Annotated in this window: 89 protein-coding genes, 1 other RNA gene and 5 pseudogenes; 52 read left to right on the forward strand and 43 right to left on the reverse strand. The window is 42.0% G+C overall.

Annotation, left to right across the window (positions count from 1 at the left end; translation table 11 throughout):
* Window positions 1-393 precede the first annotated feature (393 nt).
* Window positions 394-1,524: a non-hydrolyzing UDP-N-acetylglucosamine 2-epimerase gene (gene wecB, locus V7K49_RS21715; protein ID WP_335207400.1), complete on the reverse strand. Its 1,131-nt coding sequence runs from the start codon at window positions 1,522-1,524 to the stop codon at window positions 394-396.
* Window positions 1,525-1,802: 278 nt separating this feature from the next.
* Window positions 1,803-2,177 (reverse strand): hypothetical protein, encoded by a 375-nt coding sequence (locus tag V7K49_RS21720; RefSeq protein WP_273769148.1) that lies wholly within the window; start codon window positions 2,175-2,177, stop codon window positions 1,803-1,805.
* 734 nt (window positions 2,178-2,911) lie between these two features.
* Here V7K49_RS21720 and V7K49_RS21725 point away from each other — a divergent pair.
* Both V7K49_RS21725 and V7K49_RS21730 read left to right on the forward strand, forming a co-directional pair.
* Complete coding sequence (locus V7K49_RS21725) at window positions 2,912-4,186, forward strand: type IV pilus twitching motility protein PilT (protein ID WP_334870556.1); 1,275 nt, start codon at window positions 2,912-2,914, stop codon at window positions 4,184-4,186.
* Window positions 4,187-4,429: 243 nt separating this feature from the next.
* Window positions 4,430-5,197 (forward strand): circadian clock KaiB family protein, encoded by a 768-nt coding sequence (locus tag V7K49_RS21730; RefSeq protein ID WP_334724484.1) that lies wholly within the window; start codon window positions 4,430-4,432, stop codon window positions 5,195-5,197.
* Window positions 5,198-5,562: 365 nt separating this feature from the next.
* Here V7K49_RS21730 and V7K49_RS21735 read toward each other — a convergent pair whose 3' ends face one another.
* The 4 genes from V7K49_RS21735 to V7K49_RS21750 form a co-directional block, all read right to left on the reverse strand.
* Entirely contained in the window at window positions 5,563-6,477 is a 915-nt protein-coding gene (locus V7K49_RS21735; protein WP_335207401.1) for a M23 family metallopeptidase, read from the reverse strand.
* 233 nt (window positions 6,478-6,710) lie between these two features.
* The gene (locus V7K49_RS21740; protein ID WP_334960748.1) at window positions 6,711-7,148 is read right to left on the reverse strand and encodes a DUF6918 family protein; all 438 of its coding nucleotides are present in this window, start codon (window positions 7,146-7,148) and stop codon (window positions 6,711-6,713) included.
* A gap of 448 nt (window positions 7,149-7,596) precedes the next feature.
* Complete coding sequence (locus tag V7K49_RS21745; protein ID WP_335207403.1) at window positions 7,597-10,950, reverse strand: efflux RND transporter permease subunit; 3,354 nt, start codon at window positions 10,948-10,950, stop codon at window positions 7,597-7,599.
* 431 nt (window positions 10,951-11,381) lie between these two features.
* Window positions 11,382-13,040 (reverse strand): mechanosensitive ion channel family protein, encoded by a 1,659-nt coding sequence (locus tag V7K49_RS21750; protein ID WP_335207404.1) that lies wholly within the window; start codon window positions 13,038-13,040, stop codon window positions 11,382-11,384.
* A 592-nt stretch (window positions 13,041-13,632) separates the two neighbouring features.
* Between V7K49_RS21750 and ahcY the strand changes: the two genes are divergently transcribed.
* Together ahcY and V7K49_RS21760 are read left to right on the forward strand one after the other, a co-directional pair.
* On the forward strand, window positions 13,633-14,910 hold the full coding sequence (ahcY, locus tag V7K49_RS21755; protein WP_335207405.1) for an adenosylhomocysteinase: 1,278 nt from the start codon (window positions 13,633-13,635) through the stop codon (window positions 14,908-14,910).
* A 766-nt stretch (window positions 14,911-15,676) separates the two neighbouring features.
* Window positions 15,677-16,111, forward strand: a complete 435-nt coding sequence (locus tag V7K49_RS21760) for a GxxExxY protein (RefSeq protein ID WP_335207406.1) — start codon at window positions 15,677-15,679, stop codon at window positions 16,109-16,111.
* A 221-nt stretch (window positions 16,112-16,332) separates the two neighbouring features.
* Here V7K49_RS21760 and V7K49_RS21765 read toward each other — a convergent pair whose 3' ends face one another.
* The 5 genes from V7K49_RS21765 to V7K49_RS21785 all read right to left on the reverse strand — a co-directional run bounded on the left by V7K49_RS21765 (window position 16,333) and on the right by V7K49_RS21785 (window position 20,217).
* Window positions 16,333-16,755, reverse strand: coding sequence for an HNH endonuclease (locus tag V7K49_RS21765; RefSeq protein WP_335207407.1), 423 nt, complete (start codon window positions 16,753-16,755; stop codon window positions 16,333-16,335).
* Window positions 16,756-16,760: 5 nt separating this feature from the next.
* The gene (locus tag V7K49_RS21770) at window positions 16,761-17,078 is read right to left on the reverse strand and encodes a hypothetical protein (protein ID WP_335207409.1); all 318 of its coding nucleotides are present in this window, start codon (window positions 17,076-17,078) and stop codon (window positions 16,761-16,763) included.
* 96 nt (window positions 17,079-17,174) lie between these two features.
* A complete protein-coding gene (locus V7K49_RS21775; protein ID WP_335207411.1) occupies window positions 17,175-18,434 on the reverse strand; it encodes a bifunctional sterol desaturase/short chain dehydrogenase in 1,260 nt (419 codons plus the stop codon).
* A gap of 127 nt (window positions 18,435-18,561) precedes the next feature.
* Window positions 18,562-19,506: a fatty acid desaturase family protein gene (locus V7K49_RS21780; protein WP_335207412.1), complete on the reverse strand. Its 945-nt coding sequence runs from the start codon at window positions 19,504-19,506 to the stop codon at window positions 18,562-18,564.
* A gap of 87 nt (window positions 19,507-19,593) precedes the next feature.
* On the reverse strand, window positions 19,594-20,217 hold the full coding sequence (locus V7K49_RS21785; RefSeq protein WP_335207414.1) for a Uma2 family endonuclease: 624 nt from the start codon (window positions 20,215-20,217) through the stop codon (window positions 19,594-19,596).
* A gap of 344 nt (window positions 20,218-20,561) precedes the next feature.
* Between V7K49_RS21785 and V7K49_RS21790 the strand changes: the two genes are divergently transcribed.
* Complete coding sequence (locus tag V7K49_RS21790) at window positions 20,562-20,723, forward strand: hypothetical protein (RefSeq protein ID WP_335207415.1); 162 nt, start codon at window positions 20,562-20,564, stop codon at window positions 20,721-20,723.
* A 69-nt stretch (window positions 20,724-20,792) separates the two neighbouring features.
* Here the strand turns inward: V7K49_RS21790 and V7K49_RS21795 are convergent, their stop codons facing one another.
* The 3 genes from V7K49_RS21795 to V7K49_RS21805 form a co-directional block, all read right to left on the reverse strand.
* A complete protein-coding gene (locus V7K49_RS21795) occupies window positions 20,793-21,050 on the reverse strand; it encodes a hypothetical protein (protein ID WP_335207416.1) in 258 nt (85 codons plus the stop codon).
* Between the two features lie 203 nt (window positions 21,051-21,253).
* A complete protein-coding gene (locus V7K49_RS21800) occupies window positions 21,254-22,189 on the reverse strand; it encodes an NADP-dependent oxidoreductase (RefSeq protein WP_335207417.1) in 936 nt (311 codons plus the stop codon).
* A gap of 8 nt (window positions 22,190-22,197) precedes the next feature.
* Window positions 22,198-22,758: a DUF1269 domain-containing protein gene (locus V7K49_RS21805; protein WP_335207419.1), complete on the reverse strand. Its 561-nt coding sequence runs from the start codon at window positions 22,756-22,758 to the stop codon at window positions 22,198-22,200.
* A 171-nt stretch (window positions 22,759-22,929) separates the two neighbouring features.
* On the opposite strand from V7K49_RS21805, the pseudogene V7K49_RS34760 reads away from it, so the two are divergent.
* Window positions 22,930-23,058 (forward strand): annotated as a pseudogene (locus V7K49_RS34760) (IS982 family transposase); the annotation flags it as partial.
* Between the two features lie 531 nt (window positions 23,059-23,589).
* Here V7K49_RS34760 and V7K49_RS21810 read toward each other — a convergent pair.
* From V7K49_RS21810 to aroF, 3 genes are all read right to left on the reverse strand, one after another.
* Window positions 23,590-26,919 (reverse strand): efflux RND transporter permease subunit, encoded by a 3,330-nt coding sequence (locus tag V7K49_RS21810; protein WP_335207420.1) that lies wholly within the window; start codon window positions 26,917-26,919, stop codon window positions 23,590-23,592.
* Window positions 26,916-28,346, reverse strand: a complete 1,431-nt coding sequence (locus V7K49_RS21815; protein ID WP_335207421.1) for an efflux RND transporter periplasmic adaptor subunit — start codon at window positions 28,344-28,346, stop codon at window positions 26,916-26,918. The genes V7K49_RS21810 and V7K49_RS21815 overlap by 4 nt, the downstream gene beginning before the upstream one ends.
* Window positions 28,347-28,665: 319 nt before the next feature.
* Window positions 28,666-29,538, reverse strand: coding sequence for a 3-deoxy-7-phosphoheptulonate synthase (aroF, locus tag V7K49_RS21820; protein ID WP_335207423.1), 873 nt, complete (start codon window positions 29,536-29,538; stop codon window positions 28,666-28,668).
* A gap of 828 nt (window positions 29,539-30,366) precedes the next feature.
* Between aroF and V7K49_RS21825 the strand changes: the two genes are divergently transcribed.
* The 5 genes from V7K49_RS21825 (at window position 30,367) to V7K49_RS21845 (ending at window position 36,371) form a co-directional block, all read left to right on the forward strand.
* Complete coding sequence (locus V7K49_RS21825; protein WP_334724467.1) at window positions 30,367-30,861, forward strand: hypothetical protein; 495 nt, start codon at window positions 30,367-30,369, stop codon at window positions 30,859-30,861.
* Between the two features lie 251 nt (window positions 30,862-31,112).
* Window positions 31,113-31,760 carry a pentapeptide repeat-containing protein gene (locus V7K49_RS21830; RefSeq protein WP_334870594.1) on the forward strand — a complete coding sequence of 216 codons (648 nt, stop codon included), beginning with the start codon at window positions 31,113-31,115 and terminating at the stop codon, window positions 31,758-31,760.
* A gap of 253 nt (window positions 31,761-32,013) precedes the next feature.
* Window positions 32,014-33,177: a DNA polymerase III subunit beta gene (gene dnaN, locus V7K49_RS21835; protein WP_335207424.1), complete on the forward strand. Its 1,164-nt coding sequence runs from the start codon at window positions 32,014-32,016 to the stop codon at window positions 33,175-33,177.
* A gap of 593 nt (window positions 33,178-33,770) precedes the next feature.
* The gene (locus V7K49_RS21840; protein ID WP_335207425.1) at window positions 33,771-36,038 is read left to right on the forward strand and encodes a cytochrome-c peroxidase; all 2,268 of its coding nucleotides are present in this window, start codon (window positions 33,771-33,773) and stop codon (window positions 36,036-36,038) included.
* Between the two features lie 135 nt (window positions 36,039-36,173).
* Entirely contained in the window at window positions 36,174-36,371 is a 198-nt protein-coding gene (locus V7K49_RS21845) for a hypothetical protein (protein WP_334812892.1), read from the forward strand.
* Between the two features lie 118 nt (window positions 36,372-36,489).
* On the opposite strand, the gene V7K49_RS21850 is transcribed toward V7K49_RS21845, so the two are convergent.
* The 5 genes from V7K49_RS21850 to V7K49_RS21870 form a co-directional block, all read right to left on the reverse strand.
* On the reverse strand, window positions 36,490-40,362 hold the full coding sequence (locus tag V7K49_RS21850; RefSeq protein ID WP_335207427.1) for a GAF domain-containing protein: 3,873 nt from the start codon (window positions 40,360-40,362) through the stop codon (window positions 36,490-36,492).
* Window positions 40,363-40,618: 256 nt separating this feature from the next.
* A complete protein-coding gene (locus tag V7K49_RS21855; protein WP_335207429.1) occupies window positions 40,619-41,806 on the reverse strand; it encodes a TRC40/GET3/ArsA family transport-energizing ATPase in 1,188 nt (395 codons plus the stop codon).
* A gap of 793 nt (window positions 41,807-42,599) precedes the next feature.
* The gene (locus tag V7K49_RS21860) at window positions 42,600-43,430 is read right to left on the reverse strand and encodes a peptidoglycan-binding domain-containing protein (protein ID WP_334870607.1); all 831 of its coding nucleotides are present in this window, start codon (window positions 43,428-43,430) and stop codon (window positions 42,600-42,602) included.
* 161 nt (window positions 43,431-43,591) lie between these two features.
* On the reverse strand, window positions 43,592-43,768 hold the full coding sequence (locus V7K49_RS21865; protein ID WP_335207430.1) for a hypothetical protein: 177 nt from the start codon (window positions 43,766-43,768) through the stop codon (window positions 43,592-43,594).
* A 629-nt stretch (window positions 43,769-44,397) separates the two neighbouring features.
* Window positions 44,398-44,796, reverse strand: a complete 399-nt coding sequence (locus V7K49_RS21870) for a hypothetical protein (RefSeq protein WP_335207431.1) — start codon at window positions 44,794-44,796, stop codon at window positions 44,398-44,400.
* A 221-nt stretch (window positions 44,797-45,017) separates the two neighbouring features.
* Here V7K49_RS21870 and V7K49_RS21875 point away from each other — a divergent pair, with 221 nt between their 5' ends.
* The gene (locus V7K49_RS21875; protein ID WP_335207432.1) at window positions 45,018-45,275 is read left to right on the forward strand and encodes a hypothetical protein; all 258 of its coding nucleotides are present in this window, start codon (window positions 45,018-45,020) and stop codon (window positions 45,273-45,275) included.
* Here the strand turns inward: V7K49_RS21875 and V7K49_RS21880 are convergent.
* Window positions 45,272-46,501 (reverse strand): ABC transporter substrate-binding protein, encoded by a 1,230-nt coding sequence (locus tag V7K49_RS21880; RefSeq protein ID WP_335207433.1) that lies wholly within the window; start codon window positions 46,499-46,501, stop codon window positions 45,272-45,274. The two genes, V7K49_RS21875 and V7K49_RS21880, sit on opposite strands and share 4 nt — an antisense overlap.
* Before the next feature lie 312 nt (window positions 46,502-46,813).
* On the opposite strand from V7K49_RS21880, the gene V7K49_RS21885 reads away from it, so the two are divergent.
* Window positions 46,814-46,972 (forward strand): hypothetical protein, encoded by a 159-nt coding sequence (locus V7K49_RS21885; RefSeq protein WP_335207435.1) that lies wholly within the window; start codon window positions 46,814-46,816, stop codon window positions 46,970-46,972.
* 541 nt (window positions 46,973-47,513) lie between these two features.
* Window positions 47,514-47,744 (forward strand): hypothetical protein, encoded by a 231-nt coding sequence (locus tag V7K49_RS21890; RefSeq protein ID WP_335207437.1) that lies wholly within the window; start codon window positions 47,514-47,516, stop codon window positions 47,742-47,744.
* Window positions 47,745-48,166: 422 nt separating this feature from the next.
* On the opposite strand, the gene V7K49_RS21895 is transcribed toward V7K49_RS21890, so the two are convergent.
* Complete coding sequence (locus V7K49_RS21895) at window positions 48,167-50,515, reverse strand: AAA-like domain-containing protein (protein ID WP_335207438.1); 2,349 nt, start codon at window positions 50,513-50,515, stop codon at window positions 48,167-48,169.
* Window positions 50,516-50,673: 158 nt separating this feature from the next.
* Window positions 50,674-53,580, reverse strand: a complete 2,907-nt coding sequence (locus V7K49_RS21900; RefSeq protein ID WP_335207439.1) for an AAA-like domain-containing protein — start codon at window positions 53,578-53,580, stop codon at window positions 50,674-50,676.
* 164 nt (window positions 53,581-53,744) lie between these two features.
* Here V7K49_RS21900 and V7K49_RS21905 point away from each other — a divergent pair, with 164 nt between their 5' ends.
* The gene (locus V7K49_RS21905; RefSeq protein ID WP_335207440.1) at window positions 53,745-53,903 is read left to right on the forward strand and encodes a hypothetical protein; all 159 of its coding nucleotides are present in this window, start codon (window positions 53,745-53,747) and stop codon (window positions 53,901-53,903) included.
* Window positions 53,904-54,049: 146 nt separating this feature from the next.
* Here the strand turns inward: V7K49_RS21905 and V7K49_RS21910 are convergent, their stop codons facing one another.
* Entirely contained in the window at window positions 54,050-54,598 is a 549-nt protein-coding gene (locus V7K49_RS21910; protein ID WP_335207441.1) for a 2'-5' RNA ligase family protein, read from the reverse strand.
* A gap of 104 nt (window positions 54,599-54,702) precedes the next feature.
* Here V7K49_RS21910 and V7K49_RS21915 point away from each other — a divergent pair, with 104 nt between their 5' ends.
* The 6 genes from V7K49_RS21915 (at window position 54,703) to queF (ending at window position 57,089) form a co-directional block, all read left to right on the forward strand.
* A complete protein-coding gene (locus V7K49_RS21915; RefSeq protein WP_335207442.1) occupies window positions 54,703-54,933 on the forward strand; it encodes a hypothetical protein in 231 nt (76 codons plus the stop codon).
* A 306-nt stretch (window positions 54,934-55,239) separates the two neighbouring features.
* Entirely contained in the window at window positions 55,240-55,506 is a 267-nt protein-coding gene (locus V7K49_RS21920; RefSeq protein WP_292767049.1) for a YciI family protein, read from the forward strand.
* A gap of 37 nt (window positions 55,507-55,543) precedes the next feature.
* An RNA gene (gene ffs / locus V7K49_RS21925) (signal recognition particle sRNA small type) lies at window positions 55,544-55,640 on the forward strand.
* Between the two features lie 25 nt (window positions 55,641-55,665).
* Window positions 55,666-56,049 carry a phasin family protein gene (locus V7K49_RS21930; protein WP_335207443.1) on the forward strand — a complete coding sequence of 128 codons (384 nt, stop codon included), beginning with the start codon at window positions 55,666-55,668 and terminating at the stop codon, window positions 56,047-56,049.
* Between the two features lie 147 nt (window positions 56,050-56,196).
* Window positions 56,197-56,595 carry a hypothetical protein gene (locus V7K49_RS21935; RefSeq protein WP_273769104.1) on the forward strand — a complete coding sequence of 133 codons (399 nt, stop codon included), beginning with the start codon at window positions 56,197-56,199 and terminating at the stop codon, window positions 56,593-56,595.
* Window positions 56,596-56,678: 83 nt separating this feature from the next.
* On the forward strand, window positions 56,679-57,089 hold the full coding sequence (queF, locus tag V7K49_RS21940) for a preQ(1) synthase (RefSeq protein WP_334870633.1): 411 nt from the start codon (window positions 56,679-56,681) through the stop codon (window positions 57,087-57,089).
* Between the two features lie 18 nt (window positions 57,090-57,107).
* On the opposite strand, the gene pstS is transcribed toward queF, so the two are convergent.
* The 3 genes from pstS to V7K49_RS21955 form a co-directional block, all read right to left on the reverse strand.
* Window positions 57,108-58,187 carry a phosphate ABC transporter substrate-binding protein PstS gene (gene pstS / locus V7K49_RS21945; RefSeq protein ID WP_335207444.1) on the reverse strand — a complete coding sequence of 360 codons (1,080 nt, stop codon included), beginning with the start codon at window positions 58,185-58,187 and terminating at the stop codon, window positions 57,108-57,110.
* A gap of 153 nt (window positions 58,188-58,340) precedes the next feature.
* Window positions 58,341-59,741 (reverse strand): cytochrome c biogenesis protein, encoded by a 1,401-nt coding sequence (locus V7K49_RS21950; protein ID WP_335207446.1) that lies wholly within the window; start codon window positions 59,739-59,741, stop codon window positions 58,341-58,343.
* A gap of 66 nt (window positions 59,742-59,807) precedes the next feature.
* Window positions 59,808-60,548 (reverse strand): cytochrome c biogenesis protein CcdA, encoded by a 741-nt coding sequence (locus V7K49_RS21955; RefSeq protein ID WP_334793790.1) that lies wholly within the window; start codon window positions 60,546-60,548, stop codon window positions 59,808-59,810.
* Window positions 60,549-60,728: 180 nt separating this feature from the next.
* Between V7K49_RS21955 and V7K49_RS21960 the strand changes: the two genes are divergently transcribed.
* Window positions 60,729-67,844, forward strand: coding sequence for an AAA family ATPase (locus V7K49_RS21960; RefSeq protein ID WP_335207447.1), 7,116 nt, complete (start codon window positions 60,729-60,731; stop codon window positions 67,842-67,844).
* Window positions 67,845-68,350: 506 nt separating this feature from the next.
* Complete coding sequence (locus V7K49_RS21965) at window positions 68,351-70,936, forward strand: GAF domain-containing protein (protein WP_335207449.1); 2,586 nt, start codon at window positions 68,351-68,353, stop codon at window positions 70,934-70,936.
* A 124-nt stretch (window positions 70,937-71,060) separates the two neighbouring features.
* Here V7K49_RS21965 and V7K49_RS21970 read toward each other — a convergent pair whose 3' ends face one another.
* A complete protein-coding gene (locus tag V7K49_RS21970; RefSeq protein ID WP_335207451.1) occupies window positions 71,061-71,273 on the reverse strand; it encodes a TetR/AcrR family transcriptional regulator in 213 nt (70 codons plus the stop codon).
* Between V7K49_RS21970 and V7K49_RS21975 the strand changes: the two genes are divergently transcribed.
* Together V7K49_RS21975 and V7K49_RS21980 are read left to right on the forward strand one after the other, a co-directional pair.
* Window positions 71,213-71,599 carry a lycopene cyclase family protein gene (locus V7K49_RS21975; protein WP_335207453.1) on the forward strand — a complete coding sequence of 129 codons (387 nt, stop codon included), beginning with the start codon at window positions 71,213-71,215 and terminating at the stop codon, window positions 71,597-71,599. The two genes, V7K49_RS21970 and V7K49_RS21975, sit on opposite strands and share 61 nt — an antisense overlap.
* Window positions 71,550-71,798: a GMC oxidoreductase gene (locus V7K49_RS21980; protein WP_335207454.1), complete on the forward strand. Its 249-nt coding sequence runs from the start codon at window positions 71,550-71,552 to the stop codon at window positions 71,796-71,798. Before V7K49_RS21975 ends, V7K49_RS21980 begins: the two co-directional genes overlap by 50 nt.
* 299 nt (window positions 71,799-72,097) lie before the next feature.
* On the opposite strand, the gene V7K49_RS21985 is transcribed toward V7K49_RS21980, so the two are convergent.
* Together V7K49_RS21985 and V7K49_RS21990 are read right to left on the reverse strand one after the other, a co-directional pair.
* Entirely contained in the window at window positions 72,098-73,015 is a 918-nt protein-coding gene (locus V7K49_RS21985) for a class I SAM-dependent methyltransferase (RefSeq protein WP_335207456.1), read from the reverse strand.
* Window positions 73,012-73,143: a hypothetical protein gene (locus tag V7K49_RS21990; RefSeq protein ID WP_335207458.1), complete on the reverse strand. Its 132-nt coding sequence runs from the start codon at window positions 73,141-73,143 to the stop codon at window positions 73,012-73,014. The genes V7K49_RS21985 and V7K49_RS21990 overlap by 4 nt, the downstream gene beginning before the upstream one ends.
* A gap of 57 nt (window positions 73,144-73,200) precedes the next feature.
* Here V7K49_RS21990 and V7K49_RS21995 point away from each other — a divergent pair, with 57 nt between their 5' ends.
* From V7K49_RS21995 to V7K49_RS22020, 6 genes and pseudogenes are all read left to right on the forward strand, one after another.
* A complete protein-coding gene (locus V7K49_RS21995) occupies window positions 73,201-73,326 on the forward strand; it encodes a hypothetical protein (RefSeq protein WP_335207459.1) in 126 nt (41 codons plus the stop codon).
* Window positions 73,299-73,421: pseudogene (locus V7K49_RS22000) on the forward strand (ABC transporter ATP-binding protein); the annotation flags it as partial. The gene V7K49_RS21995 and the pseudogene V7K49_RS22000, both read left to right, overlap by 28 nt.
* Window positions 73,422-73,496: 75 nt before the next feature.
* Window positions 73,497-74,765, forward strand: coding sequence for an HlyD family secretion protein (locus V7K49_RS22005; protein ID WP_335207461.1), 1,269 nt, complete (start codon window positions 73,497-73,499; stop codon window positions 74,763-74,765).
* A 36-nt stretch (window positions 74,766-74,801) separates the two neighbouring features.
* The gene (locus tag V7K49_RS22010; RefSeq protein WP_335207463.1) at window positions 74,802-76,772 is read left to right on the forward strand and encodes an ATP-binding cassette domain-containing protein; all 1,971 of its coding nucleotides are present in this window, start codon (window positions 74,802-74,804) and stop codon (window positions 76,770-76,772) included.
* A gap of 72 nt (window positions 76,773-76,844) precedes the next feature.
* Window positions 76,845-77,984: an ABC transporter permease gene (locus V7K49_RS22015; protein ID WP_335207464.1), complete on the forward strand. Its 1,140-nt coding sequence runs from the start codon at window positions 76,845-76,847 to the stop codon at window positions 77,982-77,984.
* Between the two features lie 177 nt (window positions 77,985-78,161).
* Window positions 78,162-79,286 (forward strand): ABC transporter permease, encoded by a 1,125-nt coding sequence (locus tag V7K49_RS22020; protein WP_335207465.1) that lies wholly within the window; start codon window positions 78,162-78,164, stop codon window positions 79,284-79,286.
* Between the two features lie 34 nt (window positions 79,287-79,320).
* Here the strand turns inward: V7K49_RS22020 and V7K49_RS22025 are convergent, their stop codons facing one another.
* On the reverse strand, window positions 79,321-80,346 hold the full coding sequence (locus V7K49_RS22025) for an acyltransferase family protein (protein WP_335207466.1): 1,026 nt from the start codon (window positions 80,344-80,346) through the stop codon (window positions 79,321-79,323).
* Between the two features lie 653 nt (window positions 80,347-80,999).
* Between V7K49_RS22025 and V7K49_RS22030 the strand changes: the two are divergent.
* From V7K49_RS22030 to V7K49_RS22040, 3 genes and pseudogenes are all read left to right on the forward strand, one after another.
* Window positions 81,000-81,491: pseudogene (locus V7K49_RS22030) on the forward strand (hypothetical protein).
* Window positions 81,492-83,192: 1,701 nt separating this feature from the next.
* Window positions 83,193-84,314: a response regulator gene (locus tag V7K49_RS22035; protein WP_334870659.1), complete on the forward strand. Its 1,122-nt coding sequence runs from the start codon at window positions 83,193-83,195 to the stop codon at window positions 84,312-84,314.
* A gap of 58 nt (window positions 84,315-84,372) precedes the next feature.
* Window positions 84,373-84,726: pseudogene (locus V7K49_RS22040) on the forward strand (response regulator); the annotation flags it as partial.
* A 409-nt stretch (window positions 84,727-85,135) separates the two neighbouring features.
* Here V7K49_RS22040 and V7K49_RS22045 read toward each other — a convergent pair.
* Complete coding sequence (locus V7K49_RS22045) at window positions 85,136-86,107, reverse strand: SGNH/GDSL hydrolase family protein (protein ID WP_335207467.1); 972 nt, start codon at window positions 86,105-86,107, stop codon at window positions 85,136-85,138.
* A 382-nt stretch (window positions 86,108-86,489) separates the two neighbouring features.
* On the opposite strand from V7K49_RS22045, the gene V7K49_RS22050 reads away from it, so the two are divergent.
* The 3 genes from V7K49_RS22050 to V7K49_RS22060 all read left to right on the forward strand — a co-directional run bounded on the left by V7K49_RS22050 (window position 86,490) and on the right by V7K49_RS22060 (window position 89,511).
* Window positions 86,490-87,842, forward strand: a complete 1,353-nt coding sequence (locus V7K49_RS22050) for a helix-hairpin-helix domain-containing protein (protein ID WP_335207468.1) — start codon at window positions 86,490-86,492, stop codon at window positions 87,840-87,842.
* Window positions 87,843-88,044: 202 nt separating this feature from the next.
* The gene (locus tag V7K49_RS22055; RefSeq protein ID WP_334870952.1) at window positions 88,045-88,626 is read left to right on the forward strand and encodes a hypothetical protein; all 582 of its coding nucleotides are present in this window, start codon (window positions 88,045-88,047) and stop codon (window positions 88,624-88,626) included.
* A gap of 642 nt (window positions 88,627-89,268) precedes the next feature.
* Window positions 89,269-89,511, forward strand: coding sequence for a hypothetical protein (locus V7K49_RS22060; RefSeq protein WP_334870664.1), 243 nt, complete (start codon window positions 89,269-89,271; stop codon window positions 89,509-89,511).
* On the opposite strand, the gene V7K49_RS22065 is transcribed toward V7K49_RS22060, so the two are convergent.
* Window positions 89,497-90,612 (reverse strand): 2OG-Fe(II) oxygenase, encoded by a 1,116-nt coding sequence (locus V7K49_RS22065; RefSeq protein WP_335207470.1) that lies wholly within the window; start codon window positions 90,610-90,612, stop codon window positions 89,497-89,499. The genes V7K49_RS22060 and V7K49_RS22065 overlap by 15 nt on opposite strands.
* Before the next feature lie 174 nt (window positions 90,613-90,786).
* Between V7K49_RS22065 and V7K49_RS22070 the strand changes: the two genes are divergently transcribed.
* Window positions 90,787-91,317 (forward strand): hypothetical protein, encoded by a 531-nt coding sequence (locus tag V7K49_RS22070; RefSeq protein WP_335207471.1) that lies wholly within the window; start codon window positions 90,787-90,789, stop codon window positions 91,315-91,317.
* A gap of 198 nt (window positions 91,318-91,515) precedes the next feature.
* Here V7K49_RS22070 and V7K49_RS22075 read toward each other — a convergent pair whose 3' ends face one another.
* Both V7K49_RS22075 and V7K49_RS22080 read right to left on the reverse strand, forming a co-directional pair.
* Entirely contained in the window at window positions 91,516-93,255 is a 1,740-nt protein-coding gene (locus V7K49_RS22075) for an ABC transporter permease (RefSeq protein ID WP_335207472.1), read from the reverse strand.
* A 38-nt stretch (window positions 93,256-93,293) separates the two neighbouring features.
* Entirely contained in the window at window positions 93,294-94,619 is a 1,326-nt protein-coding gene (locus tag V7K49_RS22080; RefSeq protein ID WP_334870672.1) for an ABC transporter ATP-binding protein, read from the reverse strand.
* Between the two features lie 510 nt (window positions 94,620-95,129).
* Here V7K49_RS22080 and V7K49_RS22085 point away from each other — a divergent pair.
* Both V7K49_RS22085 and V7K49_RS22090 read left to right on the forward strand, forming a co-directional pair.
* Window positions 95,130-95,444: a hypothetical protein gene (locus V7K49_RS22085; RefSeq protein ID WP_334870674.1), complete on the forward strand. Its 315-nt coding sequence runs from the start codon at window positions 95,130-95,132 to the stop codon at window positions 95,442-95,444.
* Window positions 95,434-95,802, forward strand: a complete 369-nt coding sequence (locus V7K49_RS22090; RefSeq protein ID WP_334870676.1) for a pentapeptide repeat-containing protein — start codon at window positions 95,434-95,436, stop codon at window positions 95,800-95,802. The genes V7K49_RS22085 and V7K49_RS22090 overlap by 11 nt, the downstream gene beginning before the upstream one ends.
* 182 nt (window positions 95,803-95,984) lie before the next feature.
* Here the strand turns inward: V7K49_RS22090 and V7K49_RS22095 are convergent, their stop codons facing one another.
* Window positions 95,985-96,977 carry a LysR substrate-binding domain-containing protein gene (locus tag V7K49_RS22095; RefSeq protein WP_335207473.1) on the reverse strand — a complete coding sequence of 331 codons (993 nt, stop codon included), beginning with the start codon at window positions 96,975-96,977 and terminating at the stop codon, window positions 95,985-95,987.
* Between the two features lie 352 nt (window positions 96,978-97,329).
* Here V7K49_RS22095 and V7K49_RS22100 point away from each other — a divergent pair, with 352 nt between their 5' ends.
* From V7K49_RS22100 to V7K49_RS22110, 3 genes are all read left to right on the forward strand, one after another.
* Window positions 97,330-98,025: a cadmium resistance transporter gene (locus V7K49_RS22100; protein ID WP_335207474.1), complete on the forward strand. Its 696-nt coding sequence runs from the start codon at window positions 97,330-97,332 to the stop codon at window positions 98,023-98,025.
* Between the two features lie 271 nt (window positions 98,026-98,296).
* Window positions 98,297-98,959, forward strand: coding sequence for a hypothetical protein (locus tag V7K49_RS22105; RefSeq protein WP_335207475.1), 663 nt, complete (start codon window positions 98,297-98,299; stop codon window positions 98,957-98,959).
* 320 nt (window positions 98,960-99,279) lie between these two features.
* Window positions 99,280-99,708: a YidH family protein gene (locus tag V7K49_RS22110; protein WP_334870684.1), complete on the forward strand. Its 429-nt coding sequence runs from the start codon at window positions 99,280-99,282 to the stop codon at window positions 99,706-99,708.
* Between the two features lie 8 nt (window positions 99,709-99,716).
* On the opposite strand, the gene V7K49_RS22115 is transcribed toward V7K49_RS22110, so the two are convergent.
* The gene (locus V7K49_RS22115) at window positions 99,717-100,439 is read right to left on the reverse strand and encodes a class I SAM-dependent methyltransferase (protein ID WP_334870686.1); all 723 of its coding nucleotides are present in this window, start codon (window positions 100,437-100,439) and stop codon (window positions 99,717-99,719) included.
* A gap of 1,020 nt (window positions 100,440-101,459) precedes the next feature.
* On the opposite strand from V7K49_RS22115, the gene V7K49_RS22120 reads away from it, so the two are divergent.
* Window positions 101,460-102,356 carry an NmrA family NAD(P)-binding protein gene (locus V7K49_RS22120; protein ID WP_335207476.1) on the forward strand — a complete coding sequence of 299 codons (897 nt, stop codon included), beginning with the start codon at window positions 101,460-101,462 and terminating at the stop codon, window positions 102,354-102,356.
* A gap of 12 nt (window positions 102,357-102,368) precedes the next feature.
* A complete protein-coding gene (locus tag V7K49_RS22125) occupies window positions 102,369-103,289 on the forward strand; it encodes a helix-turn-helix domain-containing protein (RefSeq protein ID WP_335207477.1) in 921 nt (306 codons plus the stop codon).
* Between the two features lie 175 nt (window positions 103,290-103,464).
* Here V7K49_RS22125 and V7K49_RS22130 read toward each other — a convergent pair whose 3' ends face one another.
* The 4 genes from V7K49_RS22130 to V7K49_RS22145 all read right to left on the reverse strand — a co-directional run bounded on the left by V7K49_RS22130 (window position 103,465) and on the right by V7K49_RS22145 (window position 106,746).
* Window positions 103,465-104,181 (reverse strand): pirin family protein, encoded by a 717-nt coding sequence (locus tag V7K49_RS22130; RefSeq protein WP_334870694.1) that lies wholly within the window; start codon window positions 104,179-104,181, stop codon window positions 103,465-103,467.
* Window positions 104,182-104,573: 392 nt separating this feature from the next.
* Window positions 104,574-105,146 (reverse strand): DNA starvation/stationary phase protection protein Dps, encoded by a 573-nt coding sequence (gene dps, locus V7K49_RS22135; protein WP_335207478.1) that lies wholly within the window; start codon window positions 105,144-105,146, stop codon window positions 104,574-104,576.
* A gap of 93 nt (window positions 105,147-105,239) precedes the next feature.
* Window positions 105,240-106,310: an aldo/keto reductase gene (locus tag V7K49_RS22140; protein ID WP_335207480.1), complete on the reverse strand. Its 1,071-nt coding sequence runs from the start codon at window positions 106,308-106,310 to the stop codon at window positions 105,240-105,242.
* A gap of 100 nt (window positions 106,311-106,410) precedes the next feature.
* Window positions 106,411-106,746 (reverse strand): hypothetical protein, encoded by a 336-nt coding sequence (locus tag V7K49_RS22145; protein ID WP_335207482.1) that lies wholly within the window; start codon window positions 106,744-106,746, stop codon window positions 106,411-106,413.
* 10 nt (window positions 106,747-106,756) lie between these two features.
* Between V7K49_RS22145 and V7K49_RS22150 the strand changes: the two are divergent.
* From V7K49_RS22150 to treY, 7 genes and pseudogenes are all read left to right on the forward strand, one after another.
* Window positions 106,757-107,350: pseudogene (locus V7K49_RS22150) on the forward strand (Uma2 family endonuclease).
* Between the two features lie 150 nt (window positions 107,351-107,500).
* Entirely contained in the window at window positions 107,501-107,914 is a 414-nt protein-coding gene (locus tag V7K49_RS22155; RefSeq protein WP_335207484.1) for a thiol-disulfide oxidoreductase DCC family protein, read from the forward strand.
* Between the two features lie 146 nt (window positions 107,915-108,060).
* On the forward strand, window positions 108,061-108,402 hold the full coding sequence (locus tag V7K49_RS22160; protein ID WP_335207486.1) for a type II toxin-antitoxin system RelE/ParE family toxin: 342 nt from the start codon (window positions 108,061-108,063) through the stop codon (window positions 108,400-108,402).
* Complete coding sequence (locus V7K49_RS22165; RefSeq protein ID WP_335207488.1) at window positions 108,392-109,501, forward strand: HigA family addiction module antitoxin; 1,110 nt, start codon at window positions 108,392-108,394, stop codon at window positions 109,499-109,501. Before V7K49_RS22160 ends, V7K49_RS22165 begins: the two co-directional genes overlap by 11 nt.
* A 170-nt stretch (window positions 109,502-109,671) precedes the next feature.
* Window positions 109,672-111,519 (forward strand): malto-oligosyltrehalose trehalohydrolase, encoded by a 1,848-nt coding sequence (treZ, locus tag V7K49_RS22170; protein ID WP_335207517.1) that lies wholly within the window; start codon window positions 109,672-109,674, stop codon window positions 111,517-111,519.
* A gap of 306 nt (window positions 111,520-111,825) precedes the next feature.
* Window positions 111,826-112,266, forward strand: a complete 441-nt coding sequence (locus tag V7K49_RS22175) for a hypothetical protein (protein ID WP_335207490.1) — start codon at window positions 111,826-111,828, stop codon at window positions 112,264-112,266.
* On the forward strand, window positions 112,173-114,995 hold the full coding sequence (gene treY, locus V7K49_RS22180) for a malto-oligosyltrehalose synthase (RefSeq protein WP_335207492.1): 2,823 nt from the start codon (window positions 112,173-112,175) through the stop codon (window positions 114,993-114,995). The genes V7K49_RS22175 and treY overlap by 94 nt, the downstream gene beginning before the upstream one ends.
* The last annotated feature ends 348 nt before the right edge of the window (window positions 114,996-115,343 follow it).

Genomic DNA, 115,343 nt, shown 5'->3' on the forward strand with positions numbered 1-115,343 from the left:
ATTATTGTATTATTTCCTGACAGGCATACTACGCGAGAATTGTTAAAGGTCAGGGATGTTTTTAGACTGACAAGATAGTATTTTTAACCTCTAATTCCTTTTGATTTGCGTTCTCTCATATCGCTTTTAGTCTAAACTCCAGAAATAAATCTAACTAAAAAAATAAAAACCGGGAGAAAAGCCGGTTTTTTGTCAATACGGTTCAGTTAAGGTTAGCAGTCTTTGTAAAAGTCATTTTTTTAACGTAGACGCAAAGCGGCTTCCCGTAGGGTACCACAGAGGTGCAGAGAACACAGAGAGAAGAAAGAGAAGGAAAAATTTTCTTAACTGAACTGTATTGGGTTTTATGTACCCTAAAAAACAGAAATTTTGCACTTTGTTTAATGTAACTTTCTAAGTTAATGTTTCTAATGAAAGACCCAAGTAATTTTGTACAATCTGCAAGATGCGCTCTGCTGCATGACCATCTCCAAAGGGATTAATTGCATTTGCCATTGCTTCATAAGCATCTGGATCACTGAGTAACTCAGCAGCGGCTGCAAAAATGTTCTGACTTGTAGTGCCTACAAGTTTGGCTGTACCGGCTACAACAGCCTCTGGTCTTTCGGTGGTGTCTCTCAAAACCAGTACTGGTTTTCCCAAACTGGGGGCTTCTTCTTGCAACCCACCAGAGTCAGTGAGCAAAAGATGCGATCGCCCAATTGCTCCCACCAGTTGGCCATAATCTAAAGGATCTGTTAAAAAAATTCGGGGATGATTCCCTAAAAGCTCTTGTAATGGGACTCGCACTGTCGGATTACGGTGCAATGGTAGCAGCAAAGCTGTATCAGGAAACTTATCTAAAATTTGTAAAAACCCCTGAGCGATCGCTAACAGAGGTTCTCCCCAATTTTCCCGACGATGAACTGTTGCTAACAGAACGCGATATGAATCCCAGTCTAAGCCTGGTACATTGCAAACTGCTTGGGTTGCAGCTACATTCAAAAGTGCATCAATTACCGTGTTACCGGTCATATGAATTTCACCCAAAACACCAGAACGATGCAAGTTTTCCACAGCCCAAGGAGTCGGCGCAAAGTGCAACTGAGTAATTTGAGAAATCAACCGCCGATTAGCTTCTTCAGGGTAAGGATTGAAGATATCATCCGTTCTTAACCCTGCTTCTACATGACCAACAGGGATTTTTTGATAAAAAGCTGCCAAAGCTGCCGCAAAAGCCGTGGTAGTGTCTCCCTGCACCACCACAAAATCTGGCTTTTTCTTCCTGAATAACCCTTCTAACCCTTGTAAACTGCGGCAGGTAATATCATTTAGAGATTGCTGAACCTGCATAATTTCTAAGTCATAATCTGCCTTGATGTTGAACAGCTGCATAACTTGCTCAACCATCTCCCGATGCTGTCCAGTTAGAATTACTTGCGACTCAAAAGCTAAAGACTTCTGGAAAACCTGAATCACCGGAGCTAGTTTAATCGCTTCCGGCCGAGTACCCAAGATAATGTAAACCCGTTTTTGATTAGTCATTAGTCATAATCATCTGTCATTTGCCAATGGCTATAGTCAATGGTCTATGATTAATAGTCAATAGTTGGCGGTAAATCATCACACAAATCATAAATATAAAAGGATAAATCACATAAAAAGTATGAAAAAACCCGGCTTAACCGGGCAAATGTACTATTTCTTGAATAAAACTCTAATTACTAAATCTTGATCTCCGATGTTTAAATCACAAAAAGCATGAAAAAACCCGGCTTAACCGGGCAGACGCACTGTTTGTTTGTCGAATTCACCTGTAATGACTATATTTTAATCTCACAAGTTAAAGGGCAAGCAGCGTAAACAGTAGTCTGCATTTGGTCTGCCTCTCCATGCAGCCAGCTTAACCATTTAATTTCATTAGGATGAACTCCTTTAAGAGTTAGTACACCCGCAGCCAATACAACTGCCATGACATTAAACATGATTAAAGCGCCTGCTACAAGCAAAACAGCACTAACAGGCATCACCGATTGCAAGACAATTGACAACAGACATCCGACTGTAGCCATCAAGACAACTAGTGGAAAACCGACAACCAACAAGCATACTGCCAATGTAAAAGTCCATATTAAAAAGCTTTTAATCATCAACAAGGAGTAGGTCTTTCCTTGATTAGAGCTTTGAGCAGAAACCATGACTTTTCCTCCTAAAAATACACAGCAAATTTTAATTTTCAGTCATATTTCGCTTTTGGCGAGTAAACTGAATTTGTTTCTCAGTGAAATTCAGTATATAAAAACTAATCGGAAAAATGAGCATTTATTTACTAAACTTTACAGTTATTTTTTTGTAATTGTGGAATATAAAATCAAGTTTGTATCTATTAAAAAAACTTGTTTTCTGCATCTCTCTTCAGGTATATAACCTAAAAGGTATGAGCTTTTAACCTTGATCCCCTGGATATTGCTCCTATTCTAATTAACATTTCTTATAAAAATTAATAGTGGTTCTCATAATTCATCGATGGGCTGAATAAATGATCTGCTAGTCTTTGTGCTGTTAATTGCTGTCCATTTGTGTCCATGCCTGGGATAAATTTCTCATCTAAAGGCTTAGAATATTTATGTTTTATTTTTTGTATTTAAAAATACTTAATTATCTCAATAGTTTTACTGAAGCGTTTTGAGTCATTGCGTGTGTTAAACCAGGTTAGATAGGATAAATAACTTCTCTAAATCTTCTGAGTAGTGGAATCTCAGGAAAAAAAGATACTAATTGAGGTGGATGAAATGGATTGACCGTGGTTCTAGAGTCTCAATCGCCTCCCATCACCGCTAGGGCTTGTAGGCAAGCATTCTCCAAAAGTCATCGAAGCAAGTGACTAGACTTTTCGCTAATTCAACTTTTTAACTGCCAAATGTGAAGATATATGACAGAATCACAGTCTCCATTAAATTCTAACTCTGCAACCGAACGTAACCTGCCACCAATGCCGCCACCACCGCCAACCTTTAGTACGCAGCGGCAGATGACACAAACATTGCATATGCCAATGGATAGAAGCACCAACCCTCCTGTTGCAGGTCATCGTCCGGGTAGTCCACCGCCCATACCTAGTTCAGTTCGCCCTAAAAACAGCAGTCCGGGACTGACTTTGGCGCAGTTAATTAGGGAAGCTTACGATCAGGGATATTCTGACCTTCACCTGGGTGTAGGTGAAGTACCCCGCTTCCGCAACCGAGGAGAAATTCAATCAACCGATCATCCAGAAATAGATAAAGAAACTTTGATGAATTGGTTGCGGGAGGTGATGACTGAGGGGGAAATTCAGCGCTTTGAAGAACATTTAGAATTTGACGGAGCAACTCAGTATGACTTTGCTCGCGTGCGGATTAATGTTTTTGGCTCCCTCAAAGGGCCTGCAATGGTCTTGCGGTTGATTCCGCTGAAAATCTTAACTATGGAACAGTTGAATTTACCTCCAGTTTTTCGGGATATTTGTCATCACCACAAAGGTTTAATTTTGGTGACTGGACCCACTGGTTCTGGTAAGTCCACCACAATGGCAGCGATGGTTGACTACATCAATAAGGAGATGGCCAAGCACATCATTACCATTGAAGACCCGATAGAATTTGTTCATCAAAGCCGCAAGTCTTTAGTCAAACAGCGGGAAGTGGGAATGCACACCCGGAAATTTGATAACGCTTTGAAAGCAGCTTTGCGGGAAGACCCAGATTTAATTCTGGTGGGAGAAATGCGGGATAAGGAAACAGTTAACACCGCCCTAAAAGCTGCTCAGACTGGTCACTTAGTCATGGGAACCCTGCACACCAATAGTGCTGTCAAAACCATTGAGCGGATTCTCAATCTCTACTCTGGTGAAGAACAGGATGCAATGCGGGTGGCAATTTCTGAGTCTTTAGTGGCAGTAATTGCCCAAGGGTTATGCCGCACAACTGACGGGAAACGGGCTGCTTTCCACGATGTCTTGATTAACACTGAGGCAATTAAAGAATGGATCAAAGATGGTAAATATGATGAAATTGGCGAGTTGATGAAACAAGCTGGTTTTGACGGCATGATTACGATGAATCAGTCGTTGCTCAATCTCTATCAAGACGGTCGGATTACTGAAGAAACTGCTTTGGAAATGTCACCAACTCCTAACGAAATGGCGCAGTTTCTCCGAGGTCGAGTTTAAGTCAGTTCCTCTTCGCAATGAAGATGATTGTCTTGTTCCCAGTCGGAGACTGGGAATGCCTATTTGGAGGTTCCGCCTCCGGTTCTAGCGGCACCGCAATCAAAAGCATTTCCAGTCAGGGAGTGGAAACGAGATTTACGGGATTTTTAATGGGTTCCCAATTTTTTAGGTGATCCTGGTTGAGGTTATAGCTAAGGTAAAAGGTAAAAGAGAGAATTTTTTACTTTTAGTTCCCTAGCCTCTGTGAATAACTTGACGACAAACAAACTATCTACACCCCAGTTGTTTAAAGGCATTGCGCTATTTACACCTGGAGGAGATTTAATTTACTGCATCGACCCTAGCAAGCAAGGTCGATGGCATTTGCATTTGTGCTCGGCTTTGCAAGAAATCCTAGATTTACCAGAGCCACCGCACTTTTTAGTGCCTTGTTATACTGCGACTATTGACCACTGGTTAGATCCGCGCACTCAACAAGTGCGAACTTTTGCTGAAGCTTATCCGGCTGTAATTAGACATCAAGCTTTGCTTAATGCCATTTTTGGCACAGGGGAGTTAGTATGGCAAGCAGCTCCCTGGCAAGAGGGGTTGTGCGATCGCATGGTGTTAACAACTTATCGTTCCTCATTTGGGCAGCTTTGGGAAGATCACGATTTAATTGTCCGTCTAGACCTTTCTGAACCTGTGCCAAAATACAACCAACCAGTGATAGTACAAAAAAAGGAAGTTATCACACAAGGGTATGTTCTGCGCTTGTTTGTTGCAGGACATAGCAGTACCACCGAACGCATTCTCCAAAATTTACACGAATTGTTAGAGCGATCGCTCGGACACCCTTATACTTTGAAGGTGATTGATGTTTTAACTCATCCAGAACAAGCAGAACTCAATCAGGTTTCTGCAACTCCTACCCTTGTCAAGGTTTGGCCTCATCCAATTCGGCGAATCGTTGGAGAGTTGGATCATGTAGAAAAGATTTTACAGATGTTAGCTGCTAAGGAAAAATTTTAAGTTTTATAACGATATCATCTACTGGGAGTGCATAAGCATAGCCCAATTCAGACATCCCTGTGAACTTAGTTAGATACAGCTTGGCGTAAAACTGTGACAATTGAGGGTTAAAAGTGAAACGCAGAGGTAACGCAGAGGTTTGATTTGTGGCAATTGTTTTCGCTAGGAATGAAAGAAAGTCTGTACTAAGCTTATGTTTTTTCAAGAGCTACAGGCATAAACGGAACTCCTGCGATCGCATCGCAATTGATAATCGCTACAGCAATATACAGATAATTATGGACTCACTTAGCAAATTGATCAACTCAAGCGATCGCTTGCAATACAGTAACAGTATAGTTGTGAACAAATATTGGATGGTAACTTTAGGGCGATTTTGTTAAAGTATAAAATCTGTCAGAACGCATCTGAGTCCCATTTCGCCAAACTTCCACTCTTTCAGGGCTGACTAAATAATAAAAACTACCATTATCGGCTCGATATCTACCTTTGCCAATATTCAAAGCTGATATCTTTATAGGCTTACTTGGGTCTTGTTTCAACTGCCCAATATAAAATAACTGACCATTTTCTTCACAGACTTTTACACGAATACTTGCAGTCTCACCCTCAATGATGGTAACTCCATTGCATTCAGTATCAGTGCTTACAGGTGCAAAATCTATTAGAATTGGCTGTGAAGATGAAACTTGCTTTGCCAGTGGGGGTGTCGTGACTGGGCGGTTCGGGTTATCCACTTGCTGAACTTTAGAAGCAGGAGCAACACTTGCAGTTAAGGATGTCAACAGACCAAGGGGGTCAACTGCTATTTGACCATTTGGATGAACTTCAAAGTGCAGATGAGGTGCTGTACTATTGCCTGTAGATCCCATCTCAGCAATAATTTGACCTTGAATGACCTGTTGACCTTTACTCACCAACAAACGGCGATTGTGACCATAAACAGTAATGCTGCCGTCGAGATGTTTAATAGTTATGGCATTGCCTAATCCCCAATCATCCCAACCTGCTTTAACAACTGTACCGGATGCAGCAGCAACAATAGGAGTCCCAGATGCCCCTGCAATATCAATTCCTTCATGTTGATATTTGTGGAAGCCTTGAGAAATAAATCCTTGAGTCGGCCATATTAAGTTAGAAGCAGGGATAGGAGTTTGTCCAATTGGGGAATCGTCTGCTAACTGTGTTAGGGCAGATGTAGTTGTACTTAATATGAGGGTTAAGGATATTAACCCAATTAGTCCATAAGTGCAGTATGGAAAAACGGTAACTTTTTTCATGAGTTGCAAGCCTATTAAAACAATAATTCAGATAGTTTCTGATTATTTGCTGTTTCAACCTAACTCGGAAAATATCAGGAAATTAAATACTGCACTTTTTTTATTTAGTAGCTATGGCATCTCTAAGACCTTCGCCAAACACTTTGGAGCTATAAGTGTAATATCTGCCTCGTATGCCAGCCACCGACGCATCGAACGGCGGCATACGTTTATTGTGATTCTTTCCTTCTGGCTCAGGACTTCGTGTAATTATCGATTACTTTGGCTAAGTCTGGCACTGCTTCTTCTACGTGCTTTTTGGCTGAACCGCGAAGTTTTTCATAGGTTCCTCGCACGATTTGGCGCTTTACGTTCTTGGCTCTAGCATCGGTGACACCCAGTAGCGCGTCTGCTGTATGAGAGCGATTCCCACTAAGGTATTCAATTGGATCGCCTTTCTCTACGCCTTCATTCCAGATGGGATCAAGTGCTGTGAAGCACTGCGGCAGAATCTGCTCAACGACGTAAGGGATATACCCTGGCTTGACCCCCTTTAGGGCGGCGAAGGCAGTTTTCAACGCGATACCGCTCATACCTGACTTGGATGCAAGCTGTCCTTCGATCATCTTGCAACAGTCATTTATCACCATAGCCTTTTTGGTCGGGTTCAAAAGTCCCTCGCTAAGTCCCATTTCACTCTTCCTTATCTAAGTACTTAATTTTTATTCAACTAATTTTTTTAGCAAGCAGGAAATTACAGAAAATGTTATCGCGTTTGGGGTCTTCCCAAGTAGAGGAGCCAGCCTTGTGGGCGGGTCTGGCGACTTGAGCGGACTGGCCTCAAGTGGCGCGTGAATTCCATTCGTCAGGGCAGGCGTATTTTTACACTCATTGAAATGCTCCTCCTTAGTGCTTAGAAAATAAGGACTTAAGTCCTTACTACGAACTTGCTTACGTATAAATTTAAACTTCACAGACTACTCGCGCTGGTAAGCCTTCTTGGGTTGCCCTCATCCCCTAACCCCTTTTCCTGAGTTGGGAGAAGGGGAACTAGAGGGGATTTAAGTACTGTGGCGTGGTTGGTTATTACACAACCTTTGTGTTCGCGTAGGGTTTCGTAGATAGGGCGAATCGCAAAAGTCAGGTTATCCCATCCTGCTGAGACCTGAGTTGTGTCTCTGGCTGACTTGAGCCAGCAGGCAGAGCTTTATGTTCAGATGCCGAAGCTTCATTAGGAGAATCTGGAGGCTTTGAACCTCCCGATCGCTTCTGAGAAAATATAGCCTCAGCCAGGGTCTTGATTAAGATGTAAAGAATTGGCACTAAGAACAAACTCAAGAACGTTGAAAGCATCAGCCCCCCAAAGAGCGCTGTCCCTAAAGACCAACGGCTGCTGGCTCCAGCCCCTTGAGAGATCACCAAGGGCAAAAATCCTAACAGCGCTGCAAAGGAAGTCATTAAGATGGGTCGCAGACGTTCTTGCCCCGCTTTCACCGCCGCCCGCGTATAGCTCATGCCCTGCTCATGCAGCTGATTGGCAAATTCCACGACTAAAATCGCGTTCTTTGCGGCTAGACCAATCAAAGTCACCAGACCTACCTGGCAATATATATCATCCACCACTTTGGGGAAAAGGCTACCTGCCATGAAAATATTGGAACGTAGCCAAAGTGCTGTCATCGCTCCTAAGACTGCTAAGGGAACCGTCAGCAAAATAATCAGCGGGTCAATGTAGCTCTCATACTGAGCCGATAGCACCAGAAAGACAATTATGATCGCTAAACCAAAAATCAGACCTGTAGCTCCCCCAGATGTCTTCTCTTGGAGATAAGTCCCTGTCCACTCGTAACCAAATCCCTGAGGTAAAACCTCTGCTGCAACTTGCTCCATCGCTTTAATTGCTTCTCCAGAACTAGAACCGGGAGCAGGAGCGCCCTGGACTTTGATTGACCTGTACAAGTTATAATGCGAAATGGTTTTCGGCCCCACAAAGGGAGTGATTTTCACCAGATTGCTCAACGGAATCATCGCCCCACTTGCAGAGCGAACATACAGCTTGCCAATATCATCTGGATTAGAGCGGAACACTCCATCTGCTTGGACATATACTCGATACTGTCGCTGTCCCTGCACAAAGTCATTCACATATTGCGACCCCAAGTAACTTTGCAATGCCCCAAAGATGTCGTTGATCTCGACGTTGAGAGCTTTGGCTTGGTTGCGGTTCACTTGGATGTCAAATTGCGGAGTATCTGCGGTGAACTGAGTGAAGACTCGTTGTAAAACAGGTTTTTTATTTGCCGCCGCAATGAATTTGTTAGCAGTATCAACCAGAGTTTGAATCGGCGCACTTCCGGTTTTGTCTTGAATGATAAACTCAAAACCACCCGTAGTACTTAGCCCTCTAACCGGAGGAGCATTCACAGCGATCGCTCTAGCATCTGTAATTGCAGAGAGCTTTTTGTTCATCCTCTGAAGTATTCCATAGACAGACTGAGATTCTAGAGTTCTCTCTTTCCAGGGTTTGAGGTTAGCAAAGGCAATGCCTAAATTAGAAGCATTGCCATCGAAACCAAAACCACTGATCATAAAACTAGCTTGAACTTCGGGAAGCGATGTTACTTCTTTGACAACCTTGTTCATCACAGATTCAGTGTATTTCAAAGAAACCCCATCAGGCCCTTGGACAATTACAAAGAAGTAACCCTGATCTTCCTCTGGAATAAATCCGGTAGGCACTGCTCTGTACATCAAAACCGTTGCTACTAAACCAGTAATGAAAACCCCAATTACAATCGGCTTGACATGAGTAAGGTAGCTAACAAACCCGACATAGCGGCGCGTGAACCAGCCAAATCCCCGATTAAACTGCGTAAAAAACCAGCCTAAAGGGCCTCGTGGAGTCTGAGCTGGGCGCATCAGGATGGCTGCCATAGTCGGAGAGAAGGTTAAGGCATTGAAGGTCGAGATGCCAATGGAGCAAGCAACGGTTAACGCAAATTGTTTGTAGACAATCCCAGTAGTGCCCGGAATGAATGCAACTGGAATAAATACCGCCATGAGTACAAGTGAAGTGGCAATGATTGCCCCAGTTAACTCTTTCATAGCTTCGACAGCAGCATCAAAGGGCCTCATACCCTGCTCTAGTTTGACTGCAACTGCCTCCACCACAATAATGGCATCATCGACGACGATACCGATCGCCAGGACGAAACCAAATAAGGTCAGTGTATTAATCTGAAATCCTAAAACTAACAGAGCCGCACATGTCCCAATCAGGGAAACGGGGATCGCAACAGTGGGAATGATCGTGGTTCGCCAGTCTTGCAAAAAGACAAAAATTACCAAGACCACCAGGATAATCGCCTCAACCAGAGTGTGTAGAACTTCTTCTAAAGAAATTTCTACAAATGGAGTGGTATCAAATGCCAACTGTGCTTTTAGTCCAGGTGGAAAACTCTTCGATAGTGTTGCGATCTGCTCTTCAACAGCATGGGCAACGTCCAGGGCATTACTACCCGGAAGTTGATATATCCCCAAACCCACGGCTGCCTTGGGAGTACTTCCTGGTAGGGTGAATTTGGCATCAGCGAGATAGCTCTCTGCTCCCAGTTCAACTCGACCGATATCTCTGACCTTAACTAGGGTGCTATTAGTGCTGTTATTAGTGTTGCTATTAGTGTTGCTATTAGTGTTGCTATTAGTGTTGCTATTAGTGCCACCTTGACTTACCTTTAGCACCATATCCTCAAATTCAGCCGCATCTTTAAATCGACTGGTTGCCCGTAAAGCAAATTCAAAGCTTTGATTATTTGGTGCTGGTTCCTTACCAATCGCCCCTGCACCCACCTGAATATTTTGTTCTTGCAGGGCAGTTACCACATCTTGAGGAGTTAGTTGATGTTGGGCAAGCTTGTTGGGATCAAGCCAAAGACGCATGGCATATTTGCGCTCTCCAAAAATCGTAGCTTTTCCTACACCAGGAAGCCGTTTGATCTGATCGAAAATAAACAGATCAACATAGTTACTAATAAAAATGTTGTCATACTCATTATTTTCTGAGTAAAACCCAAAGACGAGAAGCAGACTGCTCGATGCCGTTTCAACGGTCACACCTGTTCGTTGAACAGTATCTGGCAATTGAGGGTCAGCAAGTCCTTCTTTATTTTGAACGTTTACTTGAGCAATATCGCTATTGACATTAGTTGGAAAGGAGACAGTTATATTGCTAAAACCATCATTACCCGTATTAGAAGATATATAAGATACATCTTTAACACCATTAATTTGTCGCTCAATAATGTTGGTGACAGTACTTTCTGTTGTTTGAGCATCCGCACCAATATTGTTGGCGCTAACGGTGATTTGCACCGGAGCGAGGTCTGGTAGCTGAGAAATCGGTAGGATCGGAATACAGATGCTTCCCAGCAGCAAAATGATGAACGTACAGACCGTCGTCAGGACTGGACGTCTGATGAAGGTATTGACAAACATAAATCAAGGAAAAGTTTGATACTGGTTACGGACGAAGTAGCTTGTTATTAATAATAAGGATTTATTAAGGCTTAGTGTTGGCGATCGCGCAAAATTGCTTACTGAGTACTGGATATTGGGTATGTTTTCCCTGAAGTTGACACCAATGTAAAGATATAATCTCCTACTGTGTATTGTATCCAACCGAGAAACCTCTCCAAGAAGCACAGGGAACAATACAGTTCAGTTAAGGAAAATTATCTGTTGAGGCAAGCTGTTCTTGAGTAGGGGAAGCAGGGGGAAACAAAAAATGCTTAACCCAAGCGTATTGGGACAGGGAAGCGGAAAACTTTTGTTAGCTGGAAGAGGCAGATTCAAAACCTCTCTCTTACCAGGAGAGAGGTCTGGGTTTGGGTTAATCAACTGAAAAATGGGGTAATGAATTAAAATTTCTAATTATCTTTGCCATTCTCATGAAAATTTAACAAATGATCATCATTCACCCAAATTGCTTGTTGAGGCACAGAAATAGAAATTCCAGCTTGGTCTAGGGCAATTTTTAGGCGGCGGCGAAACTCCCGTGCTACATCCCATTGTTTGAGAGGCTGTGTTTTAATCCATACACGAATAATCAAACCGCGATCGCCAAATTGATCTATTCCCAAAACTTGCGGCGGCTCCAAAATTTGAGACTGCCATTGTATTTCTTGATTCATCTGGGAACCAACAGTTTCAATCAATTTCAAAGCCTGTTCTGTATCGGCTTGGTAGGCGATCGGGATTGTTAAATCGGCTCGTGACCAACGACTAGAAAGATTGGCAACAACTTTAATTTCACCATTGGGAATCGTGATCAAGCGCCCTTCCGAATCCCGTAGTTGGGTCATCCGCAGATTCAGATTTTCTACTAAGCCTCCCACGTCTCCCACAGAAATCACATCGCCTAAAGCGTACTGGTCTTCTAGAATGATCAAAAAACCGTTAATCGCATCTTTAATTAAGTTTTGTGAGGCCAGAGACACTGTAACACCAACTAAACTCACACCCGCTAGCAACGGAACAATATCTATCCCCAATGACACCAGCGCTAGCAAGAAGCCTACTCCTATCCAGATACCAGTAGCGATGCTTTTAGTCACGCCAGAAAATGTAGAAACTCGCAGTTGCAGCCGTTCAGAACTTTCTGGAGTCAGTAAAGCACCACTGCTGATCAGAGTGGTGGTGAAGCGGTCAATCAGGGCGTAGGTAAAACGGATCGCTACATAGGTTCCCAAGAACACGACACCTAATCGCAAAGGAAATTGGGCGGCTGTGAGAATTCCTACCTGAAATGGTCGTGTATAGGGAAATAGACCCAAAATAAAGAAACTTCCACCTCCCCAAATTCCGGCTTGAGTTAGCTCAAACAATCGTCTTTTTACTTCTTGGAGATGCTGCTTTTGCCGTTGATTCAGTTGTGTTGCAATTGGTTGAGCTGCTGCTACTGCTGGTGAAATTGGGGAGTTTAGGGGCCCTATGGGGGGTTGGGAAGCAATGGGGTGTAATAAATCTTTTTTGGAGCGCCGCTGCCAGCTATATATCCCCAAACTCATGATCATCATTGCCAGTCCAGTGCCCGCAGCCTTTTTACCTTGGTTGATTATAGATTGAGTTTGTCTTTCTTGCTTTGCTTGTTGCAAGTCTTCTTGTAACGATTCCTTTATTTGATTTGCCGATGTCGATATATCTACCTCTCGCAATCCAGCATCTTCAGAAGTGATGGTCATCAGGTATTGGTCGTTGACATAAATTACTGGTAAGTCGTTTACTTTGCGAACTTCTACCTTGACTGCTGTTTTTGGTGGTGATTTAATGTAACTTTGGCTAATTTTCTCTAACTTCTTTTGAATATCTTCTGAACGCTCAGGAAAGTTGGCTTTTGATGCCGCTATCTGAAATAACCGCCGACCATCTAAATAAATCCAGCCTGAAACAACTCTATTATTTGAATCATTACTCACGCTGCTGGGAGCTTGCAGCTGCGGTAACAAAGGAATTTGGGCTGTGGCTTTTGGCACAGATACAACGGCTATGACCATTGAACTAGCGATCGCCAAAAATTGAAAGCGCACTTAAACACCTCCTTGAGTAAAATTTACTAGTTACTACTTCTATAACCATCCTCCTCAATGAATTTTAGTAAATGTACCTATCTAAAGTTGGGTTTTCCCTTTAGATAATTAAATTTTGATGTTTTTTGGTGTCCTCTATCTTTAGAAAGATGACAATGTACTTAAAATCAGCATGTAAGGCGGAGAACAGCCTTACTCTTACCAAAGATAAAACAAAAAGGAAGAAGCTGGAGATGAAGTTGACATTATGCTGATCAAACGTCAAGCTAGTTTTGATGACTATTGACCGTGCCAATTTTAGATTTTAGATTTTGGATTTTGGAATTGAAAATTGGTTCAAGCCCCACCCCTTGTGGATGGAACAAATCCAATCATCCGCTCGATAACCCGCTAACACTGCGCTATCGTCAATCTAAAATCATCAGAGCCAAGTATCCTTGTGGTCTCTTTCAATCCAAAATTGCAAATCTAAAATCCAAAATTGTTTGGCTAGTAGTTTGCTAATTACAAGCAAAAATCGCCAGTAGTAGAATAACCTAGTAGAGTGCGTAAATTTTACGTAGCTATTTTTAATTTTTTGAGGTAACTTTTGATGACCGCAACTTCTCCCCGATTAAAGCACGAGGTTAAAGACCTCGGCCTAGCTGCCTTGGGAAGACAGCGCATTGAATGGGCTGGACGCGAGATGCCAGTTTTGCGGCAAATCCGCGATCGCTTTGCCCAAGAAAAGCCCTTTGCTGGCTTACGCCTTGTGGCTTGCGCCCACATTACAACCGAAACAGCACATTTGGCGATCGCTCTGAAAGCCGGTGGTGCAAACGCGCTTCTAATTGCTAGCAATCCTTTATCAACGCAAGATGATGTAGCAGCTAGTCTCGTCGTCGATCATGAAATTCCCGTCTTTGCTCAAAAAGGCGAAGATAACGCAACTTACAGCCGCCACGTCCAAATCGCCCTAGATCACCGCCCCAACATCATTATTGATGACGGTAGCGATGTGGTTGCCACATTAATCCAAGAGCGCCAACACCAAATTGCTGATTTGATTGGCACCACTGAAGAAACCACAACGGGAATTGTGCGCCTCCGGGCCATGTTCAAAGATGGCGTTCTCACCTTCCCCGCAGTGAATGTCAACGATGCCGATACCAAGCACTTCTTTGATAACCGCTATGGTACTGGGCAATCGACTTTAGACGGCATTATCCGCGCCACAAATATTCTGCTGGCTGGTAAAAACATAGTTGTAGTTGGTTACGGCTGGTGTGGTAAAGGTACAGCCCTCCGCGCCCGTGGCATGGGTGGTAACGTGATTGTTACCGAAATTGACCCCATCAAGGCAATTGAAGCCATAATGGATGGTTTCCGCGTCTTACCAATGGCAGAAGCTGCTAAAGTTGGCGACTTGTTTGTTACAGTTACTGGTAACAAGCACGTAATTCGCGCCGAGCATTTCGATGTAATGAAAGACGGTGCGATCGTTTGTAACTCCGGTCACTTTGATATTGAACTTGACTTGAAATACTTGGCTTCTCAAGCTAAGGAAATCAAGGAAGTTCGTCCCTTCACCGAAGAGTACAAACTGCAAAGTGGTAAATCAGTTGTCGTTCTCGGACAAGGACGTTTGATTAACCTGGCTGCTGCGGAAGGACACCCCAGCGCGGTTATGGATATGAGCTTTGCCAACCAGGCTTTAGCTGTTGAATACCTAGTGAAGAATAAAGGTAAGTTAGAACCTGGTTTGCACTCAATTCCCATTGATGTGGATAAAGAAATTGCTCGATTAAAGTTGGAGGCGATTGGAATTAAGATTGATACGCTAACACCAGATCAAATTGAGTACACCAATTCTTGGACTACTGGAACTTGATGATTGATTAATTGATTTTTTTGGGGATAGGCTTTTGGGCTTATCCCTTTTTTTTTTGTTTGGCATTATGGATTTATTTAACTAACTACGAAGGCGTGAAGAGCGCGAAGGAAGAAAGGAAAAAGAGTAAATATGCAATAGCTTATAATAGCTCTGGTATCCTCAAGATCACAAATAATGCTGTATTACCCGATATTTTACTAGATAGACACATCTACTCACATATACCAAAATCACTCCGATATATCTCCTTGATATATTACGTTCTAAAATTGATTCGCTTGAAGAGGGCGATCATATACCTGGATTAAAAGCAGTTCTTCTTCATATTGAAACTGCTTCTGGTCATCTTCTGCGTGGTCAAAAGCAAAATGAGGAAACGGCTTTTACTGACTCAATCTACCGAACTAACCAAGCATTTGAAGGTAGTCTTAAAGAAGCTTATAGAGTTTTGGCTAGTAAAGATCCCGAAAGAGAGCGCCCTTACGATATTGAACAATATTTTGAGAAGAATAAAGTTTTTCGCCAACGAGTTTTAGCTCAGTTTACTAATTATAGAACTGAATGGAGAAATCCTTCTAGTCACGATTAAAAACTTGATTTTGATGAAAATGAAGCATTTTTAGCAATTGTTTCTGTATCTGCTTTCGCCTGTCTCGTACTTGACCAAATTTCTGAGTCTCTATCTTACAATAAAACAAAATTAGAAACTGAAACAAAACATTCTGACATTAAAACACGACTTTCAAGTTATGAAGGGAGCATTTTGGATTTAACAGTTGAATTGCTAAAAGAGTTTTCACGTCAACATTGGACTGGTAGTAATGAAAGTGCAAGACAGACTGAAGCAAAAATTATTGGTGCTTTGTCAGGATTTTTTGCTTCAGCAGCTCCTAATCTTGAGGTTCGTTCGGAAGTAAAGCTTACATCCAATTCATCTATAGATTCACGAAAATTTTTAAGAGTAGATTTAATTGTATCCAATAAAAAAGAGCAAGTAATCATTGAGTTAAAAGGAAGCAAACAAGGATATCGTAGTGGTCTTTTACAACTAGAACACTATATGCGTGAAAGCAACATTCCGTGGGGAATTCTCTATATCTACCTTTATAAAAGTGGGGAGCTAGATATAAACCAGCATCTTTTACCAAAAATTAATGGTCTAATTCTAGCTTTAACACCTAGTGAATGGATAAGATAACATCATGCTGTACAAAATAGCTTCTTCAAGTGTTCGCTGAATTTATCAAAAATTAATACTGACACTAATACTCAGGGAATACAATTCGCGTCTACACAGACAAAACCCGGATGGTGCGCGGGTTCAAAAATATTATTTTTAGTCCACGCAGGTGGACTTCGTTTGTATAGCCGCGATTTCTAATCGCCAGGACTTTCCAAAAACCAAAAATATTCACATCATTAATCATTAGGAGGATGCCAATTTAAACTAATCCAAATTGCTCTAGCTTGCACAATATCTTCATTGTTTAATCTTAAAGCTAAAACTGTTCCTCTTCCAGTAGCAGTTATCCCAATAATATGAGTACCACCATTTGCCCATTGAAAATGATCTAACCATCTTTCTTGACGAGGATTAAACAAAGATACAGATTCATTAGTTACAGGATCATTAGCAGTTATTTTTGCTCCTTTAAATTCATTACAACGATAACAAGAAGCACATAAATTCTCTCGTTCATCACTTCCGCCTAATGAACTGGGCAAAATATGATCCATTACTAATGGCATACCTATTAAACGGCTAGATGTGCAGCAATATTCACATCTATATCCAGCTTCATTAATGATTTGTTGACGAATAGATTTAGGAATAGATGACACTGCTATTACTTTACTAATTCCTCAAAATCTGGAAGAGAATAGCTTTTCCACTGTAAAAGTGCATAAGCATAAGCTTTTTTCAACATTAAATAGTCAGCACTCATTCGGAGCGATCGCAACAATAATCTATCTGATTCACTTAATTGATGATTTTGATTTTTTTCTAAAAGTTCTAAATGTAGTTCTTGTTGAGTTTCTGGAACTTGACTTTGACCGATAGTTAATAAATCCTCAATAGTTAATTTTTGCATAGCGATTAACTCTCCTTGTAATTCCAGGGGTGCATAATCAACAGCAGGAGGAGCATTTGTTTGCTTGGTCATAATTTTTGTAAGGATTACTTAATTTTTAGTATAGCTAAACCACACTTGCTTAGGGGCAATTCATGAATTGCCCCTACCTGAAAATCACGGTTTCGGCTATTGTTTGTGTAAGTCGTGTTCACTTTTCGCTGTTCGGCTGAAGACTCGATAGTATAGCCATGTACTAGTTTCTTTTAAGGGAAACAGCAGATAGGTGAGAGGATTTATGGTCACAATAATATTTCGGAAGTCTCGCCGTGCCAAAAATAAGATAGCACGAGCAACTTGCTGTGCAGACATCACTCCATAAGGATTCAGTTGACTCTTAAACGGGCCAAGAATTAACTTGCGAATTACACAATCCCCGTCCAAACGCTTGAGGGTAACAATATCCCCTAGCGATCGCTTGCTGATTTCATAAAGCGGACTCAGGGCTGGAGACACCTCAGCTTCAGACGTATTTACCCAGATTTCCTTAGTCGCTTTTGCTTGTGGGCCTGTCACAGTTGTCAAAAATACATCCATCAACCGCAATGCTGAAAAGGTATTCACCTCATAGGAGGAGTTGATGGCCTCTGGTGTGCGGCTGGCGTAGACATTGACTCCGTGGTTGATAATTAAAATATCTACTTTCTCTAAACTATTCTTCAGTTCTGATTCATTACCTAACTGCCAGGGAACCACTTTCACCCCAACTTGCTCTACAAATTTTTCTGGATTGGTGGTTAATGCCACGACTTTAGCATTATTTTTTACAAGTTCAGCCGTTAATGCTTGCCCCAGCGCTCCTGATGCTCCGGTTAAAGCGACGGTTTTCCCCTTGAGGGACAGTCCTGTACCAAGAATTTTATCCACTAGGGGAAAGACACCACTGTAGTAAGCGTTGACATCATCAAAATGATGCCGCCAATGGTAAGACCGATTCACCCACCAAATGGATGGAATTGTCTCTAAAGGGCCGGGTAAGTGGTTGTAGTCTGTATCAATTTTTCCCTGGAAATACCGCAAGGACGCGCCATATAAAAAGGTGCAAGCATAAGCTACTCCCAGCCATAACCCCATTTGCTGGACAATTAAGGCAATGACTACCAATACCAGCAGCAGTAGACTTGACTCTAAAATGTCGTGATAGAGCTGGGATTCTTGGTAAACTTTCGGGGAAACTATCGATAAATCCCGGCGATAGGCCATGTGGTGCTTGTTGTGCCATTTAGCAAGCCAATTGACTTGGTGACACAAAGCATGGTAGCTGTCTCTCAAGACCTCAGCGAGTAAAAGTGAAAAAAGTCCCCAAGTAGCAAACTGTAAGCTGGCATTTAGCCAAACCCAATTAATTTGTAATCTTGCTTCAATTCCAATCAAGTTTTCAGATAGCATTTTTATCACGTTTGTCTATACTCGTTTTTCTTAATCATTCTTCATGATCATCTGATAAAGGTGCATTAAGGTCGAGCCTAGAGCAAACAAAAATCAAATATACTTATTGTCATCCTACCAACTACCCCTATTTAGCCACAATCTCCCAGTTGACTTTCAGATAGCCAGGTTCAATATGGGTAAAGTGTTTGCTCAACTGCTGATGTGCTTTTGGTAGGGCGTGGAACGGAATTGATGCGTACAAATGATGCTCTGCATGAAATGGCATATTCCACATGAAAAATCGTGCCGGCCAGAGGGTCAGCGTTGTACGCGTATTCGTGAGCAGATTTGCGTCAAGAGTACAACCTGTATGTTCTGCTAACAGAATAAACCGCAGAATCGGCTGACCGACAAGCAGGGGTAACAGCCAATAGAGGAAAAAGCAAGGTTGACTAACTGCAATTGAGATAGCGATCGCACCTGCATAAATACCTAATTGCCAACGTGTGGAGCGAATAACTTCGGCTCGTGCTGCTTCTGGCACAAATGGAAAATCGTCAAATTGAGCGATCGCAACTTGAAAATGCCCACGTATTTTACCCCACCACCACGGGAAACCGCTAATTATCAACAAGTATTTACCCAGGTTGCTCGGTTTGGGATCGGTCAATTCCGGATCTTTGTCAGGAACACGAGTGTAGCGATGATGCCACTTATGATAACGACGAAAAAACGTGCTGTTGTAAAATGAGAGCAAGCCGGAAAACCAAGCTACAGCATCATTGAAACGATTGTTAGCAAAAGCTGTTCTGTGAACACATTCATGCATCGGTGCAAACATCGAAGCCAGACTGAAGCCGTAGATTACCAGTGCTGGTATAGCCACTGACCAATTGCCAAAGTTTGTTGCCCATAAGTAGCCACTCAAACCCATAACAGTGAGATGAAAAGCCAGTTGAACTAGTCCTTTGGAGTTGGAGCGATCGTTTAGAAGACTTAATTCCTGTATAGTGAGAATTTGGTAGAGTTTTTGCTCATTATCAGCTTTGGGTTCCAATAATTTAGATTTAATAATTACTTTATTAGACATAATTTTAAGTAGGTCGGCGTGAACAGTTGCGCGTGGGTTGCCTTTTAACTCCTGACTCCTGCTGTAATTTTAATAGACACGATGAATTTAGCTCACCACACCAGCGCGAAAAATTTGTTCTGCGGTTAAATTCAACTCTGGGAAAGTTGGTGATTGGATACGGTCATTACCCCGAAATTTCTTAATTAGATACTCACCTTCTTCCAAACAGCAAACTAAGATAGTAGGTTGTTTTGGCTTGCCAATAAATTCCCTACCACCGAATGCAGCATAGTCCACAATCCAGTATTCAAGAATTCCCATTTGTTCATAGTCAGCGTATTTTTTGTGGTAATCATCACGCCAATTAGTACTCACTACCTCTACCACTAAAGGAATAGATGCAGCAAGGCTTACAGTAGATGCTCTTTTCCATAGAAGTTCGTTTACTAAATTAGGCTGATTTAGTATTAGGACATCTGGTGAATAAGCTGATTCGTTTTCGAGTGGTTTGACGAATACTGTTTTTGGGATGAAATAAGGAAGATTTAAACGACTATATTCTAAAGTGATTTTTGTGGCTAAAAATCCTGTTACCTCTTCATGGTCTCCTGTTGGTTGTGCCATCTCAACAATTACTCCATCATGGAGTTCATAACGTCGTTGTGGGTTGTCTGGGTATTGAGCAACAAATTCATCGAATGTAACTAGTTTGCGTAAAGCTTGAGTCATGGCTTTATTCCTCAGGGAGGGAGAGCAGGGGAGGCAGAGGAAAAGAAAAAAGGTTTATTCTTCTAAGCGTATTGCACCAGAGGTGGGGACACAAGGATGCGGAGAATATTTACAATCAGTAATTAATAAGACTCGTAAATGAGTCTTTAATACTCGCTGACGAGTCTTTGATACTCGTGAATGAGTCTTTGAACTCCGTTAACGAGTCTTTAATACTCGTGAATGAGTCTTTGAACTCTGTTAACGAGTCTTTAATACTCGTGAATGAGTCTTTGAACTCCGTTAACGAGTCTTTAATACTTGTGAATGAGTCTTTGAACTCCGTTAACGAGTCTTTAATACTCGTGAACAGAGTTTTTGTATGGAATATTCTAGTTTCTACACTCTCAAGTGTCACACTACGGATTTTCGACGTTTGGAGACTGTGGATTTATGATCGCACCAAGTACCCAACCCAGGCGATCGCAATTATGGGAAAGTTAATGGAAGTGAAGTATCAAAAATAACTATGATACATAAAAAACTCCCCTCTAAAATGAAGGGAGTCAAGAGTTAGTGATTAAAAATTAGCTTTACTAGCTGAGTAATCCAATAGCCATTTCCAAGTGAATTTTAGCTTTGTGTAAGTTCAGCAGGTTCTTTTGGTCATGCCTCTCTGGGTAATTCATTCTTTTACCTTCCATTGTGATTTTGATCAGTGCTGCTTGCTCATCAGTGGGTGAGTTCATCTCATCTATCACTCCCTCAAAAAACTGGATAACGCTCAAACCGGGAGATTTTAATCCCTTTCCTTGTCTTAGCTGCTGTAATGCTATTTGGGGGAATACCAGCAAAGATGTGTAGAACCCATTTGAGATATTTTTAGGTTGCGTAAGCCTTTCAGGTGTCTAGGTTTTATTCTTTGGGACGCATAGAACCCATTTGGGATCTATAGTTCTACAATCCTGATTCCGTTGTTAAATCACTTGATCGAGGATTGCCTGAAAGCCATCCATCTATTTCGTGAAGAAAGATACTAAATGGGTTCTATAAAGGATTAAGCATTGATTTGCAGCACGATTTTGCCCCGAACATGACCGCCCTGACTCAATTCCTGAGCTTGACGGGCTTCAGACAAAGAAAACGTCTGAGCAACAAGCGTCTTAACCTGCCCAGAATCAAGTAAATTAGCAATTTCCTCCAGCAGCGAGGCTGAGGGTTTCATATTCATCATCTCTGCACGGATACCTCGTTCTTGAGCTTTTTGAGCATTGGGGGGAGCGGCGGTTGAAACCAGAATGCCACCCGGCTTCACCACTGAATAAGAACGTGCTTGCGTGTCACCGCCTAAGGTATCTAGAACTACATCAACATTCTCAACAACTTGTTCAAAGGGTGTGGCGTTGTAGTCAATCACTTGATCTGCACCCAGAGATTGAACAAATTCTGCATTCGCAGCTGAGGCAGTTCCAATAACGTGCGCTCCTTTCCATTTAGCAAATTGCACTGCGAACATGCCAACTCCGCCCGATGCAGCATGAATTAGCACGGTTTGACCTGGCTTGAGATCAGCATGATCAAACAGCCCTTGATAGGCTGTCATTGCGACCATCGGCACCGATGCCGCTTGCACAAAATCGAGCGTCTTAGGCTTGGGCGCGATCGCATCTTCTGGAGCCGTTGCGAACTGGGCATAAGCTCCCATTCTCAGTTCGCCATAAACTTCTTGACCGACTTGGAGCGCTTTGACATCCGCACCGATCGCTTCCACAATGCCTGCGACATCCATTCCAGGCGTAAATGGCAAAGGCATTGGAAAAATTTCTTTCATATAGCCTGCCCGGATTTTCCAATCGAGCGGATTGATTCCAGCCGCCTGAACTCGAATTAGTACTTCATTCGGTTGTGGTTCGGGTTGTGCGATCGCTTCCAGTGTCAGCACGTCTGACTCGCCATAGTTATGAACGCGGATTGCTTGTATCATATTAGTCATCCAAATTGTTATAGTGTGTCAAAAATGATCCAATCCTGAATCCCTTGGGTTTTCAAAACGGTTTCAGCTTGTTGAAGTTCATCGTTCGTTCCCTCAAGGACTATCAAATACTGTCCTTGTGCTAACCGCTCGTTGTAAAGCTTGACTTGCTCATCTGGGATGTTCGTGCCGATCGCGGCTCCGAGTAAGCCGCCTGCTACAGCTCCATAAAAGGCTCCTGTCGCCAGTCCCACCGAGGCAGCTCTGGCTCCAGCCAAGACGAGCGAGCTAATGCCTGGAATTGCTAAGGTTAATAGTCCACCTCCTAAAAAGCCGATAATACTGCCCCAACTTCCAGCATCTAACGCCCCATGCTCGATCCGCTCGATCGTGCGATCGCGGACAAATTGAGCTTCCGACTGTACGGTTGCCTCTGTTGCTTTAAGCGTCACATCTTCTGAATTGACGTGTTCACCAACAACTGAAACTTTGTTCATCGGAAAATCAGCCGCTTTAAGTTGATCAAGGGCTGACTCAGTGTTTTGGCGATCAGGAAATATCCCGGCTGCATTTTTATGTTCTAGCGCCATATTTAATGTCCTGGTTGAAAGTTTGCGTAGGCACAGCCCGCCGCAGGCATCGCAAGCCCAATTTATGCTTACGAATTACTTTTTGAGGTCAGGAAATCAGTAAGCAAAAAACCTCCTTGGGTTTACTGATTACTGTTAGTTATATTAAAGCTAAATGCGGATCAAGGATGGCATCAGAGTGTAATTAACTTTATGGTTAATCTTTTAGCTCGACTAGTGGCTTACACTTACCAAGAGAAGAAACCTTCTTTAGATATTGACCCAAAAGATTTACCTGCTCTGTCTGCGGCTGCCTTTTAACTTCCTTGAACTCACGTTAAGAAAGAAGATTTACTGTGGTGTTTCACCGTTTATTCATCCATAGAACTTACGCAAAAACCCTCCCAAACTCTCATTCCTCCGTGTCCTCTGCGACCTCTGTGGTTCGTTGTCCATTACCTGTGCGTAAGATCCTAATCCACCCTTCAAGTGACACTCGTTCCTTGCTACCGCTTCTCTACGAGACGCTGCGCGAACGCTAAGGGACTTCCAAGACAATAAATTATCCAAATAAACGTAGACGCGCAGCGGCTTGCCGCAGGCTACCACAGAGACACAGAGAAACCAGTGCGCCCTTGCGGTTCCCCGACTTTAAGCAACTGGCGCGACACAGAGAGAGGAGAAATGAGAGGGTTTTTGCGTCAGTTTTGGGACATTTTTTTATTTGGAAGTCCCTAACGGCAGTTCCTTTATGCCGGGAAACCCGTCCACTGGACTGCTTTACCAGTCGCAGAGAATTCAATTTCTTTTTCTGGCGACTAACACCTTTATATCTTTGTTTTTAATTACAAATTAAATTGGCTGTTTGCGCCAGTTGTATTTTTTAAGCTTTGTTTGCCAAGACTCCATGTAGGTGTAGAAAACGGGCGTCAAATAAAGTGTGAGAAACTGCGAGAACACTAACCCCCCAACTACTGCTAAACCAAGGGGGCGGCGTGTATCTGCTCCGGCTCCCAAACCGAGGGCGATGGGCAGCGTCCCCATAAGTGCTGCCATTGTCGTCATCATAATTGGACGGAATCTTACCAAGCAGGCTTCATAGATAGCATCATAGGGGGTTTTGCCGTTTTGACGGGCAATGATCGCAAAGTCAACCATCATGATGCCGTTTTTCTTCACAATGCCAACCAGCAGGATGATGCCCACGAAGGCGTAAATATTCAAGTCAACTTTAAACAGCAACAGGGTCAGTAGTGCCCCAAATCCAGCGGAGGGTAAGCTAGAAAGGATAGTCAGGGGGTGAATAAAGTTCTCGTAGAGAATCCCCAACACGATATAAATCACGAAGATGGCAACCAGCAGTAACATTCCTAAACCTTGAATCGATGACTGGAATGCCTGCGCTGAACCTTGGAAACCTGTACTAATAGTAGGCGGCAGAGTTTGACGGGCGAGTTCCTCAATCTTCCCAGTGACGTTACCAAGTGATACTCCTGACTTAAGATTAAAGGAGAAGGTAACAGATGCAAGTTGCCCTTGGTGGTTAATGGTCAAGGGGCCCACATCTTTGGTCAAAGTTGCTACAGCGTTGAGAGGTACGAGTTGTCCACTAGGGGCACGAACTGAGAGTAAATCCAGGGCATTGGAATTTTGCTGATATTTTGGTTCCACGCCCATAATTACTTGGTACTGGTTATCGGGGGCGTAGATGGTGGAAACTTGGCGAGTACCATAGGCATTACTCAGGGCAGTTTCGATTTGATTGGCGGTTAAACCTAGAGCCGAAGCTTGGTCGCGGTTAATGTTTACTTTTACTTGCGGATTTTTGATTTGCAAATCGCTGTTGACATCTTGTAAATCTGAGAGCGATCGCAGTTTTTCTTCTAAAAGTGGAGCGTACTGGTAAAGTTCCTGAATATTGGGTGTTTGCAGAGTAAATTGATACTGCGCTTTCGTCTGTTGGCCACCGACATTTATGGCTGGGGGATTTTGCAAGAAAACTTTGATTCCAGGCACACGTGACAACTTAGGTCGGAGTTCCTGTACGACTTCATCAGCACTGAGACGTCCTTGAGTGCGGGGCTTGAGTTCGATTAAAATTCTTCCAGCGTTGGCGGAAGCATTTGGCCCACCAGCCCCGACACTGGAGTTGATGGAATCGACATTGGGATCACGGTAAGCGATCGCAGCTATTGCCTGTTGATGTTTTACCATCTCATCAAAGGATATATCCTCTGATGCCTGAGTAGTTGCAGTGATTTGTCCAACATCTGCGTTGGGAACAAACCCTTTAGGCACAATTATAAATAGATACACTGTTGCTACAAGAATCGCTCCCGAAATCACCATCGTCGTGCGGTGATACTTGAGTGATTTCTTTAAACTCCAATCGTATCCGCCCAATATCACATTAAAAACGTTTTCTGAAAAGTTGTAGAGACGACGGTTAAAATTTTGGATTTTGGATTTTAGACTTCGGCGTGAGCGCTCAGTCGAACGATTTTGGACTTCGGCTTCTCTCCGAGACGCTGCGCGAACGCTCAGTCGAACGATTTTGGATTGAGAATTGAGAATTTCTCCCTCATCTCCCTCATCTTCCCCTGCAACGCCAGCTTCCCCTGCTCCCTCACTCTCCGGTTCATGATGAGGTAAACTCAAGAATCTTGAACACAGCATTGGCGTCAAGCTGAGGGAAATTACGCCAGATACTAAGATTGCAACGCTGATAGTAACAGCAAACTCACGGAACAGTCGCCCCAGAATGCCTTCCATGAACAGTATAGGGATAAATACTGCTACTAAGGAGATGGTCATGGATAAAATTGTGAAACCAATTTCTCTAGAACCATTTAAGGCTGCTTCCATGCGGCTTTCGCCCATCTCCATGTGGCGGACAATGTTCTCTAGCATGACTACGGCATCATCAACCACGAAACCCACTGAAAGGGTTAACGCCATCAGTGATAGGTTATCGAGCGAGAAGCCCAATAGCACCATGACCGCAAAAGTCGCTACTATCGAAAGCGGTACTGCCAAACTGGGAATGAGCGTAGCAGAGATATTGCGGAGAAACAGAAAGATTACCAGCACCACCAGAGCAATGGTGAGCAAAAGCGTGAATTGTACATCATCTACCGACTCACGAATTGACTGGGAGCGATCGTAGAGAATATCTACGTTCACAGCCGCCGGAATTTGTGTCCGAAAGGTGGGTAGCAGTTTCTTGATTGCATCCACTACTTGAACAGTATTAGTTCCCGGTTGGCGCTGAACTGCCAGAACGATCGCCCGGACGCCAGAATTTTGGATTGAGGATTTCTCCCCTGCTCTTTTTGTCCCCTTTTCTTTAACAGGAAAATACCAACTTGCTATCTTGTCATTTTCCACACTATCTAGGACTTGACCCAGTTCTCCTAGCTGTACTGGTGCGCCGTTCTGATAAGCCACACTTAAGGAGCGATAGCTGGCGGCATCGTTGAGTTGACCGTTTGCTTGAATCGTAGAATTCTGCTGTTGCCCGTAAAGTGTGCCGGTAGGCAGATTGACATTTCCGTTAGCGATCGCATCAGCCACTTCATCAATTCCTATTCCCTTTACACTCAATGATTCGGGGTCAAGCTGAATCCGTACCGCATACTTTTGGGAGCCGTACACCTGCACTTGCGCCACTCCATCCACCATTGACAGGCGTTGTGCCAACAATGTCTCAGCATACTTGTCTACAGTTGAGAGGGGCAGAATAGATGAATTGAGGGAGATGTAAAGGACTGGCTGATCCGCCGGATTTACCTTCCGGTAAGACGGGGGATTAGGCATATTCGTGGGCAACTGCCTTGCTGCCTTAGAAATAGCAGACTGGACATCTTGTGCTGCCCCGTCTATATCCCGATTGAGGTCAAATTGCAGCGTAATCTGTGCACTACCCAAAGAGCTGGTAGAGTTCATTGAACTCACTCCCGCTATACTAGAAAACTGCTGCTCTAAAGGAGTTGCTACCGAGGCAGCCATCGTCTCTGGACTAGCTCCGGGCAGGTTAGCTGTTACCTGAAGTGTCGGATAATCCACATTGGGCAGATCGCTAACGGGTAGCTGTTGGTAACTGATCAGCCCAAATATCAAAATGCCAACCATAACTAGGGTTGTCATGATTGGACGCCGGATGAATAGCTCGGAAATGTTCATCGCGCTCCCTGCCTGTTGCTTCCTACTTCCGGTTTCACTTGGACTATGGCACCAGCCACTAGGTTGAATTGTCCATCAGTAACTACTTGCTCACCTGATTTCAACCCTTGCTTGATCACCGTTTCGTTCTTAACGGTGTCACCCACAGTAATTGGACGCATTTCTGCTGTTTTGTCGGGTTTGACTACATACACAAATTGCCCTTGCTGTCCACTCTGTACCGCCTGAGAAGGAACAGTAATGGCATTTGGTTCTTCGCTCAGTTTCAGGACTACATTGACAAACTGCCCTGGAAACAGGCGCTCGTCAGCGTTGGCAAAAGTACCCTTAAGTTGAATCGTACCTGTTTGGGTATTGACTCCACTATCAACAAAGGTGAGTTCGCCTCGTACCGAATGCCCTGCATCTTTAGGAGGTAAAGCATCGACTTCTAACTTACCGTTAGCACTGTATTTTTTGATGTCTGGCAGCAGTCGCTGGGGAATGGAAAAGTTGACGTAAATCGGGCGGATTTGGCTAATCGTAATCAGCGAATCATCGGCATTTGCAGCATTTGCCTTGACTAAGTTGCCTTGAGTTAGCTTCAAGCTACCCGTGCGTCCAGCAATTGGTGCGTAGATGGAACTGTAGGAAAGCTGAACTTTGGCATTGTCGATCGCAGCTTCATCTGATGCTACTGCTGCCTCGGCATTTTGTACATCTGCTTGGGCTGCCGCCACCGCTGCCTGAGCATTTGCTACTCCACCTTGATCTGCTTTCACCGTCGCCTGTTGAGCCTCAGCAGTAGTCTGGTACTGTTGGGCCTGTTCTTTACTGATTGCCCCTTGCTTGAGCAAACGAGTATAACGTTGAGCTTGCACATCTGCATTTGTTGCCTGCGCCTTATCCTTGACTACATTCGCTTTTGCTTGGTTCACATCGGCAATGGCTTTGAGCACATTTGCCTGTGCCTGTTTCACCAGCGCTAAATCTTTGGCTTTGGCAGCATTAGCTTGCATCAGCGCGGCTTGTAGAGGGCGGGAATCAATTTTAAATAACAAGTCTCCTTTCTTAACGTTCTGTCCTTGCTGAAAATAGACGCCAATAAGTTGTCCGCCCACCTGAGACTTGACAGATACTGTGGAATATGCTTCCACCGTTCCCGTAGCCGATAGTTGTATTGGAATCGTTTTTTGAGTCGCAGTGGCAACCACAACTGGCACAGCTCGTTTTTTTCCTGCTTCTTTTCCACTAGATTCGGCTTCAGAAGCATTGCAGGCACTACACAAGTAAGCCAGACTTAATATAAGTAGCGAGAACCGCCCTCTTTGAATAATGCTCTGAAAACGAGGAACAATTTGAGCAGCCAAGGACGAAGGCTTTGTCGTCTCAACAGGGGCTAAACAGCGCATATCAACAATTTGGGGGAAGGGGGCAAGCACAGACACGTACTAGCTTGTCGTTAGACATCGCATTTTCTGCAAAATAATGGTTGGTTGCGATTAATTCTAATTAGAGAAGCGTAATATTAGTTAATCTAAACATTAGTGTACTAATAATTTTTTTGTTTAGCCTATCCCTTTTGGAAAGAAATTGTTGTTAAACGGTTGTGACTTTGGGATGAAGCTGTTGTGACTTTGGTATGAAGACGTTGTAACTTTATTATAGGATTGTGTTGCAAAAATTGTTTGAGGCGATCGCTGTTTGTCGTCAAGCTAAAATAAATATTTCGACTCAGACATTCAAGCAATCGCTCTCAACTGAAATTTAAGCAGCACAAAAAATCGGGGCAGGTTGTAAACCCGCCCCGATCGCTTCTGATATACTGCGCCCAACGGCTGTTGCTACAGGCTTTAAACTATCAACTAGATGCACCATATCTTCTAAAGAAAGTGCTTGACGGGCATCAGAAACAGATTTTTCTGGTTCTGGGTGACATTCAATAATTAATCCATCTGCACCGCAAGCGATCGCAGCCCTAGCCACAGGTGCTACCAGTTCCCGTTTACCGACGGCATGGGACGGATCTACAATCACAGGCAGGTGAGTTATTTGCTTGAGTGCTGCTACTGCTCCTAAATCTAGGACATTGCGAGTGTAATCATCGAAGCTGCGGATACCGCGTTCGCACAACACCACATCAGGATTACCGTGGCTGAGGATATATTCAGCAGCCATGACGAATTCTTCAATTGTCGCTGCTAAACCACGTTTGAGGAGTATTGGCTTACCAGCTTGTCCCAAAGCTTTGAGCAAGTCGAAGTTTTGCATATTGCGACTACCAATTTGAAGCATATCAGCGTGAGCGGCGACTACTTCAATTTGGGAAATTGACATCACCTCGGTGACAACTGGCATATTATAATGCGATCGCACCCTTGCCAAAATCTTTAATCCTGACTCTCCCATACCCTGGAAGGCGTAGGGAGATGTGCGGGGTTTGTAGACACCACCACGCAAGCCCTGCACGGATGCAGTAGAGAGCTTTTGGGCGACTATCTCCATTTGTTCTAAGCTTTCAACGGTGCAGGGCCCGCCGATAATTACCAGTTCTTCGCCCCCGAAAGCGACTTTTTCTGAAAGTTTAACAATTGTCTGATGGTTCGGATGCGATTGTGCGGCAAGTTTGGCATTAATCATGGTTCCATTCTCCTAAAAAATTAAGTATTGGGCACTATACCCCGATAACAAAAAAGCCCAGAACCTTTGAGGAGTTCCGGGCGCGTTCTGATTCATTGGCATGACGCTATTTACCCGGAACTTATTCTGGGCCAAAAGTAAAAGCCATAAAACCAGCTACTGAAATAAGTCATGACGATGAAATTCTCCTTAAAAAAACAAAAACCGCAGAGTTAGCTCTGCGGTTCACCGGGCGGTTTCCGTTAGGAAACTCGATTCACTCCCGGTGAACCACCCTAAACCAAAAATAAAAATAGGAATTTGTGTTAAGCATTTGCGGCGCTTTTGCTGGAAAGTTCAAGAACTATACCTATGTAGGGTAACATTAACAGAAAGAGTCGGCGGTGTCAAGACACCCATAAACCATAAAAAAGCGATAGACTCAGTACAACTGTGGGAGTCAAGACTATTGACATGCTCACGCCTGCTGAAGCCACGGTGATTCCAACTTCGCAAGACGCGAGTTTTCTGGTTCTGCGAGTCGGCTTACTTAGGTATCGTTGTAGAGGTCTATCCACTTAAGAGACGTTAATTCCCGTATGCCCTACGGTACTCAATCCAATACGAAGAATATTCACCGCAGCATTATGATTCACGATCTAAAACCGTTCCACATAAACAGGCGTGAGTCCTAGTGCTTAGACGGATTGAGAAGTTAAAATATATGATTCTCCTGACTTGTCACCTCACCTTGCGAAAGCTGATTGCAGACAATTGACAATCACTATACATTATTCTTACCCAAGTCCTCATTGACCAGATTAACTTTTTAGGATCATCAGTTTCATTATGCCCAGTTCCAAAATCTTAGCCCAATCTTTCGACTATTATGGAGTTTACCCCTGCCCAGTCTGTCGGATAGGTAAGATTTCTCATATGCCATTAATGGAAGCTATGGCTTGTGACTTTTGCCAAGAGATTTTTACAGTTAACCTAGAGTTACAGCAAATCAAAATGCCTTCTAGGCAACCACCCTTAGTTTGGCGTTGGAATGGGTTTAGTTGGACAGAAGCCCAGTTGGAAGGTATGGAATTAGGTTGGGGTTATGGAGTAGCAGCAGCAGCTTTTGTAATTCTTCCCACTACTTTAATTGGCATAGTAGCTTACTATTTTCCTGCTAATCTCAAGGAACCCATTACCTGGATGCCATATATTTGGACTATATTAACTTTCTTATCACATTTATCAATTATTGTTTGGATTTTTATTGAAGTCTATCAGATTCCAATTGCAGCATATTTGAGAGCGATCGCTCGATGGAGAAATGGGGAGATGGAGAGATGAGGGAGTGGCAAGGCTGGCGTTGCAGAGGGGAAGTTGTAGTAAGTCTTTCTCCTTTGCCCCTTTGCTCCTTTATCTCTTGTGCCCCATGACGCCAGTCGCCTCAAGTCGGGAAACCCTTGACGCTCGATTACTCGCTACCGCTACGCTAACGGCAGTGGCTCCCCAATGCCCCATAATCAATGACATAATGATTCAGCGGATAAATCGACTCCATAACTCATAATTAAGTTGATTGTCCACCAAAATATCGTATGAGCGATCTGGAGCAGTACTATAGAATTTTGGAATTAGAGCCTGGGGCAACACTTGACGAAGTGAACCAGGCTTACAAAGATTTAGTCTTTGTTTGGCATCCCGATCGTATTCCCAAAGACAATCTCCGTTTACAGCAGAAAGCACAAGACAAGCTGAAAGCTATAAATGAAGCTCGTGAAAAGTTGCGCTCTCTAAAAACCAAACCTCAAACCACGCTTAACTCACCGCCACCTGAACCACAAAAACCATCTCAAACAACCCAGCAACCACCAAAGAAAAGCTCAGACTTGAGTGGCAAAGACTACAGTCGGGCAAATTTGAGCAATAAAGACTTATCTGGCAGAAATTTAAGTTATGCCAATTTGAGTGGTGCTAATCTCAGTGATACTTTTATGCACAAAGTCAACCTCAGAGGTGCTAATTTATCTGAAGCAAATTTATTTCGGGCAAACTTACTTTTAGCGGATCTACGGGAGGCTAATTTACGTGCTGCTAATTTGATTGGAGCGGATCTCAGTGGGGCCGACTTGCGGGGAGCCGACTTGACAGGAGCGCGGATTCGCTCTGGTGAGCGCCTTCTGGTTAAACTAATTGGTACTAACTTAGCTGGGGCAATTATGCCTGATGGTGCAATTTACCAATAACTGAGGTTGCGGCAAAACACAGAGTGGATGAATTACTCAAATGAATCCCCAGTGATTTATTTTGGGTTGCTGGGGCCTGTGGCTGCTCACCTGCTGCGTGTATTTCATACCGAACTCTTAATACACCCGTGATTAATCCAATCGTACTTGTCAGCGGCTTCCGGTGGCTAGCAATTATAGGCAACACGCCTACCCCTACTCGCCTATGAACAATAACGATGTTAGGATATCTTTCACCAGCGGAATCTGACTTATGAAATTAGTTTGCTCCCAAAGCGATCTTAGTACAAACCTCTCACTCGTCAGTCGTGCAGTACCTTCACGACCAACTCATCCTGTACTTGCCAATGTGCTGCTACAAGCGGATGCTCAAACTAACCAGGTAAGCTTAACAGCCTTTGATCTCAGCTTGGGAATCCGCACCAGCTTTAACGCTGAGGTCTGGCAAGGAGGTGCGATCGCACTTCCTGCTAAGTTACTTGTAGACATCACCTCTCGTCTTCCAGAAGGCGAAATCACTCTAGATGATGAATCAGCCCTCACAGGTGTAACACCGGGTGGAGAAGGTTTAATTGTCACACTCACACCCAAGAGTGGACATTACCAAGTCCGAGCAATGGGGCCTGAAGAATTTCCGGAACTACCTGTAATTGAAAATACAGAAGTAATCCATCTCACCACCACCGCATTAATTGAGGGATTACGGGGTTCATTGTTTGCTACTAGTGCTGATGAAACCAAGCAAGTACTCACTGGAGTGCATTTAACAGTTAAACAAGATACCCTTGAATTTGCAGCTACCGATGGACATCGCCTAGCAGTGGTAGAAACTAGCAACGAGCGTCCTCTAGGCGCAACTAGTCAACTAGAAGTCACAGTACCAGCTAGAGCATTACGCGAACTCCAACGAATGCTAGCTCATAGCGCCTCATCAGATGAACCCGTAGCTTTATATTTCGATCAAGGTCAAGTTGTCTTTTCATGGCAAAATCAACGCTTGACTAGTCGCACATTAGAAGGGCAATATCCTGCCTATCGACAACTAATCCCGCGCCAATTTGAGCGACAAATTACAATTGAACGGCGACAATTTGTAAGCACTTTGGAGCGGATTGCTGTATTAGCTGATCAGAAAAATAATATTGTCAAAGTCAGTATTGATAGCGAAGCTCAAGAAATTACCTTATCTTGTGAAGCTCAAGATGTGGGAAGTGGTAGAGAATCAATGCCTGCCCAGATTTCTGGGGAAAACATAGAGATTGCTTTTAACATTAAATATTTGATGGAGGGCTTGAAAGAGTTACCATCTTCCGAAATTCAAATGCATTTGAATCAAAGTCTAACTCCAGTGATTTTTACCCCATTGGGTGGTTTGAAAATGACCTATTTAGCTATGCCGGTGCAACTTAGAAGTTAAAAAGAATGGTATAAACTCAACAAAAGCTTTATTACCCAATACGCTTGGGTTATACCATTTCTTTGTGAGGCTGCGCTAAATTTTCTTAACTTCTTATTTGTTTCTTCCTTTGTGACGGCAGTCGCTACAACGGCGGGAACCCCCCTTCGAGTTCGGTAGTTCCTCATGGGGAAAACCCCTCTGAGCGACTGCCTCACCGCAACGTGCTGCCTCTCCTTTGCGCCCTTTGCGGTTCGTTTTTCATATATGGCGCATCTTCATACAGAATTGGTATTAAGATAGGTTAAAATTTGATCCCGCCTAACCCTCCTTTTAAGGAGGGAATTAACCAAGCCTTTTTAACACCTTTTTTCCCAGACTCCCAAAATCGCGTTGCTCCCACTATTACGATTATCATTCTTATATAAATTTATTTCTATACTTAGACGTATTGACAAAATTTACTCGCTTTTAACTTGTTACTAATGAACACAATCTAACCTTTTCCCCTCTTCTTTATTATCAATAAAGTAGTCAGATTTTATACGGCTGATCAGAAGTAAAAAGCTTTAGATAAGTAGTAAAATCTCTTAAGTGTTTTCTGAGATGAAAATATGGGAATTTTACGCATAGTAAGTTTGGGATTGGTTTTTGCTACCTTTCCAATGTTTTTGCTGCTAACCTGCAAAGGTCGATTTTTCCTCAAATCGATGGTAGTGGAGATCAAGCATGGAATTAGGAGTCTACTAAAAAATCTCAAATTATGGTCTTTTAATGACCGAGAGTCTCGTGGAGCATCATCTAAATTTCCAGTTGATACAAGACTTCAAAGGTGGGAATCTGGTTATGTAAAACCTAATCGGGTGGTATCAAGACTGTCAAGAACTATAACAATTGCTGTGATCATTATGGCAGCAGTAATAGCTGGAAATACTGTATCTGGTCAGGTTACGGGGTTGCCACCTCTAGCTTCTCTCAAGACTGTTTTGGTACCAGAGCCTGATAATCTTGGAGACTTTGTAAAAAACAAAGTAGCCGCCATTAAGTTAGGAAAGGCTCTTTTTTGGGATATGCAAGTTGGTAGTGATGGACTAACTTCCTGTGCTACTTGCCATTTCCATGCCGGAGCCGACAGCAGATCAAAAAATCAGATATCTCCTGGTCTTATGCGGCTCAACGCTGATCGCACAGAGAACCCAGATAAGGTTTTTAATGTCGGCGGTAGGCCGAATTACCAGCTCAAGCCAGAAGATTTTCCCTTTCACAAGTTGTCGAATCCAAATGATCCGACAACAGTTGTGTCTGACCGGAATGATATCACCTCCTCTCAAGGAGTTATTAATACCAAGTTTGTTGATGTAATACCTGGTAATGCCGAAGACCAAGTAACGCTTAAACCAGATCCCGTGTTTAACGTGGGAGGTATAAATGTACGTCGCGTCGAGCCACGTAACGCGCCAACTACGATTAATGCAGTATTTAACTTCCGCAACTTCTGGGACGGTAGGGCGCAAAACATCTTTAATGGAGTGAATTCCTTTGGTTTGAGAGATTCTCATGCTTCTGTCGTGAAAGCACAGACTCCAAATCAGCTAAAATTTGTCAAAATCAGCCTCAATAATTCGTCTTTAGCTTCTCAAGCAGTCGATCCACCACTTAGCTCCTTTGAAGAATCTTCTGATGGTCTTACCTTTCAAGAAATAGGTGATAAGTTCGGATCAATTGATCACAAATCCGACAGTGTTGGCAAGGGTAAGAAGCTCCCCAGAAAACTTGCTAAAAAGTTATTTCCTCTGAGGCCGCTAGGGAAACAACTTGTGCATCCACAGGACAGTGTTTTAGGTACAGATAGCAGATGGCCTGAACCCGGACTGAGAAATAAAAGCTATGATCGCCTAATTAAAGATGCCTTCAAGCCGGAGTGGTGGAAGTCTAATCAACTGATTCAAATTGATGCTAAGGGTGTCAGAACTTTTGTTAAGAAACCGGATCGCTCTTTGGAAACCAATGAGTACAGGTTAATAGAGTACAACTTCTCGTTATTTTTTGGGCTGGCAATTCAAATGTACGAATCTACGCTCATCGCTAACGATACCCCACTTGATCGTTTCTTGGAAGGAAACACCACTGCCCTAACTGGGCAACAGCAACGGGGGAAACAACTGTTTGAAGGTAAAGCTCAATGCAACATTTGTCATAATGGGGCAGAACTTAGCAGTGCTTCTGTGAGTTCTGTGCAGAAACAAAGGATTGGGATTCTTAACATCCCTAATTTCAGCAGATTCGTCTTTGACAATGGCTTTTTCAATATCGGCATCAGACCGACATTAGAAGATGTTAGTGTTGGAGGTAATGACCCATTTGGGAATCCGCTTTCTGAAACGAGACTGGCTCTACTGCGAACTTTCCAGCAACTTCTTGGTTCCCCAGCCAACACCACAGTTAGCTCTAAGGACATAATACTTGCGGATGGTAGTTTTAAAACTCCTGGACTCCGCAATGTCGAACTGACTGCCCCTTATTTCCACAATGGTGGTTCTTTAACTTTGCAGCAAGTGATAGAATTATACAATCGTGGCGGAGACTTCCGCAAGCAAAGCGCTCTTGCCGTGTTGGGATTAACTGAAGCCGAAAAAAATGACTTGGTAGCTTTCCTCAAATCGCTCACTGATGAGCGAGTCCGCTATGAAAAGGCGCCATTTGATCACCCACAACTGTTTGTTCCAAATGGACATCCGGGTGATTCTACATACGTGATCAATGATGGTACTGGCAAAGCCACAGATAGTCTACTGGAAATTCCTGCCGTTGGTAGTTATGGTGGTAATGGCACTCCAAATTTCCTCGTAACTTCAAGACACAAGACAGTGGTAAGTAAATAGCATTTCCGTGTTGGGGAGCTTTTGGTGGGGGAAACCCGGCACTAACTCCCCAACAGCGGAAATTATACAAAATATTGAAATCGGGTTGCCAGGTGGAGCGATACAGACTGGCTGCTGATGGCATGAAGAACTTGATTGAAATCTTTACGTATAATTGCTGTTGAACTGTTGCAGTTGACTTCTCTACACCGCACCCAGGCAACTGCCGACGCTATTCAAGTCCTCAATCCCCTTCAGCTTCACATAATCAGCGCTAAATCACCCAAACTACCCAAGATATTAACAGTTAGTTGGGTGCTTGGTTGCGTAGACGCTTCTTCGGCTTGTCGCTAGACATAGCTCGTTTAGGGGGTTATTTAGAACATCGACATCAAACCGCTATTGGTATCCAGGTACTGTGGCGGGGCGGGTTAAAATTGCACGACAAGAGTCACGGTGGTAGGTCCCCAACCTACGGGAGTTGATGGTGCGATTTGGTGATTTGTCTAATCGGAATTTCAATCCAAAATTCTGTACCTAACCCCGGCTGAGAATCACATTTAAACACACCACTGTGTTTATCCACGACAATCTGATAACTTATTGATAACCCCAAGCCAGTGCCTTTCCCCACTGGCTTAGTAGTGAAAAATGGGTCGCAGATTCTTGCCTTTATCGCTTCGGGTATTCCTGAGCCATTGTCTGCAATGCGAATTACTACGCTATTGACATTGCCTTCAAGCTCACCAAGAGTAGTACGGATAGTAATTTGATGGCTATGAGGTTTCGATTCAGATTCCCTGTAATCTTCTAGGGCATCGATCGCATTGCTTAAAACATTCATAAATACCTGATTCAGTGGGCCAGCATAGCACTCTACTAAGGGCAGGTCACTGTACTCTTTGACTAATTTAATAGCCGGACTTTCCGGTTTTGCTTTCAAGCGATGCTGCAAAATTAGTAAGGTGCTATCAATGCCCTCATGAATATTAACTGGCTTTTTTTCTGCGTGGTCAAGGCGGGAGAAATTCCGTAAACCCAAGACTATTTGACGGATGCGATCAATCCCAATTTTCATGGAAGATAAAGTTTTAGGCAAATCCTCGATGAGAAATTCTAAGTCTATTTCTTCTGAGCGATCGCGAATCTCAGAGTTGGGGTCAGGGCAGTTTTGCAAATACAGGTCTAGTATACTGAGTAAATCTTGGGTGTAATCGTTGACATGGTTGATGTTGCCATAAATGAAGTTCACCGGGTTATTAATTTCATGAGCAATACCAGCTACGAGTTGACCGAGTGAGGACATTTTCTCAGTTTGGATCAGTTGGGTTTGAGTTTGCGTTAAATCATGCAAAGCTTGAGTCAGCTTTTCTGTCTGCTCTTTGGTCTGATTATGCAATTGGGCTTGTTGGAGTGCAACCCCAAGCTGATTGGCAATTTGAGTGATGAACTTAATTTCTGAGGCTTCCCAGTGGCGGGGTGCAGAGTTCTGGTAAGCTGCTAGCAAACCCCATAGCTGTTGCCCGATAAATATGGGTGCGATCGCATACGCCTTTACTTGTAATTGCTCCAAAGCCGCAATGTGACACTCCGAGTGACCAGACTGATAGATATCATCAACTATATAGCTTTCATTATGGCGATATCGTCCACCTTGAGTTTCCTTTAAATAGCTATCTTCCCAAACTGTCTTGAGATCAGAACCTACAAGTTTTACCCAACCATCACCCACAAACTCGGCGATATATTCACCACTCCAATCTGGATGAAAGCGATAGACAACCACACGATCCGCTTGCAGTGATTTGCAAATTTCTTGAGTGGTAGTTTGAAAAATCATATCTAAGTCAAGAGATTCCCGGATTTTCGCAACAACTTCAAACAATACCCGTTGTTGTTCTGCCGCTTGTTGCAAATCAACAGCCTGATGCTTGGTTTGTTCAAGTAAATCAGCTTGTTCCAGTGCTACAGAAAGCTGTGCAGCAACTTGGGTAGCGAACTGGATTTCTGAGGATTGCCATTCACGTGGTTGGTAACACTGGTGAATACACAACAAACCCCACAGTTCATTACTTTTAGCCAGTGGCAAAACTAAATTGGCTTTAACTTGGAGTTGCTCCAGCATTTGGACATAACAAACATTCAGCTCAGAGTTGTGGATATCAGCGATCGCGTGAATGCGTCCTTGACGATAGAGGGCATCATACTTTTTCTTAAAGCAGTTGTCTTGAATTTTTAATGTTAAAGCAGAAGTAAACTCTGGCAAAAGATCCTCTGAAACAATTTCACCTTCATCGAGTTCGGAATTCGCGTCAAAGCGGTATACTACCACTCTGTCAGCATTTAAAGAGCGACGGACTTCACACACAGTTGCGGCAAAAACTGTATTTAGATCAAGAGATTCCCGAATTTTGACAACTACTTCAAACAATACATGTTGTTGTTCTGCGGCTTGTCGCAAACTTAACGTCTGCTGTTTTGTTTGCCTTAGTAATTCTGCTTGCTGAAGTGCTACTCCCATTTGGGCAGCAATCTGACTGAGAAAGTTAACTTCAGAGGCTTTCCATTGCCGGGGGCCAGTGTGTTGATAAGTTGCCAGCAAACCCCAAAGTTTTTGCCCAACAAAAATCGGAGCAAGCACAAAAGCGTGAATTTGAAACTGTTCTAGATTATCGATATGACACTGAGCAAACCCCATACTGTAGATGTCATCGACTGCAAATGTTTCATTGTTGCGGTAACGTCCTCCTTGTGTGTCTTGTAGGTAAGTATCATTCCAAACTGTATTAATACCTAGTTCAGACTCATTCGACCAGTATGGATTAGCAGCCTCAAAATCGCCGACAAATTGACCACCCCAATTAGAATCAAAACAATAAACAGAAACGCGATCGGCTTTGATTAATTGACAAACCTCTTTAGTGGTTGTTTGAAAAATGGTATTTGTGTCAAGAGATTCCCGAATTTCGGAAATGACTTTAAACACAGCCTGTTGTTGTTCAGTTGTCCGTTGTAATTCAACTGTGCGTCTTTTAACTTGTTTTTCTAAATTTTCATTAAAGGCTTGCACTTGTTGGTATAGTTCATACTGCTGAACTGCTGAAGCAAAGTGTTTACCGAGGTCTCTAGCCAGTTCAATCTCTTCGAGCGTCCATTTTTGAGCTTGTGCTTTTTTAGATTCGCGCCAAACCTGAAAGGATTGTCGGGGGTACAGTTGCCTTTGATCGCTGTCATACTGCCCCGCCCACAGGGTTTCTGTATCGATTTCGTCGCGGAAAATACTTAAATAGCCCAGCAACTGCTGACGATACTGGAGTGGGATCATCAACATGCTACGAATTTTAGTTGGTTGAAAAGCAACTTGCAAAGTTCGCAAGCTAGGAGTTTGATATATATCTAAAATCGGCCAAACATCGTAGTTACTTGACTTGTAGTGTTCCTGCCAGACGCTATACTGCTCTATGAGTGGATATATAGTTTGTTCTGGCATCACAGGTTGCTGTCCACAAACATAAAGCTTGATACAACTATTTCCCGGTATTAAGCATTCTGTTAAGCTGGTCAGGTTGCCATTGTGGGAATCAAAAGCTGCATTTCTAATACAAAGCCTGCCACCAACACCATTAAAGGCAGCAACAGCCGCTTCTAGGGCTGGCTGTAATACAATAGTGGGTAGTGAATGCAGGAGGGTAGCAATGCGGTTAATGATAGTTTCTCGTTCGGCTGTTTTGCGGACTTGAGTGAGTAGGGTACTTTGAGCGATCGCTACTGAAAGTTGATCTACTACCATCTGTACAGCTTCCAATTCATATTCTGAAATCTGGCGTGACTCAGAATGGTGAGATACCAGCAGCCCCCAAAGTTGATCTTGATAAATAATCGGCGCTACTACAGAAGATTTGACCCCCATCGCACTCAAGTATTCAACATGACATGGATCTACAGGGCGGTAACGGATATCTTCTGATATAGTTTCTCCATTTTCCAACTCATGCAAGTGACTTTGACCAATCTCTTGAGTATCAAGATTAACAACAGAACGCACCCGTGATTTAATAAATAGTTCACGGGCGGTGGGCGGAATATCATCAGCAGGAAAGTTCAGCCCCAATAGCGACGGCAACCGATTTTCGTAAATTGACTCAGCAATGACCTGACCACTATCATCGGCATGAAATTTGTAAATCATCACTCGGTCAGTTTTTAGTAGCGATCGCACCTCTGCCGTTGTCACTGTGATAATTTCTTTCAACTCTAAGCTTCGTCGGATACGGTTTGAAATGCGGCGTAGTAAACTTTCTTCATGGTGACATAAGGGCAAATCTTGTTCAGGGTTGGAGATCATTGCTTATAGCAAAATAAATTAAGAATTTGCAAACTGAAATAATTAAATCTAAAGCCATTTTGAAATTTATTTCATCAAATTGTCTTCAGTGAAACTACTGCCAAATCCCGAAGACAAATATTTATTTACCTTTTATAAAAATTTACCAAAAACTCATAAAAACAGACGCTAAAATAATTGCGTCTGTACTAGCTATAAGAAAAGATTCTTGCTTCTTAGGTTTGAGTTTTTGTCAAATATTGCCGGAGCAACAAAATTAAACTCTTATGTTGTCAGTAAAACGAATTTTCAGATAGTCGTCTTCCATCTTTGCCCCTCCTGGTTGTAGTGCTGCTAAGGCTTGCGGCAAAACTAAGTTACGACGGTGGTTGCCAATAGTAATGTTTAATTCGTCCCCATTTTTACTCAGTTGAACTTGGTTTTTAGGAATACCAGGTAAGTAAAGTTCTAAACTGTATTGGTTTTGCTCTTGCACGACTCTCATAGTCGTTTCTTTATAATAAACCTGAGTTGGATCTTCATCTTTATAAAGGGTTTTCTTCAGGCGTTCTAATGAAGCCAATCCGCACATTTCCTCAGAAAAAAGCGGAACTTCTTTCACAGGTAAAGGGTGGAAATTATCATGAATTTCCTGGCGATATTGTTCCTGACTTTCCTTCCAACGTTGGAAAAATGGGTCTTGGACTTCACTTGGAATAATCCGATTAGCCACTACTAAATCTGTTGCAACATTATACAAACTCAAATAAGCATGGGCCCGGAGAGACTCTTTAATCACCATCTTTTCGGGATTAGTGACCAGACGCACTGAGGTTTGAGTATTATCTGTTAATACTTTTTCCAGAGCTTCAATTTGTTCATAAAACTCATAAGGTGCATCCATCACCTCTTTATCTGGTAGCGAAAAACCAGCAATTGGTCTAAAAAAAGGTTCAACCAGAGGTCGAAGTGCTACGGAGATGTTTTGAAATGGTTTGTAAAAACGGCGCATATACCAGCCACCGACTTCAGGTAAACTCAGCAACCGCAGTGCTGTGCCAGTGGGGGCTGAGTCGATAATTAAAACATCAAACTCACCTTCATCGTAATGGCGTTTCATCCTTACCAAGCCAAAAATCTCATCCATGCCTGGTAAAATTGCCAATTCTTCTGCCTGTACGCCGTCTAAACCCCTTGCCTGTAAAACTTGGGTAATGTAACGTTTCACAGCACCCCAATTTCCCTCTAGTTCTTGCAGCGCATCCAGTTCTGCACCCCACAGATTTGGGCGAATTTCCCGGGGTACATGTCCCATTTCTATGTCAAAACTGTCTGCCAGGGAGTGAGCGGGATCTGTACTTAAAACCAATGTTCGATAGCCTAATTCTGCACAACGGAGTCCAGTTGCAGCAGCAACGGAAGTTTTGCCCACGCCGCCTTTGCCAGTCATTAAAATTACACGCATAGATGCTTCTGTCCTAACTGAGGATTTTTACATTTATTTACATTATCGACTGTTTAAGGAAAATAAATTAGTAGGCAAGGTTTCGAGTTTATCAAACTGATTATCAATAGTGTCAGTTTATTGATAGACTTTTAACAGAAAATCAAGAATTTTAAAAATAATTTTCCGTTCTTTTGCGTCCATTTGATTGCCAACTCGACTTGTGTGTACACAGTAGCCCAATTTATCGGGGAGCGAGCGTGGTCTCTCCCTTGTCTAAAGCCTCTGGCAATGTGAGAAGGGGAGACGATGCCACGTTAACCGTTGCGCGAAGGAGTCAGACGCTCTCTACGAGACGCTCTTGCTAGCTTGCTTCCCAGCGGTACGCGGACTCGCGCTTCGTTGCGCTATCAAGCGTCTGGGGTCTCCCCAAGTGGAGTGACTGGCGTGGGGAGTGGGGGATCTAATTGCGTAACATAGTTTGATTTATTCTTGTCCACTTACATTATCATTACTAAAGTGAAACGGTATTAAGCTAAAGCCGTAAAGCACCCTACTGGCGTGGCAAGACTAAATTTGTACATTAGATTTATGGTTTTTTGGGGCTAAAGCGCGACTACGAGCCTTTAGCTATTACACCATTTTAGTCTTGCCACGCTACTACTTAAGATTTACTGAATTCTGAATTCTAACTCTCGGAACTTCTGAATCTAAGGAAGCTAAAGATTGAAAAATCCAGAGCAAAGGAAACCTCTGCTCCGGTTTTTCGCTTAACTCAGAGTTATCTCTGAATTCTGCTGTATATCCCATTTGTTTACTTCTTATTCCAGAGACTTAAAAATGCTTGAGAGATAGCTGGGGTAATCTGACTTTGTAAGTGATTTAGTGCATCACGATGGTTTGCATTGTTGTCATCATAATAAGTGAACAAATTCGTCAGCTTGACGATCTCAGGATTTTGATCATTTGTCCCCCTCCATTTATTAGTAACTTTGTATAAAACGTCCTTGGGTAGATTTTGTTGTAAGTTATTTAGGGCTGCGATGTAAGAAGGATTTTGAGGATTCTTTTTGAATTGGAAGCACAAATCTATCAGCTTAAGTTGTGATTGTGGCTGTGGCTGGGGCTTATTTGTTAGAGTAGGTTGCTGTAGAATTTGACGCTGTTCAATAGTGGCAATGCCATTTTCAGTTAAACCCTGAGATTTCTGAAATTTCTTGACTGCTGTATAAGTGGCTGGCCCATAAAAGGGCTTGTCTAGAGGAATTTCGGCATTGGTTGCAAAACCGTGAAACTTCAATCTATTCTGAAGCCCTTTGACTGTATCTTCCATTACAGTTCGAGTCTCTGAATCAGCGTTACCATTTACCACAAGTTTTTGTGAGTACTGTTTCTGAAACTTTTTAATCGCGTCTTCGGTAGGATCATCTGTCAAGGAGTTATTGTTTCTCTTCCAGGGAGCAAATTTTGTGAGATCAGGCTTAGGATCAATCTCAGGAGCTAAATATCCCAGCCCGATCAATATATGACGGATGACTTCAGGGCTACTAATGGCCATGCTTCTTGGTTCCTTTGCTACTAAACTACCATTTAATGTATCTTGTTTGACAAAAACTAAGTAAGTAGAAAAAAATAAATCTAACATATCTTGTTTGCAAGGCGTTCTAAAAGTTAAGCAATGTGTGATGACAAGGTGCAACTCTTTGAGACGTTCGGCGTAAGTGACTACACACTGGTAAAAAGAAAGGTGGTTTTAAGTCTTAGTGAGCGATCGCGATCGCTTGTTCTCAACTATTGATGATGATACTACGCAATGTTTCCTTTACACCAGCTTGCAAGCGACTCTCCGTACTTGTGCGATCGCTCTTTGCTATTTTGCCACGTTTGTAAAAGAAAGTTGCGATTGGCAACGAAGAAAAAGGGGTAAGCGATCGCTTCGGGTTGCTTCCAAATAGCGATCGCATCTATTACAGCAGATTTCAAGTTAGTTAAGTACAGTGCTTTGGTCTACAAGCCAGATAAAAAACCTTTTTGACCAAAAAAGACTCATGATACAAGCCCCTAAATTTATTTATGGGGATTATTAATTTTGACTTTTGACTTTTGACTTCCCCGTTCGCGTAGCGTCTCCAAGAGTTGGGGCTGACTCCTAACCGGAGGCGGAGCGTCTGCGGCTTTGCTCCTAACTCCTGCTCTAAAAGGTTGTTTGAAAAGTGTTTCCCTGGTGACTTTAGGCACTTTCAGATCCCCCCTAACTCCCCTTTTTAAGGGGTATCTAGAGGGATCTAAAACTTTTGATACCGAGAATATAACTTTTAAAACATCCTCTAAGGGACTGACAAAAAATAAATTATCCAAAATTATTTGTACATTTGTAGGGGCGTAAGGCCTTGCGCCCCAAAGATGGGATGTTTTTTTAACTGGAAGTCCCTAATGATAAGTAACTGCACAAAAATATTGACAGTCATTACCAACGAAGTAAAGCAATCCTAAACCGTAAGCGAATTGCAACTTTACAAGACGCTCGCTACGCGTAGCTTGCTTCTTCATAGGAGTACGTTTCACTTCGTTACACTTGTAATCATATTGTGTAATTAATTCTGTCCGACTACTTACTTAGCGGTTTGAGCGCTCTTTTTTGATGTTTGCTTTACGCCACCTTTCAAGCGGGTTATCCTGCTTTTGCGGATGCGTTCGCTTTTGCGAATACCACCCGCCATCTCATATTCGCGGCTATCGTTACCGTACTTGAAAGCGACTCCTATCAACATTTTTGCAGTAAGATTACCTAAGCTTGTTTCCAACTCTTCAATCTCGGTTCGGTAAGAATCAATCATGGCTAGAGCGCTGTTATACTCATCAATTTTGGTGCGTAACTGCTCAATTAGTTGTGTGAAGTTTTTTAAGTTGTGAGCATCCCCAAAATCTATGGTTGGATTAATCGCCTTCAGTCCAGAGGCTCTTAACTCAGCCTTTTCTAGAATGCGGGATATTAGTTTTTTACGAGACATAAATTTACTCTTATCAAAAGCTTATAAAGCTAGCTTGCCCTACATTAACTATATATTGCAGCAGTATAATCCGCCAAAATTTGTATTTTTTTTAACCAAACTAATTATTATTTTTCGTGGTTTATCTTCAGCTTAACGGCAGATCGAGTGTTAATAACGACAACTTACTCAAGACTTTGTTGGGCTGCACTGCGCTTAACCCAACCTACGATTCTTCTTAAGTGAACCGTATTGCTACGCGAACAGCATCCCTCTTATTTCAAGAACTGCTGCGATCATTGTTAGCTATTTCACCATCTTGGCAAAAGGGAACTGCGATCGCATTACCTAAAATAAAATTAGTCACTAAAGGCAATGAAACCGCGCTATTCAAGGGACACGATAAAAAGTGTGCTAACAAATGCTATGGTAGTCAAATAACAAGAAATGCAAGCTTGAGACAAAAGTATTGTCAAGTACAACTGATATTGGCAGTCTAATTAGCTCTTAAAAAAGAAAACTTACCATTGATACCGTTTGGTTCCATCTTGAGTTGGGCAACGTAAAACTCTTTTTGAATTACATCACCTACTGGTGTAAAAGCAATTTCACCGAGAGGAGTTTGATATTTTCCTCTTAGTAACTCTCGATTCAATTCTGTACGCAACTGTGGCAGTGTCAATTTGTTAATGTTGCTTTTCTTATCTAAAGATTGAAGAGTTTCTACATATACCTGCAACGCAGCAAAAGCTTGAGCACTTACTTGGGGTGGTTCTCTATGATATTCTTCAAGGTAGGCTTTGCGAAATGCGGTGTTAATTTCACTGGCATACACAGGGCTATAAGCTTGAGCCACAATCACGCCATCACAAAGCGCTCTGCACACAGAAAATATATGGGATGTGTTAAAACCATTGCCACCAACAATTATTCCTTTATAACCAAGTTCTCGTAATTGTTTAACTAAATTACCTCCATCTACAGCTAACCCGGATATAATCGCTAAATCTGGTTTTAAATTAATAGCACCACTGGCTTGAGCTTGAAAGTCGGTATCTGTAGTTTGAAACTTTTGGACTGTGACTAAATCTAATCCTAAATTTCTAACTGTTTTCTGAAAAATTTCTGTTTCCGACTTATTGAAAGCGTCATTTTGAGCGTAGAATACAGCTACTCTTTTAAGATTAGGATTTTGCTTGAGTGCAGCTTTCACCGAATAAGGAGCGACGACAGCAACAGATGAAGAAACACGAGTTACATAATCACCAATTTCGGGAATGCCTTTAGCAGTGTTTGATGCTCCAATAACTGGGACTTGATTGCGTTCTGCTACGGGATCAGCGCTAAAAGCTTGTTGTGATAAGGTAGGGCCAACAATGCCAACAACTTTATCTTTACTAATTAAAGTTTGAAAAGCGTTAATGGCTCCAACTTCATCGCCACCAGTATCTTGATAGACTAATTTAATTGGTCTACCATTGATACCTCCTTTATCATTAAAATACTTCTGGGCAATTTTTACTCCATCAGTTCCCTCTTGACCAAGTAATGCTACATTGCTCGTTTGTGCAAAGGCGATACCGATAGGAATAGCATTAGCTGCACCTGTTGTCGCTGTTGGATTATTTGCGGAATTTGCATCATTACTGCCACTTTTACCACAAGCTACCAGCAGCATAGAGCATGTAAATAGTAAGGCAGTTTGATGTGTAAACGCTTTTTTCATAGATGTATGGCGATGATATTTGTTAGGATAATACTGGATTGTAGTGTATTACATGTAAATGAGAAACGCTATAGTTTTATGATCAGCAACTGAAGCAGAAGAAAAGTCAGATCATAAACACTGCCAAACTCAGCACTGATGGCACTCATCAAGTTGTTTTTTTGCCCGAAGACTTTCAACTCACTAGCACAGAAGTCTATATCAAAAAAATTGGTAACGCTATTGTTATAGCAACGCCATATTGATTAGGATGTAGATTGGAAAGCAGTTTAAAATCCTGCCTTAGCCATGTCCAAACCATAGAGTGTTGGGATGAGGGGGCTAGCACTGCAATCGTTAAAGTATTGCGACAAATATAATTGTCATAATCAATCCCTGTGGTTAGGGATTAATCATGGCGATCGCTCATACGGAACTGCGATCGCTTCTCTATTGGATCAACCCACCATTACTTCTATAGTTTCAACTTAGATTGCATATTTTTTATGCAATTGTGGCAGGAGTTATGGGATCAATCTGTAATCTTTTCAGAAGAAAACCAAGTCTGTGACGAGGAACTGAAGAACTGTCATGTCCTTTGCACGTCTGGTATAGAAGGCACATTTTACTCAAAATGAATTTTCTTCAAGTTCAGCGATGTCTAGCGACAAGTCGGTTCACGTTTAGGCTCGTAAAACACGGGAGCAAGTAGAACAGGGTTATTCTGGTTCCTTGTTGGGAGAAAACCAACTCTGGCGAGGAGGTGAAAGATTGTTTTGAAGGCACTTGTTCCGCCACGCCTGTCGCTCAAATTGAAAAATCCTCAAGTTGAGTAGCGATCGCATTGCAGGGGTAGTGGGTCTGTACAATAGCCTATAGCGCTTCTCAATTGAGTCGAATACAGACCTAACCCCCAGCCCCTTCCCTTGTAGGGAAGGGGAGTAAGAGATTCAAAGCCTCTCTCCTTTTAGACTACGGTGGTGTGCACAAGTATGACCAGCATAAGTTTTCACTCTTCTAGTTGTTTCGTAGGGTGCGTTATGGAGACGCCGAAACAACAAATGCGATCGGCGAAATAACAAATGAGTTCGCCGAAATAACAAATGAGTTCGCCGAAATAACAAATGAGTTTGCCGAAATAACAAATGAGTTCGCCGAAATAACAAATGAGTTCGCCGAAATAACAAATGAGTTCGCCGAAATAACAAATGCGTTCGCCGAAATAACAAATGAGTTCGCCGAAATAACAAATGAGTTGGTGTAGCCCACCGCAGGCATTGCCATGATTGCAACAATTTAGCTTTGTCACGCCAGCGTAACGCACCCTTTGGGTGACGCTCCTGCGTCGCTAACGCTGCGCTAACAGCAGTCGCCCGCGGAGGGAAACCCTCCCGCAGTGCTGCTGAACCGCAAATCTTAATCTTTGGTGGATGAAGTTTTCCGACTTGTGTGTACACCGTAGCCTAAAAGGCGAAAAGGTCTTCACCTGGGCAGATAAGTTTACCTTGGAACAAGCAGAGGGTGACTGAAAGTACGGAGGTGCATGAGGTAGCAACAAAATTTATCCAGGCGAATTGTTATCAGCCATCAGTGCTAGGTATCAGATTTATAAAATATTGATTACTGCGTGGAAAAGTCGGCTGAAATAAATGTTTACAAACTTCTGAAAGCCTTAAATGTTAAACTTTACAAGTTGCAGCGCGAGAGAAGAAGGTTTCGCGCATCAGAAAAGAAAAGCCGATTGCTGAACTTTATGAATGGTAGGCTGCCCCTATACTTAGTTGAGTTTTGTTTTATACGCTCCATCAGTTTGTTGTACCCCACGAAGTCACCTTCATACCATCCAACTGTCTTGGCAAACCGAAGATAATTTTCAACATCTTTCTCCGTCCAGTCTTCTGGTTTTATCACCAGTCTATTCCCAGTGCTAATCCATATCTTTTTCTGCACACTAAAGCCAAAACGGTTGTCTGCATTGACCCAAAGCTGGTCTATTCTTTTCAGGTCTGGACAAGAAAAATTATTAATAGAGTCGATATCTAAATACTGTTCTTTTTCTCTTTGAGCAAGATTAAGCATGAGTTGATCTGTTTGTCGATCAGCTGACTCCCAATTTTTGACCTTCAAAAAATCTTCTAGTTGAGTATATAAATGTTTAGTGAAAGATGCTTCAACTTCTTTTCTCAATTCCGATTCTATATTATTTTGAGAGATAAGTTTAATTAAATCTCGATGAACTGATTCAATATTTTTGGCTGTAATCAACTGATTATTTTTAGTAAAATTAGTCTCATTCGGATAATTTTTCAAAATCTTAAATGCTGTCTTATAAGACTCTATAGCTTGATGATTTTTTTTGTTGTGAGCTAATAAACTACCGTGAGTTTTCTGGAATAAAACTTGAATTTGTAAGCCCTGACTGGAGTCGAAAGCTTCTTGATCAGCTGCCTCTAAATTTTTTTGGCTTTCCTTAATTTCTTGTTCTGCTTCTTTCATTTTTTTAAGCTGTTGATATACTTGAGACTCAGCAACAAATACTAATGCTTGTTTCAACGAGTGATTATTAATATTAAAAGATAAGGCAGATAGCCTTAAAGCTTCGTTGTAATCAAATGTAACTTCTTCGGAATTATACTTACTGTTATTTTCTAATTCTCCAGCTAGTTTATTTAATTGCTTAACAGTTTCGACTTCCTCTTGAGTTTTCTTCATTTGGTTTCTGGACGATAGCCCGGTAGTCGCTGCTCCTAATATTGCTAAAACCAAAACGACAATTCCAATACTAATTCGTCGTTGAGCTTTCTTATTAGCCTCACTGAGCAATTGATTTCTTGCTTCTGCTGCCTCCTTATCCATCCTCTCTCTTGATAAAGCTGCTTCTTGTTCTTGAGCAGTAATCTCATCTTGAATTTTTTTCTCTTTACTAGCTGCTAAATACTGCTTATCTTGGTAACTTAAATTCTTGTCTCTCGCCCATTCATCGGCTTCCTGCAATGCCTTGCCTCGCAACAGCCGTGATTCATCAGCACCTCTAGAAGCTACCCAAAAGCGAAAGTTTTCAGAATAAGGACGCAAGTTATTTAATTGTTTTTTAATCCAATTAGAATCAAATATTTCCCGATAAATATGGTTATAAACTTTTAATTTATCCTGCCTTTTAACAACTAAGCCTGATAATTGTAATTCACTAACTTCTATACTGTTATTACTAGCTAATTCACCTGATTGTCGAACTTGCTGATACAATTCCAGCAGATAGCTAGCTCGTTGGTCATCTGAGCAAATTCTGTTGCGTATAGTTCGTAGATGCTCTGGGTTATCCTGGGATTCCCAATTGTCAATAATTTTTGCTCTGACTAGCTCCGAAACGGTACAAGGATTGTCTTTAAAAGACTCGTCAACCATCAATTTACACAGCTTTTGGGTGAGAAATGGTTGTCCTCCTGTCCAATCTAAGATCTCCTCAATTACTCTTCGAGGATTATCAAACCTTCCCTGCAATCCCTTGATTAACGGTTGAATCTCCTCAAGCTGAAAACCATGCAGTTCAATTTCTTCGCCAATATTAAAAGGCGTTTGGGTTTTATCAGTAATCAAATCACTGGGTGTAGCGACTCCTAACAATGCAAAAGTTAACCTTTCAAAAATGGGTTTATCAACTCTTTGATTTTGAAAAAACCGAATCAGAGCAAAAAAATCATCCAGAGAGAAATCCTGACTCAATACCCGATCGATTTCATCCACAAAAATGACTATCGGTTGCTGAATCTTTTTGAGTAATACTTGCTCAATGAACAAACTCAAACATCTGACTGGATCTAAAGTCTTTTGGTGTTCTTGCCACCATATCTGCCAATCAAAATCAAATTTTTCTTCTAACTGGCAACTTTCTACCAGAGCGTAAACAATCCCCCCATACCACTGTGATATTGTTACCTTGTGCTTCCCAATGCCTGTCAAGTCAATTGCTGCACAAACAGTCCCTTCTGCTTCTAATCTTTGCATTGTTCGTACCCGTAAACTCGACTTTCCCATCTGTCGAGAATTTAGTACATAACAAAATTTTCCTTCTCTTAATTATTTTGTAAAATTTATCATCAGCTTGCCGTTGAACATAGCTTGGAGCATCAGAGGAAAGACTAGCACCTATCTGATAGAAGTCGGAGTTATTTGCTACCACTTTTCAAAACTCCTTAAAAAACGCGGCGGAAATACTCACGATACAGTTGGCAACGGGGTGTAACATGATTATTATGTCTTTGCACCAACCCCAAACTGTGCAATTTGTAAATTTGCATTGGTTCTAATTCTACCCCGACTTGGGAATTAACCACCCGTTGCAAACATTGGGCTAGTTCTGGTACTGATTGCAAAATCCTTAATAGAGAGCGTAAATGATTACTATAAATACCTGCTTCTGTTGTTGCTGACTGTAATAAATTATTAAAATCTATTTTTCCTGCTGCAATCTCATACATGGCCAAACGCAACAGGTAAGGGTGTCCTCCTACCATTGTCCTTAATTGTTCTAAATATATCTGTGCATCTTGCATTCCATGTTTGTTTGCTAGTTCTAGTATCTGCTGCTGATTAAATTCCTCTAGCTCTATAGGTATTCCAGCATTAAAGGGGGATTGATGGATATCTAAAGGGATATAAACTTCTGTAGAATGTGCTAGTACAAGCCGCAGTTTTTTCCAGATATCCAAAGTCTTCCCTTTTTCATGCCAAGAGCGTAGCATTCCGAAGAAATCTTCTAGTACTTCACTATAAGGAAATAATCGATCTACCTCATCTAAGCCTAAAACTAAAGGGCAATTAATCTTAGTTAGAATATGTTTTTTGAAGTAAGCTGTACAATTATCATTGCTACCTAGCAAGTTCGTATTCCACGACTCATCTACTTTATTTTCTAGGTTAAGCTCATCACTGACTTTTGCACAAAACCAACGTAGAAATCTATCAAGATTTTTAAATGGTGCTAAACCTATTCCACCCAAATCTAAATAAACTGACTGATAATTATGTTGTTCTCCGTAAGCAAGAATTCTAGTTAATAAAGAAGTTTTACCCATCAGTTTGGGTGCTTTAATCCGAATTAATGATCCAGGTTTTAATATAGTGTCATAACAAGTAGATTCCAGACTATCTTGTTTTATGTAAAAAGGTGAATTGAGTGGCACATATCCATCTGGATATTCTAATTCCATAGCTAGAGGAGAGTTCACTGTCTTATTTACCAGAGGTTTTCGTTCAATATATATGTCCTTGTCTTCCGCCCTCATTCCAGAGTTTTCAGTCGCTTGCAACTGTTGTTCAATTGCATCTAACTTGTCATTAAGCTCCTTCAGGGTGCGTTCTTCTGACTGAAGCTGGTGTTCATATTGAAACTTGCGTGATGGATCTGTTTCAATAATCCATTCCTTTCGTATCCTTGCAATCCTCTGGCTTTGGAGTGCGTAGGCTTTTTCGAGTGAGTCTTGTTCTTGCTGCGATCGCTCTCTTTGGTTTTGTGATTGTGCTGGATTGTCTGAAGCCATCTGCTGTTGCCCCATGTGAATATTCCAAATGTCGTCGCCAATATTCCCAGCGTTTACTGTGTCACTATTGATTAACCGACTATCAAATTGGGAATTGGATAAGTGATCAGATTGCTTATTATCATCAAAAGCATTAATAAGTATGATATGGGGTGAATCTTTAAGGTTTAGACGTTCCAAAATCTGGTTTATTTTGACAAGTTCATTTTCTGAAAAATACAATATTACCTTCAATGGAGGATTTGTTGAATCACTAGACTTCTCATAGATTTCGCATTGCTTGGCAAGATTACTTTCTAATTGCGAATTCTTCCCAAGTTTGAATTCAACTAACGTCTTGTCTGCCTTGTCACAGAACACTTTTAAATTGACGGTTTCAGACCCATCATTTACCTCTCTACTTATATTATCAGGAGTGGAAAACCATGTTAAACGGTAGATACGTTGAAGGTCTACTTCTCGTCTGAGAGGTTTATTATTAACATAACAAAAACGATGTCCACCTTTATTTTCAATGACATCTTTAAGAAACAATACTCGCTCTTTTGCCTCATAATATGTGTTTCCTGGGCTTTTATAAAACCCAATTGGCTTTAGGTACTCATTCACTAATTGAGCAATTTGTTCAACAAAAAGAGCTTTTACCTCTGCAACACGTTTTTCTGCAATAGAGGCTGCTTCATCGCCCTCCTCTTCTTTAAGCCGAATGTAATGATCAATAACCTCTGGAAATTTATCTACTGCTAAAGTAATAGCATCTTGTATCTCCTTTTTTTTTGCTTTTGAATCCGTAGGAATAACTCGCAAAAGATACTCATTGACTTGAGCACGTAAGACTTCGTTCGGTAATCCATCAGCAATTCCTTGAAAACGCTCTAAAAGCTCTGGTCTATTAATCCATGACTCATCTTTCGTTAAGATATCTTTGGGAGTAAGAAGAATATAATCACCATTAATGTATGGTAATTGAAAATTTGCAGAAGTCCAACTACGGGTAGTATAATTAAATTTTACCTTGTTTATTGTTATCGACTTAATTTGACTTTTAGATAAATTATTTAATACAAATTCTTGAGTGTATGCAGCAAGAAAATTTTTTATGAGGTTAGTTGTAAAGTCACTGATATTATCACGTCCTACACCTTCACGAACAAGGCATAATTTTTCTAAGTGGCTACTGCGCGTAATTGTCTCTTCGCCAAAACTTCTAAATACAGAATTTAAGTTTTTGTTCAGAGCCTTAGCAAAATCTTTTCCGAGTCCATGACCTTCATTGCCTTTTAGACTGAATCCAAGCCAGTTTTGCTTAACTTCAGGAAACGTAAACCATGCATCTACTAAATGCGGATTAATCGCACTTGACAAAGACATTTCCTTCAAAAAACGCATATAGCGTATGATATCTTCGTGAAGCTCTTTATAGGTTGGGTTTTCACTGTTAAACAGCAAAAATGGATCTACGAATAAGGGTAGATCGTTGATGAGCGATATATTGAAAGCTCCATATTCCTCGATTAAGTCCGGTGAAACTTCAAAAAAATCTGAAAAGAAAATAGCCATTGAGTAACTTAAATGCTTTTTAAGGCAAATTGATAAACTTATTTTAGTCTTGCCAAAAATTATTCAACCTATTGGACGCTAGTTCAGTTTAGCGCATAGGGTGCAGAATGTTCTTGTCCACCAGGTACGTCTGCATTGCATCCTGAACCACTGAAAGACTCAAGATGGCTGAGATTTTAAGAGAGAACCCAGGCTTCGAGTTTTTTATGGAGTGCTGGGCAGATCACCCTGCTTTGCGGATTGTGATTAAGAAATTGCTGGCGAAATTTGGGCAGTGGGGGATTGCGATTGTGGACGGTATGCTGGTTGAGTGGAATGATTAGCGATCGCACTTCAACTACTTGCATATTCCAGTACTCTCCCAAACTCCCAGCGCCAAGCAGTCTTTACCAGTATTTCTTTGCCATTGATAAATTGGATGAATTCTTACCCATTGTCATAAGAAAAGAGGTGAGTAATACATTATTCATTATTCAGTAGGCAAAAAACCAAACTCCGATTTAATATTCCAGCGCTTACCGTCGTGAAGCAGTAGCGTTAATTTGTCGGCAGTAAACTCAAAATGCAACTGACGCTTTTCAAGCTCTGGCCAAGCAGCTTTAAAGTTTTGCTTTGTTAAATCCCGAAACGCAACCGTCATGTGGGGCGCAAAAGGGCGGGTTTTAGAAACCTTGTCAACAATTTCCAAGTTGCTTTCTGTATAAGCCATTAAATCAGTTTGCAAAGTCAAAAGTTCTTGACTTCTGACCACATTGATGTATATGACACGAGGTACAAAGGCATCAAATCCCCTGAGTGTAATTGCTACTGGCTGTTGTCCACTAGCAAACTCCTCCAAGGATGCTTCTAGCAGTGGCAAATTAGCATCTGCCCATTCAAAGGGCGGTTGCAGGGTAATATGAGGCGGAGACTTTAGCGCCCCGCTACTAGCATAGTGATCGGCAAAGTACTGTTTAATCTGGTTGGCGTAGTCTTGAATGTCTTGCGGTGGTAAAAGGGCGACAAAAAAACGGCTCATCTAATTTTATTCCTTAGTAATTGGTAGTCAGTGGGAAAACTTAGGGAAGGCGGATCGAGTTGGCGCTTGATCCGTCATGTTGTGTTGACGAAAGAGAAAACTAAATGAGCGAGCAAATTATTCTGTCCGATGAGGATGTTGTTTCTATGGCTCAGGATGCTAACTTTGCTGAGGCTTCAACATTGACAGGTGAAGAATTGATGGAGACTGTGGCGAATTTGGTATTTCAGAAGACCAGATTAGAAGAGGATGAGGCTAAAGGCTGGGCTGCGAATGGCGTGAACTGTAAGGTTTTACTAACTCAGGGTGGCGGCTGGCAAAAAGGTAAAATCTGAATTCGCTTTGAATTTTTTCCTGACAAGCCGACACCAACAAAACCACTGATTCCCACTAACTCGACATCTCCATTGGATGATCTGCGATCGCACCTAGAGGTCTAATAGTCACAGATGCGTCGCCTGCTAGCAGACAATAGGCGACATATGTGAGCCGCTAGGATGGCTTTATTCGTCTTCTTCTATAGTTTTGACCTTTAAATCTTCAGTAAATTACTATAGTTAGTGTATATTGCTACTAAATTACTACTCAAAAATAGTCATAACTTAAGCAGGATGTCTGTTGCAACTGGAGTTAAAAAGCAAATGCCGTGGTTTGTAAAAATTGAAGAGGGCAAAGTCGATAAACCTACCTTTGACCAATATGTACCTGCCCACAAAGCCTACATTCAGGACTTGATTGCTAAAGGACACAAAGCGCGAACAGGCTACTGGGCAGAGCAAAGAGGCGGGATGTTGCTGTTTGAGGCAGCCTCAAAAGATGAAGCAGAAGCAATTGTAGCTGATGACCCATTGGTGCAACATGGCTGCGTCAACTATCAGCTTTACGAATGGCGAATTGTTATGGAATAACACACACTTACTGACTTTTAATGTTATGCTTTTAGAAGACCTGGATCTATGCGATTGCAACACCCAAATCTTGTCAGAACCGGAAGGTAGCAGCAACACGGGAGGCTTGTGATAGGCGTAGTCTCCGGGTCGCCCTATTTTTAGGAGCGTTCAGCAACAATGGCTGGTTTTGGAGATATTGTTCAAAAAGCTTTTTACCTCGGTGTTGGATTAGCTTCTTACGCAGGTGAGAAAGCAGGGGGGAAATTAGCCCAAGTGCGATCGCAAGTCCAAAAACTGGCAGATGAAATGGTGGCAAAGGGCGAAATGAACACAGAAGAAGCCCGCCGCTTCGTTGAAGATATGATGAAGCAAGCCCAACAGGCTCAAGCATCTGCTGAAACCTCGGATAAAACACCCCCTTCTGAACCTCGCCGCATTGAAATTTTAGAGGAAGATGAAGAACCAACGGTGAAAGAGGGAGCAACTGATGAGAATGTGGATAAATTACGCCAAGAAGTGCTAGACCTGCAAAATGAGTTAAAACGATTGCAACGCGATTAATAAAAAATATTCTTTGCTCGAAATATTAGTAATAAGTGGCAGTTCAGATAGAAACTTGAGTAAGATACATTGCTTAATGTGTACTCTAGTGCTTCCAGCCAGATAACACAAACCGTCCTGTTTATAGCCTGTAAGGGCGTCAAGTTTATGGAACAGTGGCAAAAAGATTTAGCAGAAATCGTCGAAACAGTGGCTGATGAAGTAGAGCGTTTCTTCCTGGGAATGAGTGAAATGGTAGACGCTTTTTTTGAGCTAACGGAAGAAATCACCGAGCAAGTCCCTAACATTGTCACTGAAGTCGATCAGTATTTACAGGATTTGGCTGAACCAATGTTGGAAGCTTACTGGGAACTGGAAGACATTGTAACAGATGTAGATCCAGGCTTTCCTTATTCAGTTGAGCCCACAGCCGAAAAAAATCCTGCCTGCATCGGTTGTACTCACTACCACGGTCAGGTTTATGGTGGTAATTTATTAGTTTGTGCCATGCATCCTCACGGTTGTGAAGATGAGAATTGTCCAGACTGGGAGAAGGAAGAGTATTGAGATGCTGAGTAAGGATTTACGATTTATTAGTCTCCCCATCTCCTCCTTTGCCCAAACTAGCAAATAATCATATTTAATAACTTATGAGTAATTCCTCAGCTGAAAGTGTATCCCAGGCAAGCCTAGAAATGAAGTATGGCGAACGCGACATTGCCGAAGGTAAACTAATTACCTTTCCGAATCCGCGTGTGGGTAGGCGATATGACATTAATATTACTTTGCCGGAATTTACTTGTAAATGTCCGTTTTCCGGCTATCCTGACTTTGCGACAATTTACGTTACCTATGTGCCTGATGAGCGGGTAGTGGAATTGAAGGCGCTTAAGCTTTACATTAACAGTTACCGCGATCGCTACATTTCTCACGAAGAATCTGCCAATCAAATTTTGGATGATTTTGTAGCTGCTTGTGATCCGTTGGAAGTCACGGTGAAAGCAGATTTTACGCCTCGCGGTAATGTACATACTGTGGTTGAAGTCCGTCACCAAAAGTAATATCATCACTGATTAGCGTTATTCAGCAATTTTATTGACAGCAGATTGCACTTGAAGCACAACTTTTTTAGACAAAGGAATATATCCGAGTTCCAAACTGGATTTTTGCCCCTCAATCACAGCCCAATCAAGAAAGTTTTTCAGCACTTGAGCTTTGACTCGGTTTGGATATTGGTGATAAGTTAAAAGCCAGCTGTAAGTGACGATAGGATAAGACTGGGCATCTGTAGGATCGGTGATAAAAGCAATTAAATTATTGGCGGGTAATTTTACTGCCTCTAAAGTTTGAGCTACAAATTTTGGTGTCGGCGTAATATAATTACCAGATTTATTTTCTAAAGCAGCCATAGGAAGTTTATTTTGTTTGGCGTAAACGTACTCTACATAGCCAATAGCTCCTGGTATCTGTTGAATCAAGGCGGTAACACCTTCGTTACCCTTTCCACCAATTCCTACTTGCCATGCTACAGCTTTACCAGCCCCAAGTTTCCTTTTCCATTCTGGACTTATAGCACTTAGGTGTTGCGTCAACACGCTCGTAGTCCCACTCCCATCAGTTCGGTGTACGACTTGAATCGGTAAATTGGGCAAACTTACTCCTGGATTAGCTGCGGCTATTCTAGGATGATTCCAATTCGTAATTTTTCCGAGGAAGATATCTACGTAAACTTGCCGTGGTAGCCTTAGAGTAGTTGGTACATTGACTTGAGGCGACTGCTGTGCAACTTGTGTGAGGTTATAAGCCAGGACAATAGAACCAGCAGTTATTGGCAAAGCGATTACTCCCCGTTTTATTTTGGCTGCTTGTTCACTTGTTATTCCCACATCACTAGCTGCAAAGTCCACAGTACCTTCGATGAGTTGTTGCACTCCAGTACTGCTCCCTATAGCTTGATAGTTAATTTCCACATTGGGATTTTTCTGGTTGTAATCTGAAAGCCAGCGCTCGTACAAAGGCGCGGGAAAACTTGCCCCGACACCAACGATAGAAACATGCTTGATGTTTCTATGATCCGCAGTGCAAGAAGCAATACTCAATGAAACAGCGATTAGGGGTAGAAGGTAAATGCGTCCCTTGGATTGAACTTGAGCAGACATAGAAATCTTTGTTCCAATGTTTAATAAATACCTCTAATAATTTCCCAATCTGTATTCGTGTGGACGTAATTAATTGTAAATAACTTTGAAACCCAAAGGAACGTAAAGTAATCCTCTGCGTTCCTCTGCGATTTACTTTGCACCGCTTTGCTTTTAAACTTCAATTGGCGTCTCTTTCTCCTCACCTTTTGGCTGTGAACTCAGCCGATCTAAAATATCCAAAACCTCTTGTTCAAAAGCAACTTGGGCGCGATTAGTTTTGCCACCCACATACAAGCGATCGCCTTTTTGCAATGCCCATATTTGCGAGTGGGAGAAGTAACTCATCACCACACCCAGCATTAGTAAGCCAAACCCTGAGTAAACAATTGGTATGCCTGGATCGGCTTTAATTTGTAAGCCAGTGCTACCAATCACATCCAGAATTTTCAGCTTCACGCCATTGACTTGGGTGGACATCCCAGTGCGGACAGTATCAACGAGTTTGCCAGTGGGATCATAAATTAATACCATCCCTTGCAAGTCTTTGGCTAACAGGGAGACACCCTCACTCAAATCCGGTTTAGTCGGAACCCACGTTCCCCAAATGCGCCCGTTACCGTTCGTGTTCAATTGTGCCATCGGTAGCTGAAAAATCGGGCTGTTGTTAAATTGGACGCGAACAGCTGCAATTCCCCAATCAGTTTGGTAGAAAGTGACGCCATGATAGCGCAGAGGCTCGTTGACAAAAATCTTCTTGTGATCAACTTCCTTTCCCTGATTATTCAAGACAGACATATCCGAATAAAATTGATCAATGCCGCCAGATGGAGTGTAGTCAATCCAAAAACGATTGACTCGCACAGACCAATCTTTCGGAACTTGGGCTGCTGCTAAAGGGCCAGCATCCACAATATTTTTTACCTGAAATGTATTGCCACTGGCAACCATTTCTTGAGCAAGAAACCCAGTCATCGCCCCCCAAATTCCGCCTAGCAGAATAGCTACGATGCCAATATGAACGATAATTGGGCCGATGCGTCCGACTATTCCCTTGCGGGCATAGAGAAGATTTTCTTTTTCTTGATCTGGAAAAATTTTATAGCGGCGTTTCTGTAATATTTGGCTCAGAGAATTCAAAGAACCAGTATCTAGTTCTGCACTTAAAGCTAACTTTTGAAATTGCCGGGGTTCTTCGTAATATTTCCAGCGCTGGGCAGCTTTTAAGGCTGGTAACTGACGAGTAAAAGAACAAGCAGTTAAGCTAGTGCCAAATAAGATGAGTAATGCCAGAAACCACCAGGTACGATATACGTGGTCTAACCCAACTACCTGAATTACCTTCCAAGTTAAGAAACCAAATAAAGCTGGATGTTCTGGGTAGTTGGCTTGGTAGAATGCGGGTGAGCGACCTTGCTCAATTACAGTTCCGGTGGAACTAAAGATTGCAATCAATAGAAATAGTGCGATCGCTAGTCGTAAGTTGGTCAGTACAGGCAAAAGCTCCTGCCGTAAGAATTGCCCAGGTACTGCCCACCATTTTAATTCTTTGCCCGCTGAATCTTCTCTAGTCATAATGTGTAAAATATTACAAGTGTATTGCTAATATAAATCTCAATCAGGCACTATCAAGGATTGAAATTAAAAACTGCCAAGGGGAATCCGAGAAATTAAGGAAAATACACCGAATCCTACCAATAGCGCCCCGCTGACTGGGTTAATCCAACCAGACCAGCGACGCAATTCCAGTAACTTTTTAATTGAAGCTGTAAAAGTACCCGCCAAAATCAATGGTGCTACATAACCGCCTGTGTAAGAAAGTAGCAAAACAGCGCCTAAAATTAAGTCTTGTGTATTGGCAATCCAACCTAGTAAGCTAGCTAAAACAGGCGTGCTACAAGGGGATGCCACTAAGCCGAAAGTCAGCCCCAGCAAATAGGAACGCAATCCTGCTGGTAAATCTGGCGAAATCCAATTCGTTTCACCCAAGGATGGAAATTGCAGAGGTAGTGCTTCCAGTAAGTTCAGCCCCATGAGAATGGCGATAATGCTGACGATAATCGGCAAACCAATTCCCACTTGACCGTAGACTTTTCCCACAAAAGCTGCTATGATCCCTAATCCTGCCAATGTAGTTGCTAATCCGAAAGCAAACCAAGTTGATTGAGCAGCTGCTTGCAAACGGCTTTTGGCTTCATAACCACCGATGTAACCAATGGTAATTGGCAGCATAGAAAGCATACAGGGTGTGAGACTAGTGAGCAAGCCAGCTGCAAAGATGATACCAATACTTGCCACACTCAGGTGTGTCAGTTGGTTAGAAACGAGGCTGTTGGCAAATTGTTCTAGTTGGTAAATTTGGGTTTGCAGGTTATCAAGCATGGGGAGTTTATGAGCGGGAAATGCTTACTCTGCTTGAATTTTAGCTTATTTTTGGTTTATGAGTCAGCAGAACTGGTTATCGTAACCTAATATTATCTAAATTTAATCTGCCCAAGGAAATGTATCTAAAATACAATTAATCTGGATTATCCCTGAAGAAGTACGCCTGGAGTATTTGGCATGATGATTGCATTACCTGGATTTAAAATTGTCGCTTTGTTAAAAGCAGGGGTAAAAGCAGTCATATATCGTGGAATCAAGGTTAAAGATCAGTGTCCGGTAATTATCAAAGGGCTACGTCCAGAACAGTGTACACCCAATAATATTGAGCAACTTAGACATGAGTATGCGATCGCTCAAAGGTTAAACATTGCAGCAGCAGTCAAAGCCTACGCCTTAGAGATGCACCAGGGAATCCCTTATCTAATTATGGAGGATTTTGGGGGGCGATCGCTTGACCTGTTACTAGACCAATTTCAACAGCCTATTCCATTTTTGAAGATTGCTATTGAAATCACCAGCAGACTCGCCCAAATTCACAGCCATCACATTGTTCACAAAGATATTAAGCCACAAAATATCTTAGTTAACCTCGAAACTAATCAGGTAAAGATTGCCGATTTTGGAATTGCTACTTTCATTCCCTATGAGCAGCAAAGGGTTAGCAGTTCCAGTTGCATTGAAGGTAGTTTACCTTATTTGTCACCTGAGCAAACCGGGCGGATGAATCGAGGGATTGACTATCGCAGCGATTTGTATTCACTGGGAGTCACCTTCTATGAAATGCTCACAAGTCAGCTACCGTTTCAAGGCAAAGACCCCTTAGAGTGGGTGCATTGTCATATCGCCAAATCTCCGCCATCGCCGAAAAAGCTAAACTCTGATATTCCCCAAATGCTTTGTGAGATCATCATAAAATTGCTGTCCAAGGTTGCAGAACAGAGATATCAGAGCGCTTTAGGTTTGCAATTTGATCTGGAACGGTGCTTAGAGCAATTGCAGACAACCACAGAAATCCAATCCTTTGTTTTGGGTGAGCAAGATATCTCAGAGCGCTTTCAAATTCCCCAGAAATTGTATGGACGAGAACAAGAAATTGCCAAGCTTCTCCAAGCATTTGAGCGAGTTGTTAGCCAAGGAAAACCAGAGATAGTGTTTGTCTCTGGCTATGCTGGGGTTGGAAAATCTTCTCTGGTGAAAGAGATTCACAAGCCGATTGTCAAAGAACGTGGGGTTTTTATCTGTGGTAAGTTTGATGAGTACAAACGAGATATTCCTTATTCCACCATTGTTCAAGCTTTTCAAACACTTGTTCGGCAAATTTTAACTGAGTCTGAAGATAAACTTACCACCTGGAAAAAGCGAATACAAGCAGCATTAGGGAACAATGGTAGACTAATCGCTGATCTAATTCCAGAACTTAAACTAATCATTGGAGAACAGTCTCATATACCAGAGTTGGGACCTGCTGAATCTCAAAATCGATTCAACTTGGTGTTTCAGAACTTTATCAGCGTTTTTGCTCAAAAAGAGCATCCACTCACTATTTTCTTAGATGATATGCAGTGGGCAGATACCGCTACTTTAAATTTGATTCAAACTATTATTACTGGCTCTACTATCCAGTATCTCTGCTTCATTTTGGCGGCTCGATATAACGAAATAGATATTGTATATCCCTTAAATTTGATGATGGAGAAGGTTCGCCAGTATGGTGCAAGAATAACTGAAATTATCCTGACTCCCTTGAATCTTATTTATGTAAATCAGTTGATTGCTGATACATTGCATAGTTCAGCAGAACGAGTAGAACCTCTTGCTCAATTGATTATTCAAAAAACTGACGGTAATCCTTTTTTTGTAAATGAATTTCTAAAAACACTGCATCAAGAAAATCTGCTGAATTTTGATCGCCAACATGGTGTTTGGCAATGGAATCTAGCTCAGATTGAAGCCCAAGGCATTACAGATAATATTGTCAGTTTGATGATTGGGCGGATGCAAAAACTGCCACTTCCAACTCAACAGGTGCTTAAGTTAGCCTCCTGTATTGGTAATCGTTTTGATTTAGAAGTTTTAGCGATCGTTGGTGAACAATCTATTGAGAAAACGGCAAATGCACTTGTTGAAGCAATTTTAAGAGGATTAATTATCCCCATTGAGTCAGATGAAAGTACCCAGAAAAACTATCGTTTCTACCATGATCGAGTTCAACAAGCTGCTTACGCCTTAATTGCCGATGAATCAAAGTTGGCAGTTCACCTGACGATTGGGCGACTTTTGCTCAAAAATGCTAGTCCTGAACAAGTGAGCGAGCAAATTTTTGATTTAGTCAATCAACTCAATCTCGCTGTGAATCTGATAAGTGAACAGACAGAAAAAGATGAATTGGTACGATTGAATTTAATCGCTGGTAAGAAGGCAAAAGCCTCCACAGCCTACACTCCTGCTAAAATATTTTTTAGCGTTGCCATGAATCTTTTAGCTGAGAATGCCTGGATTGAACAATATGAGCAAACATTTACTCTATTTAAAGAACAGGCTGAGTGTGAATTTTTAACAGGTAATTTAGAGCCAGCAGAAGAATTATTTGAGCTACTATTGCTCAAAGCAGAATCTCATGTGGAAAAAGCCAACATATATATGCTGCAAATTCGACTCTACCAAGTTGCAGGTAGGTATGAAGAGGCGCTGACACTGGGATTAGAAGCTTTAAAACTTTTTGGCGTGACATTCCCTGATCCAAATGAGCAAGTGCAAGCTGCGATCGCGAAGCGCAGTAGAGAAGCGCTGATCGCAATTGAAAAAAACCAGATATTAATAAATTTAGGTAATAGACAAATCTCTGATTTAATTAATGCTCCGCTAATCCGAGACCCCAATATTAAGACATTAATTAGTCTGTTGACAACTTTGGGTCCACCTACTTATCTCGGTAGACCTGATCTCTTTCCGTTAGTCGTACTTAAAGCTGTTAACTACTCACTCAAGTTTGGTAATACCGAAGATTCTTGTTTTGCTTACAGCATGTACGCCATGTTGTTAGTTTCCATCTTCCATGATATTCCTACAGGCTACGCATTTTCTCAGATGACAATTCAATTAAATGAAAAGTTGAATGACTTGAAACTTCGAGGGACTGTTCTGTACATTCATGGAAGTCATATCAACGTTTGGCGTAACCATATTGCCACTGATATTCCCTTTTTAGAACGGGGATTTATCGGCTGTGTGGAAGCAGGCGATGTGACGATGGCGAACTACAACGGCTATCAAAGCTCTTGGCAAATTATCCAGTTAGGCTCTCCACTTTCAGATACATACAAATCTCTAGAAAAATACACTACCTTTGCCCGCCAGTCTAAACATGAGGCGGTCTATGAGACAATCAGATTACAGCAAATGCTACTGATGAATCTACGTGGACTCACTCACCTAAATCTGACTCTAAATGATGATAGTTTTGATGAATTACGCGCATTGTCTGTGATTAAAGATGCAGGTTTTATTAGTGGAATTATTTTTTATCACATTATTAAATTAATTATATTTTTTACCTATGGACAGTATGCAGAAGCCCTGAATTCCACCTTAAAATTATCCAAGCTTCCAGTTACAACACTGGCATTACCAATTGAAACAGATTATATTTTCTATTACTCACTAACTCTAACTGCTCTTTATCCAACAGGCTCTTTTCAAGAGCAAAAACAGTTTTTACAAACCCTAGAATCCCATCAGCAGCAATTGCAATACTGGGCAAGTCACTGTCCGGCTAACTTTTTACACAAGTCTCAATTAGTAGCTGCTGAAATAGCTCGAATTGAAGGTCGGGACTTGGAAGCAATGCGCCTGTATGAGCAATCGATCGCCTCAGCCCGTGAGCAAGGATTTGTGCAATATGAAGCTTTGGCTAATGAGCTAGGCGCTAAGTTTTACTTAGAGCGGAAGTTTGAATTAATTGCCAAAACCTACTTGCAAGCAGCTAAAAATTCCTATGGGCGCTGGGAGGCATCTGCTAAAGTCAAGCACCTCGAAGAATCCTATCCTCAGCTATTGCCACGACAACAGCTTGTCTCTAACGGAACCTTTTTTACCACAGGTGAACACCTAGACTTTCTATCGGTTGTTAAAGCATCTCAAACAATATCTAGTGAAATTGTACTTTCACGGTTGTTGAAGACATTAATGCAGATTGTCATCGAGCAAGCAGGAGCAGAAATCGGTTATTTGTTGCTTGAAACCGAGCAAAATATGGTAATAGAAGTAGAAGCTAAGGTTAATCCCCAGGCAGCAAAGCCCAATATTTATCGACCCGTATTAGAAGGCGACATTTCAGAGGTTATTCCTCAATCTATCCTGAATTATGTTCAGCGAACTCAAGAAACAGTGATTTTGCCGAATGCCACTGAGCAGAATCTGTTTTCTAGAGATGAGTATGTAATCCAAAAGCAACCTAAATCTATACTTTGTTTGCCGATCGCCCGTCAGTCGAAACTACTTGGGATTTTATATTTAGAAAACAATCTCATCCCCAGCGCTTTTACACAGGATAAACTTGCCGTACTGGAGATTTTGACAGTTCAAATTGCCATTTCTCTAGAAAATGCTCATCTTTATCAAGGTTTAGAAAACAGCAAAGAACAACTCAACCTGGCGTTGAAGTCTGCCCAAATCGGTGTTTGGAGTTGGGATATTACCAACGATCAGTTTGACTGGGATGAGCAAACTTATCAACTATTTAGGCTAACACCTGAAACCTTTGTTGCCACCTCCGAAGCAATTTTAGCTCGTCTGCATCCAGATGATGGCGCATTGCTGGCTCAATCTTTGAGTCGAGCGATTAACGAAGGCGTGGAGCATGATTTAGAATATCGAATTATTTGGAATGACGGCAGCATCCGCTACCTAGCCTGCCGGGGAAAAGCCTTTTTCAACGAAGCAGGTAAAGCCACACACATGAGTGGTGTTGTGCTTGATATCACCGATCGCAAACAATCTGAAGCCAAACGTATTCAACTGATTCAAGAGCAAACCGCCCGTCTGGAAGCAGAAGCCGATCAGCAACGAGCAGCGTTTTTGGCTCAAGTCAGTGCAACACTCGCCTCTTCCCTCGATTACGAAAGCACCCTAACAAGCGTGGCAAACCTGGTTGTGCCCTACTTCGCCGATTGGTGCAGTGTTAATCTCCTGCAAGACAATCAAGCAATTAATCAAGTAGCAGTTGCCCACCGAGATCCAGAGAAAGTGAAACTCGCCTGGGAACTCTATCAGCGTTATCCCAGAGATTTGGATGCAGTTGAAGGTGTGGCTAAGGTGCTGCGTACAGGACTTGCAGAAATGGTAACTGAAATTTCAGATGCAGCCCTAGCAGCAGCCATCCAAGATCCAGAACATCTGCGGATTCTGCGTGAACTTGGTTTAAAGTCATGTATAGTCTTGCCCTTGATGGCACGGAAAAGAATTTTTGGGGCAATTTCCTTTGTGACTGCTGAATCAGAACGTCGTTACAGCATAGCTGACTTGTCACTGGCGGAAGATGTTGCCCATCGAGCTGCGATCGCCATCGATAATGCCCGCCTTTACCAAGAAGCGCAGCAAGCACAAACAACAGCAGAGCAAGCATTAGAGCGAATTGCCCGTCTCCAGTCGATCACATCTGCCCTTTCAGAATCGCTGACACCAGCCCAAGTATCTGAAGTCATTGTCGAGCAGAGCATGGCTGCCTTGGGAGCTAGTTCAGCCCTCGTCGCTTTGCTGAATGAAAACAAAACTGAACTGGAAATTGTGCGTGCGGTTGGCTATAACCAAGATTTGCTGGACACTTGGCGGCATTTTGCCATAGATTTACCCTTTCCCCTAGCAGAAGCCGTGCGGACTGGGCAACCTATTTGGGCACAAGCGAGACAAAATCAGATAGCTCGTTACCCTCATTTAGTTAAAATTTATACTCAATATGACATTGATCCCTGGATTTCTATTCCATTGATGGTAGAAGGTTGGGCAGTTGGAGGTATAACTTTGGGATTTGCCCAGCCTCAACTACTTAGTGGAGAAGATCAAGCGTTTATCTTGGCTGTTGCTCAACAATGCGCCCAAGCGATCGCTCGCGCCCATCTTTACGAAGCCGAACGAACGGCGCGAAACGCTGCTGAATCAGCAAACCGGATCAAAGATGAATTTTTAGCCGTGCTGTCCCATGAACTGAGAACACCGCTTAACCCAATTCTGGGTTGGACAAAACTGATGCGAACCCGCAAACTTGACCAATTAACAAGCGATCGCGCCCTCGAAACCATTGAGCGCAATGCCAAGTTACAAACCCAATTGATTGAAGATTTGCTCGATGTCTCCCGCATCCTTCAGGGTAAACTTAATCTCAACTTCTACCCGATTAATTTGGTATCAGTCATTGAAGCTGCGATCGAGACAGTGCGTTTATCAGCACAGGCCAAATCCATCGAGATTCAGACAATTCTTGAATCTGATGTCGGGCAAGTTTTAGGCGATACCAATCGATTGCAACAAGTCATTTGGAATATCCTTTCCAATGCCATTAAGTTTACTCCCACTGGGGGACAGGTAAAAATTAAATTAGAGCAGGTTGGTTTACAGGTAAAAATCTATGTAACTGACACAGGGAAGGGGATTGTACCTGAGTTCTTAGCTTATGTCTTTGATTATTTCCGTCAAGCAGATAGTGCCACAACTCGAAAATTTGGCGGTTTAGGTTTAGGATTAGCGATCGTCCGGCATCTTGTAGAACTTCACGGGGGAACTGTTCAAGCAGAAAGCCTGGGCGAAGGACAAGGAGCAACTTTCACCGTCATACTTCCATGCTTACAGGATGAAAGCAAAGGAATCAAGGATGCAAAAGATAGCTCCTCACTTCTGGCAGATCAGTCCTCACCCTTGTCTGGCTTACAGATTCTCGTGGTGGATGATGATGCAGATATGCGAGAATTTTTGTCCTTCATGCTAGAGCAGTATGGTGCAACTGTGATCACCGTAACCTCAGCCATTGCAGCTTTAACTGCACTGAGTCAATCCCAGCCAAATCTGATCATCAGCGATATTGGGATGCCAGAAATGGATGGTTACATGCTGATGCGACAGGTGAGGAGTCTAAAACCAGAGCAAGGCGGGACAATTCCAGCGATCGCTTTAACTGCCTATGCTGGTGAGATGGATCAGCAGCAAGCGATCGCTGTCGGATTTCAACAGCATATTTCCAAGCCTGTAGATCCAGAGGAATTGGTAAAGGCGATCGCGTTATTAGATTTATTACAAAAATAAATTATCCAAAATTATTTGTACATTTGTAGTAGGGGCGCAAGGCCTTGCGCCCCTACGATGGGATGTTTTTTTAACTGGAAGTCCCTTAAATTTATTACAAAAATAAATAAATTTTTTGAAAATGAAATTCACCCCACCTCCAGCCCTTAAGAGCAGGCTCTTAGGTTAGCTCAAGCGCAGCTTGGCTCTTTGGGCTTGGGAGTATTATGCTTAATTGCCCGGACATCATATTATCCCAAATTTCAAATCCAACGCTCGCGGACTCGCTCTAAGCGAACGCAAGAGCGTCTCTAAGAGTTGCCATGCCGCAGGCTTTACGCTGCGCTATCGACAAATTCCATTATCCAAAATTGCTTGACTTCCACCTGACTCCACAGGATGACGCTAGCTAAACAAGCGATTAAACTATGGATAATATCAAACAATTGTTGCTTTTAGCACCACTTACATAAATTTAATTTCATTGTTAAATCTAAAATCTTATCCTGCTATATAAAATACCGATTATGTCAGTGTATCAAGGAAGTTGTGGGGAGACCGCCGATATGATTATTGGTGTTCACAACCAAGAAAACCGCGAATTACAAGCAAATTCTGCTCCTGTAGGTGCTCTTGCCACAAGACAAGGAACTTTTTCTACGTTTCTTGCTCCCCTGACTCAGGATACTTTTAAACAGGTCGTTAAGGATGTCGAGCAAAAATTACAGATTGTCCATCAAACCCTGTCAATGCTGGATTCTCAGGGGTTTGAAACTCTTCTGCAAGAAATGTTGCATTCGATTACCTTAAAAACCGGGGAATTACTGGGGGCAGACCGGACGACGATATTTTTATTGGATGAAGAAAAACAAGAACTTTGGTCAATTCTGGCTGAGGGGGAGGGCGATCGCTCTTTAGAAATTCGCATCCCGGCTGATAAAGGTATTGCAGGGGAAGTCGCCACCTTCAAGCAAGTTATCAATATTCCCTTTGATTTTTATAATGACCCGCGATCGCATTTTGCCCAAGAACAAGAAAAAAGAACTGGCTATCGCACCTACACCATGCTGGCTTTGCCATTGTTGAATGAACATAGGCAATTAGTTGCGGTAGTGCAATTACTGAATAAATTAAAATCTGGGAATAATCACGATGCTCCACTTGCAGAGCGCATTGATACCAAAGGTTTTATCTGTGCTGACGAAGAATTATTTCGAGAATTTGCCCCTTCGATTCGCCTAATTTTAGAATCCTCGCGCTCTTTTTATGTAGCTACCCAAAAACAAAGAGCAGTGGCGGCGCTGATGAAGGCGATCAAATCCCTCTCTCAAAGCAGTCTCGACTTAGAAGACACCCTGAAGCGGGTGATGGATGAAGCCAAGGAACTGATGAATGCCGATCGCAGTACCCTATGGTTAATAGACCGCGATCGCCATGAATTGTGGACGAAAATCACCCAGGATGATGGTTCAACTAAGGAGTTGCGAGTCCCCGTAGGTAAAGGCTTTGCTGGTTTAGTGGCGGTTTCTGGCAAGAAACTGAATATTGCCTTTGATTTGTATGACCATCCTGACTCGGAGACAGCCAAACAAATTGACCAGCAAAATGGCTATCGCACCTGTAACTTACTTTGTATGCCAGTGTTTAACGCCGATCAACAACTAATTGGCGTTACCCAACTCGTAAATAAAAAGAAATCAGGAGATTTTCCCCATTATAATCCAGCTGATTGGCCGAAAGCTCCCGACTGCTTCCAAGCTAGCTTTGACCGCAACGATGAAGAATTTATGGAAGCTTTTAATATTCAAGCGGGAGTAGCGCTGCAAAATGCCCAGTTGTTTGCCACAGTCAAGCAACAAGAACAAATGCAACGGGATATTCTGCGTAGTCTTTCCAATGGAGTAGTTTCTACTGATAAAACTGGATTAATTATCGCCGCCAATGAAAGTGCCAAACGTTTGCTAGGACTGGGGCCAGAAGACCGTTTAGAAGGTAAATTAGTTACTGATGCGATCGGCATCAAAGAAGGTGACTTTAGCAAGTGGTATCAGGATGCTTTACACGCAGTTGACTTAAAAGGTCGCCAGCAATATTACCCCGATCGCACACTTTTAAGCACTAGTATCAAACAGCATAGTATTAATTTATCGATTAATACAATTGCCGATGCTAGCGACCAAGAGCAGATCCGTGGGGCGCTGGTAGTGATGGAAGATATCAGTGATGAAAAGCGGCTCAAGAGTACGATGTACCGTTACATGACCCAAGAATTAGCCGAAGAATTGCTGAAACTAGATGACGCTAAACTAGGAGGCGATCGTAAAGAAGTTTCAATTTTATTTTCCGATATTCGCGGCTACACCACTTTGACGGAAAACTTGGAGGCAGAAGAAGTGGTGAGTATGCTCAATGAATATTTTGAATCAATGGTGGAGGCAGTCTTTAAACATAAAGGTACTCTTGACAAATACATCGGCGACGCCATCATGGCTGTGTTTGGTTCTCCCCTACCCTTAGAAAACCACGCTTGGATGGCAGTGCAAACATCCTTAGAAATGCGCCATCGCCTGCACGAATTTAATCAACGTCGCTATGCAGATGATAAGCTTGGAATTAAAATCGGCATTGGCATCAACTCTGATACCGTGATTAGTGGGAATATTGGCTCTAGTAAGCGGATGGAATTTACCGCTATTGGCGATGGTGTTAATCTTGGCTCCAGACTAGAAAGTGTTAGTAAACAGTATGGTTGCGATATTATTATTAGCCATAACACCTTTAAACCATGCCAAGATCATATTTGGGCTAGGGAACTAGATTACATTCGTGTCAAAGGCAGAAATGAGCCAGTAGCCATATATGAATTACTAGGTTTGCGTTCTGATTCCATTGAAAGCGAAAAACTGCAAGTGATTGAGCACTATCATAAAGGACGCGAGTATTACCTCAAGCAGCAGTTTACCTTTGCTAGAGCCGAGTTTGCCAAAGTTTTGGCCGCAGACAAGCATGATAAAGCTGCTATGTTACATCTGTTGCGTTGTCAGCATTGGTTACAATCACCTCCAACAGATGGAGATTGGGATGAAGGAGTCTGGACATTTCTGGAAAAATAAGTAGCGTTAGATAAGTATGTATCAAAGCTGCAATTTGTTCTTCTGCATGAACAACTTTATTGAGCCTACCAATACGGGGTACTTGTTCAACAAGTGAGGCCATTAGTGCTTCTTTATTTGGAAATTACTGATATAGCGAACCAATGCTCACTCCGGCTAGTTTTGCAATCCGATTCGTACTGGCAGTATCATAGTCCTCTTCAGTCAAAATATGAGCAGTTGCAGTCAGGATGGCATCGACCGTAATTTGAGAACAGTGTTGTTGGGGTGATTTACATGGAAAAATATGATTATATTGTTGTTGGTGCGGGATCAGCAGGGAGCATAGTTGCCTCAAAACTCGCTGCTCATGACTCAAGTATAAGTATTCTCCTTATAGAAGCTGGAGAAACACCAAACAAGCTACAGATGTGGACACCAAGCGACTGGTTTGAAGTTTTGCAGAATTGTTCTGAAATTGAGTGGGGTTATCAGTCAGTACCTCAACCAAGGTTAAACAGTCGCGTCATTCAGCTAGCGCAAGCAAAAGTTTTAGATAGAATCCTCTGTAGGTGTTGGAACACTGAAAGGTTTCTCAGGTCCAAAGCATTCTTTCTGGTTGTGGCCAAACATAATGCACCTGAAAAGTACAGGAACTGTTACCTTGTGTTCAAGCAAACCTGATGACGCTCCCCTCGTTGAACCAAGATACCTGACGGCATCTGGAGATATAGAGAAGTGTAAAACGGCACTTGAGTTAGGCATGGACATTGGTAATCAACCAGGCTTGAGCCAATGGCGTGAAAAGCAAATCACTCCAGCACCAGCAACTATGATGATTGCTAATAAGGGAACGGACATCATAATTAGGTCATTAGAATAAAGCTAGTACCGCAAGGCGGAAGTCAAAAGTCAAAAGTCAAAAGTCAAAAGTATTATGGAATAAGCTCTTTAGGGATTTTAAATGGTTGCTCTATTTACGCCGTGGCGTACTAGTAGTCTGTAGATATCAGATATAGGGTACGATCGCCTCTGGCGGGCGCTCTGCGCCATCGCTCTTTTGTTTTCCTCTCTACCAGACGGCACTGTTAGGTCGCTTGAATGCCGCAAGGAGCGTGTTTGCCTCAGCAAGATAGAGGCAGGCGATTGCCTACGGCAGACTACGCGATCGCACATATCTAATTAGGGGGCTTTGGGTTTAACGAACTTGAGAGTCATGCGATCGCTCTCCCCAATGGCGAGGAAGCGTTGCCTATCTTTTTGTCCTTGGCTCAAGGTCGGAGGTAGTGTCCAGACTCCACCTGAATAGTCTTTAGTATCCTTTGGGTTAGCGTTAATCTCTGATTCGCCCACCAATTTGAAGCCGGCTTTCTCCACAGCAGCAATTACCCCATCAACAGACATATAGCCAGTTTTGATACTCTCTTGCAAAGAAATGCCTGGTTTGGCACGGTGTTCTTCCACTCCCAGGATGCCCCCCGGCTTGAGTGCTTTGTAAGCCGCCGCGTAAACCTGCTCGGCATAGCCAGTCTTAACCCAGTTGTGAATATTACGGAAGGTAAGAATCATGTCTACGGAATTGTCTGGGGCTAGGGTGAGTTCATTTGGGGGATTAATTTCAACGACTTTAACTTTACCAAAAATCTTTGGCTCACCTGCTAGCTTCTGTTGGAAAGCTAAAGCCTGTTTACTCGTGCTGGGAGCAAAGTTGGTAACTATGAATTGTCCCTTTTGCTGGAGAAACGGGGCGAGAATCTCGGTATACCAACCACCCCCCGGCCACAATTCAACCGCGGTCATATTCGAGCGCAGACCAAAGAATTCAAGAGTCTGGGCTGGGTGACGGTACTTGTCTCGGTCACGATTTGCAGCAGAGCGATGACTGCTGGTAAGTACAGTTTGGAGCGTGGTTGTATGGTCAAAAGCTTTGGCTTGTTCGCTTTCGTCGGCTAAAACACTGGTGGGCATTATGAATGCCAACAAAAAAAAACCTAGAATTAGGGCTTTTATCAAGCCTTGGTGGCGGGTGGAATTTTGGGCAAATCTCATCGCTGTTTTTTCTACTTTCCGCTTCAGCATAAAGGCAAATAGGGTTCTCATAAATAGTGAGTATCGCACACTTTTGTGCTATTGTTTCTGACAAAACTGGAGGGAATGCAATGTGATGCGATCGCTGATAAATTTTCCTCTTTGAATTGACGGCGATCGCAATCAAGAAGTTTACGCATGGCTCTGGGTTTGAGTATGAGTAACTGCTAGACTGATTGATTCACCCAATAAGGTGAATGTTTAGTCTTTTTGCAATTGCAGATACTGCATTAGCAAAGATGGCAACATCTTTACCAACGCTCGAAAGAGCGAATAATGCAGATTTTTCTCCAGCGATGTTGTGGAAATTATGCAAAAATTAGCTAAATAATAAGGTTTGATAATTCTTTTAGTGACACATGATAACCGGATTCTTGATATTGCCGATCGCATCGTCTATATGAAAGATGGTATATGATGTCAGGGCAAAAGTGAACGCCGCTTAATCTAACCAATTTATAACCGTCATTCTGATATTCTTCCCCACTCCAATATGGCTCAGTTAATCTCACCACCCCAAGAACCCATTGATGGTGCTGTACCAGAGAAAAAAAAGGGTAAACTGTCTCCTGCTGTGCTTATCCCTGTAGCCCTGTTACTCATAGGTGCAGGTGTAACAACCTGGTTTTTTCTCTTACCACACTCGGAAACTAACGCGCTGCGGTTGAGTGGTCGCATTGAAGGCTATGAAACTGATATTGGTGCAAAAGTAGCGGGTCGAATCGAGTCAGTAGCGGTGCGAGAAGGGGATGCAGTCCATAAAGATCAAGTGATTGTGAAGTTGGATGATGCAGAGATTCAAGCACAACTTCAGGGCGCAGATGCCCGTTTAGATTCCATCCGCAAACAAGAAGAACAGGCGCGGTTGCAAATCAATATCCTAGAAAGTCAGATTATGGAAAATCAGCTTTCTTTACAACAGGCGCGGGGAGATGCCAAAGGTCAGATTTTTCAAGCTGAGTCGTCGGTTGCTTCCAGTCAGGCGCAACTAAATCAAGCGATAGCTCAAGTAGAACAAGCCAAATCGGAATTGAAACTCACGCAAATAAATCGCGATCGCTACACTAAATTGGTTGCTGACGGAGCTGTTACCCAGCAACAATTTGACCAAGCCCAAACAAGCCTTGAAACTGCCCTTGCTACCCTGAAATCACGTCAAGCAGCAGTAGATTCTTATCGAAAATTAGTCAATTCTGCCCAAGGACAATTGACCCAAGCCCAAAGCACAGCGTTAAATCCTTCTATTCGTAACGCCCAACTAGGTGGATTACGCGCCCAATTGGCACAGACACGCTTAAAACTAGCCGCATCTCAAGCTGATGTCGCCAATGCCAAAGCTTCCCAGCAAGAAACTAAAGCCCAGATTGCTTACCTGAATGTGAAAAGCCCAATTGAAGGCGTAGTCGTCAGCCGGAGTGTAGAACCAGGAGCAGTTGTTAGCACTGGCAAAACCCTGCTTACAGTGATTGATCCCAAAACAGTTTATTTACGTGGTTTTATCCCCCAAGGCGAAATTGGAAAACTGCGAGTTGGTCAGTTAGCGAAGGTATTTCTAGATTCAGCACCTAAAGAACCCTTAAGTGCTAAAATTGCTGCCGTTGACACCGAAGCATCTTTTACCCCTGAGAATATTTATTTCCAGCAAGACCGAGTTAAACAAGTTTTTGGCGTCAAAATCACCATCGACAACCCCAATGGATTCGCCAAGCCAGGAATGCCAGCAGATGCTGAGATTAGCATGGTACCAAAGGCAAAAAAATGACCTCAGCTATACTCCAATTCCCCAATCCAAAATTCTATGACTACCATCACGCCATCTGCTGATTTGGGCGATTCATTAAGTCATCCTAAAATTGGTGCAGAAGTAATTCAGGTAGAAGGTTTATCTAAACGTTATGGAAAATTAGTCGCGGTTAAGGGAATAGATTTTGCCGTCCAACGGGGAGAAATCTTTGGTTTAATTGGCCCTGATGGTGCAGGAAAAACAACCACCTTCCATATTTTGGGTGGGGTCATGGAAGCATCTGCTGGCAATATCCAGATTTTAGGCAAACCACCCCGCGATGCCCGTTTATCTATTGGTTATCTGACACAGCAATTCTCACTGTATCTCGACTTGAGTATTGATGAAAATCTGCGTTATACTGCGGGATTGCGGGAAGTTCCCGAAAAGCAATTCTTTGGGCGTCGTCAGAAATATCTGCGATTAATGAGTTTGGATAAATTTGGCGATCGCTTGGCTGGTCGCCTCTCCGGTGGGATGAAGCAGAAATTAGCTTTGTGCTGTGCGTTGATTTCTCAACCTGAAATTCTGCTGTTGGATGAGCCAACTACAGGAGTTGACCCGGTATCTCGGCGAGAATTTTGGGATGTTCTCGCCGCCATTGCCGCAGAGGGAGTGACAGTAGTTGTGGCGACACCTTATTTAGATGAAGCCGAAAGGTGCGATCGCATTGCTTTAATGTATGAAGGAGAGATTCAACAAATTGGCACCCTTTCTCAGTTGCGAGAGAGTCTGGGTTTACAGCGTTTGGAAGTTCGGACTCAGCACATTGAAGCAGCTGAACGAGTATTACATGAGGCGACAAATAGCAAACACACATCAATTGTCGATGTGCAAACCTTTGGCGATCGCCTGGATGTGCTAGTTAAAGATGTCGCAGTCGGTACAGCAGCAGTTCAGACAATTTTCACTCAGCAGCGACTACAACTTGACAGCATTCAAACTGCTGACGCTACCTTAGAAAACGTTTTTGTTTCTCGTCTGCGTGCAGCTGGCAATGACCCAGAATTTATAGCTTTTCCTAGTACAAAAAAAGGGACTGGGGACAGAAGAATTTCCAATTTCTCATCGATTGCTATTGGTGCAAATAAAATAAGAAAGGTATTTGGCGACTTCCAGGCGGTTAAGAGTGTAGATTTGGAAGTTCGCTATGGTGAAATTTACGGGTTGCTAGGAGCAAATGGTGCAGGAAAGACAACTACCATTAAGATTCTCTGCGGTCTGCTAGAACCAACATCTGGGAAAATTTCTTTAGCTGGACAAACTCAGAATCTGCGTAGTAGTGACGTGCGCCAACGCATTGGTTATATGAGTCAAAAATTCACCCTCTACGATGATTTGACTATTATCCAAAATCTGGAATTTTACTGTGGAGTTTATGGTGTGCCAAGTCGATTACGCCGCACCAAAATTGATTGGGTACTTGCCACCTGTGGTTTAGTTGGCAGAGAAAATATGCTCACGGGACAACTACCAGGAGGATGGAAGCAGCGGGTAGCTTTTGGCGCTTCAGTGATGCACGAGCCAGAAATTTTGTTTTTAGATGAACCGACATCAGGAGTAGACCCCTTAGCACGTCGTCAGTTCTGGCGGTTAATTAATGAGTTTGCCAGAGCAGGTACAGCAGTACTGGTGACTACCCATTATTTAGAAGAAGCAGAACAATGTAACAGGATGGGGTTTATGGTAGCAGGTGAAGTGGTGACACAGGGTTCGCCGAGTCAGATTAAAGCTGCTCAACCCGGTCAACTGGTGGAGGTAGTGACCGATAAAACCCAAGATGCCTCTAATTTACTCAAAACTCAGTTGGCACCGTGGCGGGTGTCGATTTTTGGCGATCGCTTACACCTTGTTCTCGATCATCCAGACTCAGATATTCCCCATATCCGCTCAATTTTACAAACACAGCAGATCAATATTCGCTCTCTGCGACCTATTCCCTTTTCTCTTGAGGATGCATTTATTGGTATTGTGCAACGTACCTAAGAAGAGTAGAGGGGCAGGGGAGGCAGGGGAGGCAGGGGGGAATTAATAACTAAGGAAAAATGACCAATAAAAATGAAACGAATTTTTTCTCAATGTCGCAAGGAATTAGCCCAATTTCAGCGCGATCGCTTTACATTAGCACTAGCATTCCTCCTACCATTTATCAGCTTAATTATCTTCGGTTTTGCGATTCGATTAGAATCTAAAAATATTCCCTTATTTGTCCAAGATTTTGATGTCAGTCCCCTCAGCCGTGCTTATACTGAGCGGTTATTTGCGACAAATCAATTTGAACCAGTTAATAATCATAGCTTTCCGCTTCTCAATTCAAATACAAAACTTCAAATCAAAAATCCTCAATGGGCAATTGATCAGGGACTTGCAAAAGCTGCTGTGGTGATTCCGCCAGATTTCAGTCGTCGGATTAAATCAGGTTTAACTAGCACAGTACAAATTTTAGTTGATGGAACTGATGTTAACAACGCACGAGTTATCAAAAACAGTATTCAAGCAACAACCAGATTCTTTCTTCAAAATTCTGGCTTACAACCATCATCTGATAAAATTATTGCTCATATCCGCCTCTGGTTTAATCCGGGAAGAAAAGAATCTCTTTCTATAGTGCCAGGTGTTTTCGCAGTGATTTTATGGATTTTTCCCTCGTTATTAACAGCAATTACTATGGTGCGGGAGAAAGAAAAAGGGACAATATTACAAGTTTACACTTCTAGCCTCAGCGCTGAAGAATTCCTCTTAGGAAAAGCTTTAGCTTACCTACTCATTGGAATTAGTGAAGCTTCACTTATTATAATTATGAGTGTAATAATTTGGCAATTGACACTAGCTGGAGATCCAACGCCATTATTAATGGGTACACTAATGTTTTTGATAGATAGTACTATGTTTGGTTTATTAATTGGTATTCGCTCTCCCACTCAAAATGCTGCTGTCCAGGCTATTGCACTACTAGGTTTTTTAACATCATTATTACTAAGTGGATTCATTTATCCGCTTAGTAATATACCCTTTCCACTCTCACTAATTACTTATATTGTTCCAGCACGTTATTATATTGAAATTACTCGTGATGCCTATGTACGCGGCACTGGGTGGGCAGGGGTCTGGTTATCATTTTTAATGCTAGTTATCTTAGGGTTATTGCTATTTAATGCAGGCCGTGGGATATTAAAACGAATGCAATTATCAGATTAATTATTACCTGAATATTAGATTTATTCTTTTATACAGCAGTTGGTAACTAAATCAAGTACAGCATCTCACCCTGAAAGCCAGATATAAAACTTTTTTAACTCCTAACTCCTGTACAGACGCGATTAATCGCGTCTCCTACTATCTATATCCTTTTGATCATTTAGAACTAAATTAATCATGAACTTAATCCAAAGATTATTAAATAGCCGATTCTGGAGTTTAGCTATTAAAGAATTTCGCCAAATATTGAGGAGTAAAGAAACACTAGTATTATTAATAATTCCTCCGACAATTCAAATGTTAATTTATGGATTTTGTCTGAATCCAGATGTGCATTACCTTAAATTAGGAATCGTTGATTATGCCAATACTTATGAAAGCCGAGAGCTAGTTGCTGAATTAACTGAAAATAAAGTCTTTGTCGTTGAAAAATATATGTTCAACGATCAGGATTTGGGTGAGCAAGTACGGCAGGGAAAAATCATAGCAGGGTTGGTAATTCCCTACGATTTTAATCGCCATTTATCCGAAGATAAACCAGCCGATATCCAGATTTTAATTGATGCAGTAGATGCTAATACTGCTGGCATTGCTCAAGGTTATTTAAATCAGATTATTTCTCAATTTAATCAGCGATTTACATCTAATCAAGCACCAGCATTAATTAACCCGGAAACAACTTTTCTTTATAATCCTGGACTAGTGAGTAGTTGGTTTTTCATTCCAGGAGTTTTGGGAGTAGTTTTGACACTAATTAGTTCTTTGGTTTCTTCAGTCACAGTTGTCCGAGAAAAGGATACAGGAACTCTGGAACAACTATTAATGACTCCAGCTGAAGCTTGGGAGATTTTGTTAGCTAAAATTGTGCCGCTGTTTATTCTGTTGATGGGCGATGTCATCTTAGCTTTGAGTTTGGGAAGATTAGTTTTTGGAGTGCCTTTTCGAGGCAATGCTTTTCTATTTTTAGGACTATCAGGACTTTATTTATTTGTCGGAATTGGCATTGGGATTATGCTGGCAACAATATGTCGTACTCAGCAACAAGTTGTACTAACATCATTTTTTATTAATTTACCATTGATTCAACTTTCGGGTGCACTCTCTCCCGTCGAAAACATGCCTGTAATACTTAAGTATATATCGCTACTAAATCCCTTACGCCATTATGTAGCGATTGTCCGGGGGATACTGCTTAAAGGCTCAGGTTTGGACGTACTTTGGTTGAATGCGATCGCACTTTTAGTTTTTGCCATAGTGCTTTTATCTATCAGTATTAACCAATTTCGTCGTCAGTTGAGCTAACCTTCATGAGTAACTAAATTCAGTACTAGCAACACTATTCATCAACTTTTACCACTGCCGTTGAAAAATCACCTAAGAAAAGCTGACGCATAATTGAATAATTAATAATAATTTTGTAGATAATATATGAAATAATTAATGCACCTATTACCCTAATTCCTTGATTTGCGAATATTGGATAATTCTTCATAGTTATTTGTATTGGTTGATGCAAATACATAATGAGCATAGAAGCACTACCAAGTTCACACAGGGCATTTCCTATGTAAGATTTATTATGAAGTAGTACTGCCAATTGCTGTGTAATACTAATACCAGATAAAGCTATAACGACATTAAAAATTAATACTCCATAGCTGGTATTTTTCATATTAAAACTGAAATGCAGCAAAGAGCCTGCATCTAGGAAAATTGCAGCCAAAAATACTATTATTCCTAATCTAATGATTTTAGAATTAATTAATAATGATTTAGCTGCCATGTGTGCTAACCAATAAAATGGAAGTGCCATTGCAACTACATTAATACTCCAAGGAAAGACAACATTTTTTATCAAATAACAATTAATCATTGCTAAACAATAATAGCAAAGCATAATTTTTATCATCAGCCAATTATTAGAGCCAAACTTTATATAGATCAGGTTATATAACTGTTGTGTAAAAAATAAACAAGTTACAAACCAAAATATACCAAACCAAAGCACCAGATTTGCTCCACCATACACTTCTTTGCAGATTATTGGAAATGAAAATATGATAATTTTATTTATCGACAATAATTTTTTATGCTGCCAACTATCCATTATCAATGGTAGATGCTGAACTAGAGTAAATAAAAAAAGAAATGAAAAATAGGGTACTAAAAGATGAAAAAACTTTTTCTTGAAAAAAGCAGAGTAGTCAGTTTTTTTTCTATAAAGATATCCACTGAGAAAGAAAAAAAGTGGCAGATGAAACCAGAAAATATATTTCGATACTGGATCGATAATGTGTCCGACAACAACTGTAATTATGGCAAGATCTTTCCAACAATCAATCCATTCAATTCTTTGCGACATTAATGATATCTCTTATTTTAGCTATGTACTGTCTTAGTACTTCTAGGAAATGACTATTTAGTGCGTACAACTTAGTAACAATAGTATAAATTTTTGGAAAATACGAACGCAACAGATTGATTAACTGCCTCGGAGATGGCGGAGGCAATCACTTGTGTATCCATAAAAAACCTTTTGGCAGAAGAACTGGCAGAAAGAGGCGAGACTTCTCACCTTCTTCTGTCATCTGGTTACTTGTAGCCGATTACACAATAAAAATATAAGGGTAAACATACTGACATTGCGGTGCGGGATGAAATTTTGTCGAGTGCCAAATTAATAGGCTTACCCTGTCGCAATTTGGCGAGAATCTTTCACTGCTTACCTACCTTTAACAAGGGATTTCGCCCCAAGTCTTGTTAATTGAGATGCTAGCTGGATTTTCGCCGTGCTGTACTAGTTACTTTCAATATAAAAAATGAGTATTTCTAACAGACAAAATATATTTAAATTAATTTTTAAAATATCTTAATATTTCTCAATTAAGTTTAAAAAATCTTGGGATTGGATTAAGAATGAATTAAGAGCGATCGCTTTGTAAAGGTTAGTTGATATTTCTTGTCAAACGGCTAGTGAAGTTAGAAACTAAGAAATACAACACACGCAATTATTTTATGACTGCTATTTCTAGCCTTGAATTCAAACGACCAATTTGGCAAACTGCGATCATATTGACTTTGGGCTTTTGGCTCAGTGCTAGTCTAGTTTTAGACTGAGTAATTATGCTTAGTCTTTATCTTTCTGGGATGATGAGCCAAGCAGGTTTTACGACAGCAGGCTATACGATTTTTTGGAACTTCAATCGGATGGAATTATTATCTGCTGCTGTAGTATTGACTGGGGCACTAGCTTTGGGCAAAATCCGATATCACTGGCGTATTGGCAGTATTGTTTTATCTGGGCTGCTACTAACTATAGCTATGCTTGATACCTATTTCTTAACTCCGCAAATGTGCGCTATAGGAGTTCAACTCAACCTATTTGAAGCTGCTGCTGCTATTCCATCGACAATGAATTTACTACACGGCAGTTATTGGGTACTGGAAGTAGTTAAGCTGGTGGCTGGTGGTACACTTTTAAGCTGGTGCTGGCGGGAGCAATTTTAAGTAAATGACGAAGTATAACAGTGAGATTATTCACTTCTAAATCTCACGTCAAAGACGCAAAGAAATTCTTTGCGTCTTTTTGCTACATATATCTTATGGGTTAATGAATGCGATGTCTATGATGGGCTACGCCTACGCGTACAATTTTGTATTTATATTTGTGACTTTTAAAACTTGAGATTTTTATGGTAAATTGCTACCATAAAATGATTCACTCATTTATAAGTGTAATTCAATAAGCAGAAAAAATTATCTTTTACTGTACATTTTCAGTCTTTCAGGACATCTGAACAAATAAATACTAGAAGATTATATTAATTAGTTTTCATGTTTACTTTACTGATTTATCATGAAGTTTATATATTTCTGCTAACTTTTTTTGAAAATTATAGTAATCTGAATTTTAGTGAGTACGTTACTTGTTATCTACCATCTAGCTGAAAATAGCTATTTTGCAGGTATGTACTAGCAATCAAGAATATCGCTGTAAGTTCTTGAATTTGTCACTCCAGTGTAGGGTGACTATTTAGCCCCACACAACATTAGAACCCGTTTCCAGTGCTTATGAAGAGATTCCCTTCTGCTGATTTGGTCGCCTGTGCATCTCACCACACACCATCATGGCGGCAATTATCAGCTAACTCATTCTTGGTCGGAGGTTACCATTATTGTTGTGCAAGTGATAATTTTGCCCAATCCCAACACTAAGAGTTGCTCTACAATCACAAACCTAAGTAAGACATTGAACTCTTTATTGGGGATTAGGGACTGAGGACTGGGAAGATTTGGATGGGGATTAGAACCCCAACAAAGAACGAAAGTAACAATTTCTTGCCCAGTACTTAGTAGTGGAGCGCCCATTCGTGAGAGGCCAGCGCAGTGAGGGAGTGCGGTCTTCTTCCTACAGCCCTTCTCCTAGAGGAGACGCTCTTGCGTTCGGGCATCCTACGGCAGGTGCTAGCCTCTCACAGATGGGAGAAGGGGAGCCACTCGCTCAGAGGGGTTTTCCCAAGTAGAGGAGCCAGCCGTGTGGGCGGGTATCCCGACTTGAGCGGACTGGCGTCAAGTGGCGTGAGACGATGCCGCGCATAACGCAGCCTCAACTCTAGAAGTTTCCCTCAAGAATAAACTTCTAGCAAAAGTGCCGACGACTTTCTCACGACTACAAAAACATAGTTCGTCAGCGCGGACTTAATGCCTAAAAGCCTTGAGGAAATCCCTTTACGTCTACATTCTTGTAGGTTTTGGTCGCTCTAAACTTTAGCATCAGGGGCAAAACAACTTTTGTAAGATAACTAAAGTATCTGCAATTTTAGGCTGCAAAATACGGATAACAATGATACTTTTGTGACTGATGGGCGAGAGCCAATGGTGTGTGCGTCACACTTGAGCTACTGTTAGATCGCCTAGATTAGCGAAAGATACAGAAAACCAATCTAATTTTTGAAATACTATATCCTGGCAACCAGTCAGGCGATTTTGCTATTGGGGTATAACATGAATTGGTTTAGTTGTAATTCGTGCCTTATAGCTTAACAGAGATTGGTGAATTAGGAGTTGGGGGGTATGGAATCTCTGTACTAACTTAAATGTGACCGCTATATTTATCTGATAGTGCTTCTAACAAAGTCGCGGTGAATTCCGAAAAGGTAATTCACTAATTTTGCTTGCAAATGTTAATTTTATTCCAGAGCCATCCCAATGAAGACACTTCCGATTAGTAGATACAGATTTTTCCAAAAGCTCCAGCCTTTATCTCTGTTAAAAAAAATCACTGGTAAGTCGGTTACTGGTTGTTTGCAGGTGTTTAGCACGTCAGGCTGTTGGTCTATATATGTGGACGAGGGTAAACTCATTTATGCCTCCTACTCAGAGAAAATGTTTGAGCCACTTTACAGGAATTTGCAACGCTTGAGTCAGGAAATTTCTACTCTCCCTGGCGGAATCAAAGAACAGTTGCGGGCGATATTTGAAACTGGTATTGAAAATCAGGCAATACCGAACCCAGATTATCTGGCTATTTGCTGGTTAGTCAATCAGAAATATATCAGTCCCTCTCAAGCGGCGATACTGATAGAGGAATTGGCACTAGAAGTTCTGGAGTCTTTTCTGAACTTAGAAGAGGGGAGTTATGAATTTATTCCTGAAAGCTTTCTGGATGACATGCCAAAGTTTTGTCATCTAAATCTCCGCTTACTAGTTGAACGATGTCAAACACCCCGAAGCGTTGGCGTTCGCGTTAGTGTCTCTGAAAGAGAAGCCTCTCGTAGAGAAGCGACTTATCGTCAGACATCACCAACTTCTCAATCGCACCCCTCACAATTGTTCCAAATAAATGAGCTGAAACCTAAAACTACACCAAAGTCGTCTAGAACAAACAGCTATAAACCACCAGCCTACTCTATTAATACTAATGAACATAGGGATCAACGAATCACCCAACCGCCTGTTGATAAAAAAGTCTACACAATCTTTTGTATTGATGACAGTCCTACGGTATTGAATGCTATTAAGAGTTATTTAGATGAGCAAACCTTTTCTGTTGTCGGAGTCACGGATTCTTTAAAAGCTTTAATGCAGATTATTCGCACAAAACCTGACATAATTTTGTTAGATATTTCAATGCCTAATTTAGACGGATATGAACTCTGCTCTTTGCTGCGAAAACACTCACATTTTAAAAATACACCTGTGATTATGGTGTCAGGTAAAGTAGGATTTATAGATAGAGCTAAAGCTAAGATGGTCAGAGCATCAGGCTATTTAACTAAGCCTTTTACACAAGGTGATTTACTAAAAGTAATCTTTAAACATATTATTTAATTTACTATTATAATAAATAACTCTATGAAAGCCAACATATCTCTTTGGAGATTTAAGGTTGAGTATTACCTGGATTAGTATTATTCTAATTATAGAATATTGTTTGATTAAATTTAAATTAATTAGTCATTATCTCAGCGATAAGGGTTACAATCTAATTAAAATAATTAGTGCTAAATAATCTCTAGGAATAATCTTAAAAGAAAAGCCGAATGCAATTGTTACGCATGTAGTAATACCAGGAATAAGTGGATTTGAATTGTATCGCTTCATCAAAATAAATCCAATCAATCAAAAAGTGCCTATTGTAATTTGTAGTAGCCAAAATCAGGCATTTCACCGCTTGTGGGCAACAAAGCAAGGTGCTGACACCTATATAACTAAGACATATACCAATACGCTTGGGTTAAGGTTAAAACTCTTTTATCAAAGTCAATTTTTTAACGTAGACGCGGAGCGGCTTCCCGCAGGGTACCGCAGAGGCGCCGAGAACACAGAGAGAAGGAAAAAATGCTTAACTGAACTGTATTGAGACATATATGTCTAAGCAGCTAGTAAGAGTCATTCAATCGCTTGAGGCATAAACCTGCAAATCAGTTTGTGGGATATAGCAATCCTAAATGAGTTATGAAAATTCGCAGTGTCCAGATCCCCGACTTTTCAAAGAAGTCGGGGATCTAACTTTTCAGTCACCCGTACCCCTACGGGGATCTTGCTACGCGTAGCGTCCCGCTCTTAAGGAGAAGGGTTAGAATATAGTCCTTGAAAGTGAGCGATAAATTGCTCACTACGAACCTTTATTTGGGTTAAAATTGATAACTTTAGTAGCTCTGAAGAAGTGATGCCTCCCCCAGTATTTCCAAAAGCGATCGCTCCATAATTTCACTGACAAATTTATTACCTTGCAAGTTGAGGTGAATGTGATCGTGATACAAACCTTGTGGGTTGGTAGTTGAATTGAATAGCGGTAAAAAATCTATATAGTTAATTTGCTCTACTTTGGTAAAATCGTTCAAGCGCTGCCGTGCTCTAATTTCGTAATCGCGGGGGCCTGGTTCACCAATTTCTCGCAGTAAGGGAGTCATAACTAGTATAAATTGGCTGTTGGTTTGGCGAGTCAGGGCTTGAATTTTGCTGATCGCCTCCAGATTAATCCCAACGCGATCGCCTGCTTCATTATGCACTGCTTTCATTTCGGGAATTGGCTTTTGCTTGACGATATAACGTTGCCACACTTCCACTAATGCCAGGGGAGGTTTACTGTCGGGATAGTTGCGATCGCGTCCTACCGGCAAAGAAGTGGGAGGAGTCGCAAACAAATCATCGGTATTAATTAATAACACTACCACCTGCGCGTTGAAATTGCTAAACTTCTCTAAATAAGCTAACTCGTTCCTTGGTCCCCAAGAGTTAGCTGAAGCATTCAGCACTTCTACTTCCTGATAATTACTGTTAGTGAATGATGCCAGAGAACGCATCATCATTGTGGATATTGTATTATTCTGATCTGTCCACCAGCCACCATTAGCAATAGAATCCCCTAACAGTAAAACTCTCAGCCCAGAAGGTGCAGGTATCTTTTTGATCGGACTACCTCGCATAGAATACTCATTAATTTCAATGCGATTACCAAAACGACGGGTACGCTGGTTAGGAGCCAATAAATAACCAATCTGCTCATCGCCAATGTAAATCAGGGGATTACCAAAGCCAAAGAGCGATCGCAGTCCGATCTCGACTACCACAAACAATCCCACAACCACCGCCAAAATTACGATCAGCGCCACTTTCACCTACTCGCACTCTTTTATACCGAGTTGCTTTTCAACGATCGTAACTGACGCATTGGGCATTGGAAAGAGGTAGAGGGGCGGGGTGCAGAAGGGAAAACTTTTTCCCCTGCTTCTTCCCCACTCCCCAGGCATCTAACTAAGCGGATTAATAGGTATTGAAATGTATTTAATAAGCTTTAAAAACAGCAATTATATGCTTATTAACTGTCTATCTAATAGTTTACCAACGTTTTGATATATTTGGGCTACTTTTGTGTAAGAGTATAGCAGTGTTTTTTAGTGATCTATTTTGTATTATAGGTATTACTATAGCTACAATTTTGAGCGTTTTATCAATTAATTTCGCAAAACTTCGCAATTTTTTTTTCGGGGGTAGGGTAGGATGATCAAAATAGCCACACGTAAATATTTAGGCAAACAAAATGTCTATGACATTGGGGTTGAGCAAGACCATAATTTTGCGATCAAAAATGGCTTAATAGCTTCCAATTGCTTCAATAAATCCCATTCGACTGCCTATGCTTATGTAACTTATCAAACAGCATATTTAAAAGCTAATTACCCATTGGAATATATGGCGGCACTGTTGACGGCAAACAGTGGCGATACAGATAAGGTACAGAGATATATTACTAACTGTACTAATATGGGTATTTCCATAGATCCGCCAGATATTAATCGTTCTGGGGTTGATTTTACACCGACAGCGGGAAAGATTCTGTTTGGATTTTCGGCGGTGCGTAATGTGGGACAGAATGCGATCGCCTGTATTTTGGAGGCGAGAAATGAGACAGGAGAGTTTAAATCCCTTGCTGATTTTTGCGATCGCGTCGATTTACGTGCTGTTAACCGCCGGACTCTGGAATCGCTGATTTATTGTGGAGCCTTTGACAAAATTGAACCAAACCGCCAACAGTTAATTAACGACTTAGAATTAGTGTATGATTGGGCACAATCTCGCGCTAAAGACAGAGCCAGTGGTCAAGGGAATCTTTTAGATTTATTAGGTGAGGGATTTTCTTATACTCAGAATAAAAGAGCAAATAATGCCTTTGAAACTGCTCCCAAATCTAAACCTGTGATGGATTTTACCCCACAGGAAAAGTTGCAAAAGGAGAAAGAATTATTAGGCTTTTATGTATCAGATCATCCCCTGAAATCCTTACGGCAAATAGCACCACTTTTAACTCCAATTAACCTTTCGCAACTGGGAGAACAAAAGGAAGAAATAAGGCTTTGTGCAGTTGTCATGTTGAATAACGTAAAAAAAGTGGTTACTAAAAAAGGCGATCAGATGGCAATTTTGCAAATAGAAGACTTAACTACACAATCAGAAGCTGTAGTTTTTCCTAAAACCTATGAACGCATTAGTTCCCTACTCCAAGTTGATACTAGATTGATTATTTGGGGAAAAGTAGATCGACGCGACGAGCAAACTCAATTTATTTTAGAAGATGCAGAACCAGTGGAAACAGTGCAAATGGTGATGGTGGAATTAAATCCCCAGCAAGCAGGTAATATCGAAGAACTACATCGCTTGAAAACAATTTTGCAAGAACAGTCAGGAGACAAAGAAAAGGCAAAAATGCCAGTGATTGGAATTATCCAAACTGAAAATTCTCGTAAACTTGTTCGCTTGGGTTGGCAATTTTGCGTACAAGATTCTAGAATAACTGTTCAAGCTTTGCAAAACGCCAGTTTTCCTGCTCATATAAAATCGTTAACTGGTAGCTGACGCCAAGACTGAAAAGTTCACTAATACTGAAAAGTAGCTAAAAAATCAGTTTTACTGAACTGTCAACAGTAAATAGACTTAAATACATATGATGATGATTAGTTTTTTAGTTACTTCTGCGGATGATGATTTCCGTGAAGAAGTGGTATCTTTTTATGCCAAGGGACTTGAGGCTGCGATCGGGGGAAGGAGTTAGAACTTAATGATTGTCAACGAGCTAGATAAATTTGTTTCATACTGTAAAAGAATTCAACCCCAAACTCAGGAGGACATTCAAAAATTTTTTGAAGGAGTTATCTTGTTTCCTTATGATAAGGAACTTCTATTGCAAGCTTATTTATTTCTGAATATTAAAGACTTGTTTCCTTCATGCGCCCAATTGCTGTTATTTGAAAAATCTCCAATTTCAGATTATACAGATTTAGGGAAGTGTGATTTTGTCTACCTGACCTTTAAAGGTAGTCTGTTTTTAATTGAAACTAAGTTTATTGATACAGAAGCAACAGGAGCGACAGAAAGAAAAAGAAGAAATAAACATAGAAACAAGGTATTTGAGCAAGTTATTACTTTAAAAGGTCGATTTAGTGAATATTGGAATATGAGGCTAGATCAATTAGAGTGCGGGGTTTTCACAACAGATGCAGAAGTTGCTTGGCGAGGAAATGGTGTGAATGTCGTATCTAAATCAATATCTATAGATCATCTCGAAAAATGGCGAAGAAGTTATCACACCAGTGAAAAAGGTTATCAGGTAAGCAAAATAGGAGTGCAAAAACCGAATTAGTTTTCGTAATGCAAGTCAGTTGGTTGCAGTTTCTGTTTTTAATTTTTGCTAAAACTGAATTCCTACCACTTTAGTGTAATTTTTAGCAATTTATAATTTTATAAGCATAATTCTGCCTGACGATGCTTTCATCTTCGGAGATAGTATGACGGATGTAAATAATCGTTACGATATTACAATAGGGTTCAGTTAGTCCTAAAAATCTTAAGCTGCGTAGGTTGGGTTGTAGCAAGATACCCGTAGGGTATGAAGTGAAACCCAACAATTAACGCTTAATGTTGGGTTTAGTTCTTCAACGCAACCTACGATTATTCTTAACTGAGCCGTATTGTACGATATTATTGATATTAATGTCAAACTTTTAATAACAAGTTAATCTTAAAACTTTAGTTGTATATTCTTAACCTTAACTTAATTTTATTACCGTAATCTTCCTATTATCAATTACAAAATTGGTAGCAATCAAGTTGAACTTAAAATAGCAAATTCCCAAGATAAATAATTCCTAAAACACCGATAAGTCTGATAAAAAAATTTCAACTTTAACGAATCAGTAACCAAATAGCTTTGTAAGCAAGTATCTATCACAGCATTCTGTATAGTTTTAGCTTCGTTGATTCAGTTCTCCAACTATTAATTGTATTGATTCATAATGACAAATATCCTACCTATGACCTTACCAATGGGCCTTCAGGTAAGAGAGTTAATGACTTTTATGCTCCAGAAATCAATGTTAAAGTTGCCTTGGAAAATGGCAAATTAGTTGATCAATCAACTGCAATAGAGGGGAGTATTCAGCGATCGCTCGTTTTTTGCCAATCTCACAAAATCGCATTGCTCTCATCTACCAGTAACACTAGAATTTTTGCGTTATTCCTTGGTTGACTCTTCCTCTAAAGCAGACCCAAGAAGATGCTGATTTGCCTGCCGAACCTTAGCTCTTACCTCATCATAGAGGAAGGGTAAATAGGCATACCGCCGTCCTTGAGTTATAGGTGTCGCTTCGTGCAACAGGGAACAGGAAAAGACGATAGCTCCACCCACAGGCGGTTGATAGGTTTGCTGACCAAATTCTGGAAATCGCAAACATCCACCTTCGTATTCACCCGTATTCAGATTCAATGACACCGCAAAGCAGCGATGAGCAGTCCCTTTGGTGGTATTGTCCCGGTGGGGTCTAAAGTGTCCACCAGTTTCGCCGTCATAGCAAGCAACAATGTGGCGCTCCATTCGGTTCGCTTGAAACTGAAAGGCTTTGAAAATTTCGGGAACGAGGCGATCAGAAATTCGATGCATCGCCGCATTCCGCAGTTCCTCGTCAGTAATCTCCTGATCCCGCCGCCGTTTATGACCGTAATCGTACACTGGGACTGTACGACCATTGACTTCCCGCATAAAGCCAGAGTCTTCACCGCCATGCAATTCATAGAACTGAATCAGCGCCCGACACAGTTTTGGTTCAAATACTCTGGGCACAACCAAGACAGGTGCCTGAACTGCCGCCGGAACTTCTGAGTGAATGGGTGGCAACTCAGCAAGAAATGCCATTAACTGAGGCACATGGGTTTCGGGTGACTCGTTAAACGGCAGCACTGCCAGCACCCGCAGCCTATAATCGAGTACTAAAGTAAATTGTCTATAATTCCCTGTAGGAGTAACAGCACCGTACTGTTGACTAATGGCTTCATTAAAATCCCAGAAGAACCGGATGCCCGGAATATGCGGCTGAATTCGGGTCTGCTTCTCATCCTCTGGATCGACACTCACGCCAAAAAAACAGCAGTTTTGGTCATCAAAGACTGCCCGTTGGCTCCAGATGTCTTCAAGAATGCGCTGGCTCGTCTTTATTCCCGCTGAACCGAAGAAGCAGAGTACTATGTAACGACTCGCAATTGTGTCGAAGTGAAAATTCGCACTGTTTGTAGAACGGGCTGTGAACCAGGGGGCTGGCTCACCGATCATCAGAAGTCTCTGGCGCACGGGCATAGGGTTCTTCCAATTCTTACTCAGCTGATCAAGCCTTATTTAGAGCCGCTGTCATCAGAAAGTGCTTTTTCTTGCTCCAGTAAAAACCGCGTTCAACCATAAGCAACCTTTACCCGAAAAACATGTCAGATTAGTTGAATAAGTAACCAAAAGTCTGACAGGAAAACCATACTAATGAGAATTTGGGCTACTATTGCTGTGCTAGCTTCTTCTTGGCTAATGTTTGGGATCATAGCTTCTGAGCCGATCGCCGCTAATTCTATTGTAGGACAAAATGTCATACCATTTCCTCCGCCAACAAATGCCAAACAGATTACTGTCAGTAGCGCTCTGTTTGGGTTGAAGAGAGTTGACACCAAGGGTAACGTTACCATTTTCCAGACAACAAGAGTGCCACTTCAGGAAGGGAACGCCTACGGATGGCGAATTAAACTCAAAGATTACCAAGGTGAAGTGAAATGGCGCGAAGTCTTGCATTTACCAAAACCTCCAGAAAGTTGGGGTACAGATAATGGTGAAGACTTCTCAATATCAGCAGACGGCACTACATCTGTGACACGGCGCACACAGTCGGCTCCAGAGGGTGTTATTGAGAATTTTTGGACGATCGCTCCTGGCGATCCAGTTGGTAAGCATAGAATAGAGGTCTATATTGATGACCGTTTGATCAGTACTTTCGAGTTTGAAATTATTCCAGTCAAGTAAATATGAAGCAAGAGGCTTGCTCTAATTCCCTCCTTTTAAAGGAGGGTTAGGGAGGATCAAGCCTTAACGCAAGCCTATTGGAATATAAAAGGTTGTTTGAAAAGTGTTTGGCTGTGATTTTAGGCACTTTATTCATCCCCCCTAACTCCAAGGCTGGAGCCGCTTACTACAAACCTTTAATTCTTCACGCTTACCGACTTAAACCAATAATTGATATTTCTCTTGAGCTAGATTGTAAAGAGGTCGCCAAATCAAACGATTGGTCAACACTACTAATAGAGACATGATCACTGTCGAAGCTAATAACAGGGAAAAATTGCCTGTCGCTGTGGCATGAGAAATTGTTGCTCCCAATCCAGAAGTACTAATTACTCGCCCTTGAAATGTGACATACTCACTGACGATACTGGCATTCCAAGCGCCGCCAACAGCGGTAATAATTCCTGTAATTAGGTAGGGAAAGATTGCAGGTAAAATTAAGGTTCGCCAGCGTTGCAAAGGGGATAGTTTATACACCGAAGCAGCTTCGATCAGGTCTGAGGGAATCGACTGTGCCCCAGCAATGACATTAAACAGGATATACCACATTGTCCCTAACATCATCAGAGCGATCGCACCAATCTGCAAACCGCCAGCGATGCGGGTTAAACCTAGCAGCAGCAGCGGAAATAAGGCTGTTGCCGGTACAGAAGCGGCGATTTGTACTAATGGTTGTAACACTTGAGCCAGCCGACGATTGCGACCGATTGCTACTCCCACGGGTACAGTCCACAACAGTGATAATATCAAAGCAATTATCACCCGCAACGCCGTTAATATAGCGCCCTTTATTACCTGTTGCCAATCAGCCCAGCCTAAAGTCCGTAATAGTAATACGGCTTCCCAAGTACCCCACAGGACAATTAAGGTGAAGCCGCTAACAAATACCCAATTTAAAAAACTCGGCAAGTTGAGGTTACCTTTGGCATTTACAGGTACAGAACGCACGGGAAACGACCGAATTAAACTGTTGTCTAGGGCTGTTTGTAATGGCTGAAAAACGCGATCGCCAATTGCACGTAAAGTAGGCGATCGCCTGACAATATCCAATACCCACGATTGGGGTGCATTTTCAGTTTCAATCATCTCCAACTTAAATCTTTCTGCCCAAGCAATCAGGGGTTGCCACACAAAAAAATCAGTTGCCACAATGATCGCAATCAGCACCGCCAAGCCCCAAAATATAGCTTTAAAGTCTCCTTTATTGGCTGCTGTGCCTAAAAAAGAGCCTAATCCTGGTAAACGAAAATCTTTATTCCCCAAAGTAAATGACTCAATAGCAATTAAAAAAAACCAACCTCCAGCCACCGACATTACACTATTCCATACCAAACCAATTACACCAGATGGTAACTCTAATGTCCAAAAGCGTTGCCAGGGATTAAGCCGATAAACCCTCGCTGCTTCTAGTAATTCTCGTGGAATACTTTGGAGAGATTGGTAAAAACTAAAAGTCATATTCCAGGTCATACCAGTGAAAATTAGCAAAATAGCTGCTAGTTCTACACCAATTCTCTGACCTGGAAACAGGGAAATCAAAGCTAGTACCACACCTGGTAAAAAAGACAGTACTGGAATCGATTGCAGAACATCCAACATCGGAATTAAAATCCGCTCTGCAATTCGGGAACGATAAGCAGTATAAGCATACAATAGGGTGAAAATTAGGGATAAAAAGTAAGCCAGCCCCATGCGAATCAGGGTTTGGGCTGTATATCCTGGCAAAGCATTGATATTTGTAGAAATTATAAGTTCAGGTTGAAAAGTACCGCTAAATTGAGAAGCAGTTCTAATAATTGCCACAATGAAAGATAAAATCACCAGAATCAGCAATCCATCTTGCCAAGTCCAATTGCTACGTCCCAGAGTTTTATTAGCAGGAGTGAGGGGTCGGGTCATAAGAATAGTGAGTGGGGAAAGTTAACAATGACAACTGACTAATCAGCATTAACAACTTGCTCTAAAAATATTTGTCCCGATGGCTCATCGTAGCCGTATATCTCGGCGTAACGACCCCAATCAACGACAGTTTTTAATTGTCGTTCGGCTTCTTGTGGGCTAAAGTGACTTTCTAGGATATCTAAAACCAGTTCTTCTGGAATGCGTTGATTATTTTTCGCTTCCAGAAGACGGTAAATTTGTTGTACCAAGCGAATATTAGTTAAGAGTTGCGATCGCATGATTTGTTTGCGATCGTCAATACCACCATTGATAAATTGTTGCCCGACTGGCTTTAGGTTAATATCACCTTCTGCAAGTTCTACAAAATCCATTAATTTTGCAGCTTCCACAATTGGTAAAATCTCATCCACTTCTAGTTGCAATTCTTGAGCAAGCCGATATAAGTCTTTTTCCTGACGATCTTCTAAAAGTTCCAAAAGACCCGCAATAGAACCAATTCGCACGGCTGGCAAAGACTGATATTTTGCTGGTGGTGTTGCAGGTTGTACAGAGGTAGTAGCTGGAGGTTGAATTGTTTCTAGTTCTGGGTTCGTGATGATTGTATAAACTTTATCTACCAGGGCTTGAAAATTTGGGTGTTTGCGATCGCGGTAATGGGGTAGAGTCACAGGTAAATCAGCCCGAATTCTTCCCGGATTGCGTCCTAGAACAATAATCCGATCCGCCATAATTACCGCTTCCTCAATCCCGTGGGTAACAATGAGAATGGCTTGGGTGGGTATGCGACGTTCTAACCACAAATCTAATAACTCAAACCGCAAGTTTTCTGCTGTTAGCACATCCAATGCCGAAAATGGCTCATCCATACATAACAGTTCTGGTTCTACGGCCAAAGCCCTAGCAAATCCAACTCGCTGACGCATTCCTCCAGAAAGCTCTTTGGGATAAGCATTTTCAAACCCATCCAAACCAATAATATCAATCATCCGTAGCGCTTTTTGCCGTCGAGAATCTGGCGCTTCTCCTTTTGCTTTTAAACCTAGTTCCACATTCTCCAGTACAGTTAACCAAGGATAAAGGGCAAAACTTTGAAAAACAATTGCTACTCCAGGATTTAAACCAACTAGGGGACGGTTATGATATATAACTTCACCTTGACTGGGGGGGATTAACCCAGCAACTATTCGCATTAAAGTAGATTTCCCTGAACCTGAAGGCCCTAACAACGCGACTATCTCCCCTGGACGCAACTCAAGATTAATATTTTCCAGGATCACAATCTGCTGACCGTTGGGCTGCTGATAAGATTTGCTGACACTTTTTAGAGCGATCAGGTGTTCGGTTGCTGTTTTAAAGACCATGACTCTTTCTGTAAGTAAATAATTAAATATAATCTGATGTTGAGGTTATTTTACAGTTAAAGTGAACTAAAAATAGTTTGTTCAGGAATTGGAATAGTCCGAGAATCTATCTAATCGCTTGCATTGTCATAAATTAGCTGTAATAGTTAATAAGATAAATTTCCTAGCTGGTGCAAAAAAATGACTGCCCGCCCGAATATTAATAAGAATAAATTGCTCTCTATTAGCTTTGTGTGTCTGAGTAAATTGGAAGTGATTGCAGATATTAAATAAACAAGCTTTATCTACTATGGGGGTTAAAATAGAAGCTGTCCACAGCTAAATTCGTTGGCGTTTGTTTTGAGGATGTTTTAAAACTGGGGGGTATTGTAAAAAAGGTCACAAAGCTTAGAGAATGTTTGGAAAGTTAAAAAAAGCTCTAGTTTCTGTCCCGCTGCTCCCCTGCTCCCCTTAACCTGAAGTTGAGGAGTATCTTAGAGATAGAAGTTTAATTCTTGTTGGGTGGCGATCGTGAATACAGAGGAATTCCTGCGATTAATCGAAAAGCAGCCCCTATGTCCTCAGACACTACCAGAAGGGCTGCAAGCAATGTGGTATGACAAAAAAGGTGATTGGAGCAAAGCTCATGAAATACTTGGAAATGCCAGCGATGCTGATAGTGCCTGGGTTCATGCTTACCTGCACCGCAAAGAAGGCGATTTGGAGAATGCCCATTACTGGTATCGACGTAGTGGTCAGCCAGAGTTTCGAGGAGAACTAAGCCAGGAATGGGAACAAATAACTTCTGTATTGCTAAGGAAGGTCAATGTGACGCATGAATGTTGAGGAATTAAAACGGCGTTTTGCCGCAGGAGAAAGATATTTTCCAGCCGTCAACTTGAGTCGGGACAAGCTGATTGGAGCCTATTTGCCTGGAATCAATTTATGGGGATCTGACTTGAGTGAAGCTAACCTAGCTAAAGCTAAACTCTGGGGAGCAGATTTGAGTAGAGCTAACTTAGCCAAAGCGAACTTGACCAGAGCTAATTTGAGCGGTGTCAAACTGAATGAAGCAAATCTCCGGGGAGCCAAACTCAACTATGCCAAGTTGTATGGAGCGAATCTGACTGGCGCTTACTACGATGAAAGCACGCGGTTTTCTAGAGGTTTTGACCCCATCAGTAGAAATATGCAGAAGGTGTGAAGGGGATTGGGGAACTCGGAGTCCCCTCTGGGGATAAGGGGCAATGGGGACTGGGACTTCCCTGCAAGCGGATTTAAGATTACAGCATTTTTCAATTCATCCGCTAGTCATAGAGAATTCATGCTGAATTCTCTATGACTAGCTCCTTAATTATTTCTAATTAAATTGGCGAAAATGTTGCTTTAAATAACTGATTTTGATCCGTGTTGATGTGAGCCATCTAACATAGATGATATCAACATTTGTTCAAAGACTTTAGAAAGAGCAGTTTGAAAACGTTGACGATGTTTTAGTTTGAAAAAAGGTCGAACTATTTCTGCGTAGGCGTAGCCCGTCGTAGGCATCGCACCGTTAGCCTCTCTGTTATCAATAACTCGAATTGCCCGCAGAGTTCCCAACTGTATTTCTTTTTTTACCATCAACTCAGAAATTCCAATTGCACCGACACCATCTTCGATCGCTGCTTTTGTCATCTCTCCACTGTTGAACACTAAAATTACATCTAATTCACTGAGATTGATTCCCCAATTTTGTAAGGCTTCCTCAAACCTTTGCTGGGTTCCAGAACCTGGTTCTCGCATCACCCAAAGGGTTTTAGTCAATTGGGTTAAATCAATTTCTCCCCACTCAAACCAAGGATGTTTTCGACCAACCACAATTTGCAAGCGATCGCTCCCCACTATTTCATACTCTAGAGTATTTTGGAGCGCTGGCTTCACATCTCCTTCCACCAAACCCAAATCAAACTGTCCTGTCGCCGTTCCGACACAAATCTCTTCTGTATTGGCAAGGCTACAGTCAATCTGGATACCGGGATATCGGCTCTTAAACTCACTAATCTTGCTTGGTAGCCAGTAGTTACCAATTGTCAGACTCGACCCTAATTTTAATTCACCCCGTTGCAGATTGTTCAATTCTCGCAATCCCCTTTCAGTCAAGGAAACTTGATCGAGAATTTTCTGTGCTTCCATTTGCAGTAATTTACCAGCCTCAGCAATCTCGATATGGCGACCAATCCGATGGAACAGTTTCACTCCGTATTCTTGCTCTAAGTTGTGGATTGCTGCACTGACGGCAGGTTGTGTAATATAAAGCTCCTCTGCTGCGCGAGTAAAGTGTAACTGCTGCGCCACAGCCAGAAAGATTTTTAGCTGCTCAAGCGTCATTCCTGCCATTTATGGTATCCCTACAACTTGGTGTCAAATTTTTAATCACTTTCATTTATCATTTTGACAAACAAAAGCATTTGATTCTATCGGTTAGTTTGACTAAAGTATAAATCAAGGCTTCGGCACAGACCCAAACAGACAAAGCAGAGTTTAAAAATTTCAGCAGAGCGAAGCACATGACGCATCAGTGACAATGACACAGGTCATAATTTAGTATTTCTACTCAATATAAGATTTTTGATACCAGTATTTTGGATATCGTAAATCCAATCCAAAATCTCAAATCGTTCGACTGAGCGTAGCCGAAGTCCAAAATCCAAAATTGAATGACCAAGCATGAAAATAAGGACTTCCACAAATGAGCGGTTTAGTAACTGCAATTACCACAGGGATCACAGCATTCAGTGCCACCAACATCGATGATATTGTCATTCTGACGTTGCTTTTTTCACAAATAAATAAAACGTTCCGCAGTCGTCACATTTTTGCTGGTCAGTATCTCGGTTTTGCTGCATTGATCATTGCTAGCCTTCCTGGTTTCTTCGGTGGACTAATCATACCGCAGGACTGGATTAGACTACTTGGTTTAATGCCCATAATCATTGGTATGAGTAGTTTACTAAAACGCGAAGAGGATTCACCAGAGGAAGCCGAAGAAGAAACCGAGCCGTATTGTCCTTCTATAATTGCCAGTTTTTTCTCTCCGCAAACATGCAATGTAGCTGCGATCGCCTTTGCAAATGGTAGTGATAATATTAGCGTCTATGTACCTCTGTTTGCCAATTCTGAATTAGATAGTCTACTGGTAATACTAAGTGTATTCTTTTCGCTAGTGGGTGTGTGGTGTTATACCGCTTATAAGTTAACTTACTTGCCTGCGATCGCACAATTTTTAACTGAGAATGGCAATACTTTTGTGCCTTGTATATTGATTGGACTGGGTATATTTATTGTTACAGAAAATGTTACCTTGACTCTTATATCTGTAGTTTCTAGTTATATATTTTCATTAATTTTAAGTTTCAATACTCAGCCGTCGAGTGAAGAACATTGAAGAAATAGACTTGGGGACAAGGGGAGTCTTGCAGATGCGGATTGGAATACCACCTGAAGATCAGCCACTAAAAAGTGGTGCTCTTGTATTAAATCCAAGGGTGTAGACCTACTTGAGGACTCTTAGACAATTTCTCCAAGTCTCCAAATCTGGCCAGACCTTGAATCCTCTTAATAAAAATTTAGTATCTAAAAATAGGTGCATCATGAATTTTCTGCTCAAAATGAATTCCAAACTGCAAAATATATTATCCATCAACAGGAGTCAAAATATGAAAATCTGGAAATCTCTGCTAATTGTCTTGATGATTTTCGCTAATCTCGCCTTTGCTCAACCTTCTTTTGCTGATAGACCAAAATTTAGCAAAAACCCTGACTATATCGAAGTCACTAAAGCTCTTAACGAACTTTCTCAGACAAAAGATGCCCAAACTCAAGTAGAAGGTCTCACACCAAAAGAAATTCAGAAGAGAGTCGAGGAATTAACACTGCAAAAATATGCTTTAGAGACGGGAATCAACTGGGGTCAATGCAACAACCAAACAGGTAATACCATAGCAGTATACGGTAAAAGACCAAATGATGAAGACAATGAAGATGCCGTATACGACAATAATCTGTATTTTCTAGCTAATGGTCAGTCTACTAAAAAGAACTGGGATTGTGATGGTATCTATCTAGGGAATGATGTCAAGGTAGCAAATTTCACTTCTAGTCCTAATGGGCAAGGTCAAAAATTAACAGGCCCAGCTGCTCTCAAGATCATTGATGGAACTCAGTTGGTGATTAAGACAAATCCAGATACTGCTGCGATTGAATTGAATGTTCCGACTGTGAAAGTTCTTAACAGCAATGAGGCTAACTGGTTTATCCCAGATATATCGCAGGCTCTCATAAATACACGAGTTCCTAATGCGCCTAGCAATCAGTCTTGAAATAGAACTGTATAGTCTATTTTTGAACGATTGTTCTGAATTTAAATAGGGTAACAGCCAAAATTAGAGGATAAACCTGACTTGCACTGGTGAAAAATCTCTCTGATCTTGGCTATTTTCTTGAATTTATTTATCCTCAATCTCAGGCTTGTTTTATTTATATATCTGCATTAAAATAAATTCTGAAAAAAATGTACAATCACAAGAGGTATATTTCATTAGCGCAACTATTGCGCTGGATGCAAGTCATCTGAAAGGAGATTTGCTATTACCTCGGCATTTTTTTAATAAGAGCCGCTTTAGGGATACGGGTGTTATTGATGCAGTTAAAATTGAAATCTACAGAAGAAGATAAAGATAAAAAAAAGCCAGGACGACTGAATCCGTCCCGAATCCGAGATCACTTGGCAAATGAGCGTACCTACCTCGCTTGGATGCGGACAGGGATCGCTCTTTTAGGTTTTGGTGTCGTCATCGTGCGTTTGCGTGCTTTCCAAGTACCTTTGATACCCCGTCCCGGCAACGGCTGGAAGTTAGGTTTAGTCTTCTCGCTGGTGGGTTTAATCACAGTGTGGCTCTCAACAGGACACTATTTCGCAGTCCGTCGTGATATCGAAGAAGATACTTATGAACCAACAGACCGTTGGGTGTTGCTGTTTAGTCTCGCCGTGATGATTCTCGGAACTGGGGTAATCTATTTTGTTTTTACAACTTCTTTAGATCCATCAAGTCCACTTATCCCTGAGTAACAGTATTTTTAAAACCGTACCTTATACAACTCGAATAATTCCCCTGATTTCTGCGTTACCACTTTACCACCAGCCGCCTTAATCATTTTTTCCCACTTAGCCAAAGGTTCTAAAAATACCTCAGCCCCCAAATAGGTTTCCAGAACTGCCCAATCTTCCGCCAAAGGCTGTTCTGGATTGAGAACGTCAAACACAAAATGTCCACCTGGTTTTAACACCCGCTTGACTTCTATCAGTACAGCATCCCAGTATTCAAGTGGAAAATAGCAGCTAAATCCTGTTGCGATCGCGACATCAAACTGCTCTGATGAGTAGCTTAACTGATGAGCTGCTCCCAACTCAACACCTTTGAATAGCTTGGAATTCAACTGCGGGCCACGGGAATTAAGGGTATCACGGGCCACATTACTGATTTCTTGCCCATGAAAATATGCTTGCCAATCCCGCCAAGGATAGATTAAAAAGCTGATACCACAGCCAATATCTATACAGTGCTGGTTTTTTTGAGGTTTAGCAATTTCCCAAAAAGGGGAAGCAATTCTCCCTGAAAAACTACCTCCAATCCACTCCTGGAATATCGGCATCGCCTGGACTTCAGTTGGAAGTTCAAAGGTTTCACCTTGATACTCTCGGTTAAAGCGATAGGCGATTTGGGCTAATCTCTCGTCCCAGTTGGTTGATTTGGGTGAAGCAAAAAGATTTTGGAACTGCGAATCGGACTTTTTAGACATTAGGTTTTTGCTGCTCTTTCTAAGGATTGTAGTCAAATTCGCTTTGCGATGTCTGTTGACAAGCCACTTCTCTACGAGAAGCTACGCCAACGTGTGTGTCTACGCACCCCCATCCAATCTCCTGCTGAGGTTTGTCCGAAGTCATTGATACCAATGACCAATGAACTAATGACTGCTATTCAACTTTTTCATGCCAAATACCTACTTTCTCAAAAGCACCATAAGCAATGACCAGCATAGGTTTTAATTCTAGTAGTTTCGTAGCAGCACTATTTTAGTCTTGCCACGCCAGTAGGGTGCGTTATGTCCACGCCAAAATAACAAATGCGTTCGCCGAAATAACAAATGCGTTCGCTGAAATAACAAATGCGTTCGCCGAAATAACAAATGAGTTCGCCGAAATAACAAATGCGTTTGCCGAAATAACGAATGCGTTCACCGAAATAACGAATGTGTTCACCGAAATAACAAATGAGTTCGCCGAAATAACAAATGCGTTCGCCGAAATAACAAATGAGTTCGCCGAAATAATAAATGCGTTGGCGTAGCCCGCACTTCTCTACGAGACACTCTTACTAGCTTGCTTCCACGTTCGTGTAGCGTCCCGCAGGGAAGTGGTACGACAAAGCTCAGTGACCACCGCAGGCATCGCCATGATTGCAAGTATTTAGCTTTGTCACGCCAGCGTAAGACACCCTTCTCCTATCGGAGACGCTACGCGTAGCTTGCTTCCCGAAGGGTACGGGTGAGGCTCCTGCGTCGCTAACGCTGCGCTAACAGCAGTCGCCTGCGGAGGAGCCAGCGCAGTCTTGGGGGTCTCCCCCATGAGCGACTGGCGTTGGAAACCCTACCAAGAGCGCTGCTTCACCGCAAATCTTTGATGGATGAAAGTTAAGCAGCAAAATTCCACATTTTGGATACAATTACCGATAATTCGGCTAACTTTAAAGATAAAAAATTATTTACCATAAATAGAGAAATTCAAATTTCAATTTAGAAATAGTTTGTGAGTAAATATTTATGAAAGTTATAGTGACAGGTTCTTTAGGAAATATTAGTAAACCACTGACACAAGAGTTAGTGAAAAAAGGGCATCAGGTGACGGTTATCAGCAGCAAAGCCGAAAGGCAGAAAGATATTGAAGCTCTAGGCGCAAAAGCTGCCATTGGCACAATGGAATCCGCTGGCTTTCTATCAGCGACTTTTAAAGGTGCAGATGTAGTTTATGTGATGGAATCGCTTGCCCCCGATGCTTTCTTCGACCCGAATGTTGATGTTATCGCGGCTATCACCGAGATTGGCAAAAACTATAAACAAGCCATTGAACAATCGGGCGTAAAACGTGTCGTGCATCTCAGCAGTATCGGTGCTGACAAAGGAGTTGGCTTGCTCCGGTTTCATTACAATGTCGAAAATATTTTAAGAGAGCTGCCGGAAGAGGTCTTTATTAAATTCGTGCGCCCAGTCGGTTTTTACACTTACATGTATACCTTTATCCAAACCATCAAATCACAAGGCGCGATTGTCGGCAACTATCGCGGCGATGAAAAAGAACCGTGGGTCTCCCCTTTAGATATTGCTGCCGTGATTGCCGAAGAAATTGAAAAACCTTTTAATGGTAAAGAAATTCGTTATATTGCAAGCGATGAAGTTTCGCCAAACGAAATCGCCGAAATTCTGGGCGAAGCCATCGGAAATTCCGATCTGAAATGGCTGGAAATTTCTGACGAACAATTTTTAAATGGTCTATTGGAATCAGGAATGAACCCGCAAACTGCACAGGGTTTTGTGGAAATGAATGCCGCTAGGCGTGGAGGCAGATTGTATGAAGACTATTTCCGCCATAGACCAATATTGGGTAAAGTAAAGCTGAAAGATTTTGCGAAAGATTTCGCGGTTGCTTACAACCAGCAATAATTACATTTCGATATGACAAACACACAACCGCGTAGATTTAAAACGATCACCGAATATCATCGGATGCTGGAGCTTCCTAAACCTGAGCATCCTTTAATCAGCGTGATTAATTTAGAATCCATTAAATATTTGCCTCCCCAAGAATTAATAAATCTTGTCTTTGATTTCTACACAATCGCGCTCAAAAGAACACCGAACACTAAATATAAATACGGTCAGCAGGAGTATGATTTTGATGAAGGCGTAATGTTTTTTATGTCGCCCGGTCAGGTTTTCGGAGTGGAGATTGATAAAGATGCAGCATCAAAGCGTAGGGGATGGTCACTACTAATCCATCCCGACTTTTTATGGAATACATCGCTAGCCAAAACGATCAAGCGATACCAGTATTTCAACTATTCTGTCAATGAAGCTTTGCACCTCTCGGAAAAAGAAGAAGCAATCATAAACGATATTATCGAAAATATGGAGCAGGAATATCGTTCCAATATTGATAACTTTAGTCAGGATGTGATTGTTTCACAACTTGAATTACTGCTTAATTATTCAAACAGATTTTATCATCGGCAATTTATCACCCGTAAAAAAGCGAGCAGTGATTTGCTGGTGAAACTGGAGGATTTATTAAACGAGTATTTTGACAGACAAAATGAATTACAATCGGGAATTCCAAGCGTCAAATATATTGCCGGTAAATTAAACGTATCGCCGAATTATTTAAGCGATATGTTAAGAACGCTGACGGGACAAAACGCCCAACAGCATATCCACAATAAATTAATCGAAAAAGCCAAAGAAGCGTTATCCACAACATCGCTTTCAGTCAGCGAAATCGCGTATCGGCTCGGTTTTGAACATCCGCAGTCGTTTAATAAATTATTTAAGAATAAGACAAGTGTCTCGCCACTCGAATTTAGAAACTCCTTTAATTAGACTAATTTTTTGATAATGCGTAAGTTCTAGTATTGTCGCATTCTTTTTTCAAATTGGTATAATTATGCGGACATGATATAAGATAAAACAAGGGGCTTAAGCCCCTTGTTATAACCTGCGAAAGCAGGTTTTGTTTATTTAGATGCGGTTTCTAACCGCCCTTTTGGCTGCAATATTAGCCTAAATCGAAAAGCAAGATTTCGCCGCCGATGTTGGTGCTAATTTCTAGCTGTTCTTCGCCGTTGATTTGCACTCCATCACCTGCTCTGAGTTCCTCGCCATTCAAGTTCACTATGCCTTGTGCTATTTGTAACCAGGCATAACGATCGCGCTTGACTTGATAATTAACAACATCACCATCCTCTAAAACAGATGTATATAAATCAACATCTTGGTGAATTGTCACAGCACCATCACGCCCATCTTTAGCAGCAATTAAGCGGAGTTTGCCACGCTTTTCTTCTAAAGGAAAAGCTTTTTGTTCATACCTTGGTGTCAACCCTTCTTCGTCAGGAAGAATCCAGATTTGTAGCAAGTGCAGTGGTTCAGTTGGTGAGGGATTAAATTCGCTATGGCTGATCCCAGTTCCAGCGCTCATAATCTGTGCATCACCTGGGCGAATCACTGACCCTGTACCCAAGCTGTCTTTATGCTCTACTGCACCTTCTAAGACGTAAGTGAGGATTTCCATGTCACGATGACTGTGTGTAGGAAATCCAGCACCAGGGGCGATGCGATCATCGTTAATCACCCGCAGAGAGCGAAATCCCATCCGGTTGGGATCGTAAAAACTACCGAAGGAAAATGTGTGATAACTATCGAGCCAGCCGATTTGAGCGTGACCACGGGCATTGCGATCGTGAATTAAGTGGGTAATCGTATTTTGAGACATAAATTTACCTCGTTGTTAATGAATATTTAGTTAGGAGTCGGTCAATTTTAGATTTTAGATTTTTCCTTCAATTGCCGAAGATATTTTTTAATTCTTCAACCTTGTTTTGAACTATTTCAATAGTAAAGCATGTACATATAAAATGAAAAGTACGCACTTAAAAGTAGCGTACTTACCAAAAAGATACTGTAAGATTTGAATTTAAATAAGTCGTGCTAGTAGGGTGTGTTATGCCGGAGGCTAACGCACCTTGAATGGTCGATTGTGCTGTACTCTTAGCAATCACAGACCTTATAATTCTGGATCAAGATGTCCTATGAAATGGTGCGTTACGGCTTTAGCCTACCGCACCCTAGTACTAATGAGTTAGAAAGCGTATTTCTCAGAAGTGCTTATATTACACCAGCAGGCGTCTTTTGAGTTTTAATAGTATCCGCTTTACCATTCTCTGTCTTAATTTCTGCTACTTGCAGATGAGCTTCTAAGAACCAGAGTCGTTTGTCAATGGTGCGGGAAATTTCAGTGTAAAGGTCGGCAGTATCAGCATCACCTAAATCATCAGTTTTAGCGATCGCTTCCCGGATATGTTTAGCATAAGGTGCAAAGCGATCTGCTAAGGCTGTCACATGGTCTTTACCATCCAAAATATCAAAGGGATATTCTGGCAAAATCGAATCACTAGCAGCAGAACGGACTGTTCCTAAGGCATATCCGCCTAAAGCAGTGACGCGTTCCGCAACTAGATCGATGTACTCTTCCAATTCACCAGCAAGTTCATCAAATAATTGGTGTAGCTGGTAGAAGTCAGTTCCTTTAACATTCCAGTGCGCTTGCTTTGTCTGGGTTTTCAGATCCAAAGTAGCTGCCAAAGTTTGGTTGAGAATTACCACGATTTGCACTCGCGCTTCGGCGGGAATGTCAATCCGGGTAGGGTACAGACGTGATGAAAGGGTGTTGTCGCTCATGATTCTACTTAATGCCTTTTATATCTAACTCTACAGATAGTGGTTGGCTGTGCAAAACTCTCTAACGATAGATCGAATTAATGCCTGAATGTATCAAGATTTATGACTATTGCCTGAACTGCGATGGTTTTCTATGGTATCGAATGTACCACCGAAAAGGCGCTCGTGAATTAGATCACTCTGCAAAAAGTCATGGGGAAAACCCAGTTCAATTTGACTCACTTCATCTAAGCGTTGCAAATGTTCTGGCGAGAGGCTGACATCTAAACAAGCCAAGTTATCTTGAAATTGCGTTAACTTACGTGCGCCAATGATCGGAATAATCACACCACTTTGAGCGCGTAACCAAGCTAATGCTACTTGTGAGGGTGTGTGTCCAATTTCTGCTGCAACTTCACTGACAACTTGAGCGATCGCTAAATTCTTCTCGGAAACCTCTCCCCCCGTAGTTTTAAATCGCCCTTGTTCACCCCCTTCTTGAGAAGGCTTATTATACTTGCCTGTCAGCACACCACCACCCAAGGGCGACCACGGCGTTACTGCCAAATCAAAGGCTTTGGCCATCGGTAGTAAGTCACGTTCTGGTGTTCGCTGAATTAAACTATACTCAATTTGCAGGGCGACAAACTGCGTCCATCCTTGGTATTGGGCAATGGTATTTGCTTGGGAAATGATCCAAGCAGGGGCGTCAGAAATGCCGATGTAAAGCACTTTACCTTGACGGACTACATCATCAAGCGATCGCAAAACTTCCTCAATGGGCGTTGTGAAATCCCAAGCGTGCAACCAGAATAAATCAATATAATCGGTATTCAGCCGTTTTAGGCTACCTTCTAAAGACTGAATTAAGTTTTTGCGATGGTTTCCACTGGCGTTAGGGTCGCCCGTCTTATTATTCATCTGCAAGGGAAAGGAATATTTTGTAGCAACTACAAAGCGTTCCCGTTCTTTAGCGATCAACTCACCAACAATTTTTTCACTGCTACCATCGGTATAACCGTTGGCGGTATCAATGAAATTGCCCCCTGCTTCTACATAGGTATCAAAGATTTTACGACTTTCGTCAACAGATGCACCCCAACCCCAATCTTCACCAAAAGTCATGGTTCCCAAGGAGAGTTCAGAGACTCTTAACCCGCTTTTGCCCAAGAGTTTGTATTTCATGAATATTTTCTCATTAATGAAAAAAACTATCGAATACTATCCCAAAAGCATGATAACTGCAAACCGGGGGTGATGTTTGAGGACAAGCCCTTTAGTCTATCTAAACGTAATCTCTTGCATTGTGAATGCGATCGCTTGCATTGTGAATGTGACGACTTGCATTGTGAATGTGACGACTTACATTGTGAATGTGACGACTTACATTGTGAATGCGACGACTTGCATTGTGAATGCGACGACTTGCATTGTGAATGTGACGACTTGCATTGTGAATGTGACGACTTGCATTGTGAATGCGACGACTTACATTGTTAAAAGTAGGCAAACTTCCGCCGTGCTGTACTAGTGTATGCAACTGACGCACTAATTCTTGAAACCTTATTCCTTGCTGTACTTTGCAACGGCAGTCGCTACAATAAGCCAAAGTCCAAGTCAAAACAAGACCTATGACCTACACCTCACCCAAACTACTTACCTTTGAGGAATTTATAGCCCAATATGGTGATAATACACGCTACGAACTAATCGATGGACAACTAAGAGACATGGAACCTACAGGGCCACACGAAGCTGTTGCTGGTAGAATCTATGTAGAAATTTTTAGTTCTAATTTCAACTGGCTAATTCCAAAAACTTGTCTGATAAAACCACCTGCTGCTGAAGCCACAGCGTTGCGCCCTGATGTAATTGTTTTAGATAAAGCAGAACTTGGTAAAGAACCGCTCTGGCAAAAATAACCTATTATTTGTAACGTTAATAAAATCAAGTTTGTTGCTGAAGTTGTGAATATTAATTGGCAAGATGATTATGCAAGGAAAGTGGAAGAATACGCTTTTCTGAACATTCCAGAATATTGGATTGTGGACTTTCGTGATTTGGATGGTTTGCAATTTATCGGTAATCCCAAACAACCCACGTTCACCGTTTGTCAATTAGTTAACGGTGTGTACCAGCAGGAACAATATCGCTTAGGAGATACTATTTCTTCTGAACTCTTGCCAAATTTCCAGTTTAAACTTGACGACATTATGCATATTTAACAAAAGAAATTTTGTTTTGGCTGAAGTGAATCGGATTACTTAGCACTGCTTCGCTGAGGACAGAGCGATCGCCACGGTTTTCTAAGCTAGAATACCAAAGTTGTATTGAGATACATCTGACAAGTCAATTGCCAAAGAGCCGTTATTTTTATGAATTACTACGTAATCTACGACGGAAATTGTAATCTCTGCGTTACCCTAGTGCGATCGCTAGAATCCTTAGACCAAGGAAAGCTGTTTCGCTACAGTCCGATGCAAGATGAGCAGACACTTTTACGATGGGGAATTACAGCCCAAGACTGTGAACAGGGGGTGATTTTAATTGATGCCAATGAACCTCAGAGACGTTGGCAAGGTAGTAACGCTGCGGAAGAAATTGGACGGTTATTGCCAGCAGGAAGTATATTTGTAGACGCTTATCGGGCATTACCGGGGATGAAGTGGGCAGGCGATCGCTTTTACGAACAAATCCGCGATAACCGCTATGCACTTTTCGGTAAGCGTTCTAATACCTATGAATCGTCATACTGTGTTGATGGTAGCTGCAAAGCAGGTAATGAGTAACTTTGAGACTGAGCTAGCTTTAGTACATAAGTTCTAGTATTCAATAAGATAACCCCTGTTTCCGGAGGATTACTATCATTTTTGAGTTTCAAGCCTAAAATATTGTTAACCCTTGAGGTTAACAATATTTTAGGCTTGGTGTTATAATGGATATTGTATTTGAGAACAGTAAATTTGAACAAGAGTGCAATAACCAACGGCTTCTAGTGAAAAATCAGGGTGCAGATAGAGCAAAACGTATCCGACTACGGCTAGATCATTTACGTTACTATGCCAATGTACTTGAGGATATGCGAAATCTCCATGGACGTTGCCACGAATTGCTTTATGATCACGCAGGTCAATTATCGCTGGATTTGGATCATCCATATCGGCTAATATTTGAGCCAGCAAATGAACCAATTCCTACCAAATTAGATGGTGGTATCGACTGGAGTCAAGTAACTGCCGTGAGAATAATCGGCGTGGAGAATACACATGGAAAGTAAGATCCAAAATCAGTATAATCCAGATTACGTTTCTCCTCCTGGGGATACCCTGCTAGAAGTTCTGGAAGAACGGGGGATGACCCAAGCAGAACTCGCGGAACGGACTGGAAGACCAAAAAAAACAATTAACGAAATTATTAATGGTAAAGCAGCAATTACCCCTGAGACTGCATTACAGCTAGAACTGGTATTCAATATCTCAGCTAGTTTTTGGAACAATCACGAACGACGATACCGGGAATTTTTAGCGCGACAGGAAGAAAAAGAGCGCTTAGAACAGCAAGTATCGTGGCTGAAAGAAATTCCTGTTACAGCCATGATTAAGTCTGGCTGGATTCACCGCTATCGGGACAAAGTTGAGCAACTGCGGGAGGTGCTAAATTTTTTCGCCGTCGCCTCCCCTGAAAATTGGGAGGGAATATGGTTGAACACTCATATAAATTTTCGTAAATCTGAAGCATTTAAAAGTGACCTTGGTGCTATTACCGCTTGGCTGCGTCGAGGAGAAATTGAAGCATCTGAGATTGCTTGTGCTCCCTATGATGCCAACAAGTTTCGGGAAGCACTGCAAAAAATCCGCACTTTAACTGTGGAACCACCAGAAATTTTCCAGCTAAAAGTGGAGCGGCTATGTGCAGAAGCTGGTGTTGCTGTAGTTTTTGTGCCACAACTTCCTAAAACGCGAACCAGTGGAGCAACTCATTGGTTGAATCCTAACAAAGCGCTGATTCAACTCAGCCTGCGTTACAAGACTGATGACCATTTATGGTTTACTTTCTTCCATGAAGCTGGTCACATTTTGCTGCATGGTAAGCGTGATTTCTTTCTTGAGGGTACAGGTGTTACATCTGTCAATGATCAAGAAAAGGAGGAAGAAGCAAATAAATTCGCTGCGGATATACTCATCCCCACTGCCGATTTGAAAACATTTCTGGCATCAGTTCAACAATTCAGTAAAGCGAATATTATCCAGTTTGCTGCTGAAATCGGTATTGCACCAGGGATTTTAGTTGGTAGACTTCAGCACGATAATTGTTTACCGCCTAGTCACTGCAATGACCTCAAACAAAAGCTTGAGTGGGCATTTGATGATGAATAACTAATTAGATAGACTTTTTCAGTATAAAAATCCGCCTCCAGGTGCTAGCAAAAAGTCTGCAAGACCAACCATTATGCTATCTGGCGTGTTTGTAAACATTGTACAATCAATGACATTTGCGAACGCGCCACAATTCGGCACAACAAACTGAACTGATGGGAGGATACTGCGTGAGAATTGGTGCTAACTACTTGGGTAACGGAGAGTGTGAGTTTACAGTTTGGTCTCCACTATTAGATAGCGTCACAGTACAAATTTTGACGCCAGAACCGCAGTTAATTCCGCTCAAGCCTCAGTCTGAGGGATACTGGCAGATAAAAGTGAACGATGTGTATCCAGGTACACTTTATCGATATGTCTTAAATGGCCAAGATACCTTTGCTGATCCAGCGTCGCAGTATCAACCTGAAGGGGTACATGGGCCGTCTCAAATTATCGATCAACAGTTTGAGTGGACTGATGAAGGGTGGACTGGCATTCCTGTAGAGTCGCTGATTTTCTATGAACTCCACGTTGGCACATTCACGCCTGAAGGAACTTTCACCGCGATCATTTCCCGCTTACCGGAACTGAGAGAATTGGGAATTAATGCCATTGAAATCATGCCCATCTCCCAGTTTCCGGGAGACACCCATATTGAAGCTTCTCTGACATATCGCAACTGGGGCTATGATGGCGTTTACCCTTATGCTGTCCAAAATTCCTACGGTAGCCCAGCTGACCTGAAGCAACTGGTAAATGCTTGCCACCAACACGATATTGCCGTAGTGCTGGATGTGGTATATAACCACTTTGGTCCAGAAGGTAATTATATGGCGCAGTTCGCGCCCTACTTTACTAAAACCTATAAAACGCCGTGGGGCGATGCGCTAAATTTTGACGATGCCCATAGTCAGGGTGTGCGAAACTATTTTATCCAAAATGCGCTCTACTGGTTGCGCGAGTTTCACATTGATGCATTGCGGCTGGATGCCGTTCAAGCAATTTACGACTTGGGGGCGAAGCATTTTTTATGGGAACTGGGGGAAGCAATTCATCATTTCTCACAACAAGGGCAAAAATGGAAACGCCATTTAATTGCTGAAAGTGACCAGAATAATCCGCAAATAATTCGTCCGGCAGAATTGGGGGGATATGGAATTGATGCCCAGTGGAGTGATGATTTCCACCATGCATTGCACACACTGTTGACAGGCGATCGCCAAGGATATTATGAAGATTTTGGGCAAACTGCTGATCTAGCGAAAGCTTATGAAGATACTTTTGTCTACGATTGGAAGTATGCACCACACCGCAAGCGATTTCATGGGGTATCTTGCCGCGATCGCTCTTTATCACAGTTTACAATCTGCATTCAGAATCACGATCAAATCGGCAATCAAATGAAAGGAGAACGCCTTACCCAGCGGATCTCTTTTGAAGGATTAAAGTTAGCCGCTGGCGCTGTGCTGCTGTCGCCCAACTTACCCCTGTTGTTCATGGGAGAGGAATACGGAGAAACAGCACCCTTCATGTACTTTGTCAGTCACTCCGATGCTGATTTAATTCAATTAGTTCGAGCCGGACGCAAACAAGAATTTGAAGCATTTCACTATGCAGATGATCCCCCAGATCCAGAATCGGCAGAAACTTTCCTAAAATCTAAACTCAATTGGCAATTACGCAATGAAGGTAAGCACAAAGTTCTGTGGGATTGGTATCGCCAGTTAATTAATTTCCGCAAGACGCATCCAGCCCTTTTGAATCAAGACCGCAATTTCATCCAAGCGACTAGCGATAAAGAAAAGGAGTTGGTCATCGTGCGTCGTTGGTGTGAATCAAGTGAACTAATATTTGTGATGAATTTCAATTCGTCTACAATGACAGTAACTTTGCCTATTGGGCATAATGCTCATAAGCTATTAGACTCAGCAGATACCTCATGGTCTGGGCCTGGTTCTGAAGCCGCTGAACATCTGTCTGTGGGCCAAGAAGTGAGAATAAAAGCTACTAGTATAGTCCTGTATGAAAGGGAATGAAGGGAAAAGTTAGAACTTGAACTTTCAGCCTTACAGAAGTTTTCAGTTAAATGAAGCACAAAAGCTAGACATAACCCCCCACCCCCTTCCCTACTAGGGAAGGGGAAGATTCAAAGCCTATTTCCTTGTAGCAGCTACCGTGTACACACAAGTTATCGAATTACCCAAAACAAAAGAAAAACCTCACCCTGTCCTATCGGACATCCCTCTCCTTAGTAAGGAGAGGGAAGGTTTTGCGTAGCAAAATCAGGGTGAGGTTTCTCAGGAGTGGATGAGACTTAACCAAAAATTGCGTTCAGAAAGGACTTGTGTGTACACCGTAGCCTTGTAGCAGAGAAAAATGGAAGTGAGGTTGTCTTATTAGTCTATTCATTTTTAAATCGCTGTAAAGGCTCAACTTCCAACCTCAAAGGCTCAACTGTCAGCCTCAAAGGCTCAACTTCCGACCTCAAAGGCTCAACTTCCGACCTCAAAGGCTCAACTTCCGACCTCAAAGGCTCAACTGTCAGCCTCAAAGGCTCAACTTCCGACCTCAAAGGCTCAACTTCCGACCTCAAAGGCTCAACTTCCAACCTCAAAAGCTCAACTTCCGACCTCAAAGGCTCAAACTCTCCACTTCCTACTTCCCTACCTCCCACTAGAAACAAAAAAATATGCGAATTCCTACTGCAACTTATCGAATTCAGTTTACACCTGAGTTTGGCTTTGACAACGCTAAGGCGATCGCAGCTTATCTGGCAGATTTAGGTATTTCTGATTTATATGCCTCCCCCATTTTCTACGCACGATCCGGGAGTACGCATGGCTACGATATAGTAGATCCCACTCAACTCAACCCAGAACTGGGAACTAATGAATCCTTTGATGCATTAGTTGGTGAAGTTCAATCCCTTGGTATGGGTTGGTTACAAGATATTGTGCCCAACCACATGGCCTATAGCAGCGAAAACCCTTACTTGTTGGATGTATTAGAATACGGCCCAGATTCCAGCTATACCGACTACTTCGACCTTTCTTGGAATGCTCCCTTTGGCGATCGCCAAGAGCGAATCCTAGCACCGCTACTGGGAGATTTCTACGGTGTATCCTTGGAAAACGGAGACATTAAACTACAATATGAACAAAACGGTTTAACTGTAAACTATTACAGCTTGAAACTGCCGTTGCGGTTAGAGTCTTACACAAAATTTATCACTCAGAATCTGGGTAAACTCACGCGCACACTGGGACGCAATCACCCCGATTTTATTAAGCTATTGGGGATTCTATATATTCTCAAAAGTGTGCCCTCAGAGGTTGCGGGAAAACAGCGACAAGACCAAATTGCATTTATTAAAGGATTGGTTTGGGAACTCTACACCACAAACGATGTTATCCGCGAGTTCATTGACGAAAATATCCAAACTTTCAACGGAGAACCAGGCAATTCAGAAAGCTTTAACCTCCTAGATGATTTACTGAATGACCAGTTTTACCGTCTCTCCTATTGGAAAGTTGGGGCGGAGGAAATGAATTACCGCCGTTTCTTTACTGTCAATGAACTGATTTCCGTTAAAGTTGAAGAAGTGCGAGTTTTTAATAACACCCACAGCTTAATTCAAAAGTTGGTTGAAGAAGGCACATTTACAGGTTTAAGAATTGACCATATTGATGGACTTTATAACCCAATCCAGTACCTCGAAAGGCTGCGGGAAAAAACAGGGGATATTTACATCACGGTGGAGAAGATTTTAGAACTCACCGAAGAATTGCCGGAAAATTGGGCAATTGAAGGGACATCTGGATATGACTTTTTGAATTATGTAAATGGCATATTTTGTCAAACGCAAAATAAATCGAAGTTCGATAAAATATACCATAACTTTATCGGCTCCAGAGTAGATTATGCATCGGTGGTGAAGGATAAAAAGCATCTGATACTGGAAAAGAATTTGGCAGGAGACATTGACAATCTGGCTCTATTGTTAAAGAATATTTCCAGCAAATATCGCTATGGCAATGATTTTACACTGAATGGACTAAAAAGAGCGATCGCCGAAGTTTTAACACTGTTCCCGATTTACCGGACATACATTACGCCCGATGGAATTGGGGATAGCGATCGCGCTACCATTCAAGAAGTAATTGACCAAGCCAAAGAACAAGCGCCCCTGTTACATCATGAATTGAACTTTATTGAAAAGTTAATGCTGCTAGAGTTTGATAATTCTCTTACTCAAACAGAACGCGAACAGTGGATATATTTTGTCTTGCGGATGCAGCAATACAGCGGGCCTTTGATGGCAAAAGGCGTAGAAGACACCACATTATATGTTTACAATCGCTTGCTTTCGCTGAATGAAGTTGGAGGTAATCCTGGTCATTTTGGGATTTCAGTAGCCAAATTTCATGGCTTTAACGAACAGCACCAAGCAACCTGGCCTCACACAATGAACACCACCGCCACCCACGACACCAAACGCGGCGAAGATGTGCGCGCCAGGTTGAATGTCCTCTCAGAAATCCCCGATGAGTGGGAACAGCAGGTAAATACTTGGAGCGCCATGAATCAAGGACATCGTAGCGATGGCTTCACCAACCCCTACGGTGTACGCCACGGGTTTGCTATGCCCGATCGCAACGATGAGTATTTTATCTATCAAACCCTAGTAGGGGCGTTTCCCTTTGCAGAAAATGAATATGCATCCTTCATGGAACGGGTGAAAGACTATATAATTAAGGCAATTAGAGAAGCGAAAGTCCACACAGCATGGTTGCGACCTGATAGCAGGTATGAAGAAGCTTGTACCTCCTTTATTGACAAGGTACTTGACCCTTCGATCTCCGGGGAATTTCTAGAAGCGTTTCGTCCCTTTCAACAGCGAATTGCAGACTATGGTATATTCAATTCCCTTTCCCAAACTCTGCTGAAGATTACCGTACCCGGCGTACCTGACTTTTACCAGGGAACGGAACTTTGGGAATTAAGCCTAGTCGATCCAGACAATCGCCGTCCCGTGGATTTTGAACAACGACGTACTTACTTAAGCGCCATCCGCGAACAAGTAAAAACAGACATTCTCGGACTAATTCAGGAGTTGCTGAACGACAAAACAGACGGCAGAATCAAACTATTTTTAACAGCTCAATTACTCCAAGCCAGAACAAACTATGTCTCATTATTCCAGGACGGTGACTATTTGCCACTAGAAGTTCAGGGAACCTACGCCAATCACATTATCGCCTTTGCGCGGCGGGAAGGGAATCAAACAGCGATCGCGATCGCGCCTCGCTTTTTAACTAGCCTCATCCAGCCTGGAGACAACCCCTTGGGCGAGTCAGTTTGGCAAGATACGCACCTGCAATTACCCCCTGGAACTCCCTTGACCTGGAAAAACGTCCTAACTCAGCAACCTTTGGAGGTTACAGAAACATTATCTATCGCAGCAGCCCTTACCCATTTTCCAGTTGCTCTGTTAGTTAGTAGTGCCGAGTAAAACAGGACTTACGCACTGAAACTACCTGAAGCCTCGATTCCCCACTCCCCACGCCAGTCGCTCATGGGGAGTCAATTGATTTTGGATTTTGGATTGACGATTTTGGATTGACACTTCGGCTTACCTCGACTTCGCTACTTCGACGCCGCTCAGTACAAGTCGATACAAGTCGCTCAGTGCTGACCCCCGACTACCTTAGCGTAGCGGGACGAAGTACGGGTATGGGGCTTGAGGATTTTGGATTGACGATAATGGAATTGTTCCGCCCACGCTTGGACGGGGCATAGTTAAGGCAGTGGCTCCCCTTCTCACATTGCCACAGCCTAACACCTGCCGTAGGATGCTTGA

This window comes from Nostoc sp. (genome assembly GCF_036919675.1).
Lineage (GTDB): Bacteria > Cyanobacteriota > Cyanobacteriia > Cyanobacteriales > Nostocaceae > Nostoc.

Coding starts and splice junctions, on each gene's coding strand:
- wecB (WP_335207400.1), bottom strand. CDS start 1,524: ATGACTAATCAAAAACGGGTTTACATTATCTTGGGTACTCGGCCGGAA.
- V7K49_RS21720 (WP_273769148.1), bottom strand. CDS start 2,177: ATGGTTTCTGCTCAAAGCTCTAATCAAGGAAAGACCTACTCCTTGTTG.
- V7K49_RS21725 (WP_334870556.1), top strand. CDS start 2,912: ATGACAGAATCACAGTCTCCATTAAATTCTAACTCTGCAACCGAACGT.
- V7K49_RS21735 (WP_335207401.1), bottom strand. CDS start 6,477: ATGAAAAAAGTTACCGTTTTTCCATACTGCACTTATGGACTAATTGGG.
- V7K49_RS21740 (WP_334960748.1), bottom strand. CDS start 7,148: ATGGGACTTAGCGAGGGACTTTTGAACCCGACCAAAAAGGCTATGGTG.
- V7K49_RS21745 (WP_335207403.1), bottom strand. CDS start 10,950: ATGTTTGTCAATACCTTCATCAGACGTCCAGTCCTGACGACGGTCTGT.
- ahcY (WP_335207405.1), top strand. CDS start 13,633: ATGACCGCAACTTCTCCCCGATTAAAGCACGAGGTTAAAGACCTCGGC.
- V7K49_RS21770 (WP_335207409.1), bottom strand. CDS start 17,078: ATGACCAAGCAAACAAATGCTCCTCCTGCTGTTGATTATGCACCCCTG.
- V7K49_RS21775 (WP_335207411.1), bottom strand. CDS start 18,434: ATGCTATCTGAAAACTTGATTGGAATTGAAGCAAGATTACAAATTAAT.
- V7K49_RS21780 (WP_335207412.1), bottom strand. CDS start 19,506: ATGTCTAATAAAGTAATTATTAAATCTAAATTATTGGAACCCAAAGCT.
- V7K49_RS21785 (WP_335207414.1), bottom strand. CDS start 20,217: ATGACTCAAGCTTTACGCAAACTAGTTACATTCGATGAATTTGTTGCT.
- V7K49_RS21800 (WP_335207417.1), bottom strand. CDS start 22,189: ATGACTAATATGATACAAGCAATCCGCGTTCATAACTATGGCGAGTCA.
- V7K49_RS21805 (WP_335207419.1), bottom strand. CDS start 22,758: ATGGCGCTAGAACATAAAAATGCAGCCGGGATATTTCCTGATCGCCAA.
- V7K49_RS21810 (WP_335207420.1), bottom strand. CDS start 26,919: ATGAACATTTCCGAGCTATTCATCCGGCGTCCAATCATGACAACCCTA.
- aroF (WP_335207423.1), bottom strand. CDS start 29,538: ATGATTAATGCCAAACTTGCCGCACAATCGCATCCGAACCATCAGACA.
- V7K49_RS21825 (WP_334724467.1), top strand. CDS start 30,367: ATGCCCAGTTCCAAAATCTTAGCCCAATCTTTCGACTATTATGGAGTT.
- V7K49_RS21830 (WP_334870594.1), top strand. CDS start 31,113: ATGAGCGATCTGGAGCAGTACTATAGAATTTTGGAATTAGAGCCTGGG.
- dnaN (WP_335207424.1), top strand. CDS start 32,014: ATGAAATTAGTTTGCTCCCAAAGCGATCTTAGTACAAACCTCTCACTC.
- V7K49_RS21840 (WP_335207425.1), top strand. CDS start 33,771: ATGGGAATTTTACGCATAGTAAGTTTGGGATTGGTTTTTGCTACCTTT.
- V7K49_RS21850 (WP_335207427.1), bottom strand. CDS start 40,362: ATGATCTCCAACCCTGAACAAGATTTGCCCTTATGTCACCATGAAGAA.
- V7K49_RS21855 (WP_335207429.1), bottom strand. CDS start 41,806: ATGCGTGTAATTTTAATGACTGGCAAAGGCGGCGTGGGCAAAACTTCC.
- V7K49_RS21860 (WP_334870607.1), bottom strand. CDS start 43,430: ATGTTAGATTTATTTTTTTCTACTTACTTAGTTTTTGTCAAACAAGAT.
- V7K49_RS21870 (WP_335207431.1), bottom strand. CDS start 44,796: ATGTCTCGTAAAAAACTAATATCCCGCATTCTAGAAAAGGCTGAGTTA.
- V7K49_RS21880 (WP_335207433.1), bottom strand. CDS start 46,501: ATGAAAAAAGCGTTTACACATCAAACTGCCTTACTATTTACATGCTCT.
- V7K49_RS21885 (WP_335207435.1), top strand. CDS start 46,814: ATGAGGGGGCTAGCACTGCAATCGTTAAAGTATTGCGACAAATATAAT.
- V7K49_RS21895 (WP_335207438.1), bottom strand. CDS start 50,515: ATGGGAAAGTCGAGTTTACGGGTACGAACAATGCAAAGATTAGAAGCA.
- V7K49_RS21900 (WP_335207439.1), bottom strand. CDS start 53,580: ATGGCTATTTTCTTTTCAGATTTTTTTGAAGTTTCACCGGACTTAATC.
- V7K49_RS21905 (WP_335207440.1), top strand. CDS start 53,745: ATGGCTGAGATTTTAAGAGAGAACCCAGGCTTCGAGTTTTTTATGGAG.
- V7K49_RS21910 (WP_335207441.1), bottom strand. CDS start 54,598: ATGAGCCGTTTTTTTGTCGCCCTTTTACCACCGCAAGACATTCAAGAC.
- V7K49_RS21915 (WP_335207442.1), top strand. CDS start 54,703: ATGAGCGAGCAAATTATTCTGTCCGATGAGGATGTTGTTTCTATGGCT.
- V7K49_RS21920 (WP_292767049.1), top strand. CDS start 55,240: ATGCCGTGGTTTGTAAAAATTGAAGAGGGCAAAGTCGATAAACCTACC.
- V7K49_RS21930 (WP_335207443.1), top strand. CDS start 55,666: ATGGCTGGTTTTGGAGATATTGTTCAAAAAGCTTTTTACCTCGGTGTT.
- V7K49_RS21935 (WP_273769104.1), top strand. CDS start 56,197: ATGGAACAGTGGCAAAAAGATTTAGCAGAAATCGTCGAAACAGTGGCT.
- queF (WP_334870633.1), top strand. CDS start 56,679: ATGAGTAATTCCTCAGCTGAAAGTGTATCCCAGGCAAGCCTAGAAATG.
- pstS (WP_335207444.1), bottom strand. CDS start 58,187: ATGTCTGCTCAAGTTCAATCCAAGGGACGCATTTACCTTCTACCCCTA.
- V7K49_RS21950 (WP_335207446.1), bottom strand. CDS start 59,741: ATGACTAGAGAAGATTCAGCGGGCAAAGAATTAAAATGGTGGGCAGTA.
- V7K49_RS21955 (WP_334793790.1), bottom strand. CDS start 60,548: ATGCTTGATAACCTGCAAACCCAAATTTACCAACTAGAACAATTTGCC.
- V7K49_RS21960 (WP_335207447.1), top strand. CDS start 60,729: ATGATGATTGCATTACCTGGATTTAAAATTGTCGCTTTGTTAAAAGCA.
- V7K49_RS21965 (WP_335207449.1), top strand. CDS start 68,351: ATGTCAGTGTATCAAGGAAGTTGTGGGGAGACCGCCGATATGATTATT.
- V7K49_RS21975 (WP_335207453.1), top strand. CDS start 71,213: ATGGAAAAATATGATTATATTGTTGTTGGTGCGGGATCAGCAGGGAGC.
- V7K49_RS21980 (WP_335207454.1), top strand. CDS start 71,550: ATGCACCTGAAAAGTACAGGAACTGTTACCTTGTGTTCAAGCAAACCT.
- V7K49_RS21985 (WP_335207456.1), bottom strand. CDS start 73,015: ATGAGAACCCTATTTGCCTTTATGCTGAAGCGGAAAGTAGAAAAAACA.
- V7K49_RS21990 (WP_335207458.1), bottom strand. CDS start 73,143: ATGCGTAAACTTCTTGATTGCGATCGCCGTCAATTCAAAGAGGAAAAT.
- V7K49_RS21995 (WP_335207459.1), top strand. CDS start 73,201: ATGTTTAGTCTTTTTGCAATTGCAGATACTGCATTAGCAAAGATGGCA.
- V7K49_RS22005 (WP_335207461.1), top strand. CDS start 73,497: ATGGCTCAGTTAATCTCACCACCCCAAGAACCCATTGATGGTGCTGTA.
- V7K49_RS22010 (WP_335207463.1), top strand. CDS start 74,802: ATGACTACCATCACGCCATCTGCTGATTTGGGCGATTCATTAAGTCAT.
- V7K49_RS22015 (WP_335207464.1), top strand. CDS start 76,845: ATGAAACGAATTTTTTCTCAATGTCGCAAGGAATTAGCCCAATTTCAG.
- V7K49_RS22020 (WP_335207465.1), top strand. CDS start 78,162: ATGAACTTAATCCAAAGATTATTAAATAGCCGATTCTGGAGTTTAGCT.
- V7K49_RS22025 (WP_335207466.1), bottom strand. CDS start 80,346: ATGTCGCAAAGAATTGAATGGATTGATTGTTGGAAAGATCTTGCCATA.
- V7K49_RS22035 (WP_334870659.1), top strand. CDS start 83,193: ATGAAGACACTTCCGATTAGTAGATACAGATTTTTCCAAAAGCTCCAG.
- V7K49_RS22050 (WP_335207468.1), top strand. CDS start 86,490: ATGATCAAAATAGCCACACGTAAATATTTAGGCAAACAAAATGTCTAT.
- V7K49_RS22055 (WP_334870952.1), top strand. CDS start 88,045: ATGATTGTCAACGAGCTAGATAAATTTGTTTCATACTGTAAAAGAATT.
- V7K49_RS22065 (WP_335207470.1), bottom strand. CDS start 90,612: ATGCCCGTGCGCCAGAGACTTCTGATGATCGGTGAGCCAGCCCCCTGG.
- V7K49_RS22070 (WP_335207471.1), top strand. CDS start 90,787: ATGAGAATTTGGGCTACTATTGCTGTGCTAGCTTCTTCTTGGCTAATG.
- V7K49_RS22075 (WP_335207472.1), bottom strand. CDS start 93,255: ATGACCCGACCCCTCACTCCTGCTAATAAAACTCTGGGACGTAGCAAT.
- V7K49_RS22080 (WP_334870672.1), bottom strand. CDS start 94,619: ATGGTCTTTAAAACAGCAACCGAACACCTGATCGCTCTAAAAAGTGTC.
- V7K49_RS22090 (WP_334870676.1), top strand. CDS start 95,434: ATGAATGTTGAGGAATTAAAACGGCGTTTTGCCGCAGGAGAAAGATAT.
- V7K49_RS22095 (WP_335207473.1), bottom strand. CDS start 96,977: ATGGCAGGAATGACGCTTGAGCAGCTAAAAATCTTTCTGGCTGTGGCG.
- V7K49_RS22100 (WP_335207474.1), top strand. CDS start 97,330: ATGAGCGGTTTAGTAACTGCAATTACCACAGGGATCACAGCATTCAGT.
- V7K49_RS22105 (WP_335207475.1), top strand. CDS start 98,297: ATGAAAATCTGGAAATCTCTGCTAATTGTCTTGATGATTTTCGCTAAT.
- V7K49_RS22110 (WP_334870684.1), top strand. CDS start 99,280: ATGCAGTTAAAATTGAAATCTACAGAAGAAGATAAAGATAAAAAAAAG.
- V7K49_RS22115 (WP_334870686.1), bottom strand. CDS start 100,439: ATGTCTAAAAAGTCCGATTCGCAGTTCCAAAATCTTTTTGCTTCACCC.
- V7K49_RS22120 (WP_335207476.1), top strand. CDS start 101,460: ATGAAAGTTATAGTGACAGGTTCTTTAGGAAATATTAGTAAACCACTG.
- V7K49_RS22125 (WP_335207477.1), top strand. CDS start 102,369: ATGACAAACACACAACCGCGTAGATTTAAAACGATCACCGAATATCAT.
- V7K49_RS22130 (WP_334870694.1), bottom strand. CDS start 104,181: ATGTCTCAAAATACGATTACCCACTTAATTCACGATCGCAATGCCCGT.
- dps (WP_335207478.1), bottom strand. CDS start 105,146: ATGAGCGACAACACCCTTTCATCACGTCTGTACCCTACCCGGATTGAC.
- V7K49_RS22140 (WP_335207480.1), bottom strand. CDS start 106,310: ATGAAATACAAACTCTTGGGCAAAAGCGGGTTAAGAGTCTCTGAACTC.
- V7K49_RS22155 (WP_335207484.1), top strand. CDS start 107,501: ATGAATTACTACGTAATCTACGACGGAAATTGTAATCTCTGCGTTACC.
- V7K49_RS22160 (WP_335207486.1), top strand. CDS start 108,061: ATGGATATTGTATTTGAGAACAGTAAATTTGAACAAGAGTGCAATAAC.
- V7K49_RS22165 (WP_335207488.1), top strand. CDS start 108,392: ATGGAAAGTAAGATCCAAAATCAGTATAATCCAGATTACGTTTCTCCT.
- treY (WP_335207492.1), top strand. CDS start 112,173: ATGCGAATTCCTACTGCAACTTATCGAATTCAGTTTACACCTGAGTTT.